At 64.4% G+C, this 110574-nt stretch carries 124 protein-coding genes and 1 pseudogene (1 of these 125 only partly in view); 73 read left to right on the top strand and 52 right to left on the bottom strand.

Going from position 1 to position 110574, the window contains the following annotated elements:
- The 15 genes and pseudogenes from GRZ55_RS09440 to GRZ55_RS09510 form a co-directional block, all read right to left on the bottom strand.
- A pseudogene (locus GRZ55_RS09440) lies at positions 1-338 on the bottom strand (flagellin); the annotation flags it as partial.
- 200 nt (positions 339-538) lie between these two features.
- The gene (gene fliP / locus GRZ55_RS09445; protein WP_169286674.1) at positions 539-1276 is read right to left on the bottom strand and encodes a flagellar type III secretion system pore protein FliP; all 738 of its coding nucleotides are present in this window, start codon (positions 1274-1276) and stop codon (positions 539-541) included.
- Positions 1273-1758 (bottom strand): flagellar basal body-associated FliL family protein, encoded by a 486-nt coding sequence (locus GRZ55_RS09450; protein ID WP_368856605.1) that lies wholly within the window; start codon positions 1756-1758, stop codon positions 1273-1275. Before GRZ55_RS09450 ends, fliP begins: the two co-directional genes overlap by 4 nt.
- An 11-nt stretch (positions 1759-1769) precedes the next feature.
- The gene (flgH, locus tag GRZ55_RS09455; RefSeq protein WP_169286675.1) at positions 1770-2477 is read right to left on the bottom strand and encodes a flagellar basal body L-ring protein FlgH; all 708 of its coding nucleotides are present in this window, start codon (positions 2475-2477) and stop codon (positions 1770-1772) included.
- Positions 2474-3001 carry a MotE family protein gene (locus GRZ55_RS09460; RefSeq protein WP_169286676.1) on the bottom strand — a complete coding sequence of 176 codons (528 nt, stop codon included), beginning with the start codon at positions 2999-3001 and terminating at the stop codon, positions 2474-2476. The genes flgH and GRZ55_RS09460 overlap by 4 nt, the downstream gene beginning before the upstream one ends.
- 10 nt (positions 3002-3011) lie before the next feature.
- A complete protein-coding gene (locus GRZ55_RS09465; protein ID WP_169286677.1) occupies positions 3012-4112 on the bottom strand; it encodes a flagellar basal body P-ring protein FlgI in 1101 nt (366 codons plus the stop codon).
- On the bottom strand, positions 4109-4585 hold the full coding sequence (gene flgA, locus GRZ55_RS09470) for a flagellar basal body P-ring formation chaperone FlgA (protein WP_169286678.1): 477 nt from the start codon (positions 4583-4585) through the stop codon (positions 4109-4111). Before flgA ends, GRZ55_RS09465 begins: the two co-directional genes overlap by 4 nt.
- 3 nt (positions 4586-4588) lie before the next feature.
- Entirely contained in the window at positions 4589-5377 is a 789-nt protein-coding gene (flgG, locus tag GRZ55_RS09475) for a flagellar basal-body rod protein FlgG (RefSeq protein WP_169286679.1), read from the bottom strand.
- Between the two features lie 13 nt (positions 5378-5390).
- Positions 5391-5702, bottom strand: a complete 312-nt coding sequence (locus GRZ55_RS09480; RefSeq protein ID WP_169286680.1) for a flagellar hook-basal body complex protein FliE — start codon at positions 5700-5702, stop codon at positions 5391-5393.
- A 2-nt stretch (positions 5703-5704) separates the two neighbouring features.
- Complete coding sequence (flgC, locus tag GRZ55_RS09485; protein WP_169286681.1) at positions 5705-6121, bottom strand: flagellar basal body rod protein FlgC; 417 nt, start codon at positions 6119-6121, stop codon at positions 5705-5707.
- A 7-nt stretch (positions 6122-6128) separates the two neighbouring features.
- A complete protein-coding gene (gene flgB / locus GRZ55_RS09490) occupies positions 6129-6512 on the bottom strand; it encodes a flagellar basal body rod protein FlgB (RefSeq protein ID WP_169286682.1) in 384 nt (127 codons plus the stop codon).
- A gap of 76 nt (positions 6513-6588) precedes the next feature.
- The gene (locus GRZ55_RS09495) at positions 6589-7200 is read right to left on the bottom strand and encodes a hypothetical protein (protein WP_169286683.1); all 612 of its coding nucleotides are present in this window, start codon (positions 7198-7200) and stop codon (positions 6589-6591) included.
- Positions 7169-8671, bottom strand: a complete 1503-nt coding sequence (gene fliI, locus GRZ55_RS09500; protein WP_246734645.1) for a flagellar protein export ATPase FliI — start codon at positions 8669-8671, stop codon at positions 7169-7171. Before fliI ends, GRZ55_RS09495 begins: the two co-directional genes overlap by 32 nt.
- An 8-nt stretch (positions 8672-8679) precedes the next feature.
- On the bottom strand, positions 8680-9399 hold the full coding sequence (flgF, locus tag GRZ55_RS09505; RefSeq protein WP_169286684.1) for a flagellar basal-body rod protein FlgF: 720 nt from the start codon (positions 9397-9399) through the stop codon (positions 8680-8682).
- Positions 9400-9409: 10 nt separating this feature from the next.
- Positions 9410-10528 (bottom strand): DUF1217 domain-containing protein, encoded by a 1119-nt coding sequence (locus GRZ55_RS09510; RefSeq protein WP_169286685.1) that lies wholly within the window; start codon positions 10526-10528, stop codon positions 9410-9412.
- Between the two features lie 184 nt (positions 10529-10712).
- Here GRZ55_RS09510 and motA point away from each other — a divergent pair, with 184 nt between their 5' ends.
- From motA to GRZ55_RS09540, 6 genes are read left to right on the top strand one after another with little or no spacing between them, the layout of a single operon-like run.
- Positions 10713-11591, top strand: a complete 879-nt coding sequence (gene motA, locus GRZ55_RS09515) for a flagellar motor stator protein MotA (RefSeq protein WP_169286686.1) — start codon at positions 10713-10715, stop codon at positions 11589-11591.
- A 35-nt stretch (positions 11592-11626) separates the two neighbouring features.
- Complete coding sequence (locus GRZ55_RS09520) at positions 11627-12556, top strand: FliM/FliN family flagellar motor switch protein (protein ID WP_169286687.1); 930 nt, start codon at positions 11627-11629, stop codon at positions 12554-12556.
- Positions 12557-12591: 35 nt separating this feature from the next.
- Positions 12592-13002, top strand: a complete 411-nt coding sequence (gene fliN / locus GRZ55_RS09525; protein WP_169286688.1) for a flagellar motor switch protein FliN — start codon at positions 12592-12594, stop codon at positions 13000-13002.
- Between the two features lie 29 nt (positions 13003-13031).
- The gene (locus GRZ55_RS09530) at positions 13032-14060 is read left to right on the top strand and encodes a FliG C-terminal domain-containing protein (RefSeq protein ID WP_169286689.1); all 1029 of its coding nucleotides are present in this window, start codon (positions 13032-13034) and stop codon (positions 14058-14060) included.
- A 21-nt stretch (positions 14061-14081) separates the two neighbouring features.
- Positions 14082-15173 carry a flagellar biosynthesis protein FlhB gene (flhB, locus tag GRZ55_RS09535; RefSeq protein ID WP_169286690.1) on the top strand — a complete coding sequence of 364 codons (1092 nt, stop codon included), beginning with the start codon at positions 14082-14084 and terminating at the stop codon, positions 15171-15173.
- A complete protein-coding gene (locus tag GRZ55_RS09540; protein WP_169286691.1) occupies positions 15170-15616 on the top strand; it encodes a hypothetical protein in 447 nt (148 codons plus the stop codon). Before flhB ends, GRZ55_RS09540 begins: the two co-directional genes overlap by 4 nt.
- Positions 15617-15644: 28 nt before the next feature.
- On the opposite strand, the gene GRZ55_RS23690 is transcribed toward GRZ55_RS09540, so the two are convergent.
- Positions 15645-16352, bottom strand: coding sequence for a LuxR C-terminal-related transcriptional regulator (locus GRZ55_RS23690; RefSeq protein WP_169286692.1), 708 nt, complete (start codon positions 16350-16352; stop codon positions 15645-15647).
- 20 nt (positions 16353-16372) lie between these two features.
- Positions 16373-17071 (bottom strand): helix-turn-helix transcriptional regulator, encoded by a 699-nt coding sequence (locus GRZ55_RS09550; RefSeq protein WP_169286693.1) that lies wholly within the window; start codon positions 17069-17071, stop codon positions 16373-16375.
- A gap of 367 nt (positions 17072-17438) precedes the next feature.
- Between GRZ55_RS09550 and GRZ55_RS09555 the strand changes: the two genes are divergently transcribed.
- Positions 17439-18551 (top strand): FAD-binding oxidoreductase, encoded by a 1113-nt coding sequence (locus GRZ55_RS09555; RefSeq protein WP_169286694.1) that lies wholly within the window; start codon positions 17439-17441, stop codon positions 18549-18551.
- A gap of 1 nt (position 18552) precedes the next feature.
- Here the strand turns inward: GRZ55_RS09555 and GRZ55_RS09560 are convergent, their stop codons facing one another.
- Complete coding sequence (locus GRZ55_RS09560; RefSeq protein WP_169286695.1) at positions 18553-19677, bottom strand: DUF2333 family protein; 1125 nt, start codon at positions 19675-19677, stop codon at positions 18553-18555.
- Positions 19678-19776: 99 nt separating this feature from the next.
- On the bottom strand, positions 19777-20391 hold the full coding sequence (locus tag GRZ55_RS09565; protein WP_169286696.1) for a thymidine kinase: 615 nt from the start codon (positions 20389-20391) through the stop codon (positions 19777-19779).
- A gap of 198 nt (positions 20392-20589) precedes the next feature.
- On the opposite strand from GRZ55_RS09565, the gene GRZ55_RS09570 reads away from it, so the two are divergent.
- The 3 genes from GRZ55_RS09570 (at position 20590) to choV (ending at position 23658) form a co-directional block, all read left to right on the top strand.
- Positions 20590-21543, top strand: coding sequence for a choline ABC transporter substrate-binding protein (locus tag GRZ55_RS09570; RefSeq protein WP_169286697.1), 954 nt, complete (start codon positions 20590-20592; stop codon positions 21541-21543).
- A 73-nt stretch (positions 21544-21616) separates the two neighbouring features.
- A complete protein-coding gene (choW, locus tag GRZ55_RS09575) occupies positions 21617-22471 on the top strand; it encodes a choline ABC transporter permease subunit (protein ID WP_169286698.1) in 855 nt (284 codons plus the stop codon).
- Positions 22468-23658 (top strand): choline ABC transporter ATP-binding protein, encoded by a 1191-nt coding sequence (gene choV, locus GRZ55_RS09580; RefSeq protein WP_169286699.1) that lies wholly within the window; start codon positions 22468-22470, stop codon positions 23656-23658. Before choW ends, choV begins: the two co-directional genes overlap by 4 nt.
- A 145-nt stretch (positions 23659-23803) precedes the next feature.
- Here the strand turns inward: choV and GRZ55_RS09585 are convergent, their stop codons facing one another.
- From GRZ55_RS09585 to GRZ55_RS09595, 3 genes are all read right to left on the bottom strand, one after another.
- On the bottom strand, positions 23804-25105 hold the full coding sequence (locus GRZ55_RS09585) for a TRAP transporter large permease (protein WP_169286954.1): 1302 nt from the start codon (positions 25103-25105) through the stop codon (positions 23804-23806).
- Entirely contained in the window at positions 25105-25620 is a 516-nt protein-coding gene (locus GRZ55_RS09590) for a TRAP transporter small permease (protein WP_169286700.1), read from the bottom strand. The genes GRZ55_RS09585 and GRZ55_RS09590 overlap by 1 nt, the downstream gene beginning before the upstream one ends.
- 110 nt (positions 25621-25730) lie before the next feature.
- Positions 25731-26762 carry a TRAP transporter substrate-binding protein gene (locus GRZ55_RS09595; protein ID WP_246734646.1) on the bottom strand — a complete coding sequence of 344 codons (1032 nt, stop codon included), beginning with the start codon at positions 26760-26762 and terminating at the stop codon, positions 25731-25733.
- Between the two features lie 215 nt (positions 26763-26977).
- On the opposite strand from GRZ55_RS09595, the gene GRZ55_RS09600 reads away from it, so the two are divergent.
- Positions 26978-27475, top strand: coding sequence for a MarR family winged helix-turn-helix transcriptional regulator (locus GRZ55_RS09600; protein WP_169286701.1), 498 nt, complete (start codon positions 26978-26980; stop codon positions 27473-27475).
- Positions 27476-27571: 96 nt separating this feature from the next.
- The gene (locus tag GRZ55_RS09605; protein WP_169286702.1) at positions 27572-29302 is read left to right on the top strand and encodes a thiamine pyrophosphate-requiring protein; all 1731 of its coding nucleotides are present in this window, start codon (positions 27572-27574) and stop codon (positions 29300-29302) included.
- A 10-nt stretch (positions 29303-29312) separates the two neighbouring features.
- On the opposite strand, the gene GRZ55_RS09610 is transcribed toward GRZ55_RS09605, so the two are convergent.
- The 4 genes from GRZ55_RS09610 to GRZ55_RS09625 all read right to left on the bottom strand — a co-directional run bounded on the left by GRZ55_RS09610 (position 29313) and on the right by GRZ55_RS09625 (position 32785).
- Positions 29313-30008 carry an SDR family NAD(P)-dependent oxidoreductase gene (locus GRZ55_RS09610; protein WP_169286703.1) on the bottom strand — a complete coding sequence of 232 codons (696 nt, stop codon included), beginning with the start codon at positions 30006-30008 and terminating at the stop codon, positions 29313-29315.
- On the bottom strand, positions 30005-30364 hold the full coding sequence (locus tag GRZ55_RS09615) for a thiol-disulfide oxidoreductase DCC family protein (protein WP_169286704.1): 360 nt from the start codon (positions 30362-30364) through the stop codon (positions 30005-30007). The genes GRZ55_RS09610 and GRZ55_RS09615 overlap by 4 nt, the downstream gene beginning before the upstream one ends.
- A 73-nt stretch (positions 30365-30437) precedes the next feature.
- On the bottom strand, positions 30438-31562 hold the full coding sequence (locus tag GRZ55_RS09620) for an alpha-hydroxy-acid oxidizing protein (protein ID WP_169286705.1): 1125 nt from the start codon (positions 31560-31562) through the stop codon (positions 30438-30440).
- Positions 31559-32785, bottom strand: coding sequence for an NAD(P)/FAD-dependent oxidoreductase (locus GRZ55_RS09625; RefSeq protein ID WP_169286956.1), 1227 nt, complete (start codon positions 32783-32785; stop codon positions 31559-31561). The genes GRZ55_RS09620 and GRZ55_RS09625 overlap by 4 nt, the downstream gene beginning before the upstream one ends.
- 342 nt (positions 32786-33127) lie before the next feature.
- On the opposite strand from GRZ55_RS09625, the gene GRZ55_RS09630 reads away from it, so the two are divergent.
- The 9 genes from GRZ55_RS09630 to GRZ55_RS09670 all read left to right on the top strand — a co-directional run bounded on the left by GRZ55_RS09630 (position 33128) and on the right by GRZ55_RS09670 (position 45447).
- Positions 33128-34771, top strand: a complete 1644-nt coding sequence (locus tag GRZ55_RS09630) for an ABC transporter substrate-binding protein (RefSeq protein WP_169286706.1) — start codon at positions 33128-33130, stop codon at positions 34769-34771.
- Between the two features lie 88 nt (positions 34772-34859).
- Positions 34860-35894: an ABC transporter permease gene (locus GRZ55_RS09635; RefSeq protein WP_210257299.1), complete on the top strand. Its 1035-nt coding sequence runs from the start codon at positions 34860-34862 to the stop codon at positions 35892-35894.
- Between the two features lie 12 nt (positions 35895-35906).
- On the top strand, positions 35907-37064 hold the full coding sequence (locus GRZ55_RS09640) for an ABC transporter permease (RefSeq protein WP_169286707.1): 1158 nt from the start codon (positions 35907-35909) through the stop codon (positions 37062-37064).
- A 4-nt stretch (positions 37065-37068) separates the two neighbouring features.
- Positions 37069-39426: an ABC transporter ATP-binding protein gene (locus GRZ55_RS09645; protein ID WP_246734647.1), complete on the top strand. Its 2358-nt coding sequence runs from the start codon at positions 37069-37071 to the stop codon at positions 39424-39426.
- Positions 39427-39505: 79 nt separating this feature from the next.
- The gene (locus tag GRZ55_RS09650) at positions 39506-40936 is read left to right on the top strand and encodes a patatin-like phospholipase family protein (RefSeq protein ID WP_246734648.1); all 1431 of its coding nucleotides are present in this window, start codon (positions 39506-39508) and stop codon (positions 40934-40936) included.
- Positions 40937-41464: 528 nt separating this feature from the next.
- On the top strand, positions 41465-42829 hold the full coding sequence (locus tag GRZ55_RS09655) for an NAD(P)-dependent oxidoreductase (protein WP_169286709.1): 1365 nt from the start codon (positions 41465-41467) through the stop codon (positions 42827-42829).
- 2 nt (positions 42830-42831) lie between these two features.
- Positions 42832-44142: an NAD-dependent dihydropyrimidine dehydrogenase subunit PreA gene (gene preA, locus GRZ55_RS09660; RefSeq protein WP_169286710.1), complete on the top strand. Its 1311-nt coding sequence runs from the start codon at positions 42832-42834 to the stop codon at positions 44140-44142.
- 59 nt (positions 44143-44201) lie between these two features.
- Positions 44202-45119, top strand: coding sequence for a DMT family transporter (locus GRZ55_RS09665; RefSeq protein WP_246734649.1), 918 nt, complete (start codon positions 44202-44204; stop codon positions 45117-45119).
- An 88-nt stretch (positions 45120-45207) separates the two neighbouring features.
- Entirely contained in the window at positions 45208-45447 is a 240-nt protein-coding gene (locus GRZ55_RS09670) for a hypothetical protein (protein ID WP_169286711.1), read from the top strand.
- Positions 45448-45468: 21 nt separating this feature from the next.
- Here the strand turns inward: GRZ55_RS09670 and GRZ55_RS09675 are convergent, their stop codons facing one another.
- Entirely contained in the window at positions 45469-46101 is a 633-nt protein-coding gene (locus GRZ55_RS09675; RefSeq protein ID WP_169286712.1) for a TetR family transcriptional regulator C-terminal domain-containing protein, read from the bottom strand.
- Between the two features lie 236 nt (positions 46102-46337).
- Here GRZ55_RS09675 and GRZ55_RS09680 point away from each other — a divergent pair, with 236 nt between their 5' ends.
- The 9 genes from GRZ55_RS09680 to GRZ55_RS09720 all read left to right on the top strand — a co-directional run bounded on the left by GRZ55_RS09680 (position 46338) and on the right by GRZ55_RS09720 (position 54874).
- On the top strand, positions 46338-47666 hold the full coding sequence (locus tag GRZ55_RS09680; RefSeq protein ID WP_169286713.1) for an aspartate aminotransferase family protein: 1329 nt from the start codon (positions 46338-46340) through the stop codon (positions 47664-47666).
- Positions 47667-47741: 75 nt separating this feature from the next.
- Complete coding sequence (locus GRZ55_RS09685; protein ID WP_169286714.1) at positions 47742-48992, top strand: Zn-dependent hydrolase; 1251 nt, start codon at positions 47742-47744, stop codon at positions 48990-48992.
- 157 nt (positions 48993-49149) lie between these two features.
- Positions 49150-49365, top strand: coding sequence for an antitoxin MazE-like protein (locus GRZ55_RS09690; protein WP_169286715.1), 216 nt, complete (start codon positions 49150-49152; stop codon positions 49363-49365).
- The gene (locus tag GRZ55_RS09695; RefSeq protein WP_169286716.1) at positions 49365-49730 is read left to right on the top strand and encodes a type II toxin-antitoxin system PemK/MazF family toxin; all 366 of its coding nucleotides are present in this window, start codon (positions 49365-49367) and stop codon (positions 49728-49730) included. The genes GRZ55_RS09690 and GRZ55_RS09695 overlap by 1 nt, the downstream gene beginning before the upstream one ends.
- A gap of 12 nt (positions 49731-49742) precedes the next feature.
- Positions 49743-51194: a dihydropyrimidinase gene (hydA, locus tag GRZ55_RS09700; RefSeq protein WP_169286717.1), complete on the top strand. Its 1452-nt coding sequence runs from the start codon at positions 49743-49745 to the stop codon at positions 51192-51194.
- Positions 51195-51263: 69 nt separating this feature from the next.
- Positions 51264-52031: an ABC transporter ATP-binding protein gene (locus GRZ55_RS09705; protein WP_169286959.1), complete on the top strand. Its 768-nt coding sequence runs from the start codon at positions 51264-51266 to the stop codon at positions 52029-52031.
- An 18-nt stretch (positions 52032-52049) separates the two neighbouring features.
- Positions 52050-52994, top strand: coding sequence for an ABC transporter permease (locus GRZ55_RS09710; RefSeq protein ID WP_169286718.1), 945 nt, complete (start codon positions 52050-52052; stop codon positions 52992-52994).
- Complete coding sequence (locus tag GRZ55_RS09715) at positions 52991-53860, top strand: ABC transporter permease (RefSeq protein WP_169286719.1); 870 nt, start codon at positions 52991-52993, stop codon at positions 53858-53860. The genes GRZ55_RS09710 and GRZ55_RS09715 overlap by 4 nt, the downstream gene beginning before the upstream one ends.
- Positions 53861-53884: 24 nt before the next feature.
- On the top strand, positions 53885-54874 hold the full coding sequence (locus GRZ55_RS09720) for an ABC transporter substrate-binding protein (protein WP_169286720.1): 990 nt from the start codon (positions 53885-53887) through the stop codon (positions 54872-54874).
- Between the two features lie 85 nt (positions 54875-54959).
- Here GRZ55_RS09720 and GRZ55_RS09725 read toward each other — a convergent pair whose 3' ends face one another.
- Positions 54960-55667 carry a GGDEF domain-containing protein gene (locus GRZ55_RS09725; protein WP_169286721.1) on the bottom strand — a complete coding sequence of 236 codons (708 nt, stop codon included), beginning with the start codon at positions 55665-55667 and terminating at the stop codon, positions 54960-54962.
- Positions 55668-55796: 129 nt separating this feature from the next.
- Positions 55797-56693 (bottom strand): helix-turn-helix domain-containing protein, encoded by an 897-nt coding sequence (locus GRZ55_RS09730; protein ID WP_169286722.1) that lies wholly within the window; start codon positions 56691-56693, stop codon positions 55797-55799.
- 107 nt (positions 56694-56800) lie between these two features.
- Here GRZ55_RS09730 and pobA point away from each other — a divergent pair, with 107 nt between their 5' ends.
- Genes pobA through GRZ55_RS09760 form a run of 6 tightly spaced genes read left to right on the top strand, consistent with a single transcriptional unit; the run spans position 56801 to position 62086 of the window.
- Positions 56801-57973, top strand: coding sequence for a 4-hydroxybenzoate 3-monooxygenase (gene pobA / locus GRZ55_RS09735; protein WP_169286723.1), 1173 nt, complete (start codon positions 56801-56803; stop codon positions 57971-57973).
- Positions 57974-57996: 23 nt separating this feature from the next.
- A complete protein-coding gene (pcaC, locus tag GRZ55_RS09740; protein WP_169286724.1) occupies positions 57997-58401 on the top strand; it encodes a 4-carboxymuconolactone decarboxylase in 405 nt (134 codons plus the stop codon).
- Entirely contained in the window at positions 58398-59153 is a 756-nt protein-coding gene (pcaH, locus tag GRZ55_RS09745) for a protocatechuate 3,4-dioxygenase subunit beta (protein ID WP_169286725.1), read from the top strand. The genes pcaC and pcaH overlap by 4 nt, the downstream gene beginning before the upstream one ends.
- A 46-nt stretch (positions 59154-59199) precedes the next feature.
- Complete coding sequence (gene pcaG / locus GRZ55_RS09750; RefSeq protein ID WP_169286726.1) at positions 59200-59814, top strand: protocatechuate 3,4-dioxygenase subunit alpha; 615 nt, start codon at positions 59200-59202, stop codon at positions 59812-59814.
- 8 nt (positions 59815-59822) lie between these two features.
- Positions 59823-60893 carry a 3-carboxy-cis,cis-muconate cycloisomerase gene (locus tag GRZ55_RS09755; protein WP_169286727.1) on the top strand — a complete coding sequence of 357 codons (1071 nt, stop codon included), beginning with the start codon at positions 59823-59825 and terminating at the stop codon, positions 60891-60893.
- The gene (locus GRZ55_RS09760) at positions 60890-62086 is read left to right on the top strand and encodes a Bcr/CflA family efflux MFS transporter (protein ID WP_169286728.1); all 1197 of its coding nucleotides are present in this window, start codon (positions 60890-60892) and stop codon (positions 62084-62086) included. The genes GRZ55_RS09755 and GRZ55_RS09760 overlap by 4 nt, the downstream gene beginning before the upstream one ends.
- On the opposite strand, the gene GRZ55_RS09765 is transcribed toward GRZ55_RS09760, so the two are convergent.
- The 4 genes from GRZ55_RS09765 to GRZ55_RS09780 are packed head-to-tail and all read right to left on the bottom strand — an operon-like array spanning position 62073 to position 65861.
- Positions 62073-62294: a CopG family transcriptional regulator gene (locus GRZ55_RS09765; RefSeq protein ID WP_169286960.1), complete on the bottom strand. Its 222-nt coding sequence runs from the start codon at positions 62292-62294 to the stop codon at positions 62073-62075. The two genes, GRZ55_RS09760 and GRZ55_RS09765, sit on opposite strands and share 14 nt — an antisense overlap.
- Positions 62281-62553 carry a BrnT family toxin gene (locus tag GRZ55_RS09770; protein WP_169286729.1) on the bottom strand — a complete coding sequence of 91 codons (273 nt, stop codon included), beginning with the start codon at positions 62551-62553 and terminating at the stop codon, positions 62281-62283. Before GRZ55_RS09770 ends, GRZ55_RS09765 begins: the two co-directional genes overlap by 14 nt.
- Before the next feature lie 46 nt (positions 62554-62599).
- Positions 62600-64621 carry a phenylacetic acid degradation bifunctional protein PaaZ gene (paaZ, locus tag GRZ55_RS09775; RefSeq protein ID WP_169286730.1) on the bottom strand — a complete coding sequence of 674 codons (2022 nt, stop codon included), beginning with the start codon at positions 64619-64621 and terminating at the stop codon, positions 62600-62602.
- A gap of 13 nt (positions 64622-64634) precedes the next feature.
- Complete coding sequence (locus tag GRZ55_RS09780) at positions 64635-65861, bottom strand: cytochrome P450 (RefSeq protein WP_246734650.1); 1227 nt, start codon at positions 65859-65861, stop codon at positions 64635-64637.
- Positions 65862-65956: 95 nt separating this feature from the next.
- On the opposite strand from GRZ55_RS09780, the gene paaI reads away from it, so the two are divergent.
- From paaI to GRZ55_RS09795, 3 genes are read left to right on the top strand one after another with little or no spacing between them, the layout of a single operon-like run.
- Entirely contained in the window at positions 65957-66388 is a 432-nt protein-coding gene (paaI, locus tag GRZ55_RS09785) for a hydroxyphenylacetyl-CoA thioesterase PaaI (RefSeq protein WP_169286732.1), read from the top strand.
- 29 nt (positions 66389-66417) lie between these two features.
- The gene (gene paaK, locus GRZ55_RS09790; RefSeq protein ID WP_169286733.1) at positions 66418-67728 is read left to right on the top strand and encodes a phenylacetate--CoA ligase PaaK; all 1311 of its coding nucleotides are present in this window, start codon (positions 66418-66420) and stop codon (positions 67726-67728) included.
- Between the two features lie 8 nt (positions 67729-67736).
- On the top strand, positions 67737-68330 hold the full coding sequence (locus tag GRZ55_RS09795; RefSeq protein WP_169286734.1) for a TetR family transcriptional regulator: 594 nt from the start codon (positions 67737-67739) through the stop codon (positions 68328-68330).
- An 11-nt stretch (positions 68331-68341) separates the two neighbouring features.
- On the opposite strand, the gene GRZ55_RS09800 is transcribed toward GRZ55_RS09795, so the two are convergent.
- From GRZ55_RS09800 to GRZ55_RS09810, 3 genes are all read right to left on the bottom strand, one after another.
- A complete protein-coding gene (locus GRZ55_RS09800) occupies positions 68342-68755 on the bottom strand; it encodes a type II toxin-antitoxin system VapC family toxin (RefSeq protein WP_169286735.1) in 414 nt (137 codons plus the stop codon).
- Positions 68752-68997, bottom strand: coding sequence for a type II toxin-antitoxin system Phd/YefM family antitoxin (locus tag GRZ55_RS09805; RefSeq protein WP_169286736.1), 246 nt, complete (start codon positions 68995-68997; stop codon positions 68752-68754). Before GRZ55_RS09805 ends, GRZ55_RS09800 begins: the two co-directional genes overlap by 4 nt.
- A gap of 62 nt (positions 68998-69059) precedes the next feature.
- Positions 69060-69479 carry a PaaI family thioesterase gene (locus GRZ55_RS09810; protein ID WP_169286737.1) on the bottom strand — a complete coding sequence of 140 codons (420 nt, stop codon included), beginning with the start codon at positions 69477-69479 and terminating at the stop codon, positions 69060-69062.
- 106 nt (positions 69480-69585) lie between these two features.
- On the opposite strand from GRZ55_RS09810, the gene paaA reads away from it, so the two are divergent.
- The 5 genes from paaA to paaE are packed head-to-tail and all read left to right on the top strand — an operon-like array spanning position 69586 to position 73231.
- Complete coding sequence (gene paaA / locus GRZ55_RS09815) at positions 69586-70581, top strand: 1,2-phenylacetyl-CoA epoxidase subunit PaaA (RefSeq protein WP_169286738.1); 996 nt, start codon at positions 69586-69588, stop codon at positions 70579-70581.
- A 5-nt stretch (positions 70582-70586) separates the two neighbouring features.
- The gene (gene paaB / locus GRZ55_RS09820; protein WP_169286739.1) at positions 70587-70874 is read left to right on the top strand and encodes a 1,2-phenylacetyl-CoA epoxidase subunit PaaB; all 288 of its coding nucleotides are present in this window, start codon (positions 70587-70589) and stop codon (positions 70872-70874) included.
- Entirely contained in the window at positions 70874-71635 is a 762-nt protein-coding gene (gene paaC / locus GRZ55_RS09825) for a 1,2-phenylacetyl-CoA epoxidase subunit PaaC (protein ID WP_169286740.1), read from the top strand. The genes paaB and paaC overlap by 1 nt, the downstream gene beginning before the upstream one ends.
- A 5-nt stretch (positions 71636-71640) precedes the next feature.
- Complete coding sequence (paaD, locus tag GRZ55_RS09830) at positions 71641-72144, top strand: 1,2-phenylacetyl-CoA epoxidase subunit PaaD (protein WP_169286741.1); 504 nt, start codon at positions 71641-71643, stop codon at positions 72142-72144.
- Between the two features lie 10 nt (positions 72145-72154).
- Positions 72155-73231 (top strand): 1,2-phenylacetyl-CoA epoxidase subunit PaaE, encoded by a 1077-nt coding sequence (paaE, locus tag GRZ55_RS09835; RefSeq protein ID WP_210257301.1) that lies wholly within the window; start codon positions 72155-72157, stop codon positions 73229-73231.
- A gap of 6 nt (positions 73232-73237) precedes the next feature.
- On the opposite strand, the gene GRZ55_RS09840 is transcribed toward paaE, so the two are convergent.
- Together GRZ55_RS09840 and GRZ55_RS09845 are read right to left on the bottom strand one after the other, a co-directional pair.
- Positions 73238-73546 (bottom strand): type II toxin-antitoxin system RelE/ParE family toxin, encoded by a 309-nt coding sequence (locus GRZ55_RS09840; protein WP_169286742.1) that lies wholly within the window; start codon positions 73544-73546, stop codon positions 73238-73240.
- Positions 73543-73824, bottom strand: a complete 282-nt coding sequence (locus GRZ55_RS09845) for a type II toxin-antitoxin system ParD family antitoxin (RefSeq protein ID WP_169286743.1) — start codon at positions 73822-73824, stop codon at positions 73543-73545. The genes GRZ55_RS09840 and GRZ55_RS09845 overlap by 4 nt, the downstream gene beginning before the upstream one ends.
- A gap of 100 nt (positions 73825-73924) precedes the next feature.
- Here GRZ55_RS09845 and GRZ55_RS09850 point away from each other — a divergent pair, with 100 nt between their 5' ends.
- Both GRZ55_RS09850 and GRZ55_RS23620 read left to right on the top strand, forming a co-directional pair.
- On the top strand, positions 73925-74083 hold the full coding sequence (locus tag GRZ55_RS09850) for a hypothetical protein (protein WP_169286744.1): 159 nt from the start codon (positions 73925-73927) through the stop codon (positions 74081-74083).
- 108 nt (positions 74084-74191) lie between these two features.
- A complete protein-coding gene (locus tag GRZ55_RS23620; RefSeq protein WP_256379802.1) occupies positions 74192-74320 on the top strand; it encodes a hypothetical protein in 129 nt (42 codons plus the stop codon).
- Between the two features lie 6 nt (positions 74321-74326).
- Here GRZ55_RS23620 and GRZ55_RS09855 read toward each other — a convergent pair whose 3' ends face one another.
- The 6 genes from GRZ55_RS09855 to GRZ55_RS09880 are packed head-to-tail and all read right to left on the bottom strand — an operon-like array spanning position 74327 to position 81272.
- Positions 74327-74698 carry a GtrA family protein gene (locus GRZ55_RS09855; RefSeq protein WP_169286745.1) on the bottom strand — a complete coding sequence of 124 codons (372 nt, stop codon included), beginning with the start codon at positions 74696-74698 and terminating at the stop codon, positions 74327-74329.
- Complete coding sequence (locus GRZ55_RS09860) at positions 74695-75711, bottom strand: glycosyltransferase (RefSeq protein ID WP_169286746.1); 1017 nt, start codon at positions 75709-75711, stop codon at positions 74695-74697. Before GRZ55_RS09860 ends, GRZ55_RS09855 begins: the two co-directional genes overlap by 4 nt.
- Before the next feature lie 8 nt (positions 75712-75719).
- On the bottom strand, positions 75720-77456 hold the full coding sequence (locus tag GRZ55_RS09865) for a glycosyltransferase family 39 protein (protein ID WP_169286747.1): 1737 nt from the start codon (positions 77454-77456) through the stop codon (positions 75720-75722).
- Entirely contained in the window at positions 77457-79109 is a 1653-nt protein-coding gene (locus GRZ55_RS09870; protein ID WP_169286748.1) for a thiamine pyrophosphate-binding protein, read from the bottom strand. It lies immediately after the preceding gene.
- Positions 79106-80284, bottom strand: coding sequence for a CaiB/BaiF CoA-transferase family protein (locus GRZ55_RS09875; protein WP_169286749.1), 1179 nt, complete (start codon positions 80282-80284; stop codon positions 79106-79108). Before GRZ55_RS09875 ends, GRZ55_RS09870 begins: the two co-directional genes overlap by 4 nt.
- Positions 80285-80339: 55 nt before the next feature.
- Positions 80340-81272 (bottom strand): alpha/beta fold hydrolase, encoded by a 933-nt coding sequence (locus GRZ55_RS09880; protein ID WP_169286750.1) that lies wholly within the window; start codon positions 81270-81272, stop codon positions 80340-80342.
- A 248-nt stretch (positions 81273-81520) separates the two neighbouring features.
- Between GRZ55_RS09880 and GRZ55_RS09885 the strand changes: the two genes are divergently transcribed.
- The 4 genes from GRZ55_RS09885 (at position 81521) to GRZ55_RS09900 (ending at position 85599) form a co-directional block, all read left to right on the top strand.
- A complete protein-coding gene (locus GRZ55_RS09885; protein WP_169286751.1) occupies positions 81521-82546 on the top strand; it encodes an ABC transporter substrate-binding protein in 1026 nt (341 codons plus the stop codon).
- 83 nt (positions 82547-82629) lie between these two features.
- Positions 82630-83421, top strand: a complete 792-nt coding sequence (locus GRZ55_RS09890; RefSeq protein ID WP_246734651.1) for an ABC transporter ATP-binding protein — start codon at positions 82630-82632, stop codon at positions 83419-83421.
- Positions 83418-84251 (top strand): ABC transporter permease, encoded by an 834-nt coding sequence (locus GRZ55_RS09895; protein ID WP_169286752.1) that lies wholly within the window; start codon positions 83418-83420, stop codon positions 84249-84251. Before GRZ55_RS09890 ends, GRZ55_RS09895 begins: the two co-directional genes overlap by 4 nt.
- Before the next feature lie 151 nt (positions 84252-84402).
- Complete coding sequence (locus GRZ55_RS09900; RefSeq protein WP_169286753.1) at positions 84403-85599, top strand: cation:proton antiporter; 1197 nt, start codon at positions 84403-84405, stop codon at positions 85597-85599.
- On the opposite strand, the gene GRZ55_RS09905 is transcribed toward GRZ55_RS09900, so the two are convergent.
- A complete protein-coding gene (locus tag GRZ55_RS09905; protein WP_246734652.1) occupies positions 85596-85997 on the bottom strand; it encodes a DUF4112 domain-containing protein in 402 nt (133 codons plus the stop codon). The genes GRZ55_RS09900 and GRZ55_RS09905 overlap by 4 nt on opposite strands.
- A gap of 126 nt (positions 85998-86123) precedes the next feature.
- Here GRZ55_RS09905 and GRZ55_RS09910 point away from each other — a divergent pair, with 126 nt between their 5' ends.
- Positions 86124-86555, top strand: coding sequence for a BLUF domain-containing protein (locus tag GRZ55_RS09910; protein WP_169286754.1), 432 nt, complete (start codon positions 86124-86126; stop codon positions 86553-86555).
- 4 nt (positions 86556-86559) lie between these two features.
- Here GRZ55_RS09910 and GRZ55_RS09915 read toward each other — a convergent pair whose 3' ends face one another.
- Positions 86560-86871, bottom strand: a complete 312-nt coding sequence (locus GRZ55_RS09915) for a monooxygenase (RefSeq protein WP_169286755.1) — start codon at positions 86869-86871, stop codon at positions 86560-86562.
- Between the two features lie 112 nt (positions 86872-86983).
- Between GRZ55_RS09915 and ettA the strand changes: the two genes are divergently transcribed.
- The gene (gene ettA, locus GRZ55_RS09920) at positions 86984-88633 is read left to right on the top strand and encodes an energy-dependent translational throttle protein EttA (RefSeq protein ID WP_169286756.1); all 1650 of its coding nucleotides are present in this window, start codon (positions 86984-86986) and stop codon (positions 88631-88633) included.
- Between the two features lie 17 nt (positions 88634-88650).
- Here the strand turns inward: ettA and GRZ55_RS09925 are convergent, their stop codons facing one another.
- Together GRZ55_RS09925 and GRZ55_RS09930 are read right to left on the bottom strand one after the other, a co-directional pair.
- A complete protein-coding gene (locus tag GRZ55_RS09925) occupies positions 88651-88953 on the bottom strand; it encodes a hypothetical protein (RefSeq protein WP_169286757.1) in 303 nt (100 codons plus the stop codon).
- 17 nt (positions 88954-88970) lie between these two features.
- Positions 88971-89741, bottom strand: a complete 771-nt coding sequence (locus GRZ55_RS09930) for a DpnI domain-containing protein (RefSeq protein WP_169286758.1) — start codon at positions 89739-89741, stop codon at positions 88971-88973.
- 162 nt (positions 89742-89903) lie between these two features.
- Between GRZ55_RS09930 and GRZ55_RS09935 the strand changes: the two genes are divergently transcribed.
- The 6 genes from GRZ55_RS09935 (at position 89904) to GRZ55_RS09960 (ending at position 93712) form a co-directional block, all read left to right on the top strand.
- A complete protein-coding gene (locus tag GRZ55_RS09935; RefSeq protein ID WP_169286759.1) occupies positions 89904-90152 on the top strand; it encodes a DUF6290 family protein in 249 nt (82 codons plus the stop codon).
- On the top strand, positions 90149-90415 hold the full coding sequence (locus GRZ55_RS23765; RefSeq protein ID WP_169286760.1) for a type II toxin-antitoxin system RelE/ParE family toxin: 267 nt from the start codon (positions 90149-90151) through the stop codon (positions 90413-90415). The genes GRZ55_RS09935 and GRZ55_RS23765 overlap by 4 nt, the downstream gene beginning before the upstream one ends.
- Positions 90416-90631: 216 nt before the next feature.
- Positions 90632-91003 carry a hypothetical protein gene (locus GRZ55_RS09945; protein WP_169286761.1) on the top strand — a complete coding sequence of 124 codons (372 nt, stop codon included), beginning with the start codon at positions 90632-90634 and terminating at the stop codon, positions 91001-91003.
- Positions 91004-91196: 193 nt separating this feature from the next.
- Positions 91197-92666: a sensor histidine kinase gene (locus GRZ55_RS09950; RefSeq protein ID WP_169286762.1), complete on the top strand. Its 1470-nt coding sequence runs from the start codon at positions 91197-91199 to the stop codon at positions 92664-92666.
- Positions 92659-93051 carry a response regulator gene (locus tag GRZ55_RS09955; RefSeq protein ID WP_169286763.1) on the top strand — a complete coding sequence of 131 codons (393 nt, stop codon included), beginning with the start codon at positions 92659-92661 and terminating at the stop codon, positions 93049-93051. The genes GRZ55_RS09950 and GRZ55_RS09955 overlap by 8 nt, the downstream gene beginning before the upstream one ends.
- Positions 93052-93097: 46 nt before the next feature.
- The gene (locus tag GRZ55_RS09960) at positions 93098-93712 is read left to right on the top strand and encodes a molybdenum cofactor sulfurase (protein ID WP_169286764.1); all 615 of its coding nucleotides are present in this window, start codon (positions 93098-93100) and stop codon (positions 93710-93712) included.
- 6 nt (positions 93713-93718) lie between these two features.
- Here GRZ55_RS09960 and GRZ55_RS09965 read toward each other — a convergent pair whose 3' ends face one another.
- Both GRZ55_RS09965 and tsaA read right to left on the bottom strand, forming a co-directional pair.
- Positions 93719-94036, bottom strand: a complete 318-nt coding sequence (locus GRZ55_RS09965) for a DUF2293 domain-containing protein (RefSeq protein WP_169286765.1) — start codon at positions 94034-94036, stop codon at positions 93719-93721.
- Complete coding sequence (gene tsaA, locus GRZ55_RS09970) at positions 94033-94539, bottom strand: tRNA (N6-threonylcarbamoyladenosine(37)-N6)-methyltransferase TrmO (RefSeq protein ID WP_169286766.1); 507 nt, start codon at positions 94537-94539, stop codon at positions 94033-94035. The genes GRZ55_RS09965 and tsaA overlap by 4 nt, the downstream gene beginning before the upstream one ends.
- A 111-nt stretch (positions 94540-94650) precedes the next feature.
- On the opposite strand from tsaA, the gene GRZ55_RS09975 reads away from it, so the two are divergent.
- Both GRZ55_RS09975 and metF read left to right on the top strand, forming a co-directional pair.
- Positions 94651-95667, top strand: coding sequence for a metalloregulator ArsR/SmtB family transcription factor (locus GRZ55_RS09975; protein ID WP_169286767.1), 1017 nt, complete (start codon positions 94651-94653; stop codon positions 95665-95667).
- Complete coding sequence (gene metF / locus GRZ55_RS09980; RefSeq protein ID WP_169286964.1) at positions 95667-96590, top strand: methylenetetrahydrofolate reductase [NAD(P)H]; 924 nt, start codon at positions 95667-95669, stop codon at positions 96588-96590. Before GRZ55_RS09975 ends, metF begins: the two co-directional genes overlap by 1 nt.
- A 370-nt stretch (positions 96591-96960) precedes the next feature.
- Here the strand turns inward: metF and GRZ55_RS09985 are convergent, their stop codons facing one another.
- Entirely contained in the window at positions 96961-98208 is a 1248-nt protein-coding gene (locus GRZ55_RS09985; protein ID WP_169286768.1) for an amidase, read from the bottom strand.
- A gap of 180 nt (positions 98209-98388) precedes the next feature.
- Between GRZ55_RS09985 and GRZ55_RS09990 the strand changes: the two genes are divergently transcribed.
- The 12 genes from GRZ55_RS09990 to GRZ55_RS10045 all read left to right on the top strand — a co-directional run bounded on the left by GRZ55_RS09990 (position 98389) and on the right by GRZ55_RS10045 (position 109072).
- The gene (locus tag GRZ55_RS09990) at positions 98389-98703 is read left to right on the top strand and encodes a c-type cytochrome (protein WP_169286769.1); all 315 of its coding nucleotides are present in this window, start codon (positions 98389-98391) and stop codon (positions 98701-98703) included.
- Between the two features lie 20 nt (positions 98704-98723).
- A complete protein-coding gene (locus GRZ55_RS09995; RefSeq protein ID WP_169286770.1) occupies positions 98724-99083 on the top strand; it encodes a cytochrome c in 360 nt (119 codons plus the stop codon).
- A gap of 169 nt (positions 99084-99252) precedes the next feature.
- Positions 99253-99948: a TetR/AcrR family transcriptional regulator gene (locus tag GRZ55_RS10000; RefSeq protein WP_169286771.1), complete on the top strand. Its 696-nt coding sequence runs from the start codon at positions 99253-99255 to the stop codon at positions 99946-99948.
- The gene (locus GRZ55_RS10005) at positions 99945-100877 is read left to right on the top strand and encodes a TAXI family TRAP transporter solute-binding subunit (protein WP_169286772.1); all 933 of its coding nucleotides are present in this window, start codon (positions 99945-99947) and stop codon (positions 100875-100877) included. Before GRZ55_RS10000 ends, GRZ55_RS10005 begins: the two co-directional genes overlap by 4 nt.
- An 18-nt stretch (positions 100878-100895) precedes the next feature.
- A complete protein-coding gene (locus GRZ55_RS10010; protein ID WP_169286773.1) occupies positions 100896-102839 on the top strand; it encodes a TRAP transporter fused permease subunit in 1944 nt (647 codons plus the stop codon).
- A complete protein-coding gene (locus GRZ55_RS10015) occupies positions 102839-103753 on the top strand; it encodes an amidohydrolase (RefSeq protein WP_169286774.1) in 915 nt (304 codons plus the stop codon). The genes GRZ55_RS10010 and GRZ55_RS10015 overlap by 1 nt, the downstream gene beginning before the upstream one ends.
- Positions 103750-104715: a VOC family protein gene (locus tag GRZ55_RS10020; RefSeq protein ID WP_246734654.1), complete on the top strand. Its 966-nt coding sequence runs from the start codon at positions 103750-103752 to the stop codon at positions 104713-104715. Before GRZ55_RS10015 ends, GRZ55_RS10020 begins: the two co-directional genes overlap by 4 nt.
- 16 nt (positions 104716-104731) lie before the next feature.
- On the top strand, positions 104732-105463 hold the full coding sequence (locus tag GRZ55_RS10025; RefSeq protein WP_169286775.1) for a PIG-L deacetylase family protein: 732 nt from the start codon (positions 104732-104734) through the stop codon (positions 105461-105463).
- Complete coding sequence (gene ligK / locus GRZ55_RS10030) at positions 105463-106137, top strand: 4-carboxy-4-hydroxy-2-oxoadipate aldolase/oxaloacetate decarboxylase (RefSeq protein WP_169286776.1); 675 nt, start codon at positions 105463-105465, stop codon at positions 106135-106137. Before GRZ55_RS10025 ends, ligK begins: the two co-directional genes overlap by 1 nt.
- 11 nt (positions 106138-106148) lie before the next feature.
- A complete protein-coding gene (locus tag GRZ55_RS10035) occupies positions 106149-107204 on the top strand; it encodes a 4-oxalomesaconate tautomerase (RefSeq protein ID WP_169286777.1) in 1056 nt (351 codons plus the stop codon).
- 10 nt (positions 107205-107214) lie between these two features.
- Positions 107215-108108 carry an NAD(P)-dependent oxidoreductase gene (locus GRZ55_RS10040; protein WP_169286778.1) on the top strand — a complete coding sequence of 298 codons (894 nt, stop codon included), beginning with the start codon at positions 107215-107217 and terminating at the stop codon, positions 108106-108108.
- A 1-nt stretch (position 108109) separates the two neighbouring features.
- Positions 108110-109072 (top strand): D-2-hydroxyacid dehydrogenase family protein, encoded by a 963-nt coding sequence (locus tag GRZ55_RS10045; RefSeq protein ID WP_169286966.1) that lies wholly within the window; start codon positions 108110-108112, stop codon positions 109070-109072.
- Between the two features lie 180 nt (positions 109073-109252).
- On the opposite strand, the gene GRZ55_RS10050 is transcribed toward GRZ55_RS10045, so the two are convergent.
- Positions 109253-110179: a 1-phosphofructokinase family hexose kinase gene (locus tag GRZ55_RS10050; RefSeq protein ID WP_169286779.1), complete on the bottom strand. Its 927-nt coding sequence runs from the start codon at positions 110177-110179 to the stop codon at positions 109253-109255.
- 144 nt (positions 110180-110323) lie between these two features.
- On the opposite strand from GRZ55_RS10050, the gene GRZ55_RS10055 reads away from it, so the two are divergent.
- Positions 110324-110574, top strand: the 5' portion of a protein-coding gene (locus GRZ55_RS10055) for a 5-carboxymethyl-2-hydroxymuconate Delta-isomerase (protein ID WP_169286780.1). 136 nt of this gene lie beyond the right edge of the window; only the first 251 of its 387 coding nucleotides appear in the window; it begins with the start codon at positions 110324-110326; its stop codon lies beyond the right edge, outside the window.

Raw genomic sequence — 110574 nt, forward strand, 5'->3', positions numbered from 1 at the left:
AGCTCGGTCTGGATCTTGAGCTTGTCGTCTTCCGAAGCGCCGACGGCGGAAACCATCTTCTGCTTGATCTGRTCGACAACTTCGATGGCGGCGTTGACGGCCGTGTAGGCGACGTCCAGCTTGCCGGCGCCGAGGCCCAGGGAGTCCTGCACGGACGACAGCGCCTTGTTGTCGGAACGCATGGTGGTGGCGATCGACCAGTAGGCGGCGTTGTCGGCAGCTTCGCCGACGCGCAGGCCCGTCGAAATGCGGCYCTGGGTGGTGGCGAGGTTCTTGTTGGTGGCGGTGAGGGTCTGCAGCGCAGTCATCGCGCTGGCGTTCGTATTGATGCTAGCCATTTGGGAAAAACTCCCCCGATACAAAACTCAAAAACAAACATACCGGGCTTCAACCGGCAAAGACGGAGCGGCTTCATGCCCATCGACCGCAATATCTGGTCGACCCGTCCTTATGGCCGGACTATCGGGCGGGGAGTCCTCACAAAGGCATAAGGGAAGCGGTTAACAGGTTCTTCGATCGGGCGTTAAGATTAACGACTTCAGACGAAGGATCTCACCAGGCTGCCGACGAGCAGGTTCCAGCCGTCGATCAGCACGAAGAACAGCACCTTGAAGGGCAGCGAGACCACGGTCGGTGGCAGCATCATCATGCCCATCGACATGGTGATGGTGGCCACGATCAGGTCGATGACCAGGAAGGGCAGGACGATCAGGAAGCCGATCTCGAAACCGCGCCTGATCTCGGAGATCATGAAGGCCGGGACGAGAATACGCAGATCCGGGTTCTCGATCGAGATGTCGGTGTCGCCGCGTTCGCGGGCGAGATCGACAAACAGGTCGAAATCGCGCTCGCGTACATTGTTGATCATGAAGTCGCGGAAGGGGGCCGCGATGCGCGTGACGGCCTCCTGCTCCGAGATCTCCTCGGAGATCAGCGGCTGGATGCCGTCATTCCATGCCCGGTCGAAGGTGGGCGACATGACGTAGAAGGTCATGAACAGGGACAGGCTGATGAGGATCATGTTCGCGGGCGTGGTCGGCAGGCCCAGGCCGGCGCGCAGGATCGAGAAGACGATGATGAAGCGCGTGAAGCTCGTCACCATGATCAGGATGCCGGGCGCGATCGACAGGATCGTCAGCAGACCGAACATCTGGATGATGTAGCCGATCGTGCTGCCTTCGAGCCCGCCGGCGAGACCGCCGAGGTCGATCGTCTGCGCGGCGGCGAGGGCGGGCGTCAGCAGCAGGACGGCGATGGTCGCGAGAAGCGTCTTCATTCCACCAGCATCGTGCGGATGAGGACGTCGCGGACCACACCCTCGCTGCGGATGTCCGCGCGTTCGGCAAGGTCGGACTTGAGATGCTGGAAGCCGCTGGCGCCCTGGATCTGCTGCACCTTGACGGTGCGCATGTAGGCGAGCAGGTCCTGGTGGATGAGTTCGGCCATGGCCAGATCCGGCTCGCCCGAAAAGACGAGGCTGAGTTCAAGCCTGATCCACATGTCCACGGGCGTACCCATATTGGTGGTGATCGGGTCGATATGAACGATGCCGACGCCGTTCGACATCTCGCCGGTGCGGGTTTCGGTCGCCCGCTCGGGGGTCACTTCCCCGCTGGCCTGGGTCTGGGGAACAGCGATCATCGAGGCGGCCACCCAGCCGGCGCCGATGGCGCCGGCCGTCAACGCGGCCAGCACGGCAAGCTGGACGACCAGCGAAGGACCGGCGGGCTTTTCGGCAGTTGCGTCTTTGGCGGCCACTTTGCTTGTCCCTAGAACGGCAGGACCGCGTCGAGGATCTGCTGGCCGTAGGGCGGCTGCTGAACCTCGGTCAGGCGTCCGCGACCTCCATAGGAGATGCGTGCCTCGGCGATGCGGTCATACGCGATTGTGTTGGAGGCGCCGATGTCGGCCGGCCGGACGATGCCCTCGATGGTGAGGACACGAAGCTCGGCATTGACGCGGACTTCCTGCGAGCCCCGGATAAGCAGGTTGCCGTTCGGCAGCACGTCCATCACGATGGCGGCCACCCGCAGGCGGATGTCTTCCGAGCGCTGGGTCTCGCCGCGGCCCGCACTCTGCGTGCCGCCGCCGATCTGCGCGGAACCTTCGCCGGCAGCCGATGCTCCGCCATCGAAGCTGAAGGACCCCGACAGGCCGATGTCGCGGCTGGAGTTGCGGCGGCGTTCGGACTGGTTGCGCAGCTGGGCGCGGTCGTTCATCAGGATGGTCACGGTGAGGATGTCGCCCGACTCCAGCGCGCGCGGGTCGGTGAACAGCCGGCTCTGCCGGTCGTTCCAGAGCGAGGAGCGCTCGGCCGCCGTGCGGGGTGCCTTCGAGATCGCATATTCGGGATAGGGAACGGCCGTGCCGGAATAGGGGACGACCGGCGACAGCGCCGGCTCACGCCCGATCTCGGCGGTGTTGACGCAACCGGCCAGCAGAAGGGCCGCGGCAGGTGAGAGAAGGACCGCTCTCATGCCGGGTCCTCGGTGCGCGAGGCGCTGGCGATCATGGCCGTCAGCGTGGCGGCCACCTTGGCGTCCATCTCGTTGAGGATGACGCTGGCCTGGCGGGAATCGAGCTTCATGAGGATCGCTGCCGCGAGATCGACCCGCAGTTCGGCGAGCCGTTCGGCGGCCGCATCGGGGCGCATGCGACCGTAGATGTCGACGAGGCCGCCGCGCGCCTGATCAACGAATTCGTCGCGCCGCTTCAGCCAGGACTCGTATTCGGCCCGCTTTGCCTCCAGCGCCGCGATGCGGCTTTCGATGTCGGCCTGCAGCGTCTCGAGTTCCATGCGCTGCAGCGAATAGCGCCGGTCGCGCGCGGCGTCGGCGATGTTGGTGCAGAAGCGCCGCACATCGTCGCTGACCATGCCTTCGAGCTGTTCGGGGACGGCCTGCGTCGAGGCGGGCACCGGTGCAAGGAAGGCCAGCACGAGCGCGGTCGCGGCGGCGAGCATCAGGCGCTTGCGTTCGGGGGTTTGGGTGAAGGCCGACATTTGTCCCGTCCTATTGGAGCACGAGTTCGCCATGCAGGGCGCCCGCACTCTTGATGCCCTGGAGGATTGCGATGATGCCGTCGGGCTTGACGCCGAGGCTGTTGAGACCGGAGACGAGCGATTCGAGCGTGGACCCGTCGAGGATGCCCACGCGTCCGTCCTCCTCGTTGATCTCGATCTGGGTGAAGGGCTCGATGGCGGTCTCGCCGAAACTGAACGGCTCGGGCTGGACCACCTGCGGCATCTCGGTGATGCGCACGGTGAGGTTGCCATGGCTGACCGCGACGCGGGCGATGCGGACGTCCTGCCCGATCACGATGGTGCCGGTCCGCTCGTCGACCACGACGCGCGCCGGCGCATCCGATTCAACGACCAGGTTTTCCAGTTCCGCCCAGAAGCGTGCCGTGGACACGTTTTCGGGGCGGCGCAGATGAACCGTGCGCGAATCCTGCTCGCTGGCCACCTTGCGGCCGAAACGGCTTTGCGAATAGGCATTGATGGCATCGGTGATGCGTACGGCGGTCGAGAAATCGGGATTGCGCAATTGCAGCGACAGCACGCTTTCGCTGGAAAATGCAGCCGGGATCTCGCGCTCCACGATGGCGCCGTTGGCGACGCGGCCATTGGTGGGCACGCCCCGCGTGACGGTTTCCGCCTGGCCCTGTGCGTCGAAGCCCGACACGGACACCTGGCCCTGTGCCACCGCATAGATATCGCCGTCGGCGGCGCGCAGCGGGGTCATGACGAGGGTGCCGCCACGCAACGAGTTGGCGTCGCCCATGGCGGAGACCGTGACGTCGATGCGGTCGCCCGAGCGCACGAAAGGCGGCAGGTTAGCGGTCACGATGACAGCCGCCACGTTGCGCGAACGCGCCTGCGTGCCTTGCGTCGCGATGCCGAGATTCTCCAGCATGGCGTGCATGGACTGTTCCGTGAACGGCGCATTGCGCGGGTTGTCACCGGTGCCCTGGAGGCCGATGACGAGACCGTATCCGACAAGCTGGTTGTCGCGCGCGTTCTGAAGCATCGCGACATCCTTGATGCGCGATCCCCCCTGGGCGGCGGTGGCGGCGAGAATGACCGCGAGAATGGCGAGGACGATACGGGTCATGTGGCTCCCACGCGGATCGTTCCGTCCGCCATGACAATGCCGTTCAAGACGATGCCGCTGTCCATGTTGCGGACCCGGATGAGGTCGCCGGCGGCACCCGATTGCAGCGGCACGCCGACGACGGAAATGGTCAGGGATCCGCTGACGAAGATGACGCGTGCCGGGGCGCCGGTCTCGACGAGATAGGGCTGCCGCACGGCCGTGGTGTACATCATGCGGCCCGGCAGGAGGGTGCTGCGGGCGATCTGGCCCACGGCTTCTTCCGGCGTCATCACGAAGGCGCCGGGATTGGGCAGTTGCCGGCGCAGCGGGACGACGTCGAGCGCTTCGCGCGGGATTGCCTGGCCCGGGTAGATCATCCGGTTGGGAACCACGACGGTCGGCGACTGTCCATCGAATGCTTCGGCGGCGAGAGGCGCCGCCACGGCAAGGGCGGTGCAAACCGACAGAAAGATCCTTGCCAGGCGGTTCATGGTCTATCTCATGCCCTGGGAAACGACGGAGGCCATCTGGTCGGCGGCCTGGATCACCTTGGAGTTCATCTCATAGGCACGCTGGGCGGAGATGAGGTCGGTGATCTCCTTGACCGGATCGACGTTGGAAGCCTCCAGATATCCCTGCTCGATGGCGGCGAAGCCCGGATCGCCCGGTACGCCGATATTGGCCGCGCCGGAGGCCGGCGTTTCCTGGAAGAGGTTGTCGCCAATCGGCATCAGGCCCGCATCGTTGGCGAAGACGGCGACGGTCAGCTGGCCGAGTTCGACGGGTTCGACCTGGTTGGGCACCCGGGCAAAGACCTGGCCGGACTTGTTCACGATGACTTCCAGCGCATCCTCCGGCACCACGATGGCCGGGTTCACCTGCAATCCGTGAACGGTGACGAGCTCGCCCTGCGCGTTGGTGTTGAAGGAACCGGCCCGCGTGTAGAAGGGCTCGCCGTCGATGCCGTTGATCTGGAACCAGCCATTGCCGAGAAGGGCCATGTCCAGCGCGTTGCCTGTCGCCGTCAGCGCGCCCTGGGTGTGGACGTTGCGGATCGCAGCCAGCTTGACACCGAGGCCGAACTTGACGCCTTCGGGAATGACGGCCTGGTTGCCCTGGTTGGGCACGCCCTGCATCTTGTCGACCTGATAGAGCAGGTCGGTGAACTCGGCACGCGCCCGCTTGAAACCGGTCGTGTTGATGTTGGCGATGTTGTTGGCGATGACCTCGAGGTTCGATTGCTGGGCGTTCATGCCCGTCGCCGCGATTGCAAGTGCTTTCATCTTATTCTGCTCCTCAGATCTGCATACGGCTGACTTCGAGATAGGCCTGGATGACCTTGTCGCGGATGGCGATCGCGGCCTGGAGCGACTGTTCGGCGCTCATCACCGCATCCACCACTTCGCGGGTCTCCGCCTCTCCCCGGATCGCGGCGATCGACATCGTTTCCGCCTGCTCGAGGCGGCCGACCGTGCTCGCCAGCCTGGTCTGCAGCTCTTCCGCGAAGCTGGGCGCGCCAGCGGCGGTTGCGGCTGGTGGCTGTGCGGGCGCCAGTTCGTTCGCGAAATTCTGCGTGCCGATCCGCGAGACGGCGAAAAGTCCCTGCATGCTTACTGGCTCCTCATCAAATCGATGGTCATGGAAATGAGTTCGCGCGCCTGCTTGATCACCTGAACGTTGGCCTCGTAGCTGCGGTTGGTCTCGCGCATGTCGGCCATTTCGATCAGCACGTTGACGTTCGGCAGCTTCACGTAGCCATCGGCGTCGGCGGCCTCGTGTCCGGGCTGGAATTCAAGCGTGAAGGGCGCATTGTCGCGCGAGATCGAGTTGATCTCGACCGTATGGCCGCCGCTGACGCGGTCGAGTTCCGCAGCGAAGGTGATCGTCTTGCGCTGATAGGGGTCGGCTCCCGGGAAGTTGCCGGTGGACTGGGCGTTGGCCAGGTTCTCCGAGACGATGCGCAACCGCTCGGACTGCGCGCCGAGCCCACTGGAGGCGACCTTCAAGGCTGTGTGTAGCGGATCCATGTCCGGTTCAGCTCCGTGCTGCCATGAGAATCATGCGATGAAATGCCTTCACGATCGAGGTGTTGAGCTGGAAGCTGGAACCGATCTGTCCGGCCTTCAGCATCTCGTCCTCAAGCACGACCGTGTTGTCCGAAGGCAGCTTGGCGGCGCCATTGTCGGCGACCTCCCGTACCGCGAACTGGTCCTTGGTGGACCCGAGCGAGATGTGCGTCGGGTGGGTGGTGGCCATGGCCACGCGGCTCTTGTCGAGCACCTGCTCGAATGGCTCGACGTCGCCTGCGCGAAAGCCGGGCGTGTTGACATTGGCGACGTTGCTGGCAACCGTCGATTGACGCACGGACAACCAGCGCGCCTGCTGTGATGCGAGGTCGAACAGATTGACTGGGTTCATGCCGGTTTCCTTGCCCCTTTGGCAGAATTCGAGGCAAGCTAGCGTTCCAGTCTTGCGTCAGCCTTGCGGTCCTGCCTCACCGCGCCTCTTCGATGATGCGATCGAAGGTGGTCACGATGACCCATCGCCCGTCGCGCTGCTCGATGGCGGCGACGCGCGAGCTGTCGGGAAGGATGGAACCCGGCTGAACCACCCAGATGCCATCCCCGTCCTCGATCATCGCGCGGCCATTGGCGACGTGGATGAGGTGGTACTCGACCGTGTCGGGCGGAAATGGCTGGTCCACGATTTCCACGGCCTCCGTCGCTTCTTCGGGAGCCGGAACTGTGGCGGTCGCCAGCAGGTCGAGCTCCATGACGGGGATGTCGCGCGTGTTCATGGGTTGTCCGATCCGCAACGGTTGCGGGGACAGCGATCCCGGCGCGCGGTTCGACGGATTGCCCTCGAACTTCATGGCGCGCACGCCGAACTGCTCCTGATTGTAGAAAATGTACCAGGGGAAGATCGCACAGACGAGGGCGAGGCCCACGCCCAGCGCCGCCATGACGGCATCGCTCCTGCTGAACTTCCCCCGACGGGTCAGGATGGCCGGCCGCTCGGATTTCGCGATCTGCGCGACCAGCATCTCGCGGTCCTGCGTGGCGTCGCCGGATGTCCTACGCAGCGGGTTGCTGAAGTTGATCGCCATTGGTGTTGAGTTCCTTGCCTTTTAGAAAGCGGGCGAGATCCGCGAAGGGATCGAGGGACGGTTTTTCCGTCGGCGATTGGCCCATGGCCGCGTAGATGACGGGCACCTGCCGCACGGCGATGTCCAGCTCCGGATCGGCACCCGGCTGGTAGGCACCGAGCAGGCGGATGTCGCGGGTGTCCTCGTAGCGCGAGATCATGGCCCTGAGCCTGCCGACGAGCACGCGCTGGTCGTCGGACCATGCCTTGGGCGCCAGGCGAGAGACCGAAGCGAGCGGATCGACGGGCGGATAGCGACCCTGTTCGGCGATCGAACGCGACAAGACGATGTGACCGTCGAGAATGCCGCGCGTGGAATCGGCGACGGGGTCGTTGTGGTCGTCGCCGTCCACCAGCACGGACAGGATGGCGGTGATCGAGCCCGAACCCTCGGTGCCCGGCCCGGCGCGCTCCAGCAGCTTGGGCAGATCCGTGAAGACGGAGGCGGGGTAGCCGCGGGCCACCGGCGGCTCGCCGGTCGCGGTCGCCACTTCGCGCAGCGCATGGGCAAAGCGGGTGATCGAATCGAGAAGAAGGAGCACGCGCTGCCCCTGCTCGCGGAAATGCTCCGCCACGCGCATGGCCGTGTCGGGCGCGCGCCGACGCATCATGGCGCTCTCGTCGCTGGTGGCCACGACGGCCACCGTTTTCTTCATGCCTTCAGGGCCGATCGTGTCTTCCAGGAATTCGCGCACTTCGCGCCCGCGCTCGCCGATCAGCGCCACGACGACCGTGTCGAAGGCATCGGCACGCGCCAGCATGGCGAGCAGGGTCGATTTGCCGACGCCCGAACCCGCGAAAATGCCGAGACGCTGGCCGAAACAGATGGGGGTGAAAATGTCGATGACCCGCACGCCGGTCCCGAAGCCCGAATCCACGCGCTGTCTCTCCATCGCGGCAGGCGGGTGGCCGGGAGCGGCACCGAGCCCCTGCCGCAAAGGCGGGCCGCCATCGATCGGCCGGCCCAGGGCGTCCACGGCGCGGCCGCGCCAGCTTTCGTCGGCGGCAACGGCGAACTGACCGCGCAGGAAGACCGGCTCGCCGATGCCGGCCTGCACCGAGCGGTCGAACGGCGCGACCAGCGCGGTTCCCTGGCTGATCTGGACGATCTCGCCGAGCCGCGGCTGGCCCGACCGTCCGATTGCCACGATGTCGCCAAGGCGGGCCTGATGGGAGATGCCGCGCACCGCGAGATGCGAGGCGCTGACCTCCTCGATGCGGCCGCCCATCCTGACCGCGCCGCGTTCGCCGGAAAAGCGCTTGTAGATGGTCTCCAGCGCTTCCAGGGCGGTGGTCCGGCGCGGCGGAAGGGTCACGGGCTCGGCCGCACTGGACACGATGGCCAAGGCGTCGTCGGCCGGCGGTCCGGCGGGATCCGGTTCGGGGGCGGAAACCGGGGGGTCCACGACATCGCCCGGCATCTCGGTCGTCATCGCCGTGCTCACGAGCCCAGCGTCTTGATGGCATCACGCAGCGAGCTCTCGCTGTCGCGCAACAGGGCCGAGACGCCCTCGAAGGCGCGCTGGACCTGGATGAGGCGGGTGATTTCCAGCACCGGGTCCACGTTGGAGCCCTCGAGATAACCCTGCACCACGCCGATATTGGCCTGGTCGATGATCGGTTGCGGCTCGCCTTGCGGGATGATTCCGGAATTCCCGTAGCGGCGGAAATCGTTGCCAGGCTGGAAATCGAACAGGCCTATGGCGCCGGCGAGCTGGCCTTCCTGACGGATCGCGCCGTCGGCGGCGACGATGGGTGTGCCGCCCTCCGGGTTGAGCAGGATCTCGCCGCCGCCGGCATCGAGCACCGGGTGGCCTTCAATGCTGACCAGCTGGCCATCCGGCTGCATGGTGAAGCGGCCGTCGCGGGTCATGACGGGTCCCTCGGGCGTCTGGATGGCGAACCAGGCGTCGCCGCGCACGGCGAAGTCGAGAGGGTTGCCGGTCTGGACCAGCGCACCGCCGGCGGTCGACAGGAAGTTGGTGCCGGACGACACGAAGGACATGGAATCCTGCCCGAGGCCCGTGACGACGTCCTCGAACTTCACGCCGGTGGCGCGGAAGCCGGTGGTGGTGGCGTTGGCGACGTTGTCGGCGATGGTGTTCAAGCGGCGCTCGAGCGCGACCTGCGACGATAGGGCGACGTAGAGTCCTGTCTGCACGGTTTCTTCCTCAGCTTCTCATCTTGGCGATCGCCATCATCACGTCCGGCGAGATGCCGAATTCCGGCGGCTGGAACAGCGTGGTGATCATGGACTGCGGGGAGGAGGTGGGATTGTTGATCTCCCACATGGTGGTGAACCTCGTCAGCAGGTCCTGCAGTTTCTTGGGATCCTTGAAATCCTCGATGTCGATGCGCGACTTGATGAGCGCGGCCTGCTTGTCGATATCGAGCTGGGCGACCGAATCAGGCAGGCCCAGAATGGTGCGCACCACAGAGCCCACCGCCCGATCGCCGAGGATCTCGTAATAGCTAGTCATCTTGGGCGCCATGCGCTCGAAATACAGGGCGAGGCGCACGCCCTCGTTGTTGCGCCCGGCGTCTTCCTCCAGCGTCTGGCGCATGTATTTGTCGATTGCGGGTTTCTGCGCCGGATTGACGGTCGTCGCCTCTTCGCCGTAGCGGGCGAAGTTGAAGCTTGCGACAAGCTTGGCGAAGCGCTCGTCGGTGCTCTTGTTGGCCGGGCTGTCGGGGTTGTCGATGCCGCCTTCCAACATGGTGCGCACCACCTCCTTGGACGGCAGCTCGCCCTCGAACCCGTGGGCACGCATGGCGAACTGGAAGATCACGTCGTTGCCCAGGAAGTCGTCGATGGAGCGCACCGAGGTGATGTTGGCCATGTAGTAGTCGGTGTTGGCCTTCAGGGCGGGGTTGTCCGCGGCCACGCCGTTCTTGACCGCCTGCAGAAGATAGTTTTGGACGGTACCCTGCTGCGCGGCGTTGTAGATGGTGGTGTCGGCGCCATGCCTGACGAAGTTGAAGCTGCGCGCGAATTCCTGGTAGCGCTTGTCGGTCAGCTTGTTGGCGAAGGAATTGGGATCGTCAATCCCTTCCTCGAGCACCTTGCGCATGAAGGCCTTGGCATAGGCCATGTCATCCAGCCCGTGCGCCTTCATCGCGAAGCGGAAGAGGCGTTCGTCGCCCAGAAAGTCGTCGATCGACTTCACCTTGGAGATGTTCTGGAGATAGTACTCGCTCTCGCGCTGCACCATCGGCTGGGTCTGAACGCGGTTGAGCGACTGGTTCATGTCGCGCGTAATCAGCTGGTAGCTGGTAAAGGTATTGATCACGTGTTCGCCTCCGCGGGCGGTTGCCGGCAGCCTTCCTCCTAGAACTCCATCCTTGCGCGAAGCTTTTGGCGCCTGTGCGGAGCGCGATGCGGGATCGATGCAATTGCGCGCAACGCTTTAAGCCTCGCGCAAGCCATGACCGGTAGTTCCCGATCAGTGAACCGGCATTGCGGGGTGTGGATCCTTGGGCATTATCATCGGTATGGTCGTTACCTTCGGCTGCGTCCTTGGCGGCTACATGGCCATGGGCGGCTATCTCGACGTCCTCATGCAGCCCTGGGAACTCGTCATTATCGGCGGGGCCGCGCTTGGCATCTATCTGGTCGCCAACTCGCTCTCCACGGTGAAGGACACGGGCAGGGCGCTTCTGGAGGTACTCAAGAACGCCATTCCCAAGGAGCAGGAATATCTCGAGGTTCTCGGCGTCCTGCACAGCCTGATGCGCGAATTGCGCACCAAGTCCCGCAACGAAGTCGAGGCGCATATCGATGCGCCCGAGGAATCCACGATCTTCCAGGCCTATCCCAAGGTGCTGGCCGACCATCACCTCACGCATTTCATCTGCGACTACTGCCGCATCATCATCATCGGCAACGCACGGCCGTTCGAGATCGAGGCGCTCATGGACGAGGAAATCCACACCGTCCGCCACGATCTCCTGAAGCCCAGCCATGCGATGCAGACGGCGGCGGACGGCCTGCCGGCGCTCGGCATCGTGGCCGCCATCCTCGGCGTCATCAAGGCGATGGGCGCGATCGACCAGTCGCCGGAAATTCTCGGCGGCCTGATCGGCGCGGCGCTGGTCGGCTCCTTCCTCGGCATCTTCCTGGCCTACGCCATTGCCGGTCCGCTGGCCGTGAAGATCAAATATGTGCGCGACAAGCGCGTGCGCCTCTACATCATCGTCAAGCAGACGCTGCTCGCCTACATGAACGGTTCCCTTCCACAGGTGGCGATCGAGTTCGGCCGCAAGACGATCTCCTCGCATGACCGTCCTTCCATCGACGCCGTGGAACAGAGCACGCTCAATACGGGCCCTGCCGAAGCCAAGAAGGCAGCCTGAGCCATGGCCGGGCACGCAGACGGGACATTCATCGCATGAACAGCGCAGCCGAGACTTCCTCCAACCACGTGGTGGAAAGCCTGCTTGGCAAGACAGGCGAGCCGCAGCAGGTGATCGCGGCGGCCAAGGCGCTTGGCCAGCGCGTGCGCGGCGTGATGCTGGGCGCGATCAACGATCGTCTGGCCTTCTCGCTCGACATGGAGCTGAAGTCTGCCAAGGTCACGCGTTTCGCCGAGGCCCTGCCGACCCAGGCCTCGCACATGGCGATCTGCGTCGCTCCGTCGTCCTCCTCTTCAGATGCGCTCACCATGATGATCGATGCCGACGCGGCGGCGCTTCTGGTAAGCGCGGCCTTCGGCGGCGACCCCGACATCTCGGTGGCGCCGATCCAGCGGGATCTGTCGGGCATCGAACGCATGATGCTGGCCGACATGTTCGAGGTCATCGCCCAGACGTTCGAAGGTTCCGGAGAACGCGCGCTGGGCATCAGCTTTCCGCTCGGCGAGGTCATCAGCGGCACCGAAATCCCGCGCATGCCGCGGCGCGACGGTCCGGCGGCGATCCTCGAATTCCGTATTCATTCGCCCGTTGCCTCCGGTCTGATCTCCATCCTGATGCCGCAGCGCGTTCTGCTGACGCACCGCGCCGACGGCAGCGCCGAAGCCGACAGCCCGCTCGTCGCCTCCAAATGGCGGGCCCGCTTCAGCGAAGAAGTGATGCGTTCGAAGGTCAATCTCGAAGCGACGGTCCCGCTGTCCAAATTCACCCTCGGCGAGATCGCCCAGTGGCAGGTCGGACAGACCATCGAAATGCCGGGAAATGCCCAGGCGCAGACCCAGCTGTCAGCCCGGCGCAAGACTATCTTCGTATGTGAGTTCGGAAAGCTCGGGAATCACTTTACGGTTCGCGTGCGCCAGCCTTTCGATGCCGGGAAGGATTTCCTCGACCGGCTCGTGAACAAGTGATGCCCCGCTGAAGGGCGTCTGACCGGAGTGAGTCGATGAACCCCAACGCCAACGCCGTGCCCGCCGAAGAAGACGAAGAAGATCAGCTGAGCGCGGCGATCGACGAATTGCGCGACGTCCTGCACGAAGGCGGCGCCGCGATCGATGAGAGCACAGGGATAGGCGGGCTCGGAGCCGCGGCCGCGCAGCATGAGAACCACGGTGTCATCATGGACATCCCCGTCGATGTCCAGATCGTGCTCGGCAGCACGGAAATGCCGGTCTCGGAACTGATGGCTCTCCAGAAGGGCTCCACCGTTGCGCTCGACCGTCGCATCGGCGAGCCGGTTGATGTGGTCGTCAATGGCCGCAAGATCGCCTCGGGCGAAGTGACGGTCCTCGAAAGCGACCCTTCCCGCTTCGGGATCAAGCTGACCCACATCGTCGATTCCAGCCGCCAGGGCTGAGGAACAGGTAGCGGAAGATCGCTCAGCCCATGTCCGATAAGTCCAAAGCAGCCACCAGCTCCGCCCGCGGCCTGACCCAGTCGCAGAAGGCCGCCGCGATCCTCGTGGCGATGGGCAAGCCCGCCGCCGGCCGGCTCCTGAAGTTCTTCAAGCAGGAGGAACTGAAAGCCCTCCTGGACGCGGCCAGGAAGCTGAGGACCATCCCTCAGAACGAACTGGAGAGGATCGTCGCGGAGTTCGAGACGGAGTTCGCCGAAGGCGCGGGTCTGCTGGATTCCGGCGACCAGATGGACACGATCCTGAACGAATCACTGCCGCCGGAGGAGTTTGACGCGCTGGTGGGACGCAATCGCCCCGGCCGCGTCGAGGAGGCACCGTCCGTCTGGCCGAAGCTGGAGAAGCTGGAGGCCGGGCAACTGGCCAGCATCCTGGCGAAGGAGCATCCGCAATCGATCGCCTACGTGCTCTCCAATCTCTCGCCACGCCAGTCCGCACTCGCCCTGCGTGAGTTCGAACGGCCCCTGCGCAGCGAGATCGTCAAGCGCATGCTGTCGATGACGCAGGTCAAGCCGGCCATGCGCACGCTGCTGGAGAAACAGCTTCAACACCGTGTCAGCGGCGACATGTTCGCCCGCAACAGCTCCGAGGGCGAGACCCGCGTGGCCAGCGTGCTGCGCGAATTCGACAAGGACGAGATGGAAGAAGTGCTGGAGGACCTCGAAAAGGGTGGTTTGCGCAATCTCGACGCCGTGCGCGCCAAGCTGTTCACCTTCGAGGACATTCTCGGCCTCAGCAAGAAGGCTCTCGTGCGCCTGTTCGACGACCTGTCCAGCGAGATTGTCGCGTTGGCGCTGCGCAATGCTGATTCCGACATCGTGGAGGCGGTCCTTGGTTCGCTCAGCGCACGTTCGCGGCGCATGATCGAGGCGGAACTCTCGATGGATGCGGATATCGGCGACGACGATATCCAGCGCGCCCGCAAGACGATCTCGTCGACCGCGCTCGACCTGGCCGCTGCCGGCCAGCTCGAACTTCCTTCTCGCGATCTCGCCGCCTAAGGCGGATCAGGGGAGGACGGCGTGTCCGAAGAAGCCGACAAGGACAGTAAAACCGAAGAAGCGACCGAGAAGAAGGTCAAGGACTCGATCGAAAAGGGTCAGGTGCCCTTTGCGCGCGAGGTTCCGGCCTTTGCATCCTTCCTCGCGATCCTTGCCTTCATGATCTTCTTTGCCCAGTCGGGCGCCGCGCAGCTGGGCGGCTTTCTCGCGATGTTTGTCGAGCGTGCGGATGAGTGGCAGATGGCCACGGCGCACGACGCCATGATGCTGCAGGGCATGGTCTTCATGGAGATCGCCAAGGTCCTGGGGTCGTTGATGTTCCTGCTGATGCTCGCCGGCCTCTCAGCCTCCGCGCTTCAGAACGTGCCGCAATTCGTCCTGAAACGTATCCAGCCGCAGATGTCGCGCATCTCCCTGAAAAAAGGCTGGGAACGGCTGTTCGGCAAGAAGGGCTGGGTCGAATTCGCCAAATCGGTCGGCAAGATCCTGATCGTCGGCGGCTTTCTGGTCTACACCATGAGCGCGGCGCAGGATCGTCTGCTGGCCGGCATGATCACCCATCCGATGGCCTTCACCTCCGTGATCCGCGACCTCGCCGTCGAGATCGTCGTCACGATCGGCTCCGTCATGGTGGTGATCGCCGCCGTCGACCTGTTGTGGTCGCGCTATCACTGGCGCGAGGAACTGCGCATGACACGCCAGGAGGTCAAGGACGAGATCAAGCAGAGCGATGGCGATCCAATCGTGAAGGCCCGCATGCGCTCGCTGCAGCGCGATCGCGCCCGCAGGCGGATGATGCAGTCGGTGCCCCAGGCGACGCTCGTGATCGCCAATCCGACCCATTATGCGATCGCGTTGCGTTATGTCCGCAGCGAGAACGCCGCGCCGGTCGTGGTGGCCAAGGGTCAGGATCTCGTGGCCCTGAAGATCAGGGAAGTCGCCGCCGAACACGGCATCCCCGTCTTCGAGGAAGTGCAGCTCGCCCGCTCGATGTACGATCAGGTCAAGGTCGACCAGATGATCCCCGCCCAGTTCTATCAGGCAGTCGCCGAACTGGTCCGCACCATCTACGCAAGGACCGCGCAACCTTCGCCGGTTAAAGGTGTTTCATGAACCGCCAGCCCAATACCATAGACCGCGAAATCGTCGTGGCAGAAGCGATCAAGGATGTCGTGAGCGAGCTCCGCATGGTGGATGTCGCTGATTACATCGCCTTCATCCGCCTCGAGCGTTTCGCCAGCATCGCCGATATCGTGCAGTCGGCGTCCGAACTCTATCTCATGCCCGGCACGCTGCTGCTCGGCCATGGCGGCGATGCGCGCGTGGGGTGGGAGGACAAGCCTTCCATCATGCTCGATCTCGAGCTCAGGCCAGCCGGCGCCTGCGTGTACTTCACCCTGCACATGGCTGACGCAGCGGCGGCGGTGGAGGTCAATTACGTGTCGTTCGACAACCCCGCGGAAGATCCGGACGCCAACACCGCCTATCTGGCGGGTGCGCTGGACAATGCCCGCATCCGCAAGAAGTGGGGCATGGAGGCGGGGCGCGCCGCCTGAGCTGGCGTTTGCCCGGCTGGCCGGCGTGTCAGTCGAAAAGGCCGCCGCGCAGCGCCTTGGCCACCGCGTGCATGCGGTTTACGGCATTCAGCTTCTGGGCCGTGTTGGCGAGATACTGATTGGCCGTATGCACCGACAGGCCGAGGCGGCAGGCGATCTCGTCGCTCGTCAGGCCATCGGCGGTCAGCTTGAGACATTCAAGTTCGCGCTTGGAAAGCGGTGGCAGCTGCGCTTCCGCGCGGTTCCTGGTCCGCGCGTGTTCGTCGAAGAGCGCGTAGCAGCCCATATGGGCCGAGCTCAGTGTCTCGTCGTCATATGTGCTGCCGGTCGCGAAAATGGCGAGCCCGGCGCCGCCGTGTTCGGACGCCATCGGAAACGCGATGCCGCCCTCACGTCCGTCCGCGGGGCCGACGATGCATCGCGTCCAGCGCGATCGACTTGCATGCACTTCAAGGTCGCCAGCGGACCATGTCGCCGGGGTAGCCGCGTCCATCACGATGGCGAGGCTGACATGCTGGTGCTTGAGAGTGCCGGCATATTCGAGGCCTGAACTGGCGAGGGGGACGAGGCGCAGGCTGCCGATCGAGGACAGGACGGAGAAGAGACAGAACTCGTCCGCCCCCAGCCTTGCGGCAATCGCCCGCATCCGTTTCTGGACCGGACCGCTGGAGGACGGCGCAACATCGACGAAATCGCCTGTCGCCCCATCCTCCAGTATCGGCGCGAGTGCCCCCACCCGTCCCATCCGCGATCCCCCTAGATCAGTCCGTTCCTGATGGCCGTGGCCATGGCCATGGCGCGATTGCTTGCCGACAGTTTCTGAATGGCATGCGTGACATAGCTGTTCACCGTGTTCGACGAGACGCCGAGAATCATCGCCACCTCATCGGTCGTCTTGCCTTCCGAGACCCACCGCAGGCATTCACGCTCGCGTTCGGAAAGCGGATCGCCCGGCTCCACGACAAGGTCCGGTGCGATCTGCGAGAGCGCGTAGCAGGAAATCATGTGGGCATGGGCGGCGGCCGCTTCGTCGAACAACTCCCGTGTGGCTGCCGAAAAAAGGATGCCGAAGCGGGCCTGGCCGATCAGCAATTGCTGGCAGGCGAAGGAGCGATGGCCATTCTCCTCAAGACTCTCCACCACTTCCGCGGGGAGCAGTCCCGCCATGCATTCCAGCGTGAAGGGCCTCGCGTGGCTGCCGAGTGCGGTGGCGAGGTGGCTGCGCACGATGCGCGCGAGATGGGCCTGACCGACGGCCTGGAGCGAATCGAACACCCAGTTGCAGGCGAGGATGCGGCTGTCTTCGTTGGCACGTCCGGCAAGACATTGGAGCACCATGTAGTGCTCGGCGCCGAGCCTGGTGGATATGTCGCGCATGATGGCAACGAGATCGCCTCGGCCCAGTGCCGGCGCATAGCCGGATTGCCTGAGCGTATGGGAGGCGTCGATGCTCATCTGGTCTTCAGTTCCCCGCGCAGAATCCATTCTCGTCCTCGGGTTCCCGGATGGGCGCCCAAGGTGCGATACGCATCAACTTACATGAAACACGCCCGTCGGAACGGACAGGCAAACACGCTGGCAGGACGATATCGGAACACGGGTAAACCGCCGCAACCCGCGCTCCGCCCAGACTGCGATCCCCTCCTGAGCGGTGCGAATCAGCTGAAGTCCTAGCCTGTGCCAACGGATATGAAAGCGTGGGACTCACGTCAAGATTCCATGTGTCAAGAATTGCGAGGCAAGCTTCTGTGGACGAATCCGCAGGACTCGCGAGGCCTTTTGCGGACGGGCTTTCGGGGGCCGCAGCGCATGGAGAAAAAAAGTGACGGAACGGATCGACTGCGATGTCGCGATCATCGGGGCGGGTATAGCGGGGGCCGGGATTGCCGCCCATCTCGCGGACGCGGCCGGGGTGGTGGTGCTCGACCAGGAGAAGCGGGCGGGGCATCATTCGACCGGCCGATCGGCTGCGGTTTTCATCCAGAATTACGGCAATGCCACCATTCGCGGGCTGTCGCGGGAAAGCGGCCGCTTCTTTCGCGAGGGCGGCGCCCGCGATTTCGCCGTGCCACTGCTGTCGCCACGCCGCATCCTGTTCGTGTGTGATGCGGCGACGCGCGCGGCGCTCGACGGGCTGCTCGCCCAGTCGGAAGGCCTGCGCGAGATCGGGGCGCGCGAGGCACTCCAGGCAATGCCGATCCTCGATCCCGGCTGGCTTGCGGGCGCGGCGATCGAGGAGGATGCAAGCGACATCGATGTCGATGCCATGCACCAGGGCTGGCTGCGCCGGGCACGCGAGGGCGGTGCGCGTCTCATCCTGGACGCCCCGGTCGAGAGGGCAAGCCGGGAAGGCGGTCGATGGCGGATCGAGACCCCGAACGGCCTCGTGTCGTCGCGTATCGTGGTGAATGCGGCGGGCGCCTGGGCAGACGAGATCGCCGCGCTCTTCGGTGCGCGGCGTCTCGGGCTCCAACCCATGCGGCGGTCGATGGCCGTGCTCCCGGCGCCGGAGGGACATGTCACGCGAGACTGGCCGCTGACGGCCGACGCGGGCGACCGCTGGTACGTCAAGCCGGAGGCGGGACGTCTGCTTGTCTCGCCCGCCGACGAGGATCCCGTCGAGCCCCATGACGCCTATGTCGACGACATGGTGCTGGCGGAAGGCCTCCACCGTTTCGAGCAGGCCGTCACCATGGAGGTGACGCGGGTGGAGTCGAGCTGGGCGGGCCTGCGCACCTTCGCGCCCGACCGCACGCCGGTGGCGGGCTTCGACGGCTCGGCGGAAGGTTTCTTCTGGCTGGCGGGGCAGGGTGGCTACGGCATGCAGACGGCGCCCGCCATGTCGGCACTGGCGGCAGCGCTGGTCGAGGGGCGGACCCCGCCCGCCGCGACCGAAAGCCTGATCGCCGCGCTGTCGCCGGCCCGCTTCGGCTAGCCTAGCGGTCCAGCACCTGGCGCACTTCGACCAGGTTGGAGCGGAAGCGCAGGATGTAGAAACCCATGGTGGCAAGATGGGTGGGCATGATCCAGCCATCCTCGCGGCCGTTCGAGATGATGAAGGGCTGGATGCGCAGGGCCGAGGTCAGCTGGTCTTCCATCGACTGCCACAATGCCTCGATGCTCCGGGTGGCGATCACGTCCTGGAAGTCATGCCGCGCGCCCAGCAGGATGCCGTGATAGCCATAGAGTTGGCCATAGGCGAACCAGAAACGGTCGTCGGCGCGGGTGTCGAACCAGCCGGAATTGTAGTTCTCGGACCGCTCGCGCAGGATGGCCGAGGTGGAGCCGATGTCGTTGGCGATGCGGTCGAGGAACTGCACGAGGTTGTCGGCCCGCGCGTCGAGCACGGTCTGGCAGGCTTCCAGCCGTTCGTTGAAGGTGTTCAGGTCACGGATCGCGGAGCGGTAGAAGCTCGGCGTCGGAGTCTTGGGCCCGAACGGGTCCAGGCCGAAATACCACGTGTATTCGTCGAACTGCATGGAGCCGCGCGCGTTCTGAAGCGCCTGGTCGACCTGGCTGGTACCGCGAACGCGGCCGAGTGAATCGACGAGTTCCACGGTGGTCCGGCGCACCGCCTGGTTCACGCCGCGCTGGAAGGACGCCTTGTTGTCGAAGAAGGGCGTGTGGTCCCAGGAAATGCCGAAGAAGCCCATTCGGTAGAGCAGCATGGATGAAATCCATGCGTTCTGGTTGACGTTGAAGTCGATGAGCGCGGCGGAGGCTTCCACGATGCCGGAGCGGGTGCAGCTGCGGATCACGCCATCATCGCTTCCCACGGGCTCCGTCTCGGCGGCGTCGGCAGGTGCCGCCATGAAGCGCAGCTGAGCCGCGTAATTGGGGTCGAAGCCCGTCCAGCGCTGCGTCTGGACGAAGAAATAGCCATAGGAGACGATCAGCAGGACGAGCAGCGCGAGGATCGGTCCCTTGATCCACCAGCGCCGGCCATAGACCCAGGAGCCGCCGCGCACGAAAGGCGCGGCAAGCCAGGCGAGCAATCCAGCGAATGTGCGCCGCAGGGCCGTCCAGGCCCGCGCGAGGAATTCCTTCAGCCGTTCGAACATCTGCCGCCCCGATCCACCCGCAAGGACGCCAGCCTGGCGGCGTCTCCATGTACCTGCCTCAGATAGGACGTCGCGGGTTCCGCAACAATGCGGGCGAGTTCACTCGCGCGCGAAACCTATCATGTCTTCCGGGGCGATGCGGCCCATCTCTTCTTCCCAGTGGCGGCGGCAAAGCGAGATGTAGACATCCTTGCCGATGGCGACCTGTGCACCCTGGCGCGCCACCTTTCCGTCGGGGCCGAGCCGGACCACCATGGTCGCCTTGCGTCCGCAGCGACAGATGGTTCGTACCTCCCGCAATTCGTCGGCGATGGCCAGCAGCGCCTGCGAGCCCGGGAAAAGACGCCCCTGGAAGTCGGTCCTGAGCCCGTAGCACATGACGGGAATGCCGAGCCGGTCGGCGACGCGCGCGAGCTGCCAGACCTGCTCTTCCTCCAAGAACTGCGCCTCGTCGACGAAGACGCAATGGGTGGTGGCATGGCGGTGGTGCTCGCCGATGCGCGCGAAGAGATCGTCGCCCTGGCGAAACATCTCCGCGTCGGCTTCAAGCCCGATCCTGGAGGCGATGTAGCCGGCCTGGTCGTCCTTGCGGTAGTGGCCGGCCACGAACAGCATGGTCGACATTCCGCGCTCACGATAGTTGTGCGCCGCCTGCAGCAGCAGGGTCGTCTTGCCCGCGTTCATGGCGGCGTAGTGGAAATAGAGCTTGGCCATCGCCCATTAATAGCGCCTCGGTGCTGCGGGCGAGGGGGTGAATGTCGCCTTCCACAAAGAAGCGCAGCACATGGCCGGGCCAGCAAGCTTGAAACGCCAGTCAAATGGTGTTTGGCTTGCGCCACTTTTCAAAGGGCCGCGTGGCACTGCCGTGCCGGCCGTCATCACGACAACAAAACAGAGGGAGACGTATTCCAAATGTCGCGCAACGCACTCTTCGCAGCCGCCCTGGGACTGTCCACTGCGCTGGCGAGCGGATCCGCCCTGGCGTCCGACCCGCAGGCCTGCCAGACCGTCCGCTTCTCGGATGTCGGCTGGACCGACATCACCGCCACCACGGCGACCGCATCGGTCGTTCTGCAGGCGCTCGGCTACCAGCCGCAGACCCAGGTGCTTTCGGTGCCGGTGACATACACCTCGCTTGCCAGCGGCGACATCGACGTCTTCCTCGGCAACTGGATGCCGACCATGGAAGCCGACATCGCGCCCTATCGCGAGGACGGCTCCGTGGAGACCGTCACCACCAATCTGACAGGCGCGAAATACACGCTGGCCGTGCCGGCCTACACCTACGAGGCTGGCCTCCAGAGCTTCGAGGACATTGCCGAGTTCCGTGACCAGCTCAACGGCCAGATCTACGGCATCGAGCCCGGCAATGACGGCAACCGACTGATCCTCGACATGATCGAGGCGGACCAGTTCGGCCTCGACGGGTTCGAACTCGTCGAAAGCTCGGAAGCCGGCATGCTCTCGGCGGTCATGCGCGCCGCGCGCCAGGAACAGCACATCGTCTTTCTCGGCTGGGCGCCGCATCCCATGAACGCCAATGTCGACATGGAATATCTCTCCGGCGGAGACGACGTGTTCGGTCCCGATTACGGTGGCGCCACCGTGCACACCAACGTGCGCGCCGGCTACACCGAGGAGTGCCCCAATGTCGGACGCTTCCTCGAGAACCTCGTCTTCTCGCTCGAGATGGAGAACGAGATCATGGGCGCCATCCTCGACGACGGCCAGGATCCGGAAGCCGCCGCAACCGAGTGGCTGCGCCAGAACCCGGGCGAGCTCGACGAATGGCTGGCCGACGTGACGACCTTCGAAGGTGCGGCGGAATCGGTCGAGGTCGTGCGTTCGGCACTCGGCATCAACTGAACAGGGTACCGATCGAGGGCGGCCCGCCTGAAGGCTGGTCGCCCACGATCCGGGCGGGGGCAGCGACAGAACCATGGATCCGATCACGCAATTCGTCGCGGGAGGGAAAATTCCGGTCGGCCAGTGGGGCCGGAACTTCTTCGATTTCCTGACCAACAATTTCGCGTGGTTCTTCGACTCCCTCGCCGATGGGCTGACGGCCTTCCTGGGCGGAATCGTCAACCTGCTGCTGATGTTGCCGCCCATCGCGCTGGTGCTGGCCATCGCGGCACTCGCCTACGCGCTGAAGCGTTCCTGGAAGCTCTCTGTGGGCGTGATCGTGGGCCTGTTGTTCATCATCAACCAGGGACTCTGGCGCGAGACGGTCGAGACGCTTGTGCTGGTCGTGGCGGCCGCGACGACATCCATGGCCATAGGTGTGCCGATCGGCATCTGGGCGGCGCATAATCCACGCGTCTACCGCGTGCTGCAGCCGATCCTCGACCTGATGCAGACGCTGCCGACCTTCGTCTATCTCATCCCCGTCCTCATCCTGTTCGGTCTCGGGATCGCGCCGGGCATGATCGTGACCGTGATCTTCGCCATGCCGGCGCCGATCCGGCTTACCTATCTCGGCATCACCTCGGTGCCGAAGCCGATGCTCGAGGCCGGCCAGGCCTTCGGCGCGACGAAGCGCCAGCTTTTGTGGAAAGTGGAACTGCCCTCGGCGACGCCCGCCATCATGGCGGGTCTCACCCAGTGCATCATGCTGTCCCTCTCCATGGTGGTGATCGCGGCCCTTATCGGCGCCAACGGGCTCGGCCGCCCGGTGGTGCGCGCGCTCAATACCGTCAACATCCCGCTCGGGCTGGAAGCTGGCCTTGCGATCGTGATCCTCGCCATCATCCTCGACCGAATGGCACGCATCGGAAAGGACCCGAGCCGATGACGGTTGCCGTCGAGTTCAAGGACGTCACCATCATCTTCGGTGACAGGAAGGAACAGCGCCGGGCGGCGCTGGCCATGATCGACGAGGGCGCCTCGCGCGAGGAGATCCTGGAAAAAACCGGCGTCGTCCTTGGCTGCGCCAATTCCAGCCTGACCGTGGAGAAGGGCGAGATTTCGGTCCTGATGGGGCTGTCGGGTTCCGGCAAGTCGACGCTGTTGCGCGCCGTCAACCGGCTGAACCATCCCGAGCGGGGCGAAGTCATCGTGCATGACGGCGATTGGTCGGCCGATGTCGTGTCGTGCTCGGCCAAGGAGTTGCGCAAGATCAGGCGCGAGTGCGTGGCCATGGTCTTCCAGCAATTCGCGCTCCTGCCGTGGCGCACGGTCGAGGAGAATGTCGGTTTCGGGCTGGAGCTTGCCGGCGTGCCGGCAAAGGAGCGCAAGGAGCGTGTCGCGGCGCAACTCCAGCTGGTCGGCCTCACGGACTGGGCCGGCAAATACGGCCACGAGCTTTCCGGCGGCATGCAGCAGCGCGTCGGGCTGGCGCGTGCCTTCGCCACCGATGCACCGATCCTCCTGATGGACGAGCCGTTCTCCGCGCTCGACCCGCTCATCCGCACCAAGCTGCAGGACGAGCTGATGGAACTGCAGGAAAAGCTGCAGAAGACCATCATCTTCGTCAGCCACGATCTGGAGGAGGCGCTGAAGATCGGCAACCGCATCTCCATCATGGAAGGCGGGCGCATCGTGCAGACGGGCGCGCCCGAGGAGATCGTGCTTTCGCCGGCCAACAACTATGTGCGCGAGTTCATCGCCAACGTGAACCCGATGTCGGTGCTGACGGCCTGGAACATCATGCGCGACGCCCGCGACCTGGAGCCGGCAGGAGAGGGCTGGCTATGGCTCGACCGGCGCCGGACGACCCGCTTCAAGTTCGACAGCAACATGCTGGTGATCGACGCCGAAAGGGGTGGCCAACCGGCGATCTGGGTGTCGTGCGAGAACATCGAGCAACTGCCGGAGGATCGGCCGCAGGTCTTCTGGGCGTCGGCAGGCACGCCGCTCAAGACCGTCATCCAGGCCATGCACCAGTCGCAGACCGCACCTGTCGCGATCTTCGACGACCAGTCCCGCTTCCAGGGCGCGATCGGCGTCCAGGACGTGCTCAAATCGGTGGTGCGGCGCTGAAAATGGACTGACAGGCAATCCTTGCGGCCGGGTCCGGATGCGCGGCCTGCATCATCCATGTCTTTCTCGGCCCGCCCGGGGATACAAAAGAGCCGGCCCTGGGACCGGCTCTTTGTTTTTCAGTCGGGCTGTGCGGTTTCGAGCGCTACCGCATCGTGTCGGGCAGGAACAGCACCAGCGCCGGGAAGAGCAGGATCAGGCCGAGGCGGATGATGTCCGTGAGCACGAAGGGCATCACGCCGGCATAGATCTTCTGCAGACTGACATCTCGCGCCAGTGAGTTGATGACGAAGACGTTCATGCCGATCGGCGGCGTGATGAGGCCGAGTTCGACGGTCATGACGACCACGATGCCGAACCAGATCGGATCGAAGCCGAGCGCCATTGCTACCGGGAACAGGATCGGGATCATCAGGATGATCATCGCCATGGCGTCCAGAATGCAGCCCAGGAGCAGCAGGAAGAGCAGGATGATCAGGAGCGTGGGATACGCGCCCAGTTCCAGCGACAGCAGGTGGTTGGCGATCTTCTGAGGGACCTGGGTGATGGTCAGGAAGTAGCCGAACAGGATGGCGCCGATCAGGATCATGAAGATGCCGGCGGTGACCTGGATGCTCTCGAGCAGACACTGGAACAGTTTCTTCCAGCCCAGCCGGCCGCGCAGCGCCGAGATGATGATGGCGCCGGCTGCGCCCATGCCGGCGGCTTCCGAAGGCGTGAAGATGCCGCCATAGATGCCGCCGATCACGAAGACGAACAAGAGCATGATCGCCCAGATGCCCCTCAACGTTGCCAGGCGCTCGCGCCAGGGAGCACGCGCCTGGACGGGCAGGTCGATCTTGCGCCAGGCGAGATAGACCCTGACGGTGATCAGATACATGATGATGGCAAGGATGCCCGGGACGATGCCGGCGATGAAGAGCCGGCCGATGTCGGTGTCGGTCAGGACACCGTAGATGGCCAGCACGATCGAGGGCGGGATGAGGATGCCGAGCGTGCCGCCGGCCGCGATCGTGCCGGTGGCGATGGAGTCGGGATAGCCGTAGCGCCGCATTTCCGGCAGGGCTACTTTCGACATGGTCGCGGCCGTGGCCACCGACGAGCCCGAGATCGCGGAGAAGCCGCCGCAGGCGGTGATCGTCGCCATGGCGAGACCACCCTTGCGGTGACCCATGAAGGCGTTGGCGGCCCGATAGAGTTCCGAACTCATGCCCGAGGCCGAAGCGACCGCTCCCATCAGGATGAACATCGGAATGAGACCGAGCGAATAGTCGGTGACGGTGCGGATCGGCGAGATGGCCAGGAGGTTGAGCGCCGGGTTCCACGCGGCCAGAATACCGAAGCCGCCGATGCCCACCATGCCCATGGCCACGCCGATCGGCACGCGCAGAAGCAGGAGGCCGAACAGGATGGCGAAACCGCCAATCGCTACGAAATCGGTGGTCATCATGACTGGGCTGCCGTGGAATCGGGAATGGGGGCGTTGAAATTGATGATGGCCCGCAGGATGCGTGCCAGCAGGACCAGGAAGCAGAAGGCGATGCCGAGCCAGGCGATGCCGTAGAACGGCCAGATCTGGATCGACATCTCGAAGGTCGTCTGCCGCGAGGCCTGCACCCGCCAGACCTGCCAGTAGAGCATCCAGGTTATGCCGGCCACGAAGACGCAGAAGACGATGTCGGCGAAGATGTCGAGCGCGCGTTGCGCGCGCACCGGCAGGAACTGCCAGAGAATGTCGACCTGGATGTGCTCACCGCGCCAGCAAGCCGCCGCTATCCCCCAGAAGATCGCGACGCCGAGCAGCAGCCTGCTGACGTCGAATGAGCCGGGAAAGGGCAGGTTGAACACATAGCGCATCACCACCGCCGTGAAGGTCAGGATGGTGATGATCGCCAGAAAGACTGCCGCCGCACCGTCAACGACGAATGCGACACGGCCGATGATACGTTCGAATGCACGCATGTCGGAGATGTCCCTCGATAGCTCCCCCCGGAGGCGCTCGCAGTCGCCTTCGGCAAGCGCGCGCGGATGGCGAGATTAGCCGTCCGCGCGCGCCAAGTCGATTGTCCGCGTCAGTAGGCGGAATCGCGTGCCTCGAGCTCGGAAGCCAGGCCCGACATGACCGCGTCCGGGTCGTGGCCGGCATCGCGCACGCCGGCGGCCCAGCGCTCGCGCATCGGCTCGGCGGCCTCGCGCCACAGCGCCACTTCCTCGTCGGTCGGCTCGTAGCCTTCATGGCCTTCCATGGAGAGAAGCTTCTCGCGGCCCGCATCCTCCTCGTCAGCCCAGCCGGTTGCCACGCGCTCGGCCCATTCGGTCGTGCAATGGTCGTCCATGACCTGGCGCTGGCTTTCCGACATGTTGTCGTAGCTGGCCTGGTTCATCACCCACGCGAAGGTGGTCGCGTAGAAGGGCATGTCCAGGTGGTAGTTCACCGCCGCGTCGATGCCGAACAGGATGATCGAGTTCCAGGGGAAGGTGATGGCATCCGCCACGCCGCGCTCGAGAGCGTCGCGCGATTCAGGCGCGGAAACCTGGAAGTTCTGGCCGCCCAGCTCGCTGATGAAGGCCGCCATGGTGGCGTGGGCAGGACGCACGTTCATGCCGCTGATGTCGGCCGGCACGCGGATCTGCTCGCGCGAGTGGAAGGTGCCGGGCGAATGCAGGTGCATCAGGCAGAACTTGACGTCCGACATCTCCTGCTCGGCATATTCCCGGTACCAGGCGTCGATGGCGGCCGAACCGCCCTTGGCGTTGGTCACCAGGAAGGGCAACTCGCCGGCGGCGATGATCGGGAAGCGACCCGGCTGGTAGCCGGGGTTGACGAAGGCGATGTCGGCAATGCCGTCACGCGCCATGTCGTAGTGGTCGTTGGCCTGGCCGAGCTGCTGGGCCGGGTAAAGCGTCACCGTAATCGTGCCGCCGGATGCCTCGCTGATGGACTCGGCCCATTGCGTCATGCCATGTACCTGGATGGGATGCGTGGGCGGGACCCAGTGGGCCAGGCGAAGCTCGACGGGGTTGTCCGCCTGTGCGGAGCTGGCACCGATCGCGAGCGCGCAGGCGCCGGCAAGCGCCAGGGACGTGAAATTGCGAAGCATCATGATCCTCCCGATGCAGATTTCCTCCTGCTTTCCCACGGCCGCCTTGGCAGCGCTGGGGAAAGCGAGCCTCGATCCTAAGCCCGAATCCGATCTGCTGGCAACCGGTTTGTTATCAAACTATACTGTTGCATAACCATATCGACTACAGGCATGTTCTTTATGCGCGCGCATTCGGTCCGGTCGCGGCGCATGCTGCTGGGAGGAATGGCAGTGGGATGGAAACAGACCTGGACGATCAGACGATGAGCAGGGATTTGACCAACGCGAGCGAGCCGCAGGTCGCGGAGTTCGAGCCGGGCATACTCGACACCTACATCGCCTATCACCTGCGGCTTGCGCAGAACGCCTCCTTCCGGGCCTTCCAGCGCAAGACCGGTCAGCATGATCTGAAACCGGGCTGGTTCGCGGTGCTGTCGCTGATCGGCGACAATCCCGGCATCACGCCGATGGCGCTTTCGCGCGGGAGCGGGCGGGACAAGTCGACCCTGACGCCGGTGCTCCGGGATATGCTCACCGGCGGCTATGTCGAACGCATCGCCAGCGCCACCGACAGGCGCAGCTACGGGCTGACCCTCACCGAAGCGGGGAAATGCCGGCTCGCCGAGTTTTCCGCGCGCGCCGCCGAACATGACGCGCGTCTGGACGCGATCGTGGGCGAGCAAAAGGCCGAGCTGATCGCGCTGCTGAGGCGCATCGCTGCCGAAATCGAGTGAGGCCACGCGAAGGCGGGCCTTGATAACGCCCCGGAAAGATGTTTGGTATCAAACTAGTTTGTGGCTGTCCCGGGAGGCGGCCTGCAGGAGGACACCATGCTCGACCGATCCCCAGCTTCTTCGTCCGATACCGGCCAGGAGGCCGAAATGACGGCCGGCGCCGCGCTTTTCACGCGGTTGAAGGCGCTCGGCGTCGACTATGTCTTCTGCAATTCCGGCACCGATTTCCCGCCTATCATCGAGGGTCTGGCCGAAGCCGCGGCCAACGATACCGAACTGCCGGAAGCCGTCGTCATCCCGCATGAGCATGCCGCGGTCTCCATGGCGCATGGCTATTATTTCGCCACCGGCAAAGCGCAGGCCGTGATCCTGCACACCAATGTCGGCCTCGCCAACGGCGCCATCGGCGCCATCAACGCGGCCACCGACCAGGTGCCGATGATTTTGATGTCGGGCCGCACGCCCGTGATGGAAAAGGATCGTTTCGGCGCCCGCACCGTGCCGATCGGCTGGGGCCAGGAGATGCGCGATCAGACCGCCCTGGTGCGCGAAGCCTCCAAGTGGGACTACGAGTTACGGTTCCCCGAACAGGTCTCCGAGATTCTCGACCGTGCGCTCGCCATCACCAATTCGCAGCCCAAGGGCCCGGTCTATCTCAGCCTGCCCCGCGAGGTGCTGTGCGAGAACGTCCCCGCCGAGGGCATGGAGCGTCCCGCGATCATGAAGCCCAGCGTGGCCGGCGCAGACGCGGCCAGCATCGAGCTTGCCGCGCGCTGGCTGTCGGAAGCGCAGGCGCCGCTGATCATCGGCCAGCGTGGCGCCGGCAGCGAGGCGGGCTTCGCCGCGCTTTCGAAGCTGGCCGGCGACTGGTCGATCCCGGTCAGCCAGTGGTGGGCCTCCGCCAATCTGATCGCGTCGGATCACCCCTCCAATGTCGGCTGGTCGCTGGATCCCTTCATCTCGGAAGCCGACGTCATCCTCGTGGTCAACTGCCTGGCGCCCTGGTCGCCGGACGTGCACAAGACGCGGCCCGACGCCAAGGTCATCCATCTCGGTCCAGACCCGTTGTTCTCGCGCTTTCCCGTGCGCAATTTCCGCTCCGACCTGTCCATCGCCTGCGACACCGGCGACGGGCTGGTAGCCTTGAAGGACGCCATGCACGGCCGGCTCCATCGCCATGTCGGCACGCGCATGCGGCGCAAGGAACAGCTCGCCGGACGGGTGAAGGACATTCGCGCGAAAACCGAGCAGGAAGCCGCAGCCAGCCACCCGATGACCAAGGCGCATGTGGCGCGCGTGCTCTCCGACGCCATCGAGGGCAAAGGCGCGCAGGTGGTCAACGAACTCGGCTGCCCGCTCGACTACATGACCATCCGCGAGCATCAGGCATGGCGACAGGAGCCGCATTCGGGCGGGCTCGGCTGGGGCCTGCCCTGCGCGATGGGCATGCAGATCGCCGACCGCTCCCGCCTCGTCGTCGCCACCATGGGCGACGGCTCCTACATGTTCGCCAACCCGGTCGTCTGCCACCAGATCATGGAGGCGCTCGACCTGCCGCTCCTCGTCGTCATCCTCAACAATTCGGAGTGGGCCGCCGTGCGCCAGTCGGTGATCGGGCTCTATCCCGACGGCTACGCCGCCAAGGCCAATCTGATGCCGCTCACCTCGCTGCAGCCGAGCCCCGACTTCACCAAGGTCGCCGAAGGCAGCGGGCACTACGCCGTGCGCGTCGACCAGGCCGAAGACCTGGCCAAGGCGTTCGCCGACGCCATCCGCCACATCGAGGAAAAGCGCAAGCCCGCCCTGGTCGAGGTGACGATCCGCTAGGGACGCCTTGCTACCAGGGCAGCCTTTCGCCCGTGCGGTCGAAGAAGCCGCCATTGGCATCATGGGGCAGGGCCGCGATCATCGAGATGATCGCGGCCGCCGCCTCGTCGGGCGTTTGCAGCGCCAGGCCGGATTTGGCGAAGGGCGCCGACAGTCTTGTGTCCACCGTGCCGGGATGAACGGCGACACAGAGCGCTTGGCGGTGGGTGCGCGCAAGCTCGATGGCGGCCGTGCGCACGAACTGGTTCAAGGCGGCCTTGGAGGCGCGGTAGCCGTACCAGCCGCCAAGCCGGTTGTCGCCGATGCTGCCCACCTTCGCCGAAAGTGTAGCGAACACGGCGCGTCCCTCGCGGGGCAGGATCGGCAGGAAATGCTTCATCAGAAGCGCGGGACCGATCGCGTTGAGCGCGAAATGGCGCGCCAGCCGGTCGGCGTCGAGGTCGCGCAGGCTCTTTTCCGGCATGGCGTCGTCATCATGCAGGAAGCCGGTGGCGTCGATCACCAGCCGCACCTCGCCGGCTGCCGCGCAAAAGCGCGCGGCCTGCGCCATGGTCTCTTCGTCCAGAAGGTCGAGCGGTGGCGTGCTTGCCCGCGAGAGGGAAATGAGGCCGGCGTGCTCGCCTCCTTCTTCGAGGCGCGCGGCAATGGCCGAGCCGATGCCGCCGCTGGCGCCGATGACCACCGCCAGCCCCTTTGCGTCCGTCATCGGGCCTCCGCGCGCACCGCAAGCGCCTGCAGGCGAGGCCTGATCCTCAGAAACCCGCGATAGGATTTTTCCAGCAGCGCCAGCACGAGCCGGTTGCGTGCCAGAAGACCAAAGGGGCGCAGGGCAGGGATGGCGCGCCACATCGCCGCGAAGGCCTCGGCACCCGACACGATCCTGCCGTTCTCACGCGCGTGGAAACGGGCCAGCAATTCGCCGCGATCGAGCGGGCAGGTGCCGTCGCCTTCGGCGACATCGACGAAGTCGATCGCCTCACGCCGGTCGAGCCTGCGCATCAGCGCGATCTCGCGCCGGCAAAGCGGGCAGTCGCCATCGAACCAGACGGTGAGTTTTTCCATGACTAAAGAGATAGGCCGCCGCTCTGCTTCGGCCAGAGGCGGCAGGCTGCGGCGGCTGGCCGCGCATGTCGGCCTATGCCGGCCGCAGGAACTCCGCCGACAGATCCTCCGCGCGGGGGCAGCCGATGAGGCCCAGCGTGCGCTCGATGTCCTGGCGGATCAGCTCGATCACCGCGCTGGCACCTGCCTCGCCGGCCGCCGCCATGCCGAACAGCGTCGCGCGGCCGAGCATGACGGCATGCGCGCCGAGCGCCAGCGCCTTGACGACGTCAGAACCCGAACGGAAGCCGCCATCCACCATCAGCATGCGGCCCTTCGGCACCACCACTTCCGGCAGGATCTCGATGGGCGCCGGCATGTCTTCCAGTTGCCGCCCGCCATGGTTGGAGATGACCACGCCGTCGACGCCCAGCGCATAGCAGCGGGCCGCGTCGTCGGCACGCATCACGCCCTTGACGATGAGGCGGTGCGGCCAGTCCTGGCGCAGGCGTTCCAGATCCTCCCAGTCGAAGGACGTGTCGAGCTTGCGCTGCATGAGCACGGCCTGTGAAGCGGCATCGCCGGCATTGTCGATCGCCATGTTGCCGAATTTCGGCACGCCGTTCCGCATCTGGCTCAGCGCCCAATGGGGCCTTATCGCGCAGCCTGCGAAGAAGCGTGGGTTCATGCGGAAGGGCACGACGAAGCCGTTGCGCGTGTCGCGCTCGCGCCGCCCGCCGATCTGGCAGTCCACCGTCAGCACCAGCGTGCGGCAGCCCGCGGCCAGCGCGCGCCGGCAGAGTTCGGCGGCGAAGTCGCGTTCCATGACGTAGAGCTGGAACCACCATTCGCCGTCGGTCGCCCGGGCGATGTCCTCGATCGAGGTGGTGGCCGCAGTCGACAGCACGAAAGGTATGCCGGCCCTGGCGGCCGCGCGCGCCAGCATGGCATCGCCGCCGGGTCGTGCCGCGCCATTCAGCCCCGTGGGGCCGACGATGAAGGGCATCGGCAGGCGGGTGTCGAAGAAGGGTACGGAGATATCGCGCGTCGAAACGTCGACCAGCACGCGCGGGTCGAACAGGACCTTGTGCATCGCATCCCGATTGCGGGCCACGCCGCGTTCGTCGCCCGCGCCGCCGTCGATATAGTCGAAGACCGCGCGCGGGAGGCGGCGTTTCGCGAGCTTGCGGTAGTCCTCGACGCTGGCCGGCCCGCTCATGCCTTGCGGGCCTTGAAGAGCGCGGTGACATCGAAGCCTGCGTCGCGGGCCTCTTTCAGCGTGACGGGAGCGTCACCGGCGAGCAGCTTGCGGGCGGCCATGTGGTCGCCCGGCGCGTTGACGGTCTCCACGCCGATCAGTTCCTCACGCCGGAAGCAGAGCACGGTCAGCTTGCCTTCGCCCCCCGAATGCTGCTCGTGATGGTCGGCGCCGACCGCAAGGCCCGCGATCTGCAGCTTGTAGGGGCCCTGATCGCTCCAGAACCACGGAAGGGCGGCATAGCGCTCCGCTTTGCCGGTCAGGCGCCGGGCCAGGCACTTGGCCTGGTCGACCGCATTCTGCACCGATTCCAGCCGGGTCGGCATGCCGTCATGGCCGAAGGGAAACGAAGCGCAGTCGCCCAGCGCGGAGATGTCGGGATCCTCGGTGGAAAGCTGGTCGTCGACGCGGATGCCGTCATGGACGTAGAGGCCCGCGGCCTCGGCCAGTTCCTGGTTGGCCACCACGCCGGCGGCCACCAGCACCAGGTCGGCATCGATGCGCGATCCGTCCTGGAGTTCGACGCCCGTCGCGCGGCCGTCCGATCCCGTGATGCGGGAGGCCATCGTGTCGAGGCGGATGTCGATCCCGGCCTCGCGGTGGGCGGCCAGGAAATGCGCCGAGACGGGCGGCGAGACAACGCGCGACATCAGCCGGTCGGTCGCCTCCAGCACGGTGACCTCGGCGCCCATGGCGCGCGCGGTCGCGGCGATCTCCAGCCCGATGAAGCCGCCGCCGATCACGGCGAGGTGCTTGACCGCGGGAAGCGTGGCGCGAAAGGCGTCGGCATGGGCGAGCGTGCGCAGATCGGCGACGCCCTCGAGATCGACGCCCTCGATCGGCAGGCGGCGGTTGCGCGCGCCGGTGGCAAGCACCAGATGGCCGTAGCCGAAGCTGCGCCCGTCATCGAGCTTGACCTGCTTCTCGTGGCGATTGACGGAAGAAACGCGGCACCCATCCTCGAGCAGGATGCTGTTGATCCCGAAGAAGCCCGCATCGCGGAAATAGAGCCGGTCGGCCACGCCCTCCTTGAGATAGGCCTTGGACAGCGGCGGGCGCTGGTAGGGCAGGCCCGGTTCCTCGCCGATCAGGGCGATCGAGCCCTCGAACCCCTCCTGGCGAAGGCTGGCCGCGGTCTGGAAACCGGCCTGGCCGGACCCGATGATGACGATGTCGAAATTCATGCCACCCCGAAAAATGCTGAACACGATAATTGTGTCGATTGACTATACCGCGCTTGCCGTCGCGTCCAGACGGTCGAGCCATACACCTCGGTGCTGTAGCGCGGCGCGACCTGCATCACCTGCGCCAGAATGCTCGGAGCCATGCGCCGGCATTCGCCGCGGCAAGGCTGGTCAAGATCGCGAGGTATGAAGCATTTATGACGATCTTGCAGGGACTTGTGCCGATCGAGCGAGAGAACATTTCAAGATCAGCTTGCGGCGAATTGATGGAGTCCGGTTTTGACAATGCGATCGGGATGCGGAATGCTGGGGCAATGGATTCAAGAAAACGGGAGAGCGCAGATGAAATTCTTCAAAAGCAAGGGTGACGAGATTCCGTCGAAGGTGGCGGGCCTTGTCAAAGCAGCCCGCGAGGGCCGCATGGACCGCCGCGAAGTCCTCGCTCTCGCCAGCATGTTCGGCGCGACGACGGCGACGGCCTATGGCATGCTGGGCCTTGTCGCCCCCACCGAGGCGCGCGCCGAGGAGCCCAAGACGGGCGGCGTGCTGCGCATCGCCATGGACGTTCGCGGCGACCGCGATCCGCGCACGGCCGACTGGTCCCAGATCGCCAACGTCCAGCGCCAGGTGCTGGAGCCGCTGGTGAAATACACCCGCGACTTCACCTTCGAGGGCTACCTGCTCGACAGCTGGGAGATCAACGAGGACGCGACCGAATATGTCCTCCATGTTCGTCAGGGCGTGACCTGGAACAATGGCGACACATTCGATGCCGACGACGTGATCTTCAACATCACGCGCTGGTGCGATGAAGGCGCCGAAGGCAATTCCATGGCCCAGCGCATGTCTGCGCTGATCGAGGACGGCCAGGCGCGCGAAGGTGCCATCGAGAAGATCGACGACTACACCGTCAAGCTGAACCTCAACGAATCCGATATCTCGATCATTCCCGGCATGGCCGACTATCCGGCCCTTATCGTGCACCGCTCCTTCGACGAGACGGGCGCCGATTTTGTCGGCAATCCGATCGGTACCGGCCCGTTCGAACTGGTCGAGCATCAGGTCGGCAACCGCGCCGAGTTCAAGCGCCGCGAGAATGGCGAATGGTGGGGTGGCGAGGTCTATCTCGACGGCGTCGAGTTCATCGATTACGGCACGGATCCCGCGGCCATGGTTTCGGCGTTCGAGGCGCTGGAGGTCCACACCAATTACGAGACCACGACCGACTATGTCGCGATCCTCGACGGTCTCGGCCTGCAGCAGTCGGAGGTTCTCACCGCCAACACCATCGTGGCCCGCACCAATGTCGAGCAGGAGCCCTATCAGGACGAACGCGTGCGGCGGGCCCTGCAACTGGCCGTCGACAACGCGACGGTGCTGGCGCTCGGCTACGGCAATGCCGGCGAGGTGGCCGAAAACCACCATGTGAGCCCCATCCATCCCGAATATGCCGAGCTTCCGCCGATCTCGCGGGACGTCGACGCGGCGCGGGCGCTGATGGAAGAAGCCGGCCAGATGGATTTCGAGCACGAGATCATCACGGTCGACGAGGACTGGCAGCGCAACACGGGCGACGCGATCGCCGCCCAGCTGCGCGAGGCCGGCTTCCGCGTGAACCGCACGGTTCTTCCGGGTTCCACCTTCTGGAACGACTGGACGCGCTATCCCTACTCGCTGACGATCTGGAACCAGCGTCCGCTGGGCATCCAGGTCATCCAGCTCGCTTACCGGACCGGCGGCTCGTGGAACGAGACGGCCTATTCCAATCCGGAGCTGGACGAGAAGATCGCCGAGGCGCTCACCATCGCGGATGATGACGGGCGGCGCGAGGTGATGCGCGATATCCAGCAGATCCTTCAGGATTCCGGGATCATGATCCAGCCCTACTGGCGCTCGATCTACAACCATTCCGCACCCGAGGTGCGCAACCACGGGATCCACCCCACCTTCGAGATCGAGGTCTCCAAGGTCTGGCTCGACACCTGATCCGACGAATTGAAGAGGGGCCTCGCGGCCCCTCTTCGCGCTCCTGGCAGGCAATAATAACGACAAGAACCTACCCCGGAGGGGGGCGATGCTGACATTTATCCTGCGGCGTCTGGGCGTGATGGCGCTGACGATGGTGTGCCTGACGCTGGTCGTCTTCTATCTCGTCAATCTGGAACCCAATCTGCGCCGTCTGGCGCTGAGCCAGATCGACATGCGTTCGTCCGAACAGCATATCGAAAGCTGGCTGACGCGCATGGGGTATCGCGAGCCTTTCCTCGTGCGTTACGGGCAGTGGATCGGCGTCGTGCAGAAGCAGCCGGCCGCCGATGAGGCCGGCAACCCCGTCTCGCGCTTCCGCTACTGCACCGAGCCTTCCGAGCCGACCTATTCGGGCGTTCTCCAGGGCGATTTCGGCTGTTCCACCACCTTCCGCACGACGGTCGCCGACAGGCTGTGGCCCGCACTTGGCGCGACGGGCATATTGATGTTCTGGGTGATGGTGGTGATGGTGCCGGTCTCGCTCTTGATCGGCATCTTCGCCGGGATGCGCGAGGGTACGCGCACGGACCGAACTCTGTCGGTCGCCTCGATCACCACGACGGCGACCCCCGAATATGTCTCCGGCGTCATTTTCACCGTGGTTTTTGCCTCGTGGCTGGGCTGGCTGAACGGTTCGGCCGCCACCGCCACCTCTCAAGGCATCAGCTTCTACAATTTCACGCTGCCGGTGATGACGATGGCGATCTACGGCATCGGCTATATCGCGCGCATGACGCGCGCCTCGATGGTCGAGGTCATGACCCAGCAATATATCCGCACCGCCAGGCTCAAGGGGCTGGGCTTCGGCTCGGTCGTGGTCAAGCATGCGCTGAGAAACGCGCTGATCGCCCCCTTTACCGTCATCATGCTGCAGTTCCCCTGGCTGTTGACCGGCGTCGTCATCGTCGAGGTCATGTTCCGCTATCAGGGCTTCGGCTTCACGCTCGTCTCGGCGGCCGGCAACAACGACATCGACCTGCTTCTCGGCGCGTCGCTGGTGTCGGTGTTCGTCGTCCTGTCGACGCAGCTCATCTCGGATCTGGGATATGCCTATCTCAATCCGCGCATTCGGGTTCAGTAGGGGAGGGGCCGGATGCAACTCGAATTCGTCGGCTGGTTCCAGATCCTGCTTGGCACGCTGTGGCGCTTCTGGCCGGTCTGGCTGGCGCTCGCCGTTCTCTTCGCGCTCTCCTTCGCCTTCAAGAAACGACTTGGCCTCTATGGCCAGATACTCGACACGGGCGTCGGCATCGCCGGTGTCTTCATCTGCGGCTTCTGGCTGTTCTCGGCGATCTTCGCCGGCACGATCGCGCCTTTCAACCCGCTCGGCCAGTATCCGATCATGAAGGACGCGCTGCCGGGCGCCATCGAGCCGAATTCGGGCCAGATCTTCCTGTTCGGCGGCGATACGCTGGCGCGCGACGTCTTCTCGCGCATGGTCTTCGGCAGCCAGATCGTGATGATCATCGCACCCGCCGCCACGCTGTTCGCGCTGATGGTGGGCACGACGCTCGGGCTTCCCGCGGGTTTCTTCGGCGGCAAGATCGACACCTTCCTGTCGTTTCTCGCCAATCTCGTGCTCGCCTTTCCCGTGATCCTCCTCTTCTACCTCCTGGTGACACCGGGCATCATGGAGACGCCGATCCCCTACACGATGGCCGGCATCTTCTTCATCTTCCCGATCATCTTCTTCTGCACGCTGTTCTACACGCGCTACAGCCACCGGCCGGGGCTGCTCGCGATCCAGATCGGCCTGACCGTGCTGATCGGCGGCTGGATCTATGCGGGACTCGTCTTCAATGCCGATCCGTTCGGCATCGTCGCGATCCGGCCCAACGAGCTCAACATCTTCGTGGCCGTGGTCTTCGCCTCCTCGCCCGGCGTCTTCCGCATCGTGCGCGGGCTCTCCATGGACATCAAGACGCGCGACTACGTGGCGGCTGCCCAGACGCGCGGCGAGAGCTCGTGGTACATCATGCTGTGGGAGGTGCTGCCCAATGCGCGCGGTCCGCTCATCGTCGATGTGTGCCTGAGGATCGGCTACACCACGATCCTGCTCGGCACGCTCGGCTATTTCGGCCTGGGGCTGGCGCCCGAAAGCCCGGACTGGGGCACCGCCATCAAGGATTCGAGCCGTCTCCTGCGCGCCTACATCCACCCGGCGCTGCCGCCGGTGGTCGCGCTGATGTCCTTCGTGCTCGGCCTCAACCTGCTCGCCGACGCGCTGCGCGAACAGTCGCTGAAGGATTGATGCCATGAACGAAGCCGTCAAAACCGAAAGCACCGAAGGCGCCAAGCCGATCCTGGAGATCGAGAACCTCTCCATCTCCTTCTTCACCCGCGCTGGCGAGATCCCGGCCGTGATGGATTTTTCCTGCACCGTCATGCCCGGCGAGGCGATGGGCATCGTCGGCGAGAGTGGCTGCGGCAAGTCGACCGTGTCGCTCGGCATCATGCGCGACCTCTCCAATGTGGGCAAGATCGTCGGCGGCCGCATCAAGTTCCAGGGCCGCGACATGGGCGAGTTGTCGGAGGAAGAGCTGCGCTCGATCCGCGGCAACAAGATCGCCATGATCTACCAGGAGCCGATGGCCTCGCTGAACCCGGCCATGAAGGTCGGCGCGCAGCTCATGGAAGTGCCGCTGATCCACGACAAGGTGTCGAAGCAGGAGGCCTGGAATCGCGCGCTCGAGATGGTCACGGCCGTGCGCCTGCCCGATCCCGAGCGGATGATGAAATCCTATCCGCACCAGCTGTCGGGCGGCCAGCAGCAGCGCATCGTGATCGCCATGGCGCTCCTGTCGAAACCCGCACTGCTTCTCCTCGACGAACCCACCACCGCGCTCGACGTCACGGTGGAGGCCGGCATCGTGGAACTGGTCAAGGGGCTGGGCAAGGAATTCGGCACGTCGATGATCTTCGTGTCGCACAATCTCGGACTCATCCTGGAGACCTGCGACCGTATCACGGTTATGTATTCCGGCGAGGCGGTGGAGACGGGCACCGTCAAGGACGTCTTCGACCGCATGCGCCATCCTTATACGCAGGGGCTGTTCCGCTCGATCCCGCTGCCCGGCGCCGACAAGAACGAGCGTCCGCTGATCGCCATTCCGGGCCAGCTGCCGCTGCCGCACGAGCGGCCCAGGGGCTGCAATTTCGGCCCGCGCTGCCACCATTTCGTGGAAGGCCTGTGCGACGCCGGCGAAATCCCGATGATCCCGGTCGAGGGGCACGAGGCCCATCTGTCGCGCTGCGTGCGTTTTGCCGAGATCGACTGGCACGCCGTGCCGGAAGGGGCCACCACGGAGAAGGAGCCGATCAAGCCAGGCGCCCCGCTGCTCAAGATCGAGAACCTGAAGAAATACTACCACGTTGCCGCCAACGCGGTGTTCGGCGGTGGCGAAACGCGCACCGTCAAGGCGAACGAGGAAATCTCCTTCGAGGCGCGCGAGAGCGAGACGGTGGCGATCGTGGGCGAGTCCGGCTGCGGCAAGTCAACGCTCGCCAAGGTGCTGCTCGGGCTGGAGACGGCCACCGAAGGCACCATCATGCTCGGCAACACGCCGATCCACGACACCCCGGTCGAGAAGCGCGACACCGCCACCGTCGCCGCCATCCAGATGGTGTTCCAGAACCCGTTCGACACGCTCAATCCGAGCCATTCGGTCGGCTCGCAGATCATGCGGTCGCTGGAAAAGTTCAAGATCGGCAAGACGGTCGACGAGCGTCGCCAGCGCATGTTCGAGCTTCTGGACCTGGTGAAGCTGCCGCGTGCTTTTGCCAGCCGAATGCCGCGCCAGCTGTCGGGCGGCCAGAAGCAGCGCATCGGCGTCGCGCGTGCCTTTGCCGGCAATGCGAAGGTCGTCGTCGCCGACGAGCCGGTCTCCGCGCTCGACGTGTCCGTGCAGGCCGCCGTCACCGAACTCCTGATGGACATTCAGCGCGAGCACCAGACCACCATGCTCTTCATCAGCCACGACCTGTCTGTCGTGCGCTATCTCGCCGACCGGGTCGTCGTCATGTATCTCGGCCATATCGTCGAGCAGGGCACCACCGACCAGATCTTCGCGCCGCCCTATCACCCCTACACGGAGGCATTGCTGTCGGCGATTCCCATCGCCGACACCTCCGTGGTCAAGAAGCATATCGTGCTCGAGGGCGACATTCCCTCCGCGATGGACCCGCCGCCGGGCTGCCCGTTCCAGACGCGGTGCCGCTGGAAGGAGCGGGTGCCGGGCGACAAATGCGAGACCCAGGTGCCGCCCTTGAAGAAGCTGGGCGAAGGCCATTTCAGCCTCTGCTGGCTCGACGATGCCGAACTCGCGTCGATGGAGCCGGTGATCTCCTTCAAGGGGAAGGAGGTCCAGGACGCGTCGACGGAAGCGCCCGGCGCGGGCGCACGCCAGAAGCCGGTGCAGGCATCTCGTCCGGTCCCGAAGGGCGAGATGCCGGGAAGCACGGCGAAGAAGCCGCGGCCCTCGGCGACCAGGATGTCGGCTCGCCCTGGCGAATCCGACCCTTCCAAGACCATGACGGAAGCCGGCGATGGTCGGCAGGCAGCCAGCGGGCGGGTGAAACCCGGTACGACGCCGAAGGACGGCGAGCCCGGCTGAAAACACCGCCTGCGGCTAATCAAATATGAACCGGCCTGCCTTATGCGGTAGTCGGTGGTTGCGATTGGGGGGGCGTCGGTTGAGACCTTTTGCGACATTTCTGGCCGGCATTGCCGCGGCGCTCCTGGCGGGCTGCGTGGCCGGCGATCGTGGCCCCATCAACGTCTTCGTGGCCGAAGTCGGCCCGGCTTCTCCTGAATTCATCCCCGATCCGGGCGACGATGGCTCGCTGGTGGTCGGCCTTGCCTTTTCGGGTGGCGGCGCCCGGGCTGCGGCCTTCGCCTATGGCGTGCTGCGCGAACTCGACGAAGCGGTCATCGATGAGGTGCCCTATCGGCGCACGATGGTCGACGACATCCGGATGATCTCGGGCACCTCGGGCGGCGCCATCATGGCGGCCTATTTCGGCTATCGCGGGCCTGACGAATACCGGGATTTTCGCGAGCGTTTCCTGCTCCAGAACGCGGAATCGGCACTGCGCACGTCGATGAATTCGCCAGCCAATCTTGCGCGTGCCTGGTCGGGCGGGGTCAACGACCGCAGTGCCTTCGCGCGCTGGCTCGACCGGAACCTGTTCGAAGGCGCGACTTTCGAAAGGCTCAAGCGCTCCAACGCGCCTATCGTCTGGCTGACCGCCTCCGACATCTATAACGGCACGCCGTTCCTCTTCACCTACGACACCTTCGCCGCCTTGTGCAGCGACCTGGACCAGGTGCGCCTTGCGGATGCGGTCGCTGCGTCGGCCGCCTTTCCCGTCGTCTTCGCGCCTGTGATGCTGGCCGCCGACGCACCCGATTGCGGCTATCGGCAGCCTGCCTGGAAGGAGCGGGCGCTGACAGATCGCGAAACGCCGTTGCGGCTTGCCGCCTATGCCCGTGCACTGGACTCCTATCGCGGCGGGCAGGGGCCAAGCCATGTTCGGCTCCTCGATGGTGGTCTGACCGACAATATCGGCATCACCGGCTTTGCGCTGGAGCGCGCGGCCGCCACCACGCCACATGGGCCGTTGTCGCCGGCCGAAGCCGTCAAGCTCGACAGGCTTCTCTATATTGTCACCGATGCCGGCCGCGAGCGTGCGCCGGTCTGGGGTGCCTCGGCTCGGGGCCCAGGTCTGCCGGATCTCCTGGCTGCCGTCTCCGATACTGCGATCTCCTCGTCCACCAGGGAAGGTTTCGACGCGCTGGAACTCGAAGTGGCGCACTGGCGCAACGACATCGTGCGCTATCGCTGCGGCCTGTCCATGGCCGAAATCCGCAAGCACCGCGGCACGCTTGATGGCTGGGATTGCAGGAATGTCAGGCTGGCGGTGGAGCATGTGTCGTTCCGCAGTCTCGACGCGGAGACCAAGGCCCGGCTCGACCAGGTGCCGACACGCCTTTCGCTTCAGCAGGCCGAGGTGGATTTCGTCATCGAGGCCGGCCGCCGCGCCATCCGGTCCAATCCCTCGGTCAGGGATGCGCTGGCCCACATCCAGCGCAAGGCCGGCGTCGGGGCTGCCCACGCTTGGTGAATGGTGCAGCGCGTATCCGATGCTGCACGCGGCTTTCCAAGCTGACAGACCCCTCATCCGTCTCGGCGCTGCGCGCCGATCCACCTTCTCCCACAAGGGGAGAAGGAGCGGGCGGCGGCGCCGTCCACGCCATACTTCAACCTTTTCGGTTAGCCGGAACGCGAGCCCCCCGCGACTCCCTTTCTCCCCTTGTGGGAGAAGGTGGCCGAGAACGAGCCGTGAGCAGAGCGAACGGCGAGGCAGGAGGTCGGATGAGGGGTCTGCGCCATTTAATGCAGCCTTGTGGCTTGAAGCGGTCAACAACTGCCGGCCATCCCCCGCAATTTGTCCATACCCCGGTCCCTTCGGCATATGCCCCGCGCGGCGCTGTGCGATGTTGCGCAGAGTTCCGGTGAAGCCAGTTCATGAAAACCTGACAATTACACTCAAGTATTTGAAATCAAAGTCCAATTCAAAATTTGACCGATTGATAAAAAGCCAGAACGTGCTAGCCTCGCCTTCAAAAGATAAGACAATGGGGAACTGCCAATGGCTGAAGGACAGTTCAGGAGTGGAATAGCCGGGGCGCGGCTGCCACTGGAACGATACACCGACAATTTCGCGGATCTGCATCCCGCCCTCGATCAGCATGAGGCGCTGGTCGAGGCCGATCGCTGCTATTTCTGCTATGACGCGCCTTGCATGCAGGCCTGTCCGACGGAAATCGACATTCCGATGTTCATCCGGCAGATCGCGACCGGCAATCCGCTGGGCTCGGCCCGCACCATCTTCGATCAGAACATCCTGGGCGGCATGTGCGCGCGCGTCTGCCCGACGGAGACGCTGTGCGAAGAGGTCTGCGTGCGCGAGATCGCCGAGGGCAAGCCCGTGCAGATCGGGCGGCTGCAGCGCTATGCCACCGATGTCGCCATGCGGCAGGACAAGCAGTTCTACCAGCGCGCCGCGCCCACCGGGCGGCGCATCGCCGTTGTCGGCGCCGGTCCCGCGGGGCTTGCCTGCGCACATCGCCTCGCCATGCATGGCCACGAGGTCACGATCCTCGACGCCCGCGAGAAGCCGGGCGGCCTCAACGAATATGGCATTGCCGCCTACAAGACGCCCGGCGGCTTCGCGCAGGAGGAAGTCGACTACATAACCGGGATCGGGGGCATCGCCATCGAGAACGGCAAGGCGCTGGGGCGCGATTTCACGCTGGCAGATCTCACCGGCCGGTATGACGCGGTCTTCCTCGGCATGGGGCTTGCCGGCGTCAACGGGCTGGCCACCGAGGGCGAGGAACTCAGCGGCGTCGACAATGCGGTCGATTTCATCGCCGTGCTGCGCCAGGCCGAGGATCTGTCGCAACTGCCGATCGGCCGACGCGTGGTCGTGATCGGCGGCGGGATGACCGCCATCGATGCAGCCATCCAGGCAAGGCTGCTGGGGGCCGAAGAGGTCACCATCTGCTACCGCCGCGGCAAGGAACACATGAATGCCTCCGAGTGGGAGCAGGATCTCGCCGCCTCGAAAGGTGTCGTCATCCGCCACTGGGTGCGCCCGCTCCGGATCGTGGAACAGGGCGGAAAGGTCGCCGGCGTCGAACTCGAATACACGACGCTGCGCGATGGCCGGCTGGCGGGCACGGGCGAGAGTCTCTGGATCGATGCCGATCAGGTCTTCAAGGCCATCGGCCAGAGTTTCGACCCGCTGCCCCTCAATGGCGGCGGCAGCAGCCTCGAGCTGGAGAATGGCCGCATCCGCGTCGATGCGGAGGGCCGCACCTCATCCGCCATGGTCTGGGCCGGCGGAGACTGCACCGGAAGCGGCGAGGATCTGACCGTGACGGCCGTCGCCCAGGGGCGCGACGCCGCGGAGAGCATCCACCGCGCACTCACCGCAAACGGGAGGGCATGACCATGGCAGACATCACCAGCAACTTCGTGGGCATCAAGTCGCCGAACCCCTTCTGGCTGGCCTCGGCGCCGCCCACCGACAAGGAATACAACGTCGTGCGCGCCTTCCGGGAAGGCTGGGGCGGCGTGGTCTGGAAGACGCTCGGCGAGGATCCGCCGGTCGTCAACGTCAACGGCCCGCGCTACGGCGCCATCTGGGGCGCGGACCGCAGGGTGCTCGGCTTCAACAATATCGAGCTCATCACCGATCGGGAACTGCAGACCAATCTGCGCGAGATCAAGAAGGTCAAGAAGGAGTGGCCCGACCGCGCCATGGTGGTTTCGCTCATGGTGCCCTGCGAGGAGGAGAACTGGAAGTCCATCCTCAAGCTGGTCGAGGAGACCGATGCCGATGGCATCGAGCTCAATTTCGGCTGCCCGCATGGCATGAGCGAGCGCGGCATGGGGTCGGCCGTGGGCCAGGTGCCCGAATATATCGAGATGGTCGCGCGCTGGTGCAAGCAGAACACGCGCATGCCTGTCATCGTCAAGCTGACGCCCAACATCACCGACATCCGCTACCCTGCGCGTGCGGCCAGGCGGGGCGGGGCGGATGCCGTCTCCCTCATCAACACGATCAACTCCATCACGGGCGTCGATCTCGACAATTTCGCGCCCCAGCCGACGGTCGATGGCAAGGGCACGCATGGCGGCTATTGCGGTCCGGCGGTCAAGCCCATCGCCATGAACATGGTGGCCGAGATCGCGCGCGATCCCGAAACCCGCGGCATGCCGATCTCCGGTATCGGCGGCATCACCACCTGGCGCGATGCGGCGGAGTTCATGGCGCTCGGCGCCGGCAATGTGCAGGTCTGCACGGCGGCCATGGTCTATGGCTTCAAGATCGTGCGCGAGATGATCGACGGGCTGTCTGACTGGATGGACGAGAAGGGCCATCGCACCCTCGACGACGTCGTAGCGCGGGCGGTGCCGAATGTCACCGACTGGCAGTATCTCAACCTCAACTACATCGCCAAGGCGCGCATCGACCAGGATCTCTGCATCAAATGCGGGCGCTGCCACATCGCCTGCGAGGACACCTCTCACCAGGCCATCACCTCGATGGTCGACGGGGTGCGGCATTTCGAGGTCATCGACGCCGAATGCGTGGGATGCAATCTTTGCGTGAACGTCTGCCCGGTCGAGAACTGCATCACGCTGGAGCCGCTCGCGGTGGGCGAACTCGACAAGCGTACGGGCCGCACGGTATCTCCCGAATATGCCAACTGGACCACGCATCCCAACAACCCGGCCGCGCGTATCGCGGCGGAATAGTTCCGGTTCCTCCCGGCGAGGGCGGGGCTGCCTTTTGATTGCATCTGGCGGTCCCGCCCTTGGCTGACATCCCCGTCCACCGAACCCATGCCGTCGGGCGCGACAAGCTGCTCGGGCATCTTGCCATGCTGCTCTTCGCGCTGCTGGTGGCCGGCTCCTTCTCGCTGGGCGGGCTCGCCGCACCGCATATCGGGCCCTCCGCGCTCAACGCCCTGCGCTTCCTGCTGGGCACCATGGTGATCGGATCGATCGCCCTCGTCATGACCGGCGGGCGTATCCCGAAGCCGGTGGCGCCCTGGCGCTATCTGATCCTCGGCGGGCTGATGGCGGTGTTCTTCGTCACCATGTTCGTCGGGCTGCTCTACAGCGATCCGGTCTCCACCGGCGCCGTCTTCACGCTGATGCCGCTCTTCGGCGCCCTGTTCGGCCTGCTCATTCTCGGGCAGGTGCCAAGCAGGGTGGTGATGGCGAGCCTCGTCTTTGCCGGTCTCGGCGCAGTCTGGGTGATCTTCCGCGGCGATGTCGACGCGCTCATCGCCTTCGATCTCGGTTACGGCGAGGCGATCTTCCTGGTGGGCGTGGCCTGTCACGCGCTCTATTCGCCGCTGGTGCGCCGCTTCAACCGCGGCGAGGTTCTCATCGGCTTCACATTCTGGACCATGGCGGCGACGGGCCTGTGGATCGTGGCATATGGTGCGGCGGAGATCGTGGCTACCGACTGGCTCTCTCTGCCACTCGTGGTGTGGGTGGCGATCATCTACCTCGTCATCTTCACCACCTCGATCACCTTCTTCCTGATGCAGTTCGCCTCGATGCGGCTGCCTTCCTCCAAGGTGCTTGCCTACACCTATCTCACGCCGACCTTCGTTATCCTGATCGAGGGAGCGCTCGGCCATGGGTGGGCGCCGCTGTCCGTTCTGGCCGGAGCGCTGGTCACGATCATGGGTCTCGTCGTGCTGGCGTTGAGCCGCGATTGAGGAGAGGCGGTTTAACAGAGGGTTAACCGGCCTCGTCCATTATCTTCCCCGCAGGCAACATGCCGTCGTCGAGAAGGAGCGACCGGAGATGATCGTCATCCGCGCCAGCGGCTCCGCCGACGTGAAGGCCGTCAGAAAGCTCGCCAGGACGCTTTCGGCCGAGCAGGTAGATCAGCTTCCTTCACTTGAGGACGAGACGCCGCGCCGCAAGCCGTCGCAGCCGACGGTCAGCCCCATCAATGCCGCGAGCCTGACGCCTGCGGCCCATGGCGCCATCCTGGAACTCTGCGCGCGCGAGGGTGAAACGCGCGCTACGCTTCCGCGCTAGGGCGATACATCTCCGTCCGCCTCAGTTCCTGACCCGCAAACCGTCCAGATAGAGCTGCTCGAGAAACCGCGCGGCATCCTCGAACCGCCCGTCGCCGCCGCGGTCGGGGCCGAGCACGGTGCGCACCTGGACGTCGAAATCGGCATAATGCTGCGTGGTTGCCCAGATCGAGAAGATCAGGTGCCAGGGATCGACCTTCGCTATCCGCCCAGCCCGGCTCCAGTCCCTTATGACCGCCGCCTTCTCGTCGACGAGCGGCTTCAGCTCTTCCTCCAGGATCGGCATGGTGCGTGGCGCGCCCTGCAGGATCTCGTTGGCGAACAGGCGGCTTTCGCGCGGGAAGTCGCGGGCCATCTCCAGCTTGCGGCGGATATAGGAACGTATCTCGGTCATGGGATCGCCCTGCTCGTCCATTTCGCGCAAGGGCGCGAGCCAGGTATCGAGCAGCTGCTTGATCAGCGATTCGTGGATGTCTTCCTTGCCGCGGAAATAATAGAGCAGATTGGGCTTCGACATGCCGGCCGCCTCGGCAATCTGGTCGACGGTGGATCCCCGAAAACCGTTGGCGGAGAAAATGTCGAGCGCGGCGTCGAGTATGACGTCCCGTTTTTCGGACTGGATTCGGGTGCGGGGGCGCTTGGCGGAGCCTTCCATCAGCAAATCTTCCTGCGTGAAACTGCGGCGCTGGACTGGCCCAAGTAACTGGACCACAGTATGGCCGATGCTGGTGCGCGCAACAGCGTTCCCATTTGCGCTACTTATCCCTTGACCGCCGGTTTGGCGGTGCTAACGTTTGTCCATTCGGTCAAATTTCAACTACCACCGGAGACCGGATCTACCAAGCGTTGGCCGCGACCACAATCTGGGGAACATTAAGGAAAGGCTCGGTCATGTCCAACAGGCTCAAGGTGGCTCCGAACGATCTCAGCGCGTTCTGGATGCCGTTCACGGCGAACCGACAGTTCAAGCAGGCGCCACGCATGCTGGTCGCCGCGAAAGACATGCACTACACCTCGTCCGACGGTCGCCAGATCCTGGATGGCACGGCCGGGCTGTGGTGCGTCAATGCCGGCCATTGCCGTCCCAAGATCACCGAGGCCATCCAGAAGCAGGCTGCGGAACTCGACTACGCGCCAGCCTTCCAGATGGGCCATCCCATCGTGTTCGAACTGGCCAATCGCCTGGTCGACATCGCGCCGGAAGGGATGGAGCATGTCTTCTTCACCAATTCCGGGTCCGAATCCGTCGACACGGCGCTCAAGATCGCGCTTGGCTATCACCGCGTGAAGGGCGAGGGCTCCCGCTTCCGCCTGATCGGGCGCGAGCGCGGATATCACGGCGTCAATTTCGGCGGCATCTCGGTTGGCGGCATCGTTACCAACCGCAAGATGTTCGGCACGCTTTTGACCGGCGTCGATCACATGCCCCACACGCATCTGCCCGGCAAGAATACCTTCACGCGCGGCGTGCCGGAGCATGGCGGCGATCTCGCCGACGAGCTGGAGCGGATCGTCACGCTGCACGACGCCTCCACGGTCGCCGCCGTCATCGTGGAGCCGGTGGCCGGCTCCACTGGCGTGCTGATTCCGCCGAAAGGCTATCTCCAGCGCCTGCGCGACATCTGCACGAAGCACGGCATCCTGTTGATTTTCGACGAGGTCATCACCGGTTTCGGGCGTCTCGGCACGCCCTTCGCGGCCGATTATTTCGGCGTCACGCCCGACATCATGGTCACCGCCAAGGGTGTGTCGAACGGCGTCATTCCGATGGGCGCGGTCTTCGTGACAAAGGAAATCCACGACGCCTTCATGACCGGGCCGGAGCATCTGATCGAGTTCTTCCACGGATACACCTATTCGGGCAATCCGATCGCCTCGGCGGCCGCACTGGCAACGCTCGAAACCTACAAGGAAGAAGGCCTGCTCACGCGCGGCGCCGAACTCGCGCCCTATTGGGAAGATGCGCTGCATTCGCTGAAGGACGCCCCGAACGTCATCGATGTCCGCAATATCGGTCTTGTGGGCGCGATCGAGCTGAAGCCGATCGACGGCCAGCCGACCAAGCGTGCCTTCTCGGCCTTCGTGAAAGCATTCGAGAAAGGGTGCCTCATTCGCACCACGGGTGACATCATCGCCCTGTCGCCGCCCCTCATCATCGAGAAGAACCAGATTGACGAATTGATCGATTGCATCAGGGATGTCCTGAACACTGTAGACTAGATAGAATTACAATCTTGCCGGTGGCGGCGCTGGGAACCGCTGCCATCGGTGCATAATGAGAGGAGCCACCGGCTTATGGCAGCACCGGGCGAAAACCTGCGCATCGACCCCGACCGTCTCTGGGATTCCCTGATGGAGATGGCGAAGATCGGTCCCGGCGTGGCTGGCGGCAACAACCGGCAGACCGTGACCGACGAGGATTCCGAGGGCCGGCATCTCTTCAAGCGCTGGTGCGAGGAGGCGGGCATGACGATGGGCCTCGACCAGATGGGGACGATGTTCGCCCGGCGCGAAGGGACCGATCCCGACGCACTTCCCGTCTATGTCGGCAGCCATCTCGATACGCAGCCGACCGGCGGCAAGTATGACGGTGTGCTCGGCGTGCTGTCGGGGCTTGAGATCATCCGAACGCTGAATGATCTCGGCATCAAGACCAAGCACCCGATCGTGGTGGCCAACTGGACCAACGAGGAGGGAACCCGTTTTGCCCCCGCCATGCTGGCCTCGGGCGTGTTCATCGGCATGCATGATCTCGACTGGGCCTATGAGCGCACCGATGCCAAGGGCAAGAAGTTCGGAGACGAACTGGAACGCATCGGCTGGAAAGGCGACGAGGAAGTCGGCGCCCGCAAGATGAAAGCCTTCTTCGAGCTGCACATCGAGCAGGGACCGATTCTGGAGGACGAAGGCGTCGACATCGGCGTCGTCACGCATGGCCAGGGTCTGTGGTGGTTGCAGGTCACGCTGACCGGCAAGGAGGCGCATACCGGCTCGACGCCGATGCCCAAGCGCCGCAATGCCGGCCTCGGCATGGCACGGATCACCGAACTGGTTCACGAGGTGGCGATGGACTATCAGCCCGAGGCGGTCGGTGCGGTGGGGCATGTCGACGTGCACCCGAATTCGCGCAATACCATCCCCGGCAAGGTGGTCTTCACCATCGATATCCGCTCGCCCGACGAGGAAGTGCTGGATACGATGCGCGCGCGCATCGAACAGGGCATAGCCACCATCGCGGAGGCGCTGGACATCGGCTACGAGGTGGAGGAAGTCGGCCATTTCGCGCCGGTGACGTTCGACGAAGGATGCGTCGAGGCCGTGCGCAACGCGGCCGAACGGCTGGGCTATTCCCACATGAACGTCGTCTCGGGCGCCGGCCACGATGCCTGCTGGATCAACCGCGTGGCGCCTACGGCCATGATCATGTGCCCCTGCGTGGACGGGCTATCGCACAACGAAGCCGAAGAGATCACCAAGGACTGGGCGCGCGCGGGTGCCGACGTGCTGTTTCATGCCGTCGTGGAGACGGCGGAGATCGTGAAGTGAGAGCGTTTGAATCGAAGCCCGTTGTCCGTAGCGATCTGCTTTCAGGCTCCAAAGATGAGAAAGATCAGGCCGTAGCATTCTGCCCAAGGCAAGCCGGCGTTCTTGAATGTGCGCCATCGAATGCGGATAATTGACTTGTCGCAAACAGGAGGTCGCAATGGGTCGGCCGAAGGAACTGACGGAAACGCAGAAGGCAGATTTGCTCGCCAGGGGCTACCGGCCCTATGAGGTCTGGCTGCCAGATGTGAACTCGGAAGAATTCTGGCGGAAAATGCAGAAGGAAGGCGAGGCGATCCGAGAGTCCGATCGCAGGCAAGGCATGGACAAGGTGCTTGACGCTTTCGCGGAAGAGCTTTGGGATGATCTGGATTGATGGATCGTGGCTCTGTCGTCCTGGTGTCTGCGAAGGGTGAGTACGGAAAGACGCGCCCCGCAGTCGTCGTTCAGGATAGCCGCATGGAGAGTGTCGTGGGAAGCGTCACTGCGTGCTTCTTGACGAGCGATCTCACGGATGAAAGCCGTATTCTGCGCGTCGATGTAACACCGACACCTGAAAACGTCTTGAGCCAACCGTCGCAAGTTCAAATCGAAAAGCTAATGACCTTTTCCCGCGGCAAGGTTCGAGGACCAATCGGCCAACTTCTGGACCGCGAAATGGCTGCGATCGATATGGGCCTCATGGTCCATCTTGGATTGGTAGCACAACTGTCGGGACGCCAATTTTCCGGCCCGAGATAGGGAACGAACACAATGACCAAAGTCATCAAGAACGGCACCATCGTCACCGCCGACCGCAGCTGGAAGGCCGACGTGAAGATCGATGGCGGCAAGATCGTGGAGATCGGCGCCGATCTGTCGGCCGACGAGACGATCGACGCCACCGGCTGCTTCGTGATGCCGGGCGGCATCGATCCACACACCCATCTCGAGATGCCCTTCATGGGCACCTATTCGGCGGACGATTTCGAGAGCGGCACGCGCGCGGCGCTGTCCGGCGGCACCACGACGGTGATCGATTTCTGCCTGCCTTCCCCAGACCAGTCGCTGCTGGAAGCCATCCAGATGTGGGACAACAAGTCGACCCGGGCGTGCTGCGACTACGCGTTCCACATGGCGGTCACCTGGTGGGGCCAGAAAGTGTTCGACGAGATGCCGCTGGTCGTGGAGAAGGGGATCACCTCCTTCAAGCATTTCATGGCCTACAAGGGCGCGCTGATGGTCGACGACGACGAGATGTACTCGTCTTTCCAGCGCGTCGCGGAAGTCGGCGGCCTGCCGATGGTCCATGCCGAGAATGGCGACGTGGTGGCGCAACTGCAGCAGAAGCTGCTGGCCGAAGGCAATAATGGCCCCGAGGCGCATGCCTATTCGCGCCCTCCGGAAGTGGAGGGCGAGGCGACCAACCGCGCGATCATGATCGCCGACATGGCCGGCGTGCCGCTTTATGTCGTCCACACCTCCTGCGAGCAGAGCCACGAGGCGATCCGCCGCGCGCGCCAGAAAGGCATGCGGGTCTATGGCGAGCCGCTGGTGCAACATCTCGTGCTCGACGAGAGCGAATATTTCGACAAGGACTGGGATCATTCGGCACGCCGGGTGATGAGCCCGCCCTTCCGCAACAAGCTGCATCAGGATTCACTGTGGGCCGGACTTGCCGCGGGCTCATTGCAGGTCGTCGCCACCGATCACTGCGCCTTCACCACCGAACAGAAGCGCAATGGCGTGGGTGACTTCACCAAGATCCCCAACGGTACCGGTGGACTGGAGGACCGGCTGCCGGTGCTGTGGACCTACGGCGTCGGCACGGGCCGGCTCACACCCAACGAATTCGTCGCCGTGACCTCGACCAATGTCGCCAAGATCTTCGGCATGTATCCGAAGAAGGGCGCGATCCTGGAGGGTTCCGATGCCGACATCATCGTCTGGGATCCCGAAAAGTCGAAGACCATCACAGCCAAGGATCAGCAGTCGGCGATCGACTACAACGTCTTCGAGGGCATCAAGGTGAAGGGCCTGCCGCGCTACGTGCTGACCCGTGGCGAGGTCGCCGTCGACAATGGCGAGGTAAAGGCCACGCCCGGCCACGGCCAGTTCGTCGCACGCGAGGCGAGGGGGGCGGTCAACCAGGCGCTTTCGACCTGGAAGGAAGTCGTCGCCCCGCGCAAGATCGAGCGTACCGGCATTCCCGCGAGCGGGGTCTGAGGCGTGGCGCTGGCTGTCGACACCTCGGGGCCCGGAGCGGCACCATCGGCAGGCACGGGCCGGCCGGTCATCGAAGCCCGGAGCCTCGGTCTCACCTTCGAGACCGCCGATGGGCCGGTGCAGGCGCTGAGCGACGTCAATCTGACCATCGGAAAGGGAGAGTTCGTTTCCTTCATCGGACCGTCAGGTTGCGGCAAGACCACGTTCCTGCGCGTGGTGGCCGATCTCGAGCAGCCCACGTCCGGCGACATCAAGGTCAACGGCCTGTCGCCCGAAGAGGCGCGCAAGGCGCGTTCCTACGGATATGTGTTCCAGGCCGCCGGCCTCTATCCGTGGCGCACGATCGAAAAGAACGTCGCGCTGCCGCTGGAGATCATGGGCTATTCGGCTGCCGAGCGGCGCCAGCGCATCGCGCGCACGCTGGAACTCGTCAATCTGAAGGGCTTCGAACAGAAGTTTCCCTGGCAGCTTTCGGGCGGCATGCAGCAGCGGGCCTCGATCGCCCGTGCGCTCGCCTTCGATGCCGATCTGCTGCTGATGGACGAACCCTTCGGGGCGCTGGACGAGATCGTGCGCGACCATCTCAACGAACAGTTGCTGCAACTGTGGGAGCGCACGAACAAGACCATCTGCTTCGTGACCCATTCGATCCCGGAGGCCGTTTATCTCTCGACCAAGATCGTGGTGATGTCGCCGCGGCCGGGCAGGGTCACCGACGTGATCGAGTCGACATTGCCGAAGGAGCGGCCGCTCGATATCCGCGAGACGCCGGAATTCCTGGCCATCGCCGCGCGGGTGCGCGAAGGCTTGCGCGCGGGGCACTCCTATGACGAGTAGGAAGGGTCCGGCTGCGAGATGACCGCGACGACACCCATCGCGGCGCCCGGTTCGGCGATCGGGCGCGTCTCGGGCCCGAGCCTGTGGGCGCGGTTGAGCCAGGGCAGCACGGTGCCGATCCTGCTCGTGCTCGCCGTCATCTTCGTCATCTGGTACGCCTTCACCATCTATCTCAACGCGCGCTGGCAGTTTCAGGTCTTCGACCGTGCCGGGGCGGAGTTCACGGCCTGGGAGTTCATCGTCGGCACGATGTCGCAGGACCGTCCGGTCCTGCCGGCGCCGCACCAGGTGGCGGTGGAACTGTGGAACACCATTGTCGGCCAGAACATCACCTCGCGGCGCAGCCTGGTCTATCACGCCTGGATCACGCTTTCGGCGACGCTGCTGGGTTTCCTGATGGGCACGCTGCTGGGCATGGGGCTCGCGGTCCTCATCGTCCACAACCGGGCGACGGACCGCTCGCTGATGCCCTGGATCATCGCCTCCCAGACGGTGCCGATCCTGGCGATTGCGCCGATGGTCGTGGTGGTGCTGGCCTCGATCGGGATGACCGGGCTGGTGCCCAAGGCGCTGATCTCGACCTATCTGTCCTTCTTCCCCGTCGTGGTGGGCATGGTGAAAGGGCTGCGCAGCCCCGAGTTCCTGCAGCTCGACCTCTTGCGCACCTACAGCGCCAGCCGCTGGCAGGCCTTCTGGAAACTGCGTTTTCCGTCCTCCTTGCCGTATCTCTTTACCTCCATGAAGGTCGGCGTGGCGGCGAGCCTGGTCGGCGCGATCGTCGGCGAACTGCCGACCGGGGCTGCCGGCGGTCTCGGCGCGCGGCTGCTTGCCGGATCTTACTATGGCCAGACCGTGCAGATCTGGTCGGCGCTGTTCATGGCGGCGGCCTTGTCGGCGACGCTGATCCTGCTTGTCGGGCTGGTCCAGCGCATCGTTCTGGCGCGCATGGGAGGGCAGCCATGAACACGACGCTGATCGTGGGCGCGGTTGCCTTCTGGCTGGCGGCGTGGGCCGTCAATGAGTGGCTGGTGCGCGTCAAGGCCACGGGTCTGGTCGCGCGCGCCATCGATCTTGTCATTCCCATTCTCTTTGGCGCCTCGCTGCTGGTGCTGTGGGAAGGGCTGACGCGCGGCTTCAACGTGCCGCAGGTGCTGTTGCCGCCGCCCAGCGTCATCTGGGCGCGTATCCTGGCCTCGACGGGCACGTTGTGGGCCGATTTCCACCAGACCTTCATCAAGTCGGTCATCCCCGGCTATGTGCTGGGGTGCACGGCGGGGCTGCTGGTCGCCATCGCCATCGACCGCTCGCCCTTCCTGAAGCGCGGGCTTTTGCCGATCGGCAATTTCGTCTCCGCGCTGCCGCTGGTGGGCATCGCGCCGATCATGGTCATGTGGTTCGGCTTCGACTGGCAGTCCAAGGCCGCCGTCGTCGTGGTGATGACGTTTTTCCCCATGCTGGTGAACGCGGTTGCGGGGCTCAACGCGTCGACGCGCATGGAACAGGACCTCATGCGCACCTATGCGGCGAGCTACTGGCATACGCTCATGAAGCTGCGCCTGCCTGCGGCATGGCCGTTCATCTTCAACGCGCTCAAGATCAATTCGACACTCGCGCTGATCGGGGCGATCGTGGCGGAATTCTTCGGCACGCCGGTGGTGGGCATGGGTTTCCGCATCTCTTCGGCCATCGGTCGGCTGAACGTCGACATGGTCTGGGCGAGCATCGCCGTTGCCGCATTGGCGGGCTCGACATTTTATGGTCTCATCGCGCTTACGGAGCGTGCCGTGACCTTCTGGCATCCGTCGATCCGTGGTGGAAAGACGAGATAGTTCAACAAAAACAGGGGAATCAGAATGAAAAAAATTGTTGCAGGTTTGTTTGCCGCGTCGGTGGCGATGGCCGCCTTGCCGGCGATGGCGCAGGATCAGATCACCTTCCAGCTGAAATGGGTCAATCAGGGTCAGTTCGCGGGCTACCTCGTCGCCAAGGACCTCGGCTACTACGAGGAAGAAGGTCTCGACGTGACGATCAATCCGGGCGGGCCCGACATCGCGCCCGAGCAGGTGATCGCAGGCGGCGGCGCCGACGTCATCACCACCTGGATGGCGGCCGGCCTGGCGGCGCGCGAACGCGGCGTTCCGCTGGTCAACATCGCCCAGCCCTTCGCCAATACGGCGCTCCAGATGGTCTGCTCGGAAGAAAGCGGCGTCACCTCGACGGATGATTTCCCCGGCAAGACGCTGGGCGTCTGGTTCTTCGGCAACGAGTACCCCTTCTACGCATGGATGGCCAAGCTCGGCCTTTCGACCGACGGCGGCGAGGACGGCGTCGAAGTGCTGCGGCAGGCATTCAGCGCCGATCCGCTGCTGCAGGGCCAGGCCGATTGCATCTCCGTGATGCGCTACAACGAGTACAAGCAGGTGCTCGACGCCGGCATCCCCGAGGACAGCCTGACGCTGTTCGACTTCACCGAGGAAGGCGTGGGCATGCTCGAGGACGGGCTCTACGTGCTCGAGGAGCGTCTCGACGATCCCGAATTCGTCGACCAGATGGTGCGCTTCGTGCGTGCCTCCATGCGCGGCTGGGAATATGCCCGGGACAATCCGGAAGAAGCCGCCGAGATCGTGCTTGAAAACGACATGTCCGGTGCGCTGACGCTCGAAAGCCAGGTCTATCAGGTGAACGAGGCCGCCGCGCTCGTTGGCGACAGCGCCGCCCTCGATCCGGCCGCCTATGAGCAGACCGTGCAGACGCTGCTTTCGGCCGTCTCGCCCGACAACCCGGCCATCACCCAGGAGCCGGAAGGCGCCTACACGTCAGTGGTCACCGACCAGCTCGACTAAGGCCGGCACGTCTCTCAAGGAAGATCTTGCGAAGGGGCGGGCAACCGCCCCTTTTCATTGGCTGGAGGCGGCTGCGGGATCGAGACTATGCTGCCTTCATCGAGCGGGACAGTTCTTCTCCATCAGCGCAGACGATTTGATTCCGGCCGCCGCGCTTGGCGGCATAGAGCGCGCCGTCCGCGGCCTGCATCGCAGCGTCCAGGGGAAGCGCCGCCGGCTTGGCAGCGAGGCCTATGCTGATCGTGAGGGGATGTGACACGCCGTTGGGGGTGAACCGAAGCGCCTCAATGGCGGTCCGGATCCGTTCGGCGAGGGGGATTGCCTGCGTCGCGGTGGCGCCCGGCAGGAAGACGCAGAATTCCTCGCCACCAAAGCGGGCTATCAGGTCGCTTTGGCGCGTCGATGCTCTCAACGCTTCGGCGATCTGCATAAGCGCCTCATCGCCTGCCATGTGGCCATGGGTGTCGTTGATCGACTTGAAATGGTCGACGTCAAGCATCAGCAGGGTGCCCGCCGCCCGCCGCTCCTGAAGGTGTTCCTTGAATGCCTGGCGGTGAAGCAGCCCGGTCATCATGTCGCGGGAGGCGTTTTCGCTCAACTGCCTCTGGGCGCATTCGAGAGCAACGACCATCTCCCGCAATCTGCGTCCCTGCAGGAGCAATGTGAGCGTGATCGGGTAACAGGTGATCAGGGGGATGGCAGCGCTCATCACCACGATCGACAATGCGTAGCCACCTTCCATTCCGCCCCAGACAGCGTAACTCAGCCCTTGCGTGATGGCGATGACGACCAAGGTGACGATCGCTGACATAACAAGCGGTTGCAGCATATCGTGCCCCTCCGGCGTGCCCCGGAAAACCATAGCGCCAACATTCTTTCCCAATGATTTACCGCCGGGCGCGAGAAGGCATGGCCGCGCGCTCTAGCCTGGCGCATCAAGGCGGCTGCGCTCGACCGCGCGATAGGCGCCTGGCGTCGTGCCGGTCTGCTGGCGAAAGAACCGGTTGAAATAGGCCGGGTCGGCGAAGCCGAGGCCATAGGCGATCTCCTGCACGGGATTGGGCGTGAAGACCAGTTCGCGCCGCGCGGCATCGATGAGGCGTCTTGCCACCATCTGCTGCAGACTGGCCCCGGTCGTCCGCCGACAGATCCGATTGAGGTGGGCGGCCGACAGGCTCAGTCGCTCTGCATAGAAGGAAGCCGGGCGATGTTCGCGGAAATGGGCGCCGATCAGTTCCTGCAACTGCTCCATGCGCCGCCTGTCGCGTTCCTCCACTTCCGTCCTTGCACCGGCGCCACCGCCGTGGGCGCGGGCGAGCGAGACGAGGACAGCCGTCATGAGCGTTTCAAGAAGGATCGTTCTGCCGACCGCCTGACCGGCCAGTTCGGCATGGATTCGGTGGATGCAATCGGCTGCAAAACGTGCGTCGCCATCGCCGTTGGCAAGGGACACGATACCGATATTCTGGCCGAAAAGACCGATCTGGCGGTCGCCGGCGCTGATGGACTGCAGTCGGTCGGCCAGTGCGGTGACGACCAGTCCGTCGACATCGCGTGAATAGGCGAAGCCGTGAACCGCTCCCGGCGGGATAAAAAGTATGCAAGGAGCCTCGAAGGGCAGGGGTTGGGCACCGCCGACGATCTCGCCGCGGCCCTCGCTCAACCAGAAAAGTTGGAAAAAGGCGTCATGGCGGTGGGGTGAAATCTCCCAATTGTGCAGGTGCGTCCTCTCGGGCAACGTCTCGCAGTGCAACCAGAATTCCGCGGTTTCCTGCGGTCTTTCGCCGTAAAGCTGATAGGAAGGGACTTGAGGGCGCATTGCCGACTCTCCGGATGAGGTTCGGATAGTGCAATTTATTGCCGGAATTGTCCATTGTGGACATCCTGTATACGGTCCATCTTGCTGCCGCTTAGGAGGAGCCAGTCTTGCGCACACAGGTCGTCATCATCGGGTCCGGGCCGTCGGGCCTGCTTCTGGGACAGTTGCTCACGAATGCCGGGATCGACAATGTCGTGCTGGATCGGGTGAGCCAGGACTACATTCTGGGACGCATCCGCGCCGGTGTGCTCGAAGAGGGCATGTGCCAGCTCCTGGACCAAAGCGGCGCCGGCGCACGCATGCACCGAGAAGGTCTTCCGCATGACGGGTTCGAACTGACCTTCAGCGGCCGCCGCCACCGCATCGACCTGCATGGGCTGACGGGCGGCAAGCGCGTGATGGTGTACGGCCAGACGGAAGTGACCAAGGATCTCATGGATCACCGCGCCGCCACCGGTGGCGTGTCGATCTACGAGGCCGAAAACGTCGCGCCGCACGATTTCGATGGCGCCAGCCCTTATGTCACCTACGAAAAGGACGGCAAGACGCATCGCATCGATTGCGATTTCATCGCAGGCTGCGACGGGTATCACGGGGTGTCGCGCAAATCTGTCGCCGACAAGGGGCTCGAGGAGTTCGAGCGCGTCTACCCGTTTGGCTGGCTGGGTATCGTTTCCGAGGTGCCGCCGGTCAGCCATGAGTTGATCTACGCGAACCACGAACGCGGCTTCGCGCTGTGCTCGATGCGGTCCACGACGCGGAGCCGCTATTACGTGCAATGCGCGCTCGACGACCGCGTGGACAACTGGTCGGACGATGCTTTCTGGGACGAGTTGCGCAGACGTCTGCCGGCCGAGGCCGCCGAGAAGGTCACGACCGGTCCTTCGATCGAGAAATCGATCGCGCCGCTTCGCTCCTTCGTGGCGGAGCCGATGCGGTTCGGGCGGCTTTTCCTGGTGGGCGACGCCGCGCACATCGTGCCCCCGACCGGCGCAAAGGGTCTCAATCTGGCGGCAAGCGACGTGCACTATCTCTTCGAGGGCCTGCAGGAATTTTACGGCGAGAAGTCGAATGCGGCGATCGACGCCTATTCGCAGCGGGCGCTGGCGCGGGTCTGGAAGGCGGAGCGCTTCTCCTGGTGGATGACCAACACCATGCACCGCTTCCCCGAGACGGGACGCTTCGGCCAGCGCATGCAGGAAGCCGAACTCGACTACCTGTCGCAATCGGAGGCAGCCTCGCGGTCGCTCGCCGAGAACTATGTCGGCCTGCCCTACTGAGCGGCACGACTGGAGGAACATGCATGAACGACAAGACCGACAAGTCAGCCCGCCATGCGCAGGGGATGAAGACACGCCGTCAGGTGCTGGGCGACGCCCATGTAGATCGCGCCGAGGCTGGCAAGACGGAATTCGACGCACCGTTCCAGGAGCTCATCACCGAGGCTGCCTGGGCGCATGTCTGGTCCAGCGATGGCCTGACCAAGCGCGAGCGTTCGATGCTGACCCTGGCGCTGCTGGCCGGGCTCGGCAATTACGAGGAACTGGCGATGCACACGCGCGCAACCGCCAATACCGGGGCCAGCGCGGAAGACATCCGCGAAGTCCTCATGCACGTGGCGATCTATGCCGGCGTGCCGCGCGCCAACCATGCGATCAAGATCGTCAAGCAAGTCCTTGACGAGATGGAAAGGGAGAAGGGCCGATGAACCACGCCAACATGACCAACAAGGGACCGGAAACGGGCGCGTTCTTCCAGCGCGATCGCGAATGGCACCCGCAGGCCTTTACGCCCTGGTACAAGACCTCCGTCACGCGGTCGCCGCAAAGGGCGCTGCTGTCGATGGACAACACGCTGTCGGAGATCACCGGGCCGACATTCGGCCACAACATCCTGGGCGAGCACGACAACGATCTCCTGATCAATTTCGCCAAGCCCGGCGAGACGGCCATCGGCCCGCGCATCATCGTCTATGGGCGCGTGCTCGACGAACGCGGCATGCCGGTGCCGAACGTGCTGGTGGAGTTCTGGCAGGCCAATGCCGGCGGACGCTATCGTCACAAGAAGGAAGGCTATGTCGCCGCGCTCGATCCCAATTTCGGTGGATGCGGGCGGACGATTACCGACGAGAACGGATTCTACAATTTCCGCACCATCCAGCCGGGCCCCTATCCCTGGCCGAATGGCGTCAATGACTGGCGTCCCGCCCACATCCACTTCTCGGTCTTCGGCCACGGCTTCGCGCAGCGCCTCATCACGCAGATGTATTTCGAAGGCGACCCGATGATCGACCTCTGCCCGATCGTCAAGACGATCAACGATCCCGAGGCCATCAGGGGACTGACGGCGGCGCTCGACATGCAGGCCACGATCCCCATGGATTCACGGGCCTACAAGTTCGACATCGTTTTGCGCGGTCGCCGCTCGACCCTGTTCGAGAACCGCCTCGAAGGAAATTGACAGGCGCCTTGCGCCGCAACAAAGGAATGACGGAGGACTTCCGACAATGGTTCAGCCACTCAATCGCCTCAAGGAAAGCGCTTCGCAGACCGCGGGCCCTTACGTCCATATCGGCCTGACGCCGAATTTCTGCGAGATCGGCGGGGTCTATCCCGAGGATCTCGGCACCAAGATGGTCAACGACAAGACCAAGGGCGAGCGCATCACGGTGATCGGGCGCGTCATCGACGGCACCGGCACACCCCTCAAGGACGCCCTGATCGAGATCTGGCAGGCCGACGCCGATGGCCTGCACAATTCGCCCTCCGAGACCCGCGGCACGGCCGATCCCAATTTCGTGGGCTGGGGCCGCAGCCCGGGCAACATGGACACCGGCGAATTCGTGTTCGAGACCATCAAGCCCGGTCGCGTGCCGTTCAAGGACGGCCGCCTGATGGCCCCGCACATCTCGTTCTGGATCGTGGCGCGCGGCATCAATATCGGCCTCAACACGCGCATGTATTTCGGTGACGAGGAGAAGGCGAACGAGGAGGATCCGATTCTCGCGCGCATCGAACACCGGGTGCGGGTTCCGACCCTTATTGCGCCGCGCGACGGCAACACCTATCGTTTCGACATCCATCTCCAGGGGGAGAAGGAAACCGTGTTCTTCGACAGCTGATTGGCCACGTGAGCGTTTCACCCTTCGATCACCCGCTTCTGGGCGGCCTTCTCGGAGACGAGGAGGCCGCGCATTGCTTTTCGGTCGAGGCCGAGATCGCGGCCATGGTGCGCTTCGAGATGGCGCTCGCCCAGGCTGAAGCCGAGGAGGGCGTGATCCCGGCCGAAGCCGCCGAGGCGATCACGACGGCTCTCTCCACGGCAAATTTCGACATGGCGGCGCTCAGGCGGGGCACCGCGCGCGACGGCGTCGTGGTGCCGGAGTTCGTGCGCCAGCTGCGCGCGTTGGTGGGCGAACCCCACGGGGCGAGCGTGCATTTCGGCGCCACCAGCCAGGACGTCATCGATACCGGGCTGGCGCGTCGGCTGGTCGAATTGCTGGCCATCCTGGGCGGGCGGCTCGACCACCTCGTCGAGCGGTTGAGCCTGCTGGAAGAACGCCAGGGCGGCATCCAGACCATGGCGCATACCCGCATGCAGGCGGCGCTGCCGGTAGCGGCCGCGCGCAAGATCCGGAGCTGGCGAGAGCCGCTCCTGCGTCACCGCGACCGCATGACGGTGCTGGAGAACGAGATCGCCATCCTGCATTTCGGCGGCGCCGTAGGCGCGCTGGACGAGCTCGGCGACAAGGGCGTCGGCGTGTCGCGCAGGCTGGCATCGAAGCTTGGTCTGGGCGCCGTCATCCGCGCCCGCCACTCGGAGCGCGATGGCCAGGTGGCGCTCGCCAACTGGTTGTCGATGGTATCGGGTTCGCTCGGCAAGATGGGCCAGGACATGGCCCTTCTGGCACAAACCGAGGTCGGCGAGATCAAGCTTGCCTCCGGCGGCGGCTCCTCGGCCATGCCGCACAAGGTCAATCCCGTCGGCGCCGAGACGCTGGTCGCATTGGCGCGCTTCAACGCCACGCTCGTTTCCGCCATGCATCATTCGCTCGTCCATGAAGGCGAGCGCTCCGGTGCGGCGTGGACACTGGAATGGATGGTCCTGCCGCAGATGTCGGTCGCCACCGCCACCGCACTCCGGCTCGCCGACGGTCTCGTCGACGGAATGGAATTCGTCGGGACCGCGAAGCCCCATTGAGCCCGCTTGCGATCATCGTCTATTGCGGCGTGCTGATGTCGATCTCGTCCTTTGCGATCGACATCACCCTGCCGGCCTTTTCCGAGATGGTCGTCCGGCTCGACGCGCCTTATGCGACGGTCCAGTGGACGGTGACAGCCTACATGTTTGCCGCCGGCCTGGCGCAGCTTGTCTGGGGTCCCGCCTCGGATCGCTTCGGGCGCCGCCCGGTCATGGCCATTGGCCTGTCGGTCTTCCTGCTGGGTTCGGTCCTGACATCGCTCGCGCCGACCATCGAATGGCTTCTCGCCGGGCGGCTGCTGCAGGGCTTCGGCGCTGCGGCGGCCATCGTTCTGGCGCGCGCGATCCTGCGCGATCTCTATTCGGGGCAGGAACTGGCCCGCAACCTGGCACTTGCCTGGGCGATCTTCGCCGTCGGGCCGATCCTGGCGCCGCTGGCGGGCGCAGCCGTGCTGGTTCCATTCGGCTGGCGGTCCGTCTATGCGCTGCTGGGCGTGATCGGCATCGGCCTTCTCCTGCCGCTGATCTGGCTGAAGGAGACGATCCCGCACCGCTCTCCCGACGCCCTGCGTCCGGCCATTCTGTGGCGCGGTCTGGTGCGGCTCTTCGCGCATCCGCAGTCGCGTTACTTCCTGCTTCTGTCTGCTCCGGTCATGTCGGTGATGGTGTTCAACCTGTCGGCGCTGCCGCGCGTCTACGATGTCTCGTTCGGGGTGACGGGCGTCGGTTTCGCGCTGTTGTTTGCGCTGCATGGCACGGGCATCGTCGTCGGCCAATTGATCAATCGCCGCATGATCCCGATTTTCGGAACGGTGCCGGCCATGCTCGCGGCCAACGGCATCCTGATCCTGTCGGCGGCACTGATGGTCTTGTTCTCACTCGTCGGCTGGATCAATGCCTATCTGATGACGGCGATGCTGATCCTGTTCGCCACCGGATATCTGGTCGTGTTCTCAAACGCCTCCGCGCTGGTTCTCGATCCGCATGGCGAGATCGCGGGCTTTGCGGCCGCCGTCTTCGGCGTCGTGAGCCAGATCGGCGCGGCCATCATCGTCTCGGTGCTGGTCGTCTTCGCCGGCGGCAGCGCGCTGGCCTACAGCTTCCTGCTCCTGTGCGTCTGCGCCGTGACCTTCATGCTCATCGCCTGGTGGCACTATCGCCATGGCAGTGCGCGGGCCCTCAGGCCTCTTTGAGTCGGTCGGCGATCCATATCTTGATGAGCGCCTGACGCGTGATTCCCAGCCGACTGGCTTCCTGGTCGAGCCCGGAAACCATCCAGTTCGGGAAATCGACATTGACGCGCTTGGGCTGCAGGTTCGGTCGGCGACCCGATGCCCAGTCGACGTGACCGGAGATATCCTCCCCGTCTTCGAACTTCTGGTCGAACTCAGCTGCGGTGATCTTCTTCATAGGCTTCGATTTCCTTCTGCCGCGACCGACGCACCGAAATGATCCTCGTGCGTCCGGCGCGGTCTGTGCAGATCGCGGTCCAGTTCACGCGGGCGATGCGGCCGATCGCAAGGAACCTTGGTTCCGTCTCCGTGCGCGCATCGAGGATCAGCAGCCACTCGTCCTGCCAGAGCGCTTTCGATTCCTCGAAATCGATCCCGTGCTTGTCCTTGTTCGTCGCACTCTTGGATGGATCATATTCGAACTCCATAAGGCAATATGGTATGGTTTTGGTATAATTTCCATACCAAAATTGACTATATGGCGTTCATCGTCAGCAATTCGTAGGCGGCGACCTGCTCGTCGTCCTGATTGGTGACGGACACGTCCCAGCGCACCTCGCCATATTCCTCGTTGCGCGCCTTCTTGTCCTTGGCGGTCAGGCGCACCTGGATCGCGTCGCCGGGCGAGACCGGCTTCATGAAGCGCAGATTGTCGAGGCCGTAATTGGCAAGCACCGGGCCGGGTGCGGGATCGACAAAGAGGCCGGCGGCAAAGGACAGGATCAGATAGCCATGCGCGACGCGGCCGGGGAAGAAGGGGTTGGCTGCGGCCGCATCCTCGTCCATGTGCGCGTAGAAATTGTCGCCCGTGAATTCCGCGAAATGCTCGATGTCGGCCAGCGTGATTTCGCGCGACGCGGTCTCCAGCGTGTGCCCGATTTCCAGCTCGGAGAATTTCACGCGGAAGGGGTGGACCTCCTTCGGTAGTGTCTTGGAGCCCGGCACGAATGTCCGGGTGATGCCGGACAGCAGGTCGGGGCTGGCCTGGATGGCGGAGCGCTGCATGTAGTGCATGACGCCCCTGATGCCGCCCATCTCCTCGCCGCCGCCGGCGCGCCCCGGTCCGCCATGGATCATGTGGGGCAGGGGGGAACCGTGGCCGGTCGCCTCCTTGCCGGTGTCGCGATTGGCGAAATAGAGCCGGCCATGATGCGCGCCCATCGCCAGCACGGCTTCCCGCGCGACCGCCGGATCATGGGTGAAGATCGACGCGACCAGCGAGCCGCCGCCGCGGTTGGCAAGGTGGCCCGCATGGGCGACGTCGCGATAGCCCATGATCGTCGAGACCGGACCGAAGGCCTCGACCTCATGCACGCGGGAAGCATTGTCTGGGTTGTCGCAGGAAAAAAGCAGCGGCGCGAGGAAGGCGCCCGCCTCCATCCCGTCGATGCCCCCCTTTTCCATATCGCCGAAGACGAGCCTGGCTTCGCTGGCGATGATCCTCGCCTTGGCGCGCACGTCGTCGCGCTGGGCGAGGCTGGCCAGCGCGCCCATGCGCGTCGCTTCGTCGCGCGGGTTGCCGACGACCGTTTTCGCCAGCCGCCCGGACAGCGCGTCGATAACCACGTCGCGATGGCCCTCCGGCACGATGAGGCGGCGGATGGCGGTGCATTTCTGCCCCGCCTTGGCCGTCATCTCACGATGGACTTCCCTGATGAAGGTGTCGAATTCCGGCGTACCGGGGGCAGCATCCGGCCCCAGGATGGAGGCGTTGAGCGAATCCTGCTCGGCGATGAAACGCGTCGAGTTCCTGAGCAGGTTCGGGTTGGAACGCAGCATCAGCGCCGTTTCGGCCGAACCGGTGAAGGAGACCACGTCCTGCGATCCGAGCCGGTCGAGAAGATCGCCTGCCGAGCCCGCCACGAACTGCACCGCGCCGTCCGGCAGGATGTTCGATTCCACGATCATGCGGAACGCGGCTTCCGCCAGCCATGCGGTCGAGGAAGCCGGCTTGACGATGGCGGGCACGCCGGCCAGCAGCGTTGGCGCCAGTTTCTCCAGCATGCCCCAGACCGGGAAGTTGAAGGCGTTGATGTGGATAGCCACGCCCTGCAGCGAGGTCGCCACATGCTGGCCAAGGAAATTGCCGCCGCGCGACAACTGCTCCAGGGCGCCTTCGACATAGATGGTGTCGTCCGGCATTTCGCGCCGGCCCTTGGAGGAGAACACGAACAAGGTGGCGATGCCGCCATCGATGTCGATCATCGAATCCGCCTTGGTGGCGCCGGTCTCGTAGGACAGCTCGTAAAGCGGATCGCGGCGCTCGTTGAGATATTGCGCCAGCGCCTTCACAGCGTAGGCGCGCTCGTGAAAGGTCATCTTGCGCAAAGCCGGCCCACCGACATTCCGCGCGTGGTCCGTCATCGCCGCGAAGTCGAGTTCGGCGCCGATCTCGGCAATCGATTCGCCGGTCACGGCGCTTTTCAGCTGCGAGATCCTGCCCGAGGGCGCGACCCAGCTTCCGGCTGCAAAGCTGTGAAGGGGGATAATGGTCATCTGCTCGTCCTCTTCAATTCACTTGCGCCGGCAGGCTGGCAAAGCCGCGAAACCGCACGCGTCCGGTACGCCGCGGCTCACCCGCCAGCCGGTAGTTGGGAAAGCGCTTCAGGAAACGCGCGATGGCGATGCGGCCTTCGAGCCGCGCAAGCGAAAATCCCGCGCAGAGATGCGGGCCCTGCGCGAAAGCCAGATGCCGGTTGGGTTTTCTGGAAAGGTCGAGCCGGTCGGGCTCAGTGAACTGGCGCGGATCCCGATTGGCGGCGCCGATGCACAGATGGATACGTGTCCCGGCCGGGATCGTCTCTCCGTGGAACTCCACGTCTTCCGTTGTCATCCGGTTGCCGAGCTGGTTGGGCGACTGGAAGCGCAGGAATTCGTCGACGGCCGTGTCGATCATGCCGGGTTCGGCCTCCAGGCGCTGCTTCTCACCCGGCCAATCCAGGAGCTCAAACAGCGCGTTGCCGATCAGGTTGGTCGTGGTCTCGTGGCCTGCATTGAGGATGAAGATGCAGTTTTGCAGCAGCTCGGTCTCGGAAAGCTCCTCTCCTTCCGGCGTGCCGTTGATGAGGCGCGTCAGGACGTCGGTCGCCGGGTCGCCCGGGTTCTTGCGGCGGCGCGCGACGAGGTCCTTCAGATAGGCCTTGAAGTCCTCCACCGCGCGGTTGCCGCGCTCCTTCTGCTCCTCGCTCAGGACCGGTTCGAGCGCGCCGAGGATGGCGAGCGACCAGTCGCGCAGCGGTCCGCGTTCCTCATGCGGCATGACGAACAGATTGCCGATCACCTCGAGCGGAATGGCGGCGGCGAAATCCTCGATCAGGTCGACCTCGCCCTTCTCTTCCATCGCATCGAGCAGCGAGTCCACCAGACGGATGAGTCCTGGCTCCATGGCGGAGATGGCGCGCGGGGTCAGCGCGCCCATCATGATCTTGCGCACCCGCGTGTGCAGCGGCGGATCGTTGAAGACGAGGCTGGTCGTGTGGTGCTCGTAGAGCGGCGTGTCGCCATATTTGGGCAGGAACTCGACCTTCTTGTCCGACGAGAAGGCTTTTGTGTCGCGATAGACCCGGTCGAGATCGGCGTAGCGCGACAGCATGATCGAGCCGTCCGCGAAATGCTTGACCGGGGCGTGCTCGAGCAGCGCCCGGTAGGTCGGAAAGGGATCCTCCGCGAAAGCCGGCGGTATCGCGGTGATGTCGAAAGTGTCGGCGAGCGCGGCCAGAATGGTCGTCACGGTCAATGATTCCTCCCTCGGCATCGTCGTGCCGTTGCGCGTATTATTGACCGACCGGTCGGTTTATGCAAGTCTTGCCGGGACTGGTGGAGGAGCAGATCATGACATTGTCGGCGGAGGAAATCGCGCGCAGAAGCGCCGACGCCATGTGGGCGAATGACGACGCATCGAAATGGCTCGGCATGAGCCTGGACGCGGTCGGGCCTGGCACGGCGACGACGTCGTTGACGGTCGAAAAGCACCACACCAACGGCCACGACATCTGCCATGGCGGATACATATTTACCCTGGCCGATTCCGCATTCGCCTTTGCCTGCAATTCGTACAACCGCATCGTGGTGGCGCAGCACAACACCATCACCTTCATCGCGCCTGGAAAGCTCGGCGACCGGCTGACTGCGCAGGCGCGCGAGATCGCGCGCTACGGGCGCTCGGGCATCTACGACGTGCGGGTGAGCGACCAGGATGGGCGTCCGATCGCCGAATTCCGCGGCGCGTCGCGCCAGATCGACGGCAAGCATTTCGAGGAGTAGGCGCGGCCCGGCGCCGCGGGGAGGACGTGATGAAGGATCTGACACCCAGGAAGGAAGATCTCGACCCGATCGAGATCGCCTCGCGCGACGAAATCGCCGCGCTGCAACTGAACCGGCTGAAATGGTCGTTGAAACACGCCTATGACAACGTTCCGCATTACCGCCGGAGCTTCGATGCGGCGGGCGTGCATCCCGACGATCTGAAGGCGCTTTCCGACCTGTCGAAGTTCCCCTTCACCGCCAAGGGCGACCTTCGCCAGCATTATCCCTTCGGCATGTTCGCGGTGCCGCGCGAGAAGGTCGTGCGTATCCATGCCTCCTCCGGCACGACCGGCAAGCCGACGGTGGTCGGCTACACGAAGAACGACATCGAGGTCTGGGCGGACTGCGTGGCGCGGTCCATGCGGGCCTCGGGCACGCGGCCGGGCGACGTCGTCCACATCGCCTATGGCTATGGTCTCTTCACCGGTGGGCTCGGCGCCCATTACGGGGCGGAGCGGCTGGGCTGCACGGTGGTGCCCGTCTCGGGCGGCATGACGACAAGGCAGGTGACGCTGATCGAGGATTTTGCCGCCACCACCATCATGGTGACGCCATCCTACATGCTGTCCATCCTCGACGAATACCGGGCCCAGGGGCTCGATCCGCGCGAGAGCCCGCTTCAGGTCGGCATTTTCGGGGCGGAGCCGTGGACCAACGCCATGCGGGCCGAAATCGAAAACGCCTTCGACATGCATGCGGTCGACATTTACGGCCTGTCGGAGGTGATCGGTCCAGGCGTCGCCAATGAGTGCGTGGAGACCAAGGACGGGCTGCATGTGTGGGAGGACCACTTCTATCCCGAGATCATCGACCCGGAGACGGGCGCGGTGCTGCCCGACGGCGAGCGGGGCGAACTCGTGTTCACCTCGCTCACCAAGGAAGCCTTCCCCATCGTGCGCTACCGTACCCGCGACCTGACGCGGCTTTTGCCCGGCACGGCGCGGACCATGCGGCGCATGGAAAAGATCACCGGCCGCTCCGACGACATGATGATCCTGCGCGGGGTGAACGTGTTCCCCACTCAAATCGAGGAGCAGATCCTGAAGGTCGAGGGGCTCAGCCCCCATTTCCAGGTCGAATTGTGGCGCGAGGACCGTCTCGACTGCATGACGGTGCATGTTGAAGCGATGCCTCATGCGGCGGCAGAGGAGTCGCGCAGCCTGTGTGCCGGCTTGCTGCGCGAGCACATCAAGGAGGTGATCGGCGTGACCGTGATCGTCAACGTCACCGAGCCGGAAGGCGTCGCGCGCAGCCAGGGCAAGGCCCAGCGCATCGTCGACAACCGACCGAAAGGGTAGGGGAAACGGTGGCCCGCACCCGCGCCAAGGATCACGACGACAAGCGCGAGGCGATGCTGCACCGGGCGGCGATCGTCTTTTCGCGCGACGGTTACGACCGCGCCTCGATGGCGCAACTCGCCGGCGAACTGGGCGTCTCGAAGGGGCTGCTCTACCACTATTATGCCTCCAAGGAGGCGCTGCTTTTCGACATCGTGGAAACGCACCTGACGGTTCTGGTCGAGGTGGTGGAGGAGGCCGACGATCCCATGCTTCCGCCGGAAGCCCGGCTTGAAGCTCTGGTCGTGGCCCTGCTGGAGGCGTATCGCGATGCCGATGCCGAGCATCGGGTCCAGGTCGAGGGCATGCGGATCCTGCCCGACGACGACCAGGAGAAGCTGAAACAGCTGGAACGCCGGTTGGTCGCCATCTTCGCCGAGGCCGTGCGCGCGCTGGATCCCGACCTCTTCGCGGGCAAGCCCCTGATCAAGCCGGTCACCATGAGCCTCTTCGGCATGATGAACTGGGCCTATATGTGGTTCCGCGACGGCGGCCCGGTGAGCCGCGCCGACTATGCAAGACTGGCGACGCGGATATTGGTTGGCGGGGTGAGGGGGCTTTAGGGCCGACGGAGCTACGGCGTCTTCAGCTCGATCCCGACGTCCTTGGCTGCACGGGCCAGACTTGCGTCCAACGTCGCCAAAGGCTTCCTCTCCCGGCGAGCTAGCTCCAGATAACTGGCGTCATACGGGCTCAAGCCATGCAAGTCCGCCAGTTCGAGAGTCGCACCCCAGGCATGCAAATGCGTCTGCGGATCAACTTCGATCGGGAGATTTCCAAGTTGGCTCAGAGCCAGTTCCCGCTCCGCTGAAGTCATGCGCCCCCGTCGCATGGCCTTTTGCAGTGCGTTGGCCACTTCCAGACTCCAGATAGCGGGAACCTTGGCGCCCGCCACGGCAACCTCGTCGAAAATCGCTTCAGTCGCCTCGGTGGTCTCATCGGCGAAGAGCCACGCAATCGCCATGGATGCATCGAGCACGAGGCTCATCTGCGGCCCTCGTTGATGAGTTCCTTTATGTCCAGTCCGCCAAGCGTCAGGCCTTTGCGCAACTCCCTGATACGCGCGACCGCCTCGAGGGCCTGATGTCTCTTGTCGTCGTCGTTCCGGAGCGCCACCAGCCGCGCGGCTGGTTTGCCCCGCCGCGTTATGACGATTTCCTCGCCCTTCTCGGCTTTGCCGACGAGTTCCGAAAGTCGGTTCTTGGCTTCAAAAAGACCGATCTCGCGCATTTGGCCTGTCTCCATCTAGCTGATAATCTAGATTGATCAGGGGGTGCTTTCAAGTCGGCGGCTCAATCCTCCAGATACGCAAACGCGCTTGTCGCCGTCACCGCAACCTTGGCCTCCCCCTTGGCCCGCATCTCGACGCGGGTGTAGGCCATGCGCTTGCCATTCGAGAGCACGTCGACCCTGATCTCGACCGGCCCCGGCTTGAGTGGGCGGATGAAATGCGTCGTCAGGTCGACCGTGGTGCAGATGCGGAAACGGCCGTTGAGCGCGGCGAGCGCCACGACCGCGCAGGTGTCGGCGGCCGAAGCCGTCGCCTGGCCGCAGATCACGCCGCCGATATGGACGAGGCTGGGGTTCTCCGGGAGCAGGAAATCCGCGCCGGCGGCGTCGAAGCCGACAGGCTCCAGCCCCAGAGCGACGATCCAGGGCGCAAAGACCTTCTGAAGGGTTTCGCGTGCTTCCGTGATGCCGAATGCCGACATATGCTCCCCCGAAAATATGTTACAGAATATTGAAGGTACCGCCCATTTCTGTTACATATCGAATGGCGGCGGTTGGATGTCACCATCCGAACACGGAGGAGCGCTGATGTATAGCCAGGGATTGATCGGAGCGAAGACCGAGACGACGGAGGACGAATCCTTCCTCGCCGCCTTCCAGGCGCGCATCGACGCCGAGGAAAAGATCGAGCCCAACGACCCGATGCCCGAGGGCTATCGCCGGACGCTCATCCGCCAGATCGGCCAGCACGCCCATTCCGAGATCGTCGGCATGCTGCCCGAAGGCAACTGGATCACCCGCGCGCCCTCGCTCAAGCGCAAGGCAGCACTTCTCGCCAAGGTGCAGGACGAGGGCGGCCACGGCCTCTATCTCTATTCGGCCGCCGAGACGCTGGGCGTCAGCCGCGAGCAGATGACCGAGGAGCTTCTGGCCGGCAAGGCGAAATATTCCTCGATCTTCAACTATCCCACACTCACCTGGGCCGATATCGGCGCCATCGGCTGGCTGGTCGACGGCGCGGCGATCATGAACCAGATCCCGCTCTGCCGCTGCTCCTATGGCCCCTATGCGCGCGCCATGATCCGGGTCTGCAAGGAGGAGAGTTTTCACCAGCGCCAGGGCTACGAGATCATGATGACGCTCGCGGCCGGCACCGAAGAGCAGAAGGAAATGGCGCAGGACGCACTGAACCGCTGGTGGTGGCCCTCGCTGATGATGTTCGGCCCGCACGACTCAGAGAGCCAGCATGGCGACCAGTCGATGAAGTGGAAGATCAAGCGCTTCACCAATGACGAGCTGCGCCAGCAATTCGTCGATTCCACCGTGCCGCAGGCCGAGTATCTGGGCCTCACCGTGCCCGATCCCGAGCTGAAGTGGAACGAGGAACGCGGTCACTACGATTTCGGCCCGATCGACTGGGACGAGTTCTGGACGGTGGTCAAGGGCGGCGGACCGATGAACAAGGAACGCCTGGAGGCGCGGCGCAAGGCCTGGGACGACGGCGCCTGGGTGCGCGAGGCGGCCTTGGCCCATGCGGAAAAGCGCAAGGCACGGCGCGAAGCGACGAAGCTGGCAGCGGAGTGAAGACCATGAGCAGAAACGAAATTCCCCTCTGGGAAGTCTTCATCCGCCCGCGCAACGGGCTGGCCCACAAGCATTGCGGCTCGGTGCATGCGGCCGACGAGGTGATGGCTCTCCAGGCCGCGCGCGACGTCTATACGCGCCGCGGCGAGGGTGTCTCGATCTGGGTCGTGCCCTCGGCCTCGATCACCGCGTCGGATCCCGACCAGCGGGCGGAGAATTTCGAGCCGACGGCCTCGAAGATCTACCGCCACCCGACCTTCTACGAAATCCCCGACGAAGTGGGGCACATGTGATGACGGTCGAGCGCGATCAGCTTCTGACCTTCGTGCTGCGGATGGCCGACGACAATCTCGTTCTCGGCCACCGGCTGTCGGAATGGTGCGGCCATGCGCCGATGCTGGAAGAAGATCTCGCCATGCCCAACATGGCTCTCGACCTGATCGGCCAGGCACGTTCGCTCTACCAGTACGCCGCCGAGATCGAAGGCAATGGCCGCACGGAGGATGACTTCGCCTATCTCAGGCGCGAGCGCGAATACCTCAACTGCCTTCTGGTCGAGCGGCCGAATGGCGACTTCGCCCACACCATGCTGCGCCAGTTCTGGTTTGCCGCCTATCTTCATCCGCTGTGGGACGCCATGCAGCGATCCACCGACGAAACGCTTTCCGGCATTGCCGGCAAGGCCGTGAAGGAAGTCGCCTACCATATCCGCCATGCGGGCGAATGGGTGGTGCGGCTGGGCGACGGGACCGAGGAGAGTGCTGCACGCATGAAGGCGGCGGTCGAGGCGCTTGCGCCCTATCTGGATGAGCTCTTCCAGACCGACGGGCTCACCGAAACCATCGCCGAGGCGGGAATTGCGCCCGATCCGGCGGCGCTCAGGCCTGCCTTCGATCGCGTGGTGCTGCCGGTCTTTGCCGAAGCGGGGCTCGACATGCCGGAGGCACAGTGGCCCCAGTCCGGCGGCCGCCAGGGCCGGCACGGCGAGCATATGGGCTATCTTCTGGCCGAGCTCCAGCACATGCAGCGCACCTATCCGGGGGCCTCGTGGTGAGTGCCATGAGGGCGACCATCACGGCTGCTGGGGACTCCGGCGACAAGGCATGGCTTGCCGCCTCCGCGGTGCCCGATCCCGAAATCCCCTGCGTGACCGTTGCCGATCTCGGTATTCTCCGCTCCGTCGAAATGATCGATGGCGTCGCGGTTGCGCGGCTGACGCCGACCTATTCCGGCTGCCCGGCCGTCAATGCCATCGAGCTGGCGGTGGAGGCGGCGCTGCTGGAGGCCGGTTTCACACCCCGCATCGAACGCGTGATGTCGCCCGCCTGGACGACCGACTGGATCACGCCAGAAGGTCGGGAAAAGCTGCGCGATTACGGCATTGCCCCGCCGGAGAAGGCGTCGGGTTCGATCCGCTCGCTCTTCGGCGAGGTGGAGGTGGCCTGCCCGAAATGCGGATCGCGCGAGACCGAGCGCGTTTCCGAATTCGGTTCGACCGCCTGCAAGGCGCTCTATCGCTGCCTCACCTGCCGCGAGCCGTTCGACTATTTCAAGTGCATCTAGGATCGCGATCATGGCCCGTTTCCACGAACTGAAGGTCGCTGAGATCGTGCGCGAGACGCCGGAGGCGGTCGCCATCGCCTTCGAAGTGCCCGACGATCTCAGGAACGTGTTCTCCTTCCGTCCGGGCCAATATCTGACGCTTGCTGCCGACATCGACGGCGAGGAAGCGCGGCGGTCCTATTCCATCTGTTCTGCGCCGGGAGAACGACATCTCAAGGTGGGGGTCAAGCAGATCGCGGATGGCCGCTTCTCGGGCTTCGTCAATGAAAGGCTCAATGTCGGCGACACGATCCGCGTCATGCCGCCCGAAGGCCGCTTCACCTCGCTGACCGGCGAGCGCCACGACTACATTCTGATCGCGGCCGGCTCCGGCATCACCCCGATGCTGTCGATTGCCAAGACCGTTCTTGCCCACGAGCCCATGAGCACCATCACGCTGGTCTACGGCAACCGCACCAGTGGCTCGATCATGTTCCTGGAGGAACTGGAAGATCTCAAGGACCGCTATCTCCAGCGTTTCAGCATGCTCCACATGCTGTCGCGTGAGACCCAGGACGTGGACATCCTCAATGGCCGCATCGATGGCGGGCGGATCGTGCAACTGGCCGAACGCCAGCTCATCGAACCACTCGCGGCTGACGGCATCTTCATCTGCGGTCCAGGTGAGATGATCGACAGCGTCACGCAGTCGCTGCGCGATTATGGCGTCGATCCCGACCGCATCCGCTTCGAGCGCTTCACGCCATCCGGCGACGCACCACCGCCCAGGCCCCGTTCGCGCGAGGCCGAAGAAACCGCCCGCCAGGGCGCAACGATCGAAGTGGTGCTCGATGGCGTGCGGCGGTCCTTTACGCTGGAAGAAGCCGATTCCGGCCTCATCGAGGCCGCTCAGAAGGCGGGGCTCGAACTGCCCTATTCCTGTGCGGGTGGCATGTGCTGCACGTGCCGTTGCCGTATCGTCGAAGGAGAGGCGGAGATGGCGGTCAACTACTCGCTGCAGCCCTGGGAGATCGAGGCCGGCTTCACGCTTGCCTGCCAGTCGCGCCCGACGACCAGAAGGCTGGTGCTCGATTTCGACGCGGCGTGAGCCGGTTCACTCCTCCTCGAACTCGGCCTCCCAGTCGCGACCGGCACGGAAGACGCGGAGAATGTCGACCCGGTCGTCATGCACGGCGAAGGCGATCGTGCATTGTCGCTCGAAGCCAACGATACGCAAACCTGGCATCAGATCGTAGCGCTGCGCGCCCCTCTCCGATGCGAGGTCGAGAGAAAAGCAAAAATCGATAATGCGCAGAACGAAACCTTCAGCCGTTCGTATCGATGCGGACTCGATCAACCACTCTTCGATGTCCAGCAGGTCGTCTCGGGCTTCCGGCGCGATGATAATGGGGCGGCTCTTCACAGGCCACCTTCACGCCGCTTCTTCGATCGCTCGACAAATTCGGCGCGTACTTCTTCGATTGGAATGCCGCGGCTCGGATCAGCCACCATCCTGTCATAGGTCTCCGCCACCTCCGTGCGCAGCCAGTGCTCGATGGCCTTGTCGTGTTGCTGCAGCGCCCGGATCCCGGCGCGGACAACCTCGCTGGCCGAGCCGTATTCGCCGGACTGGACGAGCCGGTCGATGTAATCGCCCTGTTCGGCGGGCAGGCTGATCGTGCGGCGGTCGATCTTGTTCATTGTGGTTGCTCCTTCGGAAGTATGAAGGATTCATACCACGGCTTCGTTGATGCTTCCATGCCGGCTTGACGTCCGGACGTCACGGCCCATCTTTTCCCTCATGAAGTCAGGCTACTGGATCGGTGCAGGCATTGGCGTAGGCGTGGCGCTTGGCGCGGGTCTGGGCGCGACGATGGACAATGTCGCGATGGGAATCGGTATCGGTATCGCGGTCGGTGCGGGAATCGGCATGGCGCTCGACCTCGCACGCAAGGGGTGAGGCCCGGCTGCATGGATTGATCCGGGGACTGCCGATCGGAGGCTTGCCAGCCGTGCCCCATTGCGCCATCTAGGCGGGATGGAAGGTCAATCGCATCTCGGACTAGGCGTGGCGATCGGCGTCGGCATCGGCGCCGTACTCGGAATCGTCATCGGCAACGTGCCCGTTGGCATGGTTGCCGGCATCGCTCTCGGGGCGGCGGTGGGCTATGCGCTCGACAGACGCTGGAAGGGCTGAAGCCCTTCAACGTGCGGCGAAAGCCCATCTGCCCGACAAAAGATAGACCACCGCGGCCGCCACGATAATGGCGGTGCCCAGCGACCATTGGCTTTCATAGCCGATCGCCCAGGTCATCATGGCAAGGCTGAGATTGTTTACGGCAAACCCCGTCAATGCGGTGACGACGAAGCGCGTGACGGCGGTCCGGTGCGCCTGGCGCGAGCGGAAGGTCAGGTAATAGTGCCCGAAATAGGACACGGAAATCGCCAGCAGGAAGCCGAAGACATTGGCCACAAACAGGTTGACACCAAGATAGGAAAAAAGCGCCGCCGCCAGCAGAAAATGCACGAGCGAAGCGGTGACGCCGACCAGACCGAACAGCAAGACCTGTCTCACTGCGGAGGAGCCTTCGAACCGAGTTCTGGTGCCTTCGTCGAGATGGCGGCGGAAGAAGTCGGTCCTTCGTGGCGGGCCGAAATGACATAAGGCGGCCGCCGCTTCACCTCCGAATAGATGCGGCCGATATATTCGCCCAGAATGCCGATGCCCAGAAGCTGGATGCCGCCCAGGAACAGGATGCCGACGAGCAGTGACGCGAAGCCCGGCACGTCCACGCCGAAGATGAGCGTCCGCACCACGACCAAGATGGCGTAGGCCAGCGAGAGGGCGGAAATGGCGAAGCCCACATAGGTCCACACCACAAGCGGTGCGGTCGAGAAACTCGTGATGCCCTCTATCGCGAAACGCCAGAGACGCCAGCCGGAAAACTTGGTCGTGCCGGCCGCCCGGGCCGGGCGCTTGTAGTCGATGATGACCGGTTCGTAGCCCACCCAGGCGAAGATGCCCTTCATGAAACGGCGGTTTTCACCAAGCCGGTTCACCTCGTTGACAACCGCGCGGTCCATGAGGCGGAAATCGCCCACATTATGCGGTATCTGGACGTCCGAGATGAGGTTGTGCAACTCGTAGAACCAGCTGGCCGTGCGCCGCTTCATGTAGCTGTCTTCGCTGCGGTCGCTGCGGCGGGCGAGCACGACCTTGGCCCCCTCCAACCAGCGCTCGATCATCTCCGGGATCAGATCCGGGGGGTCCTGGAGATCGACGTCGATGATCGTGACGGCGTCGCCCTTCGCCTCGAACAAGCCGGCCGACATCGCGGCCTCCTTGCCGAAATTGCGCGACAGTTGCACGATGCGAAACGGCAGATCCGGGCTTGGCGCCGCCAGGAGCCGGGCGATCGTCTCGTCGCGGCTACCATCGTCAACGAAGATGAGTTCCAGGGCGATCCCGCCTTCGAAGCGGCGGGCGATGTGAGCTGCCGTCTTCTGGATTTCGACCATGAAGGCGGAGACGGCCTCGGCTTCGTTGAAGACGGGAACCACGATGCTGACGAGGCGCGGTTTGGTCATCGTCGCTCTCATTCGGGTATGGCCGGCAGGCGGGCGACGGTCATCTCCTGGAAGCGGCCGCCCCGGTTGACATTGTGTGCTGCGAACGTGCCGACGATCTCGATCGGTCGGCCGTCTGCCATCGCCGCCGCCTGCTCCATGAGGTCGCGCGGGACGACGAGAACGATGGCACGGGCATCGCCCAGAGCCTGCTCCAGGCCCGCCTCCGACTCGCGGATGCGCTGGACCGGCCTGTCATGCGGGTGACCGAGATAGTAGAAGAAGCTCGGCTCGCCATAACCGGCCAGATAGATCTCCGCATCATTCCCGGCAGCTTCGGCGACCGTCGATGCCATCGGCGCGGCCAGCTTGATGGCCGGCTCGACAGGCCTGATGACCAGCCAGAAGAGGCCCGCGAATGCCAGGGGCGTGGCAATGATCAGGAGCCGGCTCGCGGCAAGCGTGCGGCCGCCGATCTGGGCCCGGAAAACGGCCACCACAACGGCGGCAAGTGCGATGCCCAAGCCCAGGGCCACCGGCCAGGACGGGTGTGCCGGCAGCAGCATGGGCGAGGTCGCGATCGCCGCTCCGGTGGCAAGGCCGCCGGCCAGATAGAGCCAGCCGCCGCCTGCCAGCCAGCCTTTCAGGCGGTCTGGCCGGTCTCCGGTCTGCACGATGAGCGCGGCGACCATGATCGCAAGGGCGGGATAGAGGGGGAAGACGTAGTGGGGCAGCTTGGTGGCGGCCAGCGTGAACATCAGGAATGTCGGCAGTACCCATGACCACAGGAGCACGCGCGAGCGGCGATCGCCGAAGCTGCCGGCCACGAACCCGCGAAGTGCCGCCGGCAGATGGATGATCCAGGGAAAGAAACCGAGCAGCAGGAAAGGCACATAGGCGGGCAGGGTGAGGACGTAGCCGATCGGACCGCTGCCGCCATGACCTTCCATCGGTGCCAGCGCGCGGCCGAATATGTGGGTGCCGATGCCCTCCGAGATCAGATCCCCGCCGCTCGCACGGTCGGCGGGAATCGCCCAGCCGAGGAAGGCGGCGAGTGCCAGAAGCGACACGGCGGCGAGGCCCACGCCCTGGCGGAACGGTATGCGTTCTCCCCTGGGAATGATCACCCAGGAGGCCGCCACCATCGTGACCACCACTGCCGGGCCGACCGGACCCTTGGCGAGCAGCGACAGATAAAGCCCGATGCCGAAGATGGCCGTCATCAGCAAGGCCCGCCCGGGGCGCATGGTCATCTCCACATAGGCCCAGATGGACAGCGTGACGGTGAACAGGAGCACCGCATCCAGCATCGCCGCGAAGCCGAGATAGACCGCCATCAGCGAGGTCGCGAGAACGCCCATCGCCCACAGGCCCGTGCGGTCGTCGAACAGCCGCCGGCCGATCAGGAAGGTCAGGAAGGCGCTGGCCGCCATGGCGGGCGCCGAGAAGAAGCGGACGGCGAACTCGCCTTCGCCGAACAGCCAGATGCCCGCCGCCATCAGCCAGAAGCTGAGCGGCGGCTTGTGGGCGAAGAGTTCGCCATTATAGGTCGGCACCAGCCAGTTGCCCGACTGCAGCATCTCGGCGGCGGTGCGGGCGTAATAGCCCTCGTCGGCATCCCACAGCATGTGGGCGGGCATCAACGCCCACAGGAACAGGCAGGCAAGCACGGCCAGACCCGCCGCAAGCAACGCATGATCGACATGCGCCGCTTCTCCAGACGTTGCTGCGTCGGCCGGCCCGGCCTGGCTGTCTGAAGCGGCCAATCAGCGGCCCTCCCGGATTTCCGAGAGCGTCTTGGTGGGAGTGATCGCCTCGGGGCTCATCTTCACCTCGATGATCGCCGGCTTGCCGCTGGCGCGCGCGCGCTCGAAGGCCGGCGCGAATTCGTCGGTTCTCGTCACCGTTTCGCCATGGCCGCCAAAGGCACGGGCATAGGCGGCAAAATCCGGGTTCTTGAGGTCGGTGCCCGACACCCGGCCGGGATAGTCCCGCTCCTGGTGCATGCGGATCGTGCCAAAGGTGCCGTTGTTCAGGATGATGACGATGAAGGGCAGGTCGTACTGCACGGCGGTCGCGAATTCCTGGCCGTGCATCATGAAGTCGCCGTCGCCCGCGAAAGTGATCACCTCGCGGCCCGGATGCAGTGCCTTGGCCGCGACGCCGGCCGGCACGCCATAGCCCATCGAGCCCGAAGTTGGCGCCGCCTGCGTATCGTAGCGGCGGTAGCGGTGGTAGCGGTGCACCCAGCTGGCGAAATTGCCCGCGCCATTGGTGATGATGACATCCTCGGGCAGCGTCTCTTCCAGCCAGGTCATGACCTCGCCCATATGGACGTCGCCGACGCCTTTCTTCGGCGGGGTCGACCATTCGAGATAGCCCTGGTGAAGCTCTTCCGTCTTGGCGGCCCAGGCGGGCGTCCCTTCCGGCTTCAACTGGGCGAACGCAGCCGAAAAGCCGTTGACCGTCGCCGCGATCCCCAGTTCCGGCCGGTAGACGCGGCCGAGTTCATGCGGGTCGGGATAGACGTGGACCAGCTTCTGGTCGGGATAGGGGCTTTTGGTCAGCGTGTAGTCGGCCGAGGGCATCTCGCCGAAGCGACAGCCCACCAGCACCAGCAGGTCCGCATTCTTGATGTAGTCGGCCAGCTTCGGGTTGATGCCGATGCCGACATCGCCGGCATAGGAGGAGTGCAGCTGATCGCACAGCGACTGGCGGCGGAAGGAGCAGCCGACCGGCAGCTTCCAGCGATCGAGACCCGCGCACATGCGCTTGACCGATTCCTCAGTCCAGCGGGTGCCGCCGAGCACCACGAAGGGCCGCTTGGCGCCCTTCAGCAGCTCTTCCAGCCGTTCCATTTCGTCCGGCCCCGGCGACATTTCGACCGGTGTGTAGGGCAGCAGCCGGGGCGCCTCGATCTCGTCGGTCAGCATGTCCTCCGGCAGCGCGATGACGACCGGGCCAGGGCGGCCCGAGGTCGCGACGGCGAAGGCGCGGGTTACCAGTTCGGGTATGCGGGCCGCATCGTCGATCTCGACCACCCATTTGGCGATCGAGCCGTAGAATGCGCGGTAGTCGATCTCCTGGAAGGCCTCGCGGTGCCGGTTGCCGCGCGCCACCTGGCCGATGAAGAGGATCATCGGGATGGAATCCTGCGCGGAGATGTGGATGCCGGCAGACGCATTGGTGGCGCCCGGGCCGCGGGTGACGAAGCAGATGCCGGGCTGGCCGGTCAGCCGTCCGTGGCAGTCGGCCATCATCGCCGCCCCGCCTTCCTGGCGGCACACGAAATTCCTGATGCTGGAATCATGCAGCGCGTCGAGAACGGCCAGATAGCTCTCTCCGGGCACGGAGAAAATGCGGTCGACGCCGTTGACCTCGAGTGCCTCGACGATGAGCTGTCCGCCTGTCTTCTTCATGCTGATTCTTTCTTTTCCAGTTCGGCCAGGATTTCCTGCGTGTGTTCCCCGAGCCTCGGGGAGGGGCGCTGATATTGCAGCGGCGTCCCGCTCATCACCATCGGCGCGCGCACCGAGGGCAACATGTTGCCCTGTCCGTCATCAAGGTCCATCCTCATGCCGCGCGCAAGAACCTGCGGGTCCTCGAACATCTGGGCGATGTTGTTGATGGGACTTGCCGGCACGGATGCCTTCTCCAGTTCGGCCAGCAACGGGTCGCGATCCCATTGTGCCAGCGCAGCTATGATCGTCTCGCGCAGCCTTGAACGGTTGGTCACGCGCGCGGGATTGGTCGCAAAGTCGGGATCGACGGCCAGCTGTTCAAGTCCCACGACCTTGCAGAAACGTTGGAACTGCCCGTCATTGCCCACCGCCAATACCATATACCCGTCGCGCACGGGCAGCACCTCGTAGGGCGCGATGTTCATGTGCGCGTTGCCCATCTGGACCGGGACGTTTCCGGAGACCAGGTAGTTCAGGTTCTGGTTGCCGAGGATCGAGACCTGGGTGTCGAGCAGCGCCATGTCGATATGCTGGCCTTCGCCCGTCTTTTCGGCATGGCGCAAGGCGGCCTGGATCGCGATCACCGCATAGAGGCCCGTGAAGATGTCGGAGACTGCAACGCCCACCTTCTGCGGCTCTCGCCCGGCCTCGCCGGTAATCGACATCAGTCCGCCGATTCCCTGGATGATGAAGTCGTAGCCGGCGCGGGCCGCATAGGGTCCGGATTGGCCGAAGCCGGTGATCGAACAATAGACGAGGCGCGGGTTGATCGACTTCAGGCTCTCGTAATCGAGCCCGTATTTCTTGAGCCCGCCGGACTTGAAGTTCTCGATCAGCACGTCGGCCGTGGCGATCAGCCGGCGCAGCGTGTCCGCGCCTTCGGGCTGGGAGAAATCGATGGCGACGGAGCGCTTTCCGCGATTGGTCGAATGGTAATAGGCCGCCGACAGGTTCTCGCCGTCGTGGCCCATGATGAAGGGAGGCCCCCATTTGCGCGTGTCATCGCCGCCATCCGGGTTCTCCACCTTGACGACGTCGGCACCCAGATCGGCGAGCACCTGACCCGCCCAGGGCCCCGCCAGGATGCGGGCGAGTTCGATCACGCGGATACCGGCGAGGGGCGGCTGTGTCATGTGCTGAATCGGCTCCGTTCGAGTTGCCGCTTGCTAGCAGGAGTTGGGCGCGACGTCACGGACTTGCGGTTGAGCCAGCAACCGCTTCGAGCCATTCGACGAAATCGTCCCGGATGATATCGCGATTCAAGCTGTTCACCAGATCATGCCGCTGATCGGGGTAGTGCCTCGAGACGAGATTCGAAAACCGCGATTGGCTCAGGCGGCGGGTGAAGTCGGCGACCATCTCGCCCTGTCTCGTGACCGGGTCCGCGCCGCCATGCGCGACATGGAGTGGCAGGTCTCGCGGCATGTTCAGCCAGCCGGTCTTCCTGGTCGTCTTTTGCGCCAGCCACAACATGTCCAGCCAGGCTCGGATGGTCGGCTCGACGCCGCAGCGTTCATCCGCGACATAGTCGTTGACGACGGCCGGGTCGTCGCTCAACCAGTCGAAATCCGTGCGGCCCGCGCCGATCTTTCGATTCCACCCGGCGAGCATCCTGCGCATCGTGGGGGATGGCATGTCGGAGCCCAGCCTGAAGCGCTCCCATCGCAGCATTCCGCCCAGAAACCGGGCCGCGTAGTCGCTTACCGCCGGCATGTTCCAGAAGGCAGCGCCGGCAAGGCGCGGGGCATGGCGGACGAGGAAGCTGTAGGCGATCAGCGCGCCCGACCCCTGGCCGAAGACGATCACCGGCAGGCCCTTTTGCTCGGCGGTGATAAATTCGTGAAGGTCCCTGAGGTCCGCATCCACCATCTGGATGCCTGCCCATCCGCCCGAGGGCATTCCGGCGGCCCGTGTCCGGCCGTGGCCGCGATGGTCGATCGTGTAGGCGTGAAATCCGTTATGGGCGAGGTGGCGGGCGAAGCCGTCGTAGCGGGCGCCATGTTCGCCCAAACCGTGGTTGATCTGAACGATGCCGCGCGCGTCCGTGGCCAGGTGCCTGCGGACATGCAGGCTCGCACCCTGGAAGGCCGGCAGCTCGAGGATTTCGGTCGGGGCGTTCATGGCGAATGGAACTCTGGCTCTTGCGGCGCCGAGATACAATGCTCGGGACGCCGGCCCCTTCACTCATCGCGGATTGAGGGACACGCCAGGATCGCGCGCGCCGCCGGTGCGAGGGCCGCGTCGCGATCGCCATGCGCAGTCAATGTGCAGTGCAAAAAGATGCCGTTATTGTGGGCAATCCCTCTTGCCAAGCAACCTGCGAGGCTGTTTCATGCCAGCCATCGAAAAAGACTTCCAGAGGGGTTTCCATGATCACGCGCAGATTGTTCAATCTGGCCGCCGCCACCGTGCTCGCAGGCGCGGCGTTCGTTGCCACGCCGGCGGTTGCCCAAACCAACATTGCCTTCACCCTCGACTGGCGCTTCGAGGGGCCGGCAGCCGGCTTCTTCCTTGCCCAGGATAACGGGTATTTCGAGGAAGAGGGTCTCAACGTCACCATCGACACGGGTGCCGGCTCGGTCGAAGCCATTCCGCGCGTCGCCACCGGCACCTACCAGATGGGTTTTGGCGACATCAACTCACTGATCAAGTTCCTGGACCAGGATCCCGATCAGGACGTGCGGGCCGTGATGATGGTCTATGAGACGCCCACCTTCGCTGTGGTGGGACGCCGCTCGCTCGGCATTACGGAAGACCCGCAGTCGCTGGAAGGCAAGACCCTTGGCGCCCCGCCGCCGGATGGAGCCTTCGCGCAATGGCCTGCCTTCGTTGATGTTGCCGGCCTCGATACCGACACCATCACCATCGAGAGCATCGGCTTTCCCGTGCGCGAGCCGATGCTTGCCCAGGGCGATGTCGACGCGGTCTTCGGCTTTGCTTTCTCCGTCATCCTGAACCTCAAGGCGCAGGGCGTGGAAGAGGACGACATCGTGCCGATCCTGATGGCCGAGCACGGGCTCGATCTCTATGGCAACGCCATTCTCGTCAACACCAACTTCGCCGAAGAGAACCCGGAGGCGGTGCGCGGCTTCCTGCGCGCCCTGACCAAGGGTTTTCGTGACGCCGCCAACGATGTCGAGGCCGGCATCGACGCCGTGTTGCAGCGCGCCGAGATCCTCAACCGCGATGTCGAGATCGAACGCCTGACCATGGCCAACGAGATGAACATCAACACGGCCTACGTCCAGGAAAACGGCTTTGGCGATATCGACATGGACCGCCTTCAGCGCGCCTTCGACCAGCTGACCGTCTCCATGGGCCTGACCGGTGCCGTCGGCCCGGAGGACGTGGTCGACATGCAGTTCCTGCCGCCGGCAGAAGAGCGGATGTTCTGACCACCGGTCATAGTGACCATCCGAGCTTCCCTCCGGTCCAGCGGGCCGGGGGGACTCATTCCTGAAGATGTGATTCCGACACCATGACCCAACCACTGGTCACGATCGACAAGGTCGAGATGCGATATGGCGGAGATGGCGGCGTACTCGCCGTCCAGGACCTGACGCTATCGGTCAACAAGGGCGAGTTCGCGGCCGTGGTCGGCCCCTCGGGCTGCGGCAAGTCGACCCTGATGCGCCTGGTGACCGGCCTGCACATTCCGCAGAAGGGGGATGTCATCGTCGCCGGCTCGAAGGTGACCAAGCCGATCTCCATCGTCGGCATGGCATTCCAGAACCCGACCATGCTGCCCTGGCGTACGACGCTCGACAATGTCCTCTTGCCGCTCGAGATTGTCGAAAAACACCGCAAGCGCCTGCGCCGCCACAAGGCGGAGTATGTCGAACAGGCCGAAGCCCTGCTCGAAATGGTGGGGCTGAAGGGTTTTGGCGACAAGTTCCCCTGGCAGCTTTCGGGCGGCATGCAGCAGCGCGCCAATCTCTGCCGCGCGCTCATCCACAAGCCGGAACTCCTGATGCTGGACGAGCCTTTCGGCGCGCTCGACGCGTTTACCCGCGAGGAGTTGTGGCAGGTCATCCGCGACCTGCATGCCGCCCAGGGCGTGACGATCGTGCTCGTGACCCACGATCTGCGCGAAGCGGCGTTTCTGGCCGACCGGATTTTCGTCATGTCGGCGCGCCCGGGGCGCATCACACGCGAGCACGCGATCACGTTCCCGCGTCCGCGGGAGCTTGAACTCATGTATGAGCGCGACTTCACCGAAAAGGTCCATGAGCTGCGCGGCGAGATCGCCGATGCGAGGCAGGCGGCATGAGCGTCACCGGAAACCCCGACAACTCTCCAGTGGAAGCCGCCGTCGCCGAGCGGCGCAAGCGGTGGACGATCGACTGGATCAAGCTCGCACCGTGGCTCTACACGATCGGCCTGTTCGCCATCTGGGAGGCGGCGGTCTGGATTTTCGGCATCCGCCAGACGGTGCTGCCCGCGCCGTCGGCCATCGCCGGGGCCCTGTACCAGTACTGGCCGGCCATCCAGCGCCATTCGATCCAGACGCTTTTCACCACCACGCTCGGCTTCGCCATGGCCGTGGTGGGCGGGCTGGCGCTCGGCCTGCTCATCGGCTGGTCGCGGGTGATCTATGCCGGCCTCTACCCGATCATGGTCGGCTTCAATGCCATCCCCAAAGTCGCCGTGGTCCCCATCCTGGTCATCTGGTTCGGCATCGGCACCATTCCGGCCGTGCTGACCGCCTTCCTGATCGCCTTCTTCCCGATCGTGGTCAATGTCGCCACCGGCCTTGCCACGATCGAGCCCGAGACGGAGGACGTGCTGCGCGCGCTGGGGGCCAAGAAGATGGACATCATGCTGAAGGTCGGCATCCCGCGCTCGATGCCCTATTTCTTCGGCTCGCTGAAGATCGCGATCACGCTGGCCTTTGTCGGCTCGGTCATCTCCGAGACGATCGCGGCCAATTCCGGCTTGGGCTACATGATGGCCTTCGCCCAGTCTCAGTTCAACGTGCCGCTGGTCTTTGCCGGCCTGATCATGCTCGCCGTCGAGGGCATCGCCATGTACGCGCTGATGGCCTGGATCGAGATGCGCTCGACCAAATGGGCCCACCGCTCGCAGACCATGGGGATGTGAGTTGAAACCGAACCATCGGCCTCCTTCCGCGTTGGCCCCGCGGAAGGAGATGCCAGGTGTCGATACGCACAACATGGATGCGGGCTGAGCCGAGCCGGTCTACCGGCAGGACCGAAAGCGCGCGGCGGCGCGCACTGGCCCTGCACATCTGATGTCGTTGCCTGCGTTCCCCATCGAAGACGTCATCGTCCAGTTCGCGGTCGTCGTCGTGGCCGCCCTCCTGGTGCAGCTCCTGTTCGAACGGACGCGGGTGCCGGGCATCATCGGGCTTCTGCTTCTCGGCATGGCGATCGGTCCGGGCGCGCTCTCGATCCTGCCCACCGAGCCGGTGATCGAACTGTTCGGGTCGCTCGGGCTCCTCTACATCATGTTTCTTGCTGGCGCCGAGATCGATCTCGACCACGTGCGCAGTCACAAGCGGGAGGCGGCATCCTTCGGTGTGCTGGCCTTCGTGCTGGCATTCGTGCCGGCAACGGGGATTGCGCTGCTTTTCGGGCTGGATTGGCCGGGAGCGCTGCTTGTCGGCGCGGCGCTGTCTTCGCATACGCTGGTGGCCTATCCGATGATCAGCCGGTTCGGCCTTGCCCACCAGCCCGCCATCGTCACGGCGACCGGGGGCACGCTGCTCACGGACACGGCCGCCCTGCTGGTTCTCGTCATGGTCATCCAGCTGGCGACCGGCGACGGGCTGGCAGGCGTGGTGGCCACCTTTGGCATGCTGGCGGTTCTCGCCGCGGCGGGCCTTCTGCTCGTTCCCCGTCTCGCCCGCTCAATGCTCGGCTCCGCCTATATCACGATGCCGGAACGCGCGTTGTTCCTTGTCGCCGTGCTGCTCTTGCTGGCGCTTGCCGCCGAACTCGCCGGGGGCGAAGACATTCTGGGTGCCTTCCTTGCCGGCGTCTGCCTCAACCGCGCTCTGCACAGCCGCAAGGAACTGCGCGAGAACCTGCAGTTTGTCGGCCACATGCTCTTCGTTCCCTTCTTCTTCGTGGAAACCGGCATGCGTCTCGAGCTGGAGGCGCTGGGCGCGCTGCAGACCTGGGGCATGGCGGCTGCGCTGGCCGCCATTGTGTTCGTCACCAAGGGTGCGGCGGCGTGGTCCGTCGCAAGGTCATTCGGCTACGGCAACGACGCTCGCCTGGCAATCGCCAGCCTGTCCTTCCCGCAGGCAGCCGCCACGCTCGCGGTCGTCTATCTCGGGCTCGAACTCGACCTTGTCGATGCGGTGACGGTTGATGCCGTCATCATCGTCATCTTCATCACCTGCCTGGTGGGGCCGATGCTGACCTGGGTCGCGGCGAACCGGATGAAGAAGCACCGTGAGGGGAGCGCCGGGGCCGATGGCTAGCCTTCGCGCGTGTCCTCGAGATGGCGCCTGAGCAGCGCCACGTTGCGTTTGGAGACCTTGAAGAAGACGTCGAATACGGTGCCTGCCACCGGCACCGAACCGACCGCCACGTCGATGCCGACATTGAGCATCATGCGGATGATCAGGCTGCGCGGGGCACCATGGCGCGCGGCCTGATGCACCACATAGGCCGCCATCAATCCGCCGGCTGCGTCTCCCACCACCGGAACGAGCGACACCATCTGATCGAATCCGAAGCGGATCGGCGTTCCAGGAATGCGGAACCGGGAATCGAGCACGAAAGCCAGTTTGTCGAGCCGCTCGAGGGCACGGGCGCGAGCCTCTCTCGTCAGGCGCGGATGGGTCGCGTAGGGCGCCTCGGCGGCAGTCATCGTCATCGGCTCCAGGGATATGCAGAAAGTCCTGCGGATCGTGTTCAGGTAGGGTGAACCTTAACTTCCTGCAAAGCGTTGAGGCCTACGCTGGGTTCCCTGTGAACCGACCTTATTGCGGAGCCGCCGGAAATGTCCGTCTACCAACTGCTCTATGTCAGCGGCGCGTCCGGCGCCGTCACCGAAGCGGAGATCGAGCAGATACTTTCGTCGTCCCGACGCAACAATGCCGCGCTGGGCGTCACGGGCATGCTTCTCTATTCCGATGGCGCCTTCATCCAGGTGCTCGAGGGCGACGAGAAAACCGTGAAGGCGCTGGCGCGCCGGATCAGCCATGATCGGCGCCACAGGAACTATATGGTGCTGTGCGAGCAGTTCGCGGAGGAACGCGCATTCGCCGATTGGCAGATGGGCTTCAAGCGGCTGGACCCGCAGCGTGCCGGCGACAGGGCCGTTTTCGAAGCGACGCGCCCGGCACTGGAGGGGCGCATCGCGACGGGAGATGGCGGCATCATGCTGGAGACGGTGACCGCCTTTTCCCGCGATTTCCTGCGTGCCGCCTGAGGCCTCACGCCTCGATCGTCTCGCCCAGCAAATTGTCGACAACGATTGGTGTCTCGAAATAGCGGATCTGGGGCTCTCCCCCGTAGCGCCGGCGCACGCTTTCGCGCCACGCCGCGTCATGGGCGGCCTCGGCAGCCGCACGGTTCTTCCAGAGATAGAAGGCGCCGGCCATGCCGGCCTCGGCGTCATAGACGAATGTCTTGCGGATCAGATCGGCATTGGCGCGCCATTTCGGCGAGACCTCGCGCATGCCCTCCACGATTTTTTCGCGGCTGATGCCCTGGGGCAGGGGGAACAGGACGTATTCGGTGATCATTCAGGTGTCTCCTCCGACAGACGGCCCGTCCGCATTGCCCTTGGCCGTCATTTCGCATAGATACGGCGCGAATTCGATTTCCCCTTTCAGGACACAGGAGGCCGACGCGCGCATGGCACGTCAGTTCATCTATCACATGGCCGGCCTGAACAAGGCCTACGGATCCAAGAAAATCCTGGAGAACATCCATCTCTCCTTCTATCCCGATGCCAAGATCGGCATTCTGGGCCCCAACGGCGCCGGCAAGTCGACCGTGCTCAGGATCATGGCCGGGCTCGACAAGGAATGGACCGGCGAAGCCTGGCTCGCAGATGGTGCCACCGTCGGCTACCTGCCGCAGGAGCCCGAGCTTGATCCCGCACTCGACGTGATGGGCAATGTCATGGAGGGCGTGGCGTCCAAGAAGGCAATCCTCGATCGCTACAACGAACTGATGATGAACTATTCCGACGAGACGGCCGAGGAAGGGTCCAAGCTCCAGGACATCATCGACAGCCAGAACCTCTGGGACCTCGACAGCCAGGTCGAGATGGCCATGGAGGCCCTTGGCTGTCCCCCGCCGGAGGCTTCGGTCGACAAGCTGTCGGGCGGCGAGAAGCGCCGCGTGGCGCTTTGCCAGTTGCTCCTGCGCCAGCCCGACCTGCTCCTCCTCGACGAGCCGACCAACCATCTCGATGCCGAAACCACGGCCTGGCTGGAAAAGCACCTGCGCGAATATCCCGGCTCCGTGCTGATCATCACCCACGATCGCTACTTCCTCGACAACGTCACCGGCTGGATCCTCGAGCTCGATCGCGGCCGCGGCATTCCCTATGAGGGCAACTACACGGCCTATCTGGAAGCCAAGGCCAAGCGCATGGCGCAGGAAGAACGCGAGGAGGGTGCCCGCCAGCGTGCGCTCGCCGCCGAACGCGAGTGGATTTCCGCCTCGCCCAAGGCGCGTCAGGCCAAGTCGAAGGCGCGCGTTCGCGCCTATGACGAGCTCGTCAAGTCGGCCAGCGAACGCCGCCCCGGCGATGCGCAGATCGTCATCCCGACGGGCGAACGGCTCGGCCAGGTGGTGATCGATGCCGAGGGCCTGAACAAGGGCTATGGCGATACGCTCCTGATCGACGACCTCACCTTCAAGCTGCCGCCCGGCGGCATCGTGGGCGTGATCGGTCCCAACGGCGCCGGCAAGACGACGCTGTTCCGCATGCTGACCGGCCAGGAAAAGCCAGATGGCGGCGAAATCCGCATCGGCGACACGGTCAAGCTGTCCTATGTCGACCAGAGCCGTGACACGCTCGATCCCAACAAGACCGTGTGGGAGGAGATTTCGGGCGGCAACGACATCATCAAGCTCGGCAAGCACGAGGTGAATTCGCGCGCCTACTGCTCCTCCTTCGCCTTCAAGGGCGGCGACCAGCAGCAGAAGGTCGGCACGCTTTCGGGCGGCCAGCGCAACCGCGTGCACCTGGCCAAGCTGCTCAAGGAAGGCGGCAACGTGATCCTGCTCGATGAGCCGACCAACGATCTCGACACCGAGACGCTGGCCGCGCTCGAGGACGCGCTGGAAAACTTCGCCGGCTGCGCCGTCATCATCAGCCACGACCGCATGTTCCTCGACCGCCTCGCCACCCACATGCTCTCCTTCGAGGGCGACAGCCATGTCGAATGGTTCGAGGGCAATTTCGAGGATTACGAGGCCGACAAGGTACGCAGGCTCGGCCCGGACTCGGTCAACCCGAAGCGGGTGACGTATAAGCGGCTGACAAGGTAGGGATCGCAGCAGGCGAGTTAACCAAAGGCCTTCTGCGATTCTTTCCGCATGCGCCGCGTCATGATTCCTTTGGCGATCCGTTCGCTGCGATATCGACCGACTTCCTCGTAGTCGGGAGAGTCGTCCGCGCTGGCTGGGGATACATAGACAATATGCTCGCCCGCTTCCTGCTCAATGTAGCCGGACAAATCTTCGCTTTCGAAAGGGGAAGAGTCACCTGCGCCGCAATAGGGGCACTCGTCGTCACATTGGCATGACCATTCGTCAGTCCAGTGTTCGCCGCAACGATAGCATTCATGATGGTTGAGGAACCAAGCCATCGTGCCCCGCCTCTCGTTCAAACCTGACGTAGACGATAGCGTCCTTTGCCAAGAAAGTCGATAAATCCATTGTCCCTCAGGACCTGAAGTTGTTGACGAATCTTGGGTTTGACGTTCCTGTTATTTGGGTAGATGTGGCTTAGATGGGCTTCGAACGCATAGACTTCTTCCAGGGTGAACTCGCTTGGTCCCAGTCTTTCAACGCAATTCATGACCTCGACCAGCCAGCCTCGGGCCTCCAGGCCCTTGTCTCGAAGAAAGAGAGTGCGTTGCCACGCTTCCAGCACTCGTTCCTTGGGTTCGGGCACGCCACCGCGCACGATTTGGATTCGCCCTGATTGAGGGACCTTCCCGATGAGTATGTTTGATCCGATCCAGCCGGCTCGCCGAGCAGTATCGGCCAGCGGCTTGCGTCTCTCGACGATGTCCGGGACGAAGAAGTGCTTGGGCACGACGCTCACGTTTCGCACCGCCGCGCCCTCAAGATCATAGCTGAGAAGCAGTAGGTTCGGGTTGGTAGAGGAGACCAGTCGTTCGCATTTCGTGTGATAGGCGCCATCGGCGACCTTGGCCCCGAAATCCTTCTTCTGGCTCTTGAGTTCGAACTGGTCGTTGCATTTCGGGCAGAAGAAGTCCGCCACAGGAAGATTCGCGGGCAGCTGAGTGATCTGGGGGTTGCCGCAATTGGGGCAATAGAGCTGCTGAGAGACCCATTGCTCGGTCCACACCCGGGCCTTCTGTGACCCGCTTGTGTAGGCAAGCTGCACTTCCTCGAAACCGAGCTTCATTCCCGCCGTCTTTTGTCACATCAGTTCTGGTGACCCTAATGGAGCAGAAAACTGAAGGTCCGGTAAGCGGCAAACGACCTTAGCATTGGCAGCGCTGAACCCGCCGAATACCTTGTCCCTTCCGTGCACTCGCTATACATGTATAGCAAAGGAGCCATCGCCATGCTCGCCCTTCGGCTGCCGCCCGACATCGAAAAGCGCCTCGACGATCTCGCCAGGAAAACCGGCCGGACCAAGAGCTATTATGCCCGCCAGGCGATCCTTGCGCATCTGGAGGATATGGAAGATCTAGCCCTCGCCGAGGAGCGACTGAAGAGCGATGACGGGGTGCGAATTGCGCTCGAAGATGTGATGCGCGAAATCGACGCGCGCGAGGCGGAGGATGGCGGCAAGAGCACAGCCGCCGAATGAGGTGGAAGGTCGAGTTTACGCCGAGATCGCGTAAAGACCTTCAGCGGCTTTCAATTCAGGATCAGCGCCGGATCGTCAATTTCCTATCGCAACGGGTGTCTGCTCATCCCGATCCCCGTGCGCTGGCGAAGCGGCTCGCTGCGACCGACGAAGAACTCTGGCGCTTCCGCGTCGGAGACTACAGGCTCATTGTCGAGTTCCACGAGGGAAGGCTGACGATCCTTGTCATAGCGATCGGCAACCGCCGCGAAATCTACCGCTGATACCCACTCCAGACCGAGCAGAACGGCACCGGTGTTGCCGCCGATGCGTGGACAAATTCCGACTTCGTTCCTCATGGAATCAACATGTTGCGCGAATTCCGGTTCATTTCGATCCACGTCCTCCGCGACCAGGGGGATAATGCCCGCCGGTGAACGAAGGGCGTGGACATGGACGTGCATGCGGTAATGGGGGACGAAAGGACGATACGGCGCATCATGGCGCTGCTCGTCGCGCTGGCCGTCCTGGCCGAGCGGGTCGCCGCCCGGTCCCTTCCCGTTCGCTGTCTCGTCCTCTGCGTCCTGAGGCGGGCCGAAGTCGCGGCGGCACAGTTCGTCTTCGAGGCGAGGGGCGCGCCGCTGGCCAGCATGCCGATCTTGACGAGCCCGAACGACCCTGCGGATGCAATCCGCCTCGCCGCGCGCTTCCACGCGCTGGCCGCGGCGCTCGGCGCCCTGTTGGCCGTGATCTGCCGTTTCAACGCCCCGGCTGCCCGGCCCGGCTGCGCATCCGGCCACATTTGGCAATGTCCCGGCGGGCCTTGCGTCAACTTCGGCGGCTGGATACCAATGCCCAACGATACGTCCTGAGGCGCGGGCGGCGAGGCCGTGGTTCGATCATTGCCGGGCGCCCAGATGTCCAGCAACCCCTTGGCAAAGCTTGTAATAAACCCTCTCTTCACTGAACCGTTATCCTCGGGAACCAATTCGGTGTCGCCGCGTTAAGATCATTGGGCGGCAAGCGGGGGCGTTTGCCGGATGGCAGGTTGCCGTATGGGGTGAAATGCAGGTTCCAGATTTCCAGGCAATTTTCGAGGCCTTGCCGAGCGCGCATATGGTCCTCGACAGGGAGTTGCGATTTGTGGCGGCCAACCGAGCCTATGAACGCTCGACGATGCGCTGCCGCGAGGAGCTGATCGGCCAGTATATCTTCGAAGAGTTTCCCAATGAGGGCGAGGGCGGATACCGTCTCGCCGCCTCGTTTCAGCGCGTTCTCGACACCGGCAAGCCCGACACAATCGCCTATATCCCCTATGACATAGCACGTCCGGAGTCCCAGGGAGGTGGATACGAGACGCGTTACTGGACCGCTTCGCATTCACCCTTGCTGGATGAGGACGGCAAGGTCGCCTACATCATCCAGAACACCGTCGACGTGACCGATCTCGTGCGGCTGCGCGAGGCGGCGAGCCTGCCCTTTCCCGTTCGCGCCGGGGCCTCGGAGCTTCTCGAGCACGCGCGCGAGGTCGAGGAGGCCCATCGCGAGCTGCTGGCCGAGAGCGACGATTTCCGTCGGCTCTTTCAGCAGGCCCCCGGCTTCATCGCGGTGTTGTCGGGACCACAGCACGTGTTCACCTTTGCCAATGACGCCTATCTCAAGCTGGTCGGCGGGCGGGAGGTCATGGGAATGCGGGTGCGCAGCGCCCTTCCGGAAGTGGAAGGACAGGGCCTCTTCGAGATGCTGGATGACGTCTACACGCGCGGGATCCAACGCGGCGCGAGCGGAGCCAGCGTGATGCTGCGGCAGGAGACCGGCATGCCGCCCGAGCAGTTCTATCTCGACTTTTCCTATGCTCCCATCCGTGATCGCGAAGGCAACGTTACCGGCGTCTTCGTGCAGGGCATGGACCGTACCGAGGCGACCCTGGCTCAAAAGCGGCAAGCGCTGCTGATGGCCGAACTCAACCACCGCGTGAAGAACACGCTCGCCACTGTCCAGTCGATCGCCGCACAGACGCTGCGGACCGCCCGCGACATCCCCAGCGCAAGGCGCGATTTCGAAGGGAGGATTCTGGCCCTTTCGCGCGCGCATAATCTGCTTTCCGAGCGGCAATGGTCGGACGCGGGCATCAGGACGCTTGTGGAAAGCGAGCTCTCCGCCTACGGGGTGGCGCGCTACGAAACCAGCGGCCACGACATCAGGCTGTCTCCCAAGGCGGCCATTGCGGTGGCGATGGTACTCCACGAGCTGGCGACGAACGCGGCCAAATACGGTGCGTTAAGCGGCGATGCTGGCCACGTGCGCGTCTCCTGGCACGTAGAGGACGGCTCGTTGCGGGTCGACTGGCGCGAAACAGGCGGGCCGATCGTGTCGGCGCCGGAACATGAAGGTTTCGGATCGCGCATGATCACCCGGGTGGTGAGCGGAGAACTGGGCGGCACGTTCGGCTGCGATTACCTGGAGACGGGCTTCACGTGCAGCCTCCGAATCCCGACCGATTCATACGAAAGAACCGAGAACGACAATGAGTGAACGCGACGAACAACTGGCCGATCTCAACGTACTCGTCGTGGAAGACGAGGCGCTCGTGGCGCTGAATCTGGAGGATATGCTGGCGGATCTGGGATGTCGCGTCGTCGGGCCTGTCATGCGTCTGGCGAAGGCGGTTGAATTCTTCGAGAGTTCGCCCTTGCCCGATATCGCCATCCTCGATGTCAACCTGGGCGGCGAGCCTGTTTTCGGCCTGGCCGAGCGCATCAGCAGCAAGCGCGTTCCGATCGTGTTCGCGACGGGCTACGGGAAGGCGGGACTGCCTCAGGAATGGCATCGCTGGCCGATCCTCCAGAAGCCGTATACGATGGACGATGTCGCCAGCAGCATGAAGTCGGCGCTGGGACTGGGTGCCGAGGCCAGCTGAGACCCGGCGCAAGACAAGCTGCGTGTTCACTATTGGGAAGCCTGCCGTGCTGGACATGTTCGATCGTGATGAGGACATCGAGATCCGGCCCTCACGCAAGCTCGGCGCGCGCGTGGAAGGGGCATTTCTGGCCCCGTCCAACCATTTCGTCACGCGCGCGGTCACAGGGCTGGACCTCACCTTCCAGGGCATCGAAGGCGACATCCATGCCGGTCATACGCGCCGCTCCGGCGGGCGCGAGCCCTGGTACCCGCGCGGCACCGAGCTCCGCAACGAGCGCCAGCTTTCCCTGGTCGCCCCCGACGAGCTTGCCAGGATCGCGCGGGCCATGGGCATTGCGCAGGTCCGCCCGGAATGGATCGGCGCCAATCTCCTGATTTCCGAGGTGGCGAATTTCTCGATGCTGCCGGCTGGCACGATGATGTTCTTCAAGGGCGGGGTCACGCTGAAGATCGACGGGCAGAACGTGCCGTGCCGGATTGCCGGGCGATCCATCGCCGAGCATGCCAGAATGCCGGATCACGAGGCGGGCTCGCTGCTGTTCCCCAAGGTTGCGCGCCGGTTGCGTGGCCTGGTGGCCTGGGTGGAGAAGCCCGGTCGCATCGAGGTTGGCGAGCAGATATCGGTTCGCCTTCCGGAGCAGTGGATCTATCGCGCCTGAGGCCTCTCAGTCGGTCTCATGGTCGTCGGCCTCAAGCAGCCGCGTGGCACGCCAGAGGGTCAGGACCGCGTTGATCTCGTCGACGACAAAATGGCGTGCCGCGTCGCGGTCGTATCCCTCTTCGAGCAGTGCGTCATATTCGGTGTGCTCATGGCGGATGTGGGTGACCGTCGCGATCCAGACGGCAATGGAGGGCGGGAGTTCACGCATCTTGCGGGCCGAGGCCATGGCGCGGATCGCTTCGATATCGGCATAGGGCGCCTGCGGCAAAAGCGCGGTCAGGGCCTTGCCCAGGGCCTTGGCCCGTCCGGTGCGCCCGATCAATCCGAGGACTCCCGCTCCGCTCGAGAAGCGTCGGGGATTGAATCGGTCGACGCGAAATAGGGCTTGATGTCGATGAGGGGAGTTCCGTCGAGGACGTCGATGGAATCGAGCTGCACAACGCCGTTGGCGGCATCGACAGCGACGATGCGGCAGACATGCAGTCCGATCGGGTTGGGACGGGCCGGCGAGCGCAAGGCGAAGACGCCGCTCGGCGCCGCGGCATGGCGCGGCTTCTGGACGATGAGGTCCCGCACAGAGCGGTCGAGCCAGGTCAGCACGACTGCATGGCTGGAGCGCTGTAGACCATCCAGGCCGGGCCGGTAGGCTTCATCCAGCTGGAGCATGGCGGGCTGGCCGGTCTGGCGCGCGGCCGCCATGTTCTTCGGGCAATCGGCCCGATCCTTCCATGCAGACCCCACTCTTCCGATGAAGGCAACCGTGGCATCGGGCACCTTGCCAGGATCGATCGGAAGCGCTCCTTCACCCTCGCGTCGCTCGCTCATGTGCTGTCTCCAATCGCAGTGCCCGCGCAACAGATCGAGGTCGGCGCTTGCGCTCGATGCCCTATCGATATAAACATATCTTTATATCGTATTCTCTTTGGAGCGCATCATATGCTCAGGCGGCAACCCGTCAGTCTCGATCAGATGGTAGATACGCTGAAGGCGGCCGCCGAATCCAGCCGTTTGCGGATTCTGCTGCTGCTGTCGCGTGGCGACCTGACGGTGTCCGACCTCACCGAGATACTGGGCCAGTCTCAACCCCGCGTGTCGCGCCACCTGAAGGTTCTCCTCGATGCGGGCCTGATCGACCGCTACCAGGAAGGGTCGTGGGCCTATTTCTGTCTGGCAGACAGCGACAGGGCGCGCGAATTCCTGCATGGCATCGTGACCCGCATCGACGAGGGTGAAGGCTCGGTCGAGCGCGATCTCGAGCGGCTCGACGGCGTGAAGCGCCGGCGACAGGAGCGCGCCGCCGATTATTTCAGCCGCAATGCCGAAAGCTGGGATCGTATCCGCTCGCTTCATGCCCCCGACGACAAGGTCGAGGCTGTGCTGAAGCATGTCGTGGGCGAGAGCCCCATCCAGTCCATGCTCGACCTGGGAACCGGGACCGGGCGGCTTCTGGAACTTTTCGCGCCCATCTATCGCCGCGGGACGGGGCTCGATCTGTCGCGCGAGATGCTCGCGGTGGCACGGGCCAATCTCGACCATGCCGGCGTGCAGAATGCCCAGGTCAGGCTTGGCGATCTCTACGCGCCGCCCGTCGACCGGGAAGCCTTCGATCTCATCACCATGCACCAGGTGCTCCATTATCTGGAGGAGCCGGCCCGGGCGATCGTGGAGGCGGCACGTCTCCTGCGGCCTGCCGGGCGCCTGGTGATCGTCGACTTCGCGCCCCACGATCTCGAATTCCTGCGCGAGGAGCATGCCCATATCCGGCTTGGCTTCACCGACCGCCAGATCGAGGACTGGCTGGAGGAAGCGGGGCTCGAACACACCGACATGAGGGCGATCGCCTTCGGTCCCGGCGACGGGCTGACGGTCAAGATCTGGGCAGCCCGCGACCCGCGGCTGCTGATCGCCGACCAGGAAATCGACAGTTCGCACGAGGAAAGGGTTACCGCATGATTTCGGACACCAGGCTGGCGCGGCGACCGGGTATCGGATCCCGGCTGTCCGTTTCCTTCGAGTTCTTCCCGCCCAAGTCCGACGAGATGGAAACGAAGCTCTGGGAAACGGTACAGAGGCTGCAGCCTCTCGATCCCCGATTCGTCTCGGTCACCTATGGGGCAGGCGGTTCGACGCGTGAACGCACGGTGCGAACCGTCGGGCGAATCCTCAAGGATTCGCGGCTTACGCCGGCCGCGCACCTGACATGTGTCGATGCAACGCGCGAGGAGGTTGACCGTGTCATCGACGAGTTTACCGAACTCGGCGTCAGGCGGTTTGTCGCCCTGCGTGGCGATCCGGCTGAAGGCGTGGGCGCGGTCTACCGCCCGCATCCCGAGGGCTACACGAATGGCGCCGAACTGGTGGCCGCCATCCGCCGCAAGGGCGATTTCGACGTCTCCGTCTCGGCCTATCCCGAAAAGCACCCGGAGAGCCCGGATTTTGCGACCGACATCGACATGCTCAAGCGCAAGGTCGATAATGGCGCGACGCGGGCGATCACCCAGTACTTCTTCGACAATGATCTCTATGAGCGCTACGTCGAGCGGGCGCGGCGGGCCGGGATCTACATACCGATCGTCCCCGGCATTCTGCCTGTCCACAATTTCGGGCAGGTGGCGCGATTCTCGGCCGGCTGCGGCGCGCATGTGCCGTCCTGGCTGGCCGACAGATTTGAGGGGCTGGAAAACGATCCGAAGACCCATTCGCTGGTGGCGGCGGCGGTCGCCGCCGAGCAGGTGCTGGACCTCGTGGAGCGCGGCGTGAGCGAGTTTCACTTCTACACGATGAACCGGGCCGATCTGGCCTTCGCCATCTGCCATCTCATCGGTGTGCGGTCAGAAGAAAACCGGCCCCAGATGGTTTCACAGGCCGCCGCCTGACCTGCGGGAACGACGATCGGATATTGCAAAGGAAAGGCCGGCAATGCCGGCCTTTCTTGTCTGTCCGAGGCATTGGTGATGCCTGATCGTCTATGTCAGACGATGATACCCATCACGACGGCGCCGATGAAACCGAACGCTGCACATAGAATCAAAGCATGAATCGGTCTGGCCAATCCCATGTCCGAGCCTCCTCTTCAGACTACGTACCCGAGTCTACGGCAAGGGGGTGTTGTGGCAAGAGAAAATGATGCTGCAGCGCACAATACTTATGAATTCGGATTTGCAGGATTTGCGCCTGCGTATTGATTTTATTTCGCTAAGACCGCCGCCCGGTCTGTGCAAAACCCGGCCTCACGTCGCCGTGAGATCAGTGTAGCCTCTCCAGCCAATGTGCGCCCGACAGGGCGGCCGCATCGCGACCAAATGCCGCCACGGTCTGGACGCCGAGGGGCAGCCCGGCAGCGTTGTAGCCTGCGGTGAGATTGACGCACGGGTTGCCGGTCAGGGTCCACAGCTTCGCGAAGATCGGCGAGCCCGTGCTTTCCAGTCCTTCGGGGGCCGCGTCCGGCGCCGACGGGGTCAGCAGAATGTCGACCTCCTCGAACAGGGAGTGCGAGATCGTGCGGGCGCGTCGCGCGATCCGCCTGGCCTGATCGTATTGCTCGGGGGGCGTGTTCCGGCCCGATTGCAGCGCCTCGACGAGCTTGGCGCTCATGCGGTCGGCGAAGCGGTCAAATTCATCGGACAGAGCCAGCGCCGCCTCGAAGTTCTGGATGAGGGAGTGGGCTTCCCTGGCAGCTGACAGTTCGGCCGGCTCGGCGATGTCGGTGACCCGGGCCCCGGCATTTGCCGCTCGTTCCGCGACGGCCGCCAGCGCCTCCTGCATGTCCCTGCTAGCCTCATTCCACGCACCGGAGCGATAGAGGCCGATGCGCGGCGCGCTGTCCTCGAACGCGTCGACCGCCAGCGCGCGCCCGGTGGCGGCCCCAGCCAGCGCCGCGACATCCGCCGCCTTTGCCGCGAAGAAGCCGACGGTGTCGAGCGTCCAGGAGAATGTCTTGAAGCCGACGGTGGGCACGAGGCGAAAGCTCGGCTTGTAACCCGAGACGCCGCAGAAGGCAGCGGGTCGGATCACCGATCCGCCCGTCTGCGTGCCAATGGCGGCCGGCACCATACCCGCCGCGACCGCGGCGGCCGAACCGGATGAGGACCCGCCGGGAGTGTGATGCTGGTTCAGCGGGTTGCGCGTGCCGGCGGGATCGAGGAAGGCATAGGGCGTCGTCACCGTCTTGCCGACGATGGTGGCTCCCGCCCGCCGCAGCATGGCGACGACCGCCGCATCGGTGCGCGGCTTATGCCCGGCATAGATCGGCGTGCCGTAGCCGGTCGGCATGTCGTGGGTGTCGAAGATGTCCTTGACGCCGACCGCGATGCCGGCGAGCGGGCCCTTGCTGCGACCGGCCGTGGCCAGGATCACGTCGCGGTCGCCGACATGTTCGAAAGCGCCGACGCCGGCATCCGCGGCCGCGATGCCGTTGAGGGCGGCTCCGACCGCCTCTTTGGGCGTTCTCTCCCCCGCCTCGATGGCGTGGCGAATGGCGGTGACCGACTGCATGATGATGGCTCCCGTTGATCGACCGTCTATCGCCACCCACCGCGGTGGCGTCAATCGAATTGAAAACGAGACTGATCGGCTAAAGTGGAAACAACTCGCGCCTTTGACGATCCGATCGACTAGGATGACTGGACGAACGGCCAGGGAGGGTGGGGTATGACGAGCGGATGCGTCAAGGTCATGGCTGCAATCGCAACTGCAGCGTCGTTGGCCAGTTGCACCAGTCTTGCGCCGCAGCAGCCGGACGGTGCGGCGGTTGCTCGTGGCGAGGCGGTCGCGGCGCAATGGTGCGCAACGTGCCATGCAGTAGGTTCGTCCGCTTCCGCCACGCATGGCGCGCCGGCATTCACCGAGATCGCAAACCGGCCCGGCCACGATCTCGTCGCGCTGCGCGCCTTTCTCGACGGCGACCATTTTCCCATGACCACCTATCGACTTTTCCCGGCAGAACGCGATGATGTCGCCACCTATATCGGAAGCCTCAGGCGCCGGTAATGATTCGAAGGAGAGAGCCCATGCCGTCAACCAGTTCCAAGGACGGCCCTCAGCGGCTGGCTCTTCCCGCTGCCTTGCTGCTCGCGCTGGCATCGTCTCCGGCCGTCGCGCAGCCACCGCCCGCAGACGTGGAACTTGGCCGGGCAATCGCGGAGGAGCATTGCGCCTCGTGCCACGCGATCGGGCTCGAAGACGAGAGCCCCATGGCGGATGTACCGGAATTCCGGACGCTGCACGAGAACTATCCGGTGACGCATCTGGCGGAGGCTCTGGCCGAAGGCATCATGGTGGGTCATCCCGAAATGCCCGTGTTCGTCCTCGATCCTGCGCAGATCGAAGGCTTCCTCGCTTATCTCCATACGCTCGAGCAGCCTGAGTAGGCGCGCCGTCGGCGTGATTTTCCGAACAAACCCGATCTCTTAGACCCCTTTCACGAAGGGTGGATCGGGTTTGCTCGATCCAAATTTTGTACATCTGTACAAAAAAAGTATCCGAACGCATAAATTTATGCGATGCTCGTCCAAAGTCAGAGTGGGCGACCGGAGCTTCATGTCAGCCGAAACGACCAGAAACGCGATATTGGAGGCGGCGGAGAGGCTTTTCTCCGAGCGGGGTTTCGGCGGCGTAGGCCTGCGCGAGATCGCGCGGGAAGCCGGGGCCAATGTCGGCTCGATCACCTATCATTTCGAAACCAAGCTGGGCCTGCTGGAGGCGATCTATCAGCGCCACACCCGACCCATGAATCAGCGCCGCCTCGAACTTCTGGGCGAAGCGCGGCGCATTTCCGACCCCGAGCAGCGCCTGATGGCCGTCCTGCGCGCATATGTGCGCCCGGCCTTCCTGTCTTCCGACAATCTGGCGGGAGGTGGCGCGCGTTTCACCCGCATGCGCGCGGTGCTTTCTGCCGAGGGCAATCCCGAAGCCCGCCAGATCATCGCCGAGATGTTCGACGAGACGAGCCGCGCCTTCATCGAGGCGATCGGGGAGTGTCTGCCTGGCGCGGCGCGCGAAGACATCGTCTGGCGCAGCCAGTTCCTGCTCGGCGCGCTCTACTACGCCCTGATCAATCCAGAGCGCATCACACGACTTTCCGATGGCCTGGTCGACGGCAACGACCATGAGAAGGCCATTTCCGAGGTTGTGGCCGCAAGCTTTGCGACCTTCCGCGCGCTTGCGACCTCATCAAGGGCGCAAACCGAAACACACGGTTCGCCAAACGAAGATCGACAAGGGAGTGAATCATGAAACTGAGACATCTGGCACTGGTCGTCGCAGCTGCGACGGGCCTTGCAATGGGGCCGGCCGCAGCCGACCAGCGAGTTTCCATCGGCACCGGGGGCACCGGCGGCCTGTTCTACGTCATCGGCGCCGGCATGGCCGACGTCATCAACCGTCACCTGGAAGGCACCACCGCGCGCGCTGAGGTGACGGGTGCCTCGGTGGAGAATATCCGCCGCGTGGCGGCCGACCAGATGACCTTCGGCTTCTCCTCGTCTTCCACGCTTTATGAGGCGAGCGTCGGCGACGCGCCGTTCGAGGAGGCGCTTCCGGTCGCGGGCATGGCCTATCTCTATCCCGCGGTGCTCCAGATCGCCACGATCGAGGGTACCGGCATCGAGACCATGCAGGATCTTGCCGGCAAGAGGATCAATCTTGGACCGCCCGGCAGCAACGCTGCCGTTCTGGCCCAGCGTCTTCTCCAGGCCTATGGCGTCTTCGATCCGGCCAATGCCCAGTTCCTGTCCTATGCCGAAGGCACCGGCGCGATCATCAACGGCAATCTCGACGCCACGGTCGTTCTGGCCGGTGCGCCGACCGCCGCCCTCATCGATCTCGGCGCCCAGCGCGATATGAAGCTCATCTCGGTCGATGCCGACATGGTTGCCGACCTGCTTGAGGAATTCCCCTTCTATCAGGTCTACGACATCCCGGCCGAGACCTATTCCGGCCAGTCTGAAGCGGTGACGGTGATCAACGATCCGGCAACCCTGTTCGTCAAGGCGGATGCGGACGAGGAACTGGTCTATTCGCTCACCAAGGCGCTCTTCGACAATCTCGACGAACTCGCCGAAATCCACCCGCAGGCGGGCGCGATCGCGCTCGAGACGGCCACCAATACGCCGATCGACCTGCACCCCGGCGCGCAGCGCTACTTCGACGAAGTCGGCCAGTAAGGCCCGGAGCCGGACAAGATGATGCAGTGGACAGGAAAGCTGCGCCTCGCCGTCATGGAGGAGCGCAACCACTGGGAAGCGACAGTCCTGTCGCTGCTCTTCACGGTCTTTGCCGTGGCGACCACTGCCATCGTCATCTATGGCGCCTATTTCGGCGGGATCACCGCCCTTCTCCTGCGGTCGATGTTCTTTTCGACAGTATCGACCGCAGGCCTCATTCTGGTCGGTTCGCGCTTCGCCAATCCGGCCATACGCCTCTTCTGCTATGCCCTGGCGGCCTTCGCGCTGGTGCCGGGCATTCATCTCTACAATTCCTATTTCGACATCATCATGCGCGGCGCCATGTCGACGGCGCTGGACGAATGGATATTCCTCGGCCTGCTGGCGGTGGTGGTCGTGCTCGTGCGGCTCTCGCTCGGCTGGGCGCTGATCGTGCTGATGGGCGTGGCGTTGCTCTATGCCTATTTCGGTCATCTCATACCGGGCCGGTACGGTCATGGCGGATATGACCTGTCGCGGCTGACCTCGACCCTTTATCTGTCCACGGAGGGGTTTTTCGGCCTGCCGATGGGCGTCGCGGTTGAATACATCTTCCTGTTCGCGCTGCTGGGCACCTTCCTGATGAAGATCGGGACCGGGGGCGTGTTCGTCGATCTCGCCCGCGGCGTGACCGGTCACGTCCAGGGCGGCCCCGGCCTGTCGGCAGCGGTCTCCTCCACCCTGATGGGCACGATCAACGGTAGCGCAGTGGCCAACGTGGTCACCACGGGCACCTTCACCATCCCGCTCATGAAGCGGGCTGGCTATTCGGCGAACGTAGCGGGCGCGATCGAGGCCGCTGCCTCGTCGGCCGGGCAAATTCTGCCGCCGATCATGGGCGCGGCCGCCTTCCTGATGGCCGAGATCATCGGCGTTCCCTACCGGACCATCGCGCTCGCCGCGCTGATCCCGGGCGTCCTCTACGTGCTGGCCCTGATCGTGGCGGTCAGGCTGGAGGCGGGGCGACTGGGCCTCGCGCCCGACCCGGACGCCGGCTGGCAATTGTTCAAGTCGACGGTGCTTGGCAGGGGTTATCTTCTGCTACCCCTCGTCGGTCTCGTGGTTCTTCTTTTCGCCGGCTATACACCCACGCGGGCGGCCGTCTATTGCCTTGCCTTCGGGCTGCTCATCATGCCGTGGAGCCGGGAGACGCGGATCGGGATCGTCGGCCTGATGATCGTCTGCCGCGACACGCTCGTATCGACGCTCCCGATCGTGGCGGCCGTTGCGGCAGCCGGTGCCGTCATCGGCGTCCTGAACCTGACCGGTCTAGGGCTGATGCTGTCGGGCATGATCATCGATCTGGGCGGCGGGCGCATCTGGCTCATCCTGATCCTGACAGCTATCGCCTCATTCATCCTGGGCATGGGCCTGCCGACCTCGGCGGCCTATCTGCTGCTTGCGGTGCTGGTCGCACCGGCGCTCACGCGGCTCGGCATCGAACCCATCGTGTCGCACATGTTCATTTTCTATTATGGCCTCGTTTCCGCGATCACGCCGCCGGTGGCGCTCGCCGCCTATGCGGCGGCCAGTATTTCGGGTGGTGACGCCAACAAGACGGCGATCGAATCGATCAGGCTTGGCTTCGTCAAACTCCTGGTGCCGTTCCTTTTCGTCACGATGCCGGGCCTGCTGATGGTCGGTTCGGGAATCGAGATCGCGCTGTCGGCCTTTTTCGCCTCGCTCGGCGTGATCGGCATCACCGTCGCGTTCGCGGCGTGGCTGGTGCGCCCCCTGGGTGCCGGCGAACGGTTGCTGATGGCTGCGGGCTCGCTTCTCGTGCTCTGGCCGACCGAGGTCTCGGCGCTCGACCCGGCGACCCTCGCGGCGCGGACCGTCGGCATGGCCATTCTCGCCTTCACCCTCCTGCGGCCCTTTTCGGCGCAGCCAACCCCTGAAAAACCGAGCAGCACGACGCCCTGATGACTTCCGAGAACCTGCCTTTCCACCCGTCACCGAAGAAACCGGATATCGCGCTGCCGGCCGGCGCTTGCGATGCCCATTGCCATGTCTTCGGGCCGGCTGCGGTGTTTCCCTTCGCACCCGAGCGCACCTACACGCCGGTCGACGCCCCCAAGGAGACGCTGTTCGCGCTGCACCGGCATCTCGGCATCGAACGGTCGGTCCTCGTGCAGGCGAGCTGCCACGGCACCGACAATGCCGCGATGCTGGACATGATCGCGCATTCGGATGGGCGTTATCGCGGCGTAGCCATGGTCAAGGCGGACGTTTCGGTCGAGGAGCTTCAACGGTTCCATGATGGCGGCGTGCGGGGCGTGCGGTTCAATTTTGTCTCGCATCTCGGCAAGGATGCCGATCTGGACGCCATCCGCGCGATCGTCGAGAGGATCGTTCCACTCGGCTGGCACGCCGTGGTGCATTTCGAAGCCGACCGGCTGGCGAAGCTGAAGCCTTTCCTGACCGAATTGCCGCTGCCCATGGTGATCGACCATATGGGGCGCGTGGATGCCAGTCAGGGCGTCGGGCAGGAAGCGTTCGGCATGCTGCTCGAACTGATGGAGGACGAACGCTTCTGGGTGAAGGTTTGCGGGTCGGAGCGTATTTCGCGGGCGGGACCCCCCTTCCACGACGCCGTACCTTTTGCGCGGATGCTGGTGGAGCGCTTCACCGACCGCGTGCTCTGGGGCACCGACTGGCCGCATCCCAACATCAAGAAGTACATGCCCGACGACGGTGCGCTGGTGGACCTTCTGGCGCTTATAGCCCCGCGCCGAGAACTGATGCAGGCGCTGCTTGTCGACAATCCGACGAGGCTCTATTGGCCTGAACAGGTGACGCCCGAAGGGGCGCTCGCGGCAAGCGCAGGAGGAGCATGATGCGTTCGGAGGAACCCTGTTTCGATGTCGCCCATCTGGGGCATATCGAGCTTCTGACCGATAAGTTCGAAGAAAGCCTCGACTTCTTCGTCAATGTCTACGGGCTGACGGAGGCGGGTCGCGAGGGCGATTCCGTCTATCTGCGTGCCTGGGACGACTACGAGTTCCACTCGCTCAAGCTGACAGCCTCGAACACCACCGGGATGGCGCATTGTGGCTACCGCACCTCGTCGGAAGCAGCCTTGCATCGCCGCGTCAAGGTGATCGAGGAGATGGGGCTCGGCATCGGTTGGACCGATGGCGATCTGGGCCATGGGGCTTCCTACCGGTTCAACAGCCCGGACGGCCATGTCTTCGAACTCTACTGGGAGACCAACAAATACGTGGCGCCCGAGGCCGAGAAACCGTCGCTGAAGAACGTCGCGCAGCGTTTCCACGGACGCGGTGCCGCCCCGCGCCGGATCGATCACTTCAACCTTCTGGCCAGCGATGTCTCGAAGATCCGCGACTTCATGGTCAAGGCGATAGGCAGCCGCGTGACCGAGATGATCCAGCTCGACAATGGCCGCATCGGCGGCTGCTGGTTCACGGTCAACAATAAGGGCTACGACATGGCCTGCACCGAGGACCATTCGGGCGCCAAGGCTCGCTTCCACCACATCACCTACGCGGCCGACCATCGAGACGACATCCTGCGCGCCGCCGACGTGTTTCTGGAGAACGGTGTCTTCATCGAGACCGGCCCGCACAAGCACGCTATCCAGGGCACGTTCTTCCTTTACGTCTACGAGCCGGCCGGCAATCGCGTCGAGATTGCCAATGCGGGTGCCCGGCTGATCCTGGACCCAGATTGGGAGCCCATCGTGTGGACCGAGGCCGAACGCAAGAAGGGTCAGGCCTGGGGCCTGAAGACCATCGAGAGTTTCCATACCCACGGCACGCCGCCGCTGAAAACGAAGTAGGAATCGGGAGACACACATGGCCAACAAGACCGCACTGGTGGTCAGTGCGCATTCGGCGGATTTCGTGTGGCGCTGTGGCGGCGCCATCGCGCTGCATGCGAAGCGGGGCTACGACGTCACGGTCGTTTGCCTGTCCTATGGCGAGCGTGGCGAAAGCGCCAAGCTGTGGAAGAAGGAAGGCATGACGCTGGACGTGGTCAAGGCCGAGCGCCAGCGGGAGGCCGAGAACGCGGCCAAGGCGCTCGACGTCCACGACATCCAGTTCTTCGATCTCGGCGACTACCCGCTGGAGATGACGCGCGAGGCCAAGGACCGGCTGGTCGACGTAATGCGTGCCGTCCAGCCCGCCTTCATGATGAGCCATTCCAAATACGATCCCTACAATACCGACCACATGTATGTGTCGGAATGGACGCTGGAATGCCGGGCCATCGCCCAGGCCTGGGGCCACAATCCCGGCCAGAAGATCCTCGGCGCCCCGCAGGTCTATCTGTTCGAGCCGCACCAGACCGAGCAGATGAACTGGAAACCCGACACCTTCCTCGACATCACGGAGGTGTGGGACAAGAAGTGGGCGGCCATCCAGTGCATGGAAGGCCAGGAGCATCTCTGGCATTACTATCGCAACGTCGCCGAGAACCGCGCCAACCATTTCCAGCGCAATTCCGGCGGCCAGTCGGGCGGGCGTGCGGCGAAATATGCCGAGGGCTTCCAGTCGATCTTTCCGCGCACCGTGGACGAATTGTGATGGGTGGCGTCGTCGTTCAGAACATCGAGCGGGCCGACCCAGACGTCGTGGCCGGTCTCGGCGAATGCGGCGTCGCGACGGTGCATGAGGCGCAGGGGCGCAAGGGGATGCTCGCCTCCTACATGCGGCCGATCTATTCGGGCGCGCGGCTTGCCGCCTCGGCCGTCACCATCTCCGCGCCGCCCGGCGACAACTGGATGGTGCATGTGGCCATCGAGCAGGTCAAAGCCGGAGACATTCTGGTCCTGGCGCCGACCAGCCCCTGCGAGGACGGCTATTTCGGCGATCTGCTCGCCACCTCGATGCAGGCGCGGGGCGGCGTTGGGCTTATCATCGATGCCGGTGTGCGCGACGTGCGCGATTTGACGACGATGAACTTTCCCGTCTGGTCGAAGGCGGTCTTCGCGCAAGGCACGGTCAAGGAGACGGTGGGCTCGGTCAACGTGCCGGTCGTCTGCGCGGGCGCGCTGGTCAATCCGGGCGACGTGATCGTGGCCGACGATGACGGGGTGTGCGTGGTTCGCCGCGAGGAGGCAGCTGCCGTGCTCGAAGCCGCGCGCAAGCGCGAAGCTGCGGAAGAGGACAAGCGCAAGCGGCTTGCCGCCGGCGAACTCGGTCTCGACATCTACAAGATGCGCGAGCGCCTGGCCGAAAGAGGCTTGAAATACGTCTAGGAGGAGCGGTCATGGCGGACGGCGTGCGCTGCATGTGGATGCGCGGGGGGACCTCGAAAGGCGGCTACTTCCTCGCTGACGAGCTGCCCTCGGACGTCGCGGCGCGCGATGCCTTCCTCTTGCGCGTCATGGGTTCGCCCGACGAGCGCCAGATCGACGGCATGGGCGGTGCCGATCCGCTGACCTCCAAGGTTGGCGTGGTCAGGAAGTCCGATCGCCCCGGAATCGATGTGGACTACCTGTTTCTGCAGGTCTTCGTCGACCGGCCGCTCGTCACCGACAAGCAGAATTGCGGCAATATCCTCGCCGGGATCGGTGCCTTCGCCATCGAGCGCGGCCTGGTTGAGCCGAGCGGCGAGACGACGGATGTCCGCATTTTCATGGAAAACACCGAACAGGTGGCTATTGCCACCATCCAGACGCCCGGTGGCAAGGTCTCCTACGAGGGCGAGGCGCGCATCGACGGCGTGCCGGGCACGGCTGCCCCGGTGCTGCTTGCCTTCGAGGATACGGCCGGCTCCAGCTGCGGTGCTCTGTTGCCGACCGGCAATGCGGTGGACGAGATCGAGGGCGTGGCCGTCACCATGATCGACAACGGCATGCCCTGCGTGATCATGAGAGCTTCCGACATGGGTATTTCGGGCGACGAATCCCCAGCGGACCTGGAAGCCAACGAGGCACTGCGCGCGAAACTCGAGGCGATCCGGCTGAAGGCCGGACCGCTGATGAATCTCGGCGACGTGAAAGACAATTCCGTGCCCAAGATGACCATGGTCTCGAAGGCGAAGAATGGCGGCGCGATTTCCACGCGAACCTTCATCCCGCATCGCTGCCATTCCTCGATCGGTGTCCTGGGTGCGGTCAGTGTCGCCACGGCCTGCTTGCTTGCCGAGGGGCCCGCAGCCGAGCTGTCTGATGCGGGCGAGGGGACCGAGCGTAGCCTCGCCATCGAGCACCCGACAGGCGAGATGACCGTGGTTGCCACGCTGGGTCCGGACGGCGAGGTCGTTCGTACAGCGATCCTGCGCACGGCGCGCAAGCTGTTCGACGGAACCGTATTCGGGTAAAAGGCTTCCCATGCACATTGCCTTCATCGGCTTCGGCGAAGCCGCCCGCGCCTTCCACGACAGCCTGAAGGCGCACGAGCCATCGCTTGTCTTTTCTGCCTTTGACATCCTGTTCGACAGCGAGGGGCCTGAGGGAGCCTGCGCCGCTGCGGCGCACGAGCGCGGGGTGCGTCTGGCGGCGACGCCCGGCGAGGCCGCCGCCGGCGCCGACTGGCTCGTCAGCGCGGTAACGGCCGATCAGAGCCTTCCCGCGGCCCGTTCCGTAGGCACCTCTCTCGGTACCGGCCAGTTCTTCTTCGACATCAATTCCGTCGCACCCGATCGCAAGCGCGAGACTGAAGCGCTGCTCGCACCTTCGGGCGCCGTCTATGTCGACATGGCGGTGATGGCGCCGGTTCACCCGCGTGGCCACCGCACGCCGGTGCTCATTGCCGGCCAGACGGCGGGCGTCATGGATATGCTCGGCCGTCTCGAATTCGATTTCGACGTCGTGGGCGAGGAGGCGGGGGCCGCCACGGCCATCAAGATGGTGCGCAGCCTGTTCGTGAAGGGGCTGGAGGCGATCACCGTCGAGACGATGCTGGCGGCTACGGCCTCCGGCTGCCTCGATCGCGTCCTGGCCTCGCTCTCCGGCTCCTATCCGGGGCTGAAATGGCCCGACATCGCCGAATACAATGCCGAGCGCATGCTCAAGCACGGCAAGCGTCGCGCCGCTGAGATGCGAGAGAGCGGGGCGACGCTCGATGCTCTTGGCCTGGATGGTGATCTTGCCCGCGCCGTCGCCTCCCTGCATGACAGGATGGGTGCGCTGCCGGCGGACCGCCTGCCCGGCGAGGACCTGGCCGAGAGTGCGGAGCGGCTGGTTGCCATGCGTCGCGGCGGAAGCGGAGGAGGAATTGGCTGACATGCTGAGATGCGCGATACTCGACGATTATCAGGACCATGCCCTGTCGGCCGCCGACTGGGGCAGCCTCAAGGATCGAGTCGAGATCACCCGCTTCGACCGGCATCTGGGCGATGAGGACGCCGTTGCTGCGGCGCTTTCGGAATTCGAGATCGTCGTGGCGATGCGCGAGCGCACGCCCTTTCCCGCAACACTTCTCCAGCGCCTGCCGAAGCTCCGCCTGCTGGTGACCACCGGCATGGCCAATGCCGCCATCGACTTGAAGGCGGCGCGGGCGCGCGGCATCGATGTCGCCGGCACGCGCAGTTCGATCGGCCCGGCCGCCGAACTCGCCTGGGGGCTGCTTCTGTCCTTGATGCGCGAGATACCGCGCGAGATCGCCAATCTCCGCGCCGGCGGAGATCAGTGGCAGCTTTCGGTCGGCCGCGACCTCAAGGAAAAGACGCTGGGCGTCGTCGGTCTCGGCAAACTCGGCAGCCGCGTGGCGCGCTACGGCAAGGCCTTCGACATGGACGTGCTCGGCTTCACGCGCACGGATGCGGCGGCGCGCTGCGCGGAACTCGGCATCGGCCATGCCGAAACGCTGGACGAGCTCCTGGAGCGTTCAGACGTCGTCAGCCTGCACCTGACGCTGACGGCGGAGACCCGCCACATCATCGGCGCGCGCGAATTGGGGCTGATGAAGAGCGACTCCGTCCTCATCAACACGTCGCGCGGGCCGCTCATCGACGAGGCGGCGCTGATCGCCGCGCTCGAAAAAGGCCAAATCGGCGGTGCCGGCCTCGATGTCTTCGACAGTGAGCCGCTCCCCGCCGATCACCCGTTCCGCAGGCTGCCCAATGTCCTCGCCACCCCGCATCTCGGCTACGTGACGCGGGACAATTTCGCGATCCAGTTTCCGGAGGTCGTGGAGGACATCGCGACATGGCTTGATGGTCGGCCGGTCCGGGTGCTTAACGCGTAGCGCCCAGCGTTTTCCGCTATCGCGGCGCCGGTCGAGCCCCCAATAGGGTTCGCGTCGCGAAGCACCTGTCCCCGATCGACGGGGAGAGGAAGCGGGTGGGCGCAAGGCACCTTTCCTCCCACCCCCTCCAGGGGGACGTGACGAAGCAAAGCCCGAGCGGGGGTCTTCTGCCTGCCGGCGCTACTTGCGTGTCAGCGTCGGATAGAGCGCCTCGACATCTGTCCTGCGGCACAGTTGCGTGCCGGGGGTGATAACCGCAGCCGCACCGGCGGCGATGCCGAGCTCGAAGGCGTCTTCTGCGACCCAGCCTTCGTTGAGCGCCCAGATCATCGCTCCCAGGAAACTGTCGCCGGCGCCGATGGCCGAACGTACCTTCACATGGGGGGCGGGCTTGCGAATGGCACCTTCTGCGCTGGCCAGCAGCGCGCCCTGCGCGCCCATCGACACGGCGACCAACTCAGCCTGTCCCCGCTTCACGATGGATAGAGCCGCCTCGCATGCAGCCTTTTCATCCAGTTCGGAACCAAAGAGTTCCTCAAGCTCGCCCATGCTCGGCTTGACGAGATAGACGCGGCCCTCGGCCAGTGTGGTCTTCAGAGCCTCGCCCGAGGTGTCGAGAACGAAACGCGATCCGTTTTCGCCGGCCGTGCGGGCGAGTCGCGCGAAAAAGTCGGGCGGTGCGGACGCCGGCAGGCTGCCGCTCGCAACCACGAAGCCGCCCTTGTGCCCCCTGGCGATATCGAGGCAGGGCATCATCTCGTCAGCGGCAATGTCAGGACCGCCGCGCACGAAGCGGTAGTCGTAGCCACTGCTCTTCTCGTTGACGGAGAAGGACACGCGGGTTTGCCCGGCGATCGGCAGCATCCTGCGCGGGATGTTCTCCTTGCCCAGGAGCGAATCCAGCCAGTCGCCCGTCGGGCCGCCGCCCAGAAACACGGCCTCGGCCGCCCCGCCCAGCATGGTCACCACCCGCGCCACGTTGAGCCCGCCGCCGCCAGGATCGGCACGGTCCTGTTGCGTGCGCATCTTGCGGATCGGACGCACCGCCTTGACCTCGCTGAAGAGATCTACGGACGGGTTCAGGGTGAACGTGAGGATGGATGCCATAATCGCCGCTTTGCGTTTTGTCTTCTCTCGATTCCTAACACTCCTTTGGGGGCAGGGTAAGGCTGCCGCAGGAAGCGAGAGACGCATATTGACTCGCCCTTCCCAACTAGATAACATATTTATTATTATCGTGGGAGGCGCGGCATGCCGCATCTGGTCGTCCAGTATTCCGCCAATATCGAGCCGGATTTCGATCTCACGGCGCTGTGCCGCCAGCTGTGCGACGCGCTATCGGCTTTGCCTGATTTCGAGCGCGGCGGTATCCGGGTGCGGGCGGTCCGATGTGAGCATTTCGCGGTGGCAGACGATGCCTCCGATAACGCCTTCGCCGACATGGTGCTTCGTATCGCGGCCGGCCGAAGCGCGGAGGTCAAGAAGGCTGCGGGGGACGCCCT

The sequence above is a fragment of the Chelativorans sp. ZYF759 genome, from assembly GCF_012911015.1.
GTDB lineage: Bacteria > Pseudomonadota > Alphaproteobacteria > Rhizobiales > Rhizobiaceae > ZYF759.

Bases quoted from the DNA above. Each gene is read 5' to 3' on its own strand.
- fliP (WP_169286674.1), bottom strand. From the start codon at position 1,276: ATGAAGACGCTTCTCGCGACCATCGCCGTCCTGCTGCTGACGCCCGCC.
- flgH (WP_169286675.1), bottom strand. From the start codon at position 2,477: ATGAGAGCGGTCCTTCTCTCACCTGCCGCGGCCCTTCTGCTGGCCGGT.
- GRZ55_RS09460 (WP_169286676.1), bottom strand. From the start codon at position 3,001: ATGTCGGCCTTCACCCAAACCCCCGAACGCAAGCGCCTGATGCTCGCC.
- GRZ55_RS09465 (WP_169286677.1), bottom strand. From the start codon at position 4,112: ATGACCCGTATCGTCCTCGCCATTCTCGCGGTCATTCTCGCCGCCACC.
- flgA (WP_169286678.1), bottom strand. From the start codon at position 4,585: ATGAACCGCCTGGCAAGGATCTTTCTGTCGGTTTGCACCGCCCTTGCC.
- flgG (WP_169286679.1), bottom strand. From the start codon at position 5,377: ATGAAAGCACTTGCAATCGCGGCGACGGGCATGAACGCCCAGCAATCG.
- GRZ55_RS09480 (WP_169286680.1), bottom strand. From the start codon at position 5,702: ATGCAGGGACTTTTCGCCGTCTCGCGGATCGGCACGCAGAATTTCGCG.
- flgC (WP_169286681.1), bottom strand. From the start codon at position 6,121: ATGGATCCGCTACACACAGCCTTGAAGGTCGCCTCCAGTGGGCTCGGC.
- flgB (WP_169286682.1), bottom strand. From the start codon at position 6,512: ATGAACCCAGTCAATCTGTTCGACCTCGCATCACAGCAGGCGCGCTGG.
- GRZ55_RS09495 (WP_169286683.1), bottom strand. From the start codon at position 7,200: ATGGCGATCAACTTCAGCAACCCGCTGCGTAGGACATCCGGCGACGCC.
- fliI (WP_246734645.1), bottom strand. From the start codon at position 8,671: ATGACGACCGAGATGCCGGGCGATGTCGTGGACCCCCCGGTTTCCGCC.
- GRZ55_RS09520 (WP_169286687.1), top strand. From the start codon at position 11,627: ATGAACAGCGCAGCCGAGACTTCCTCCAACCACGTGGTGGAAAGCCTG.
- fliN (WP_169286688.1), top strand. From the start codon at position 12,592: ATGAACCCCAACGCCAACGCCGTGCCCGCCGAAGAAGACGAAGAAGAT.
- GRZ55_RS09530 (WP_169286689.1), top strand. From the start codon at position 13,032: ATGTCCGATAAGTCCAAAGCAGCCACCAGCTCCGCCCGCGGCCTGACC.
- GRZ55_RS09540 (WP_169286691.1), top strand. From the start codon at position 15,170: ATGAACCGCCAGCCCAATACCATAGACCGCGAAATCGTCGTGGCAGAA.
- GRZ55_RS09550 (WP_169286693.1), bottom strand. From the start codon at position 17,071: ATGAGCATCGACGCCTCCCATACGCTCAGGCAATCCGGCTATGCGCCG.
- GRZ55_RS09560 (WP_169286695.1), bottom strand. From the start codon at position 19,677: ATGTTCGAACGGCTGAAGGAATTCCTCGCGCGGGCCTGGACGGCCCTG.
- GRZ55_RS09565 (WP_169286696.1), bottom strand. From the start codon at position 20,391: ATGGCCAAGCTCTATTTCCACTACGCCGCCATGAACGCGGGCAAGACG.
- GRZ55_RS09570 (WP_169286697.1), top strand. From the start codon at position 20,590: ATGTCGCGCAACGCACTCTTCGCAGCCGCCCTGGGACTGTCCACTGCG.
- choW (WP_169286698.1), top strand. From the start codon at position 21,617: ATGGATCCGATCACGCAATTCGTCGCGGGAGGGAAAATTCCGGTCGGC.
- choV (WP_169286699.1), top strand. From the start codon at position 22,468: ATGACGGTTGCCGTCGAGTTCAAGGACGTCACCATCATCTTCGGTGAC.
- GRZ55_RS09585 (WP_169286954.1), bottom strand. From the start codon at position 25,105: ATGACCACCGATTTCGTAGCGATTGGCGGTTTCGCCATCCTGTTCGGC.
- GRZ55_RS09590 (WP_169286700.1), bottom strand. From the start codon at position 25,620: ATGCGTGCATTCGAACGTATCATCGGCCGTGTCGCATTCGTCGTTGAC.
- GRZ55_RS09595 (WP_246734646.1), bottom strand. From the start codon at position 26,762: ATGATGCTTCGCAATTTCACGTCCCTGGCGCTTGCCGGCGCCTGCGCG.
- GRZ55_RS09600 (WP_169286701.1), top strand. From the start codon at position 26,978: ATGGAAACAGACCTGGACGATCAGACGATGAGCAGGGATTTGACCAAC.
- GRZ55_RS09605 (WP_169286702.1), top strand. From the start codon at position 27,572: ATGCTCGACCGATCCCCAGCTTCTTCGTCCGATACCGGCCAGGAGGCC.
- GRZ55_RS09610 (WP_169286703.1), bottom strand. From the start codon at position 30,008: ATGACGGACGCAAAGGGGCTGGCGGTGGTCATCGGCGCCAGCGGCGGC.
- GRZ55_RS09615 (WP_169286704.1), bottom strand. From the start codon at position 30,364: ATGGAAAAACTCACCGTCTGGTTCGATGGCGACTGCCCGCTTTGCCGG.
- GRZ55_RS09620 (WP_169286705.1), bottom strand. From the start codon at position 31,562: ATGAGCGGGCCGGCCAGCGTCGAGGACTACCGCAAGCTCGCGAAACGC.
- GRZ55_RS09625 (WP_169286956.1), bottom strand. From the start codon at position 32,785: ATGAATTTCGACATCGTCATCATCGGGTCCGGCCAGGCCGGTTTCCAG.
- GRZ55_RS09630 (WP_169286706.1), top strand. From the start codon at position 33,128: ATGAAATTCTTCAAAAGCAAGGGTGACGAGATTCCGTCGAAGGTGGCG.
- GRZ55_RS09635 (WP_210257299.1), top strand. From the start codon at position 34,860: ATGCTGACATTTATCCTGCGGCGTCTGGGCGTGATGGCGCTGACGATG.
- GRZ55_RS09640 (WP_169286707.1), top strand. From the start codon at position 35,907: ATGCAACTCGAATTCGTCGGCTGGTTCCAGATCCTGCTTGGCACGCTG.
- GRZ55_RS09645 (WP_246734647.1), top strand. From the start codon at position 37,069: ATGAACGAAGCCGTCAAAACCGAAAGCACCGAAGGCGCCAAGCCGATC.
- GRZ55_RS09655 (WP_169286709.1), top strand. From the start codon at position 41,465: ATGGCTGAAGGACAGTTCAGGAGTGGAATAGCCGGGGCGCGGCTGCCA.
- preA (WP_169286710.1), top strand. From the start codon at position 42,832: ATGGCAGACATCACCAGCAACTTCGTGGGCATCAAGTCGCCGAACCCC.
- GRZ55_RS09670 (WP_169286711.1), top strand. From the start codon at position 45,208: ATGATCGTCATCCGCGCCAGCGGCTCCGCCGACGTGAAGGCCGTCAGA.
- GRZ55_RS09675 (WP_169286712.1), bottom strand. From the start codon at position 46,101: ATGGAAGGCTCCGCCAAGCGCCCCCGCACCCGAATCCAGTCCGAAAAA.
- GRZ55_RS09680 (WP_169286713.1), top strand. From the start codon at position 46,338: ATGTCCAACAGGCTCAAGGTGGCTCCGAACGATCTCAGCGCGTTCTGG.
- GRZ55_RS09685 (WP_169286714.1), top strand. From the start codon at position 47,742: ATGGCAGCACCGGGCGAAAACCTGCGCATCGACCCCGACCGTCTCTGG.
- GRZ55_RS09690 (WP_169286715.1), top strand. From the start codon at position 49,150: ATGGGTCGGCCGAAGGAACTGACGGAAACGCAGAAGGCAGATTTGCTC.
- GRZ55_RS09695 (WP_169286716.1), top strand. From the start codon at position 49,365: ATGGATCGTGGCTCTGTCGTCCTGGTGTCTGCGAAGGGTGAGTACGGA.
- hydA (WP_169286717.1), top strand. From the start codon at position 49,743: ATGACCAAAGTCATCAAGAACGGCACCATCGTCACCGCCGACCGCAGC.
- GRZ55_RS09710 (WP_169286718.1), top strand. From the start codon at position 52,050: ATGACCGCGACGACACCCATCGCGGCGCCCGGTTCGGCGATCGGGCGC.
- GRZ55_RS09715 (WP_169286719.1), top strand. From the start codon at position 52,991: ATGAACACGACGCTGATCGTGGGCGCGGTTGCCTTCTGGCTGGCGGCG.
- GRZ55_RS09720 (WP_169286720.1), top strand. From the start codon at position 53,885: ATGAAAAAAATTGTTGCAGGTTTGTTTGCCGCGTCGGTGGCGATGGCC.
- GRZ55_RS09730 (WP_169286722.1), bottom strand. From the start codon at position 56,693: ATGCGCCCTCAAGTCCCTTCCTATCAGCTTTACGGCGAAAGACCGCAG.
- pcaC (WP_169286724.1), top strand. From the start codon at position 57,997: ATGAACGACAAGACCGACAAGTCAGCCCGCCATGCGCAGGGGATGAAG.
- pcaH (WP_169286725.1), top strand. From the start codon at position 58,398: ATGAACCACGCCAACATGACCAACAAGGGACCGGAAACGGGCGCGTTC.
- pcaG (WP_169286726.1), top strand. From the start codon at position 59,200: ATGGTTCAGCCACTCAATCGCCTCAAGGAAAGCGCTTCGCAGACCGCG.
- GRZ55_RS09770 (WP_169286729.1), bottom strand. From the start codon at position 62,553: ATGGAGTTCGAATATGATCCATCCAAGAGTGCGACGAACAAGGACAAG.
- paaZ (WP_169286730.1), bottom strand. From the start codon at position 64,621: ATGACCATTATCCCCCTTCACAGCTTTGCAGCCGGAAGCTGGGTCGCG.
- paaI (WP_169286732.1), top strand. From the start codon at position 65,957: ATGACATTGTCGGCGGAGGAAATCGCGCGCAGAAGCGCCGACGCCATG.
- paaK (WP_169286733.1), top strand. From the start codon at position 66,418: ATGAAGGATCTGACACCCAGGAAGGAAGATCTCGACCCGATCGAGATC.
- GRZ55_RS09800 (WP_169286735.1), bottom strand. From the start codon at position 68,755: ATGAGCCTCGTGCTCGATGCATCCATGGCGATTGCGTGGCTCTTCGCC.
- GRZ55_RS09805 (WP_169286736.1), bottom strand. From the start codon at position 68,997: ATGCGCGAGATCGGTCTTTTTGAAGCCAAGAACCGACTTTCGGAACTC.
- GRZ55_RS09810 (WP_169286737.1), bottom strand. From the start codon at position 69,479: ATGTCGGCATTCGGCATCACGGAAGCACGCGAAACCCTTCAGAAGGTC.
- paaA (WP_169286738.1), top strand. From the start codon at position 69,586: ATGTATAGCCAGGGATTGATCGGAGCGAAGACCGAGACGACGGAGGAC.
- paaB (WP_169286739.1), top strand. From the start codon at position 70,587: ATGAGCAGAAACGAAATTCCCCTCTGGGAAGTCTTCATCCGCCCGCGC.
- paaC (WP_169286740.1), top strand. From the start codon at position 70,874: ATGACGGTCGAGCGCGATCAGCTTCTGACCTTCGTGCTGCGGATGGCC.
- paaD (WP_169286741.1), top strand. From the start codon at position 71,641: ATGAGGGCGACCATCACGGCTGCTGGGGACTCCGGCGACAAGGCATGG.
- paaE (WP_210257301.1), top strand. From the start codon at position 72,155: ATGGCCCGTTTCCACGAACTGAAGGTCGCTGAGATCGTGCGCGAGACG.
- GRZ55_RS09845 (WP_169286743.1), bottom strand. From the start codon at position 73,824: ATGAACAAGATCGACCGCCGCACGATCAGCCTGCCCGCCGAACAGGGC.
- GRZ55_RS09850 (WP_169286744.1), top strand. From the start codon at position 73,925: ATGAAGTCAGGCTACTGGATCGGTGCAGGCATTGGCGTAGGCGTGGCG.
- GRZ55_RS09860 (WP_169286746.1), bottom strand. From the start codon at position 75,711: ATGACCAAACCGCGCCTCGTCAGCATCGTGGTTCCCGTCTTCAACGAA.
- GRZ55_RS09870 (WP_169286748.1), bottom strand. From the start codon at position 79,109: ATGAAGAAGACAGGCGGACAGCTCATCGTCGAGGCACTCGAGGTCAAC.
- GRZ55_RS09875 (WP_169286749.1), bottom strand. From the start codon at position 80,284: ATGACACAGCCGCCCCTCGCCGGTATCCGCGTGATCGAACTCGCCCGC.
- GRZ55_RS09880 (WP_169286750.1), bottom strand. From the start codon at position 81,272: ATGAACGCCCCGACCGAAATCCTCGAGCTGCCGGCCTTCCAGGGTGCG.
- GRZ55_RS09885 (WP_169286751.1), top strand. From the start codon at position 81,521: ATGATCACGCGCAGATTGTTCAATCTGGCCGCCGCCACCGTGCTCGCA.
- GRZ55_RS09890 (WP_246734651.1), top strand. From the start codon at position 82,630: ATGACCCAACCACTGGTCACGATCGACAAGGTCGAGATGCGATATGGC.
- GRZ55_RS09895 (WP_169286752.1), top strand. From the start codon at position 83,418: ATGAGCGTCACCGGAAACCCCGACAACTCTCCAGTGGAAGCCGCCGTC.
- GRZ55_RS09900 (WP_169286753.1), top strand. From the start codon at position 84,403: ATGTCGTTGCCTGCGTTCCCCATCGAAGACGTCATCGTCCAGTTCGCG.
- GRZ55_RS09905 (WP_246734652.1), bottom strand. From the start codon at position 85,997: ATGACGATGACTGCCGCCGAGGCGCCCTACGCGACCCATCCGCGCCTG.
- GRZ55_RS09910 (WP_169286754.1), top strand. From the start codon at position 86,124: ATGTCCGTCTACCAACTGCTCTATGTCAGCGGCGCGTCCGGCGCCGTC.
- GRZ55_RS09915 (WP_169286755.1), bottom strand. From the start codon at position 86,871: ATGATCACCGAATACGTCCTGTTCCCCCTGCCCCAGGGCATCAGCCGC.
- ettA (WP_169286756.1), top strand. From the start codon at position 86,984: ATGGCACGTCAGTTCATCTATCACATGGCCGGCCTGAACAAGGCCTAC.
- GRZ55_RS09925 (WP_169286757.1), bottom strand. From the start codon at position 88,953: ATGGCTTGGTTCCTCAACCATCATGAATGCTATCGTTGCGGCGAACAC.
- GRZ55_RS09930 (WP_169286758.1), bottom strand. From the start codon at position 89,741: ATGAAGCTCGGTTTCGAGGAAGTGCAGCTTGCCTACACAAGCGGGTCA.
- GRZ55_RS09935 (WP_169286759.1), top strand. From the start codon at position 89,904: ATGCTCGCCCTTCGGCTGCCGCCCGACATCGAAAAGCGCCTCGACGAT.
- GRZ55_RS23765 (WP_169286760.1), top strand. From the start codon at position 90,149: ATGAGGTGGAAGGTCGAGTTTACGCCGAGATCGCGTAAAGACCTTCAG.
- GRZ55_RS09945 (WP_169286761.1), top strand. From the start codon at position 90,632: ATGGCGCTGCTCGTCGCGCTGGCCGTCCTGGCCGAGCGGGTCGCCGCC.
- GRZ55_RS09950 (WP_169286762.1), top strand. From the start codon at position 91,197: ATGCAGGTTCCAGATTTCCAGGCAATTTTCGAGGCCTTGCCGAGCGCG.
- GRZ55_RS09955 (WP_169286763.1), top strand. From the start codon at position 92,659: ATGAGTGAACGCGACGAACAACTGGCCGATCTCAACGTACTCGTCGTG.
- tsaA (WP_169286766.1), bottom strand. From the start codon at position 94,539: ATGAGCGAGCGACGCGAGGGTGAAGGAGCGCTTCCGATCGATCCTGGC.
- GRZ55_RS09975 (WP_169286767.1), top strand. From the start codon at position 94,651: ATGCTCAGGCGGCAACCCGTCAGTCTCGATCAGATGGTAGATACGCTG.
- GRZ55_RS09985 (WP_169286768.1), bottom strand. From the start codon at position 98,208: ATGCAGTCGGTCACCGCCATTCGCCACGCCATCGAGGCGGGGGAGAGA.
- GRZ55_RS09990 (WP_169286769.1), top strand. From the start codon at position 98,389: ATGGCTGCAATCGCAACTGCAGCGTCGTTGGCCAGTTGCACCAGTCTT.
- GRZ55_RS09995 (WP_169286770.1), top strand. From the start codon at position 98,724: ATGCCGTCAACCAGTTCCAAGGACGGCCCTCAGCGGCTGGCTCTTCCC.
- GRZ55_RS10000 (WP_169286771.1), top strand. From the start codon at position 99,253: ATGTCAGCCGAAACGACCAGAAACGCGATATTGGAGGCGGCGGAGAGG.
- GRZ55_RS10005 (WP_169286772.1), top strand. From the start codon at position 99,945: ATGAAACTGAGACATCTGGCACTGGTCGTCGCAGCTGCGACGGGCCTT.
- GRZ55_RS10010 (WP_169286773.1), top strand. From the start codon at position 100,896: ATGATGCAGTGGACAGGAAAGCTGCGCCTCGCCGTCATGGAGGAGCGC.
- GRZ55_RS10015 (WP_169286774.1), top strand. From the start codon at position 102,839: ATGACTTCCGAGAACCTGCCTTTCCACCCGTCACCGAAGAAACCGGAT.
- GRZ55_RS10020 (WP_246734654.1), top strand. From the start codon at position 103,750: ATGATGCGTTCGGAGGAACCCTGTTTCGATGTCGCCCATCTGGGGCAT.
- GRZ55_RS10025 (WP_169286775.1), top strand. From the start codon at position 104,732: ATGGCCAACAAGACCGCACTGGTGGTCAGTGCGCATTCGGCGGATTTC.
- ligK (WP_169286776.1), top strand. From the start codon at position 105,463: ATGGGTGGCGTCGTCGTTCAGAACATCGAGCGGGCCGACCCAGACGTC.
- GRZ55_RS10035 (WP_169286777.1), top strand. From the start codon at position 106,149: ATGGCGGACGGCGTGCGCTGCATGTGGATGCGCGGGGGGACCTCGAAA.
- GRZ55_RS10040 (WP_169286778.1), top strand. From the start codon at position 107,215: ATGCACATTGCCTTCATCGGCTTCGGCGAAGCCGCCCGCGCCTTCCAC.
- GRZ55_RS10045 (WP_169286966.1), top strand. From the start codon at position 108,110: ATGCTGAGATGCGCGATACTCGACGATTATCAGGACCATGCCCTGTCG.
- GRZ55_RS10050 (WP_169286779.1), bottom strand. From the start codon at position 110,179: ATGGCATCCATCCTCACGTTCACCCTGAACCCGTCCGTAGATCTCTTC.